The sequence below is a fragment of the Nocardia sp. NPDC058114 genome (genome assembly GCF_042884695.1).
Lineage (GTDB): Bacteria > Actinomycetota > Actinomycetes > Mycobacteriales > Mycobacteriaceae > Nocardia.
Genome location: NZ_JBHVTK010000005.1, coordinates 1 through 111,488, shown reverse-complemented (window position 1 = coordinate 111,488; position 111,488 = coordinate 1). Strand labels below are relative to the sequence as shown.

Here is a 111,488-nt window from a genome sequence, read left to right as displayed (position 1 = left end):
TGCTCGGCTCGGCCGCCGAGCAGCGCAGCACCTGGACCGACGGCTATCTGTTCTCGCTCTCGGGCCCGATCTACGCGGGCACCAACGAGATCCAGCGCAACATCATCGCCGAACGCATCCTCGGACTGCCCCGCGAGAGCAAGCGATGAACGTCAATTTCTCGGGCCGAATCGCCCTTGCGAACACAGGAGGTCTGCGATGAGATTCGCGCTCAGTACCGAACAGCTCGACTTCGCCGCCGAACTGCGCAAGATTCTCGATGCCGGACAGGTGCCCGCGGCGGTGCGTGCCTGGGCCGACGGTGACACCACCAAGGGGCGCGCCCTGCTGCGGCAGATCGCCGACATGGGCGTCTTCGGTCTGATCGTCGACGAGAAGTACGACGGGGCGGATGCCACCACCGTCGATCTCGTGGTCGCGCTGATCGAACTGGGCCGCGGCGCCGCGCCCGGGCCCGTGATCGAGTCCGCCGCCGTGATTCCCGCTCTGCTGCAACGTCTTCCGGACGACGCACCTGCCCAGCGATGGTTGCCCGCGCTCGCGAGCGGCGAGGCGCTCGGCACCATCACCTTCGAGGCGCAGCGCGGCATCGCCCTGGACGCCGACATCGCCGATCCGGTCCTCGTCGCCGCCGACGGCCGACTGACACTCGGCGTTGCGCCGACGGATTCGGTGACCTCGATCGACCCCGCCCGCAAGCTGTTTCGCGTGCGGGCCGAGGAAGTGATCGCCGAGGGCCCCGAGGCCGAAGCCGCCATCGACTACGCCTTCGACATCGGTGTTCTCGCCTGTGCCGCACAGCTCCTCGGTGCGGGCCGCTCGATTCTCGAGCAGACCACCTCTTACGCGAAGCAGCGCAAGCAGTTCGGTCGTGCGATCGGTGAATTCCAGGCGGTGAAACAGCAACTCGCCGACGTGCTGATCGCCTTGGATCTGGCCGAGCCGCTGGTGTACCGCGCGGCCCTCGCACTGGGTTCGGACGACCGCGCTCGCGATGTCTCGGCAGCCCTGGTGACCTGCGGCGACGCCGCCCATCGCGCCGCGCGTGCCGGGCTTCAGGTGCACGGGGCCATCGGCTACACGGCGGAATTCGACCTGTCGCTGTGGCTGACCAAGGTCGCGGCCCTTCGAACTGCGTGGGGCACCGCCGACTTCCATCGCGGCAGAATCGCCGACGCGCTACGCGCCGCCGAACCTGCGGCCGCAACGAACTGAGACCCGCGATGCCACCGACGACACCGGCCGAATGCCGCGCGGGTCTGTGTCGCGGTGGCAGCCGAGTCCCGCCGAACCGCAGCCGACGCTCTCCCACCGCCGCCGCCATCACCGAGCCTTACGAGGAACCCCATGTCATCGAATGAACTACTCGAATTCCGGACCTCCGTGCGGGCCCTGCTCGGCAAGCACGCCACGTCGGCCGCGCTGCGTACCGCGATGGACACCGACCTCGGATACGACCCGAAGTTGTGGCGGATGCTGTGCGAGCAGGTCGGGGTCGCCGCGCTCGCGGTGCCGGAGGAGTGGGGTGGCGCGGGCGCCGGGCTCGTCGAATCGCTCATGGTCGTCGGCGAATTGGGGCGGACGCTGAGCGGTGTGCCGATGCTCGGGTCGGCGGTGCTCGGGGTGCAGGCGATTCTGATGGCCGGTGACGAGCAGTCGTGCGCCCGGCTGTTGCCCGATCTGGCGGATGGGTCACGCACGGCGGCCCTGTGCTGGGCGGACGCCACCGGGTGGGATGCGGCCGGGGTCAGCGCGACCGGCGGAAAGCTCAGTGGCGCGGCCCATTACGTGCTGCACGGAGCTCAGGCCGACCTGCTGTTGGTGCTGACCGATGACGGACTGTTCGAGACGACAGCGGACGCCCCCGGCGTGGCTGTCACCGCGACCCCCGCGCTCGATCCCACGCGCAAGCTCGCCACCATCACCTTCACCGATGCCCCCGCCACCCGGATCGGCACCGGCGACCCCGCCGCGCTGCGCCGCCGGCTGCGCGAGATCGCCTGGGCGGCACTGGCCGCCGAGCAGGTCGACGCGGCCAGGCGCTGCCTCGAGATGACGGTGGAGTACACGGCCTCGCGCGTGCAGTTCGGTCGTCCGATCGGCAGCTTCCAGGCGCTCAAGCACCGGATGGCCGATATGTACGTGCTGGTCGAGTCGGCCGAATCGGCGGCGCTGGCCGCCGCACTCGCGGTGGCCGAGGACAGTCCGTCGGCCGCGGAGGACGTGTGGGTCGCGCGCAAGCACTGCACCGAGACCTTCTCCACGGTGGCGGCCGAGACCATCCAGTTGCACGGCGGCATCGCCATCACCTGGGAACACGACGCCCACCTCTTTTTCAAGCGAGCGCACGCCACCGCCGAGCTGTTCGGCACCGGGCGTCGTCCGGTCGCGGCCTAGCCGTATTCACCGAAAGCCCTGGTCGCAGCTCCGCGACCAGGGCTTTCGGCATGCTGTGCGCCATTTCACCGGGCTTGGGCGCGGACCGGTCTGGATTTAGATAATTAGCTTATGTAATATAATCTCCTGTGAAGCAGACAGCGCAGCCATCGGCAGACGACATCGTGGTCGACCTGTTGGTCACCGCTGGTCGGCTCACCCGACTGGCCGGGGCGATCAGCAACGACGACCTGCCCCGCGCGGTCCTGCGGGCCCTTTCCGTGCTCGACGAGCACGGCGGGCTGCGGGTCAGCGATTTCGCCCGGATCGACAGATGTTCCCAACCGGCGGCAACGGCGCTGATCGGTCGACTCGTCACCGACGGCTTCGCATCCCGCACCAAAGACCCGCACGACTCCCGGGCAGTGCTCATCGAGCTCACCCCGGCCGGCCGGTCCCGCCTCACCGAGGCCAGACGCGCGTTCGCCGCCGCCATGGCACCCGGACTGGCCGATTTCGATCTCGATCGGCTGATCCGCCTCGATACCGACATGAACGACCTGCTGACAGCCCTTCGCTCGGTTGCCCGCGGTCATCAGTGATGCAAACAGGAGCGCCAGTGAGCACCCCCCAGCTGACTCGCGACGACAACGCCGCAACCGCCAACTCCCAGCCCAAAGCCGTGTGGGCCGTCGCCTTCGCGAGCGTCATCGCGTTCATGGGCATCGGCCTGGTCGATCCCATTCTCAAGCCCATCGGCGAACAGCTGAACGCGACGCCGTCCCAGGTGTCGTTGCTGTTCACCAGCTACATGGCCGTCACCGGCGTCGCCATGCTGGTCACCGGCGTGATCTCGAGCCGCTTCGGCGCGAAGAAGACGCTGCTGTCCGGGCTGGCGATCATCATCGTGTTCGCCGCGCTGGCGGGCATGTCCGGCAGCATCGGCGAGATCATCGGCTTCCGCGCGGGCTGGGGTCTGGGCAACGCCCTGTTCATCGCGACGGCGCTGGCCACCATCGTCGGCGCGGCCACCGGCGGCGTCGCCAAGGCGATCATTCTCTACGAGGCCGCGCTCGGCATCGGCATCGCGACCGGCCCGCTGCTGGGTGGCGTGCTCGGTGGAATCAGCTGGCGCGGACCGTTCTTCGGAGTCTCGGTGCTGATGGCCGTCGCCTTCATCGCGATCGTCGTGCTGCTGCCCGAAACGCCGAAGGCCGCGCACCCCACCTCGATCACCGCGCCGTTCAAAGCCCTGCGGCACAGAGGATTGCTCACCGTGAGCATCACCGCGCTGCTCTACAACTTCGGCTTCTTCACCCTGCTCGCGTTCACCCCGTTCCCGCTGGACATGGGCACCTACGCGATCGGCTTCATCTTCTGCGGCTGGGGCATCCTGCTCGCCCTGTCCTCGGTGTTCCTCGCCCCGAAACTGCAGGCGCGCTTCGGTTCGCTGCCGATGATGGCCCTGTCGCTGGGCCTGTTCGCGATCGACCTGGCCGTGATGGGGATGTTCACCGAACACAAGGTCGTGCTGATCGTCGGTGTGGTGATCGCCGGTGCGTTCCTCGGCGTGAACAACACGCTGATCACCGAGGCCGTGATGATCTCGGCGCCGGTCGAGCGCTCGACCGCGTCGGCGGCGTACAGCTTCGTCCGATTCGGTGGCGGTGCGGCCGCCCCGTGGGTGGCGGGCAAGCTCGGCGAGCACAACATGTCGCTGCCGTTCTGGCTCGGCGCGGTCTGCACGGCCGCCGGGGTCGCGGTCCTCTACATCGGCCGCGGCGCCCTGGCCCACATCGACGACCACGACCCGACCCCGCACTCGATCGAGGAAGCACAGGCCATCACCGTCGGCGATTGACCCGTCCCCGTCGGTGTATCCGAATCGCCCCTGGTACCACGAGTGCCAGGGGCGATTCGCTGTCGCGGGCGTAGCGTCGAGGGCATGACCGAGGACCGACGCGGGCGCGTCAAGGTGGAAACGGGACAGAAGCGAGTACGGGCCTACTTGCGCGGGAAGCTGGTGGCCGACACGCTCCGGCCGTTGCTGGTCTGGGAGATCCCGTACTACCCGACCTACTACGTGCCGCTCACCGACGTGCGCGCCGACCTCGATCCGAACGGGGTCACCGAGCACTCCCCCAGCCGCGGCGACGCGACGGGTTACGACGTGACGGTCGAGGGTCTGCGCGCCGACGGTGCGGCGCTGCGCTATCTCGACTCACCGCTGTCGGAGCTGAAAGACGCTGTGCGGCTCGATATCGCCGCGTTCGACTGGTTCGAGGAAGACGAGCAGGTCTTCGTCCATCCGCGCGATCCGTATTCGCGCGTGGACATTCTCGGCAGTTCCCGGCACGTGCGGGTGGAGATCGACGGAGTGACCGTCGCGGACTCGCATTCGCCCCGAATCCTGTTCGAAACCGGTTTGCCCGCACGGTATTACCTGCCGCTGACCGATGTCCGGATGGATCTACTGACCGCGTCGGACACCCACACGAGCTGCCCGTACAAGGGCACCGCCGACTACTGGAACGTGCGCGTCGGCGACACCGAGCACGCCGACCTCGTCTGGATCTACCGCACGCCGCTGCCGGAGAGCCAGAAGGTGGCGGGGCTGGCGTGCTTCTACAACGAGAAGGTCGACATCTACCTCGACGGGGTGCGACAGGATCGCCCGCACACCCCGTTCGGCTGACTATTCGCCGACGTCGAGCACGCCTTCGTCGACCGCCCACTTGATCGACTTCTCCAGTGACGGACACGATTCCGGCCGACCCGGCCGCGCACCGTGCGCGGTCAGCTGCGCGAAGATCGGGCAGTGCGCGTCGGGTCGCTCGGTCCACTGCACCGAGGTCTGGTGCTGACTCGCCTTGCGCACCAGCACCTGTGCCGAGCACGCCTGGCACCGCAGTGGTGTGAGACCCGTGTCGAGGTAATGCTGTTTGTCGACCACAGTTTGCGCCCGCACCGCGGCTTGCCGCGCGGGTTGATCAGCGAAATCGGGCGCTTTGGCCCAGGTCGGGCGAGTCCCCGCACGCGGCGAGGATTCGCCCGACCCCGGCTCCGCCGAAGCGAGCTGCGACGGATCGCCGGACCTTTGCGGCTCGCTCTGGCTCATATCAGACGCCTGCTTCCTCGGATTCGGCCTTGCGGCGCAGGTTCTCCGCCACCTCGGCCTCCCACGCCTGATTCGCCTTGGTCGTATCGACCTCGAACTCGAAGCGCTGGGTCATCTTCTCGGTCACCTCGGCGACGTCGACGTAGAACTGCTCGTACCAGCGACGCAGCTGGTAGACCGGCCCGTCTTCCTCGCAGAGCAGCGGGTTCTCGACCTTGGACTTGTGCTTCCAGATCTCCACGTCCTGCAGGAAGCCGTCGCCGAAGAACTTGGCCATCGTGTCGGCCAGTTTCTTCGCGGCCTCGTCGGGCAGGCCCTTGGGCTTCTCGACCGACAGACCCCACTGCAGCACGAACGAATCCTGGTCGACCGGGTAGTGGCAGTTGATCAGCTGAACCTTGATCTCGTACCCGCTGTAGATGTTCACCAGCGGATTGATCATGTAGGACGGCCCGAAGTAGGACGCCTCCGACTTCAGCAGCGTGTCACCGCCGTGCTTGGCGGCCATACCGACGTCGGGGCGGCCCTTGGTCTCCAGGAACTGCGTCGCCACATGCCCTTCGAAGACGTTCTTGAAGAACGTCGGGAAGGCGTAGTGGATGTAGAAGAAGTGCGCCATGTCCACGACGTTGTCGATGATCTCGCGGCAGTTGGCGCCCTGGATCAGCAACGAGTCCCAGGTCCAGTCGGTCCAGCCGCTGTTGTGGGCCTCGGTCGGATTGCCCTGTTCGTCGGTGTAGGGACCCTCGATGTACGGGATCGTGACCTCGGCGGGCGGTTCGTTGCCCTCGTGATCGTGCCAGACGTACAGCTGACCGTTGCGCTCGAGCGTGGTCCACTTCCGGGTGCGGGCCAGCGGCGGAACGCGGCGCGCGTACGGAATCGCGGTGCACTTTCCGCTGGCACCCCAGCGCCAGTCGTGGAACGGGCAGGCGATGTCGTCGCCCTTCACCGTTCCCATGCTCAGGTCGCCGCCCATATGCCTGCAGTAGGCGTCGAGCACGCGGATCTGGTCGTCGGTATCGGTCCACACGACGAGCTTGGTACCGAAGACCTCGACCGCGTGCGGTTTACCGTCGCGGAACGTCGACGCGAGGCCGACACAGTGCCAGCCACGCGCGAACCTCGTCGGCGGTGCACCGACATCGAGTTCCCTCACCTTGGGGTTGATCGCCATCCCGAACCCTCCTCGTTCACTAGAACACGTTACAAAACTGAGCCACTTCACGCCAGTTGTCCAGCGAACTTCCTTGTTGACTCCTGTTATATCCGAGGTAAGGCGATCTTCTCGACAGAAACGAGAACCTGTTCTAATCTCAGAGACGAAAAGAACCGGTTGTCGATCCGACAAGGGCAGGAGCGGGCTCCGAAATGACGCAAGAAGTGACCGAACGGGTCGAGGCACTGCTGCCGACGCTGCGTGAGCGTGCGCAGGAGGCCGAAGACCTGCGCCGCATTCCCGAAGAATCCATGAAGGCGCTGCAGGAGACCGGTTTCTTCCGGCTGCTCCAGCCCAAGCAGTGGGGCGGCCACGCGGCCGACCCGGTGGTCTTCTACGACACCGTGCGCAAGATCGCCAGCGCGTGTGGTTCCACCGGCTGGGTGTCGGGCATCATCGGGGTGCACAACTGGCACCTCGCGCTGTTCGACCAGCAGGCCCAGCAGGACGTGTGGGGCGAGGACACCGATGTGCGCATCTCGTCCTCGTACGCGCCGATGGGAGCGGGACAGGCCGTCGACGGTGGTTACATCGTGCGCGGCTCGTGGGCTTGGTCCTCGGGTTCCGATCACGCCACCTGGGCGGTGCTGGGCGGTCCGGTGATCAAGAACGGCAAGCCGGTCGACTTCGGCAGCTTCCTGATCCCGCGCTCGGACTACCGCATCGATGACGTCTGGAACGTCGTCGGTCTGCGCGGCACCGGCTCCAACACCGTCGTCGTCGAGGACATCTTCGTCCCGTCGCACCGGTTCCTGAGCTTCCGCGCGATGAGCGAGGGCCGCGCGCCCGGCCTCGAGCAGAACACCGACCCCGTCTACAAGATGCCGTGGGGCACCATCCACCCCACCACCATCTCCGCGCCGATCGTCGGCATGGGCTACGGCGCCTACGAGGCGCACGTCGAGCACCAGGGCAAGCGCGTGCGCGCCGCCTACGCCGGCGAGAACGCCAAGGACGATCCGTTCGCCAAGGTGCGCGTGGCCGAGGCGGCCAGCGATATCGACGCCGCGTGGCGTCAGCTCTCGGGCAATGTCGCCGAGGAGTACGCACTGCTGCTGGCGGGCGAAGAGGTGCCGTTCGATCTGCGCGTGCGCGCCCGTCGCGACCAGGTGCGTTCGACCGGTCGCGTGATCGCCTCGATCGACAAGCTCTTCGAGTCCTCGGGCGCCACCGCCCTGGCCAACGGCACGCCACTGCAACGCTTCTGGCGTGACGCGCATGCCGGGCGGGTCCACGCGGCCAACGATCCCGAGCGCGCCTACGTGATGTACGGCACGCACGAGTTCGGCCTGCCCGTCACCGACGCCATGGTGTAGCCGATGACCCGAACCGCTGAACTGACCTACGCATCGACCTCACGCTTCGCGCAGGTCACCCCCGATCTGAAGCTGCACTACCACGAAGCCGGAGTGGGCAACGGGCCGACGATCGTGCTGCTGCACGGTGGTGGACCCGGTGCCTCGGCGTGGTCGAACTTCGCCCGCAACATCCCGGTGCTGGCCGAGCGCTATCACGTGATCGCGCCCGATCAGCCGGGTTACGGCAAGTCCGACAAGCCGATCGACCACCCGCAGTACTTCGTGCACAGCTCGAACGCACTGCTCGCGCTGCTCGATCACCTCGAGATCACCGACCGGGTGCACCTGCTCGGCAACTCTCTCGGCGGCGGCGCCTCGGTGCGGTTCGCACTCGACCACCCCACGCGCGCGGGCAAACTCGTGCTGATGGGTCCGGGCGGGCTGAGCACCAACCTGTTCGCGCCCGACCCCACCGAGGGCGTGAAGCTGCTCTCGAAGTTCACCTACGAACCGACCAGGGACAACCTGGAGAAGTTCCTGCGGATCATGGTCTTCGACCAGTCCCTGGTGACCGAGGAACTCATCGACGAACGGTTCGCCTTCGCGAGTACCCCCGAGTCGCTGGCCGCGATGAAGGCGATGGGCAAGTCGTTCGCCGGCGCCGACTTCGAGAAGGGCATGCTGTGGCGTGACGCGTACAAGCTGCGTCAGCCGGTGCTGTTGATCTGGGGTCGCGAAGATCGGGTGAACCCCCTCGACGGCGCGCTCGTGGCCACCAAGGTGATCCCACGAGTCCAGCTGCATGTGTTCGGTGGCTGCGGGCACTGGGCACAGCTGGAGAAGTTCGACGAGTTCAACCGGCTCACCGTCGATTTCCTCGGGGAGAAGTAATGAGCATTCGCGCCCTGGGCTACATGCGCATCGAGGCCACCGACATGGCGGCCTGGCGCGAGTACGGCCTCAAGGTTCTCGGCATGATGGAGGGCACCGGGTTGAACCCCGACGCGCTCTACCTGCGCATGGACGATTTCGCCGCCCGACTGGTGATCGTTCCCGGCGAGCAGGACCGGCTGCTGGTCTCGGGCTGGGAGGTCACCGACGGGCCCGGCCTGCAACAGCTGCGGGAAACCCTGAGCAAGGCCGGGGTCGCCTTCACCGAGGGCACCAAGGAAGAGCTGGGTGAGCGACGCGTCGAGGGCATGATCCGGTTCCAGGATCCGTCCGGGAACACCCTCGAGGCGTTCTACGGCGCGCAGTACCTGGGCCGCCGCTTCGTGAGCCCCTACGGCCACAAGTTCGTCACCGCCGAGCAGGGATTGGGCCACGTGGTTCTCACCTGCACCGACGATGCCGCGGCACAGGCGTTCTACCAGGACATCCTCGGCTTCCGGCTGCGCGACTCCATGCGGCTGCCGCCGCAGATGGTCGGCCGTCCCGCCGACGGCGACCCGGCCTGGCTGCGCTTCTACGGCTGCAACCCGCGCCACCACGCGCTGGCGTTCCTGCCGCTGCCGAACCCCACCGGCATCGTGCACCTGATGGTCGAGGTGGAGAACTCCGACGACGTCGGTCTCTGCCTGGACCGCGCCTATCGCAAGAAGGTGAAGATGTCGGCCACTCTCGGCCGCCACATCAACGACAAGATGCTGTCCTTCTACATGAAGACTCCCGGCGGATTCGACATCGAATTCGGCTGTGAAGGACTGGAAGTCGACGACCACGACTGGATCGCCCGCGAATCGACCGCGGTGAGCCTGTGGGGTCACGACTTCACTGTCGGATTCAAACAGCAATAGGAACGGGCGGCGAAGGACATGACTGAACAGATACCGGCGATCGACGGCCGGCAGTTCCGCACCGTGCTGGGGCAGTTCTGCACCGGCATCACCGTGATCACCGCGCTCGATCCGGACGGTGAGCCCATCGGGTTCGCCTGCCAGTCCTTCGCCGCGCTCTCCCTCGACCCGCCCCTCGTGCTGTTCTGCCCCACCAAGGGGTCGCGGTCGTGGGCAGCGATCGAGGCTGCGGGCAAGTTCTGCGTGAACGTGCTCTCCGAGGAACAGCAGCCGACGTGCGCGCGCTTCGGCTCACGCGAGACCGACAAGTTCGCCGGAGTCGGCTGGCGGACATCCGCATTGGGCGTCCCCGTGCTCGACGATTCCCTGGCCACCATCGAATGCACCGTCGACTCCGTCGTCGACGGCGGTGACCACTACATCGTCATCGGCCGGGTCCACGCGCTCGCGGAGTCGGCCACCACCGGTGGTCGTCCGCTGCTGTTCTACCGCGGCCAGTACACCGGCATCGAGCCGGACAAGACCACCCCCGCCCCCTGGCGCGCGGACCTGGACCACTTCCTCACCACCACCAGCCTCGACACCTGGCTGTGAATCGACCGGCCTGAGCAGGCGGTCACGGCCTCGGTCGGCAGCGTGGCGTGCACTGCTCATCTCGCGGTGAGCAGTGCGGTCAGGAGCGCGGACGACAGTGCCGCGGCGTTGTCCTCCTCGGTGTCCCAGCTGCGCGTGGTGACCGTCGTCGCGGCCGGGCGTGGTGCACCGAGACAGTGCGGGGCGAACGCGGTGAAGAATTCGTGCGGATCGAGCAGGGTCTCCGGCGTGTGGACGCCGGGGCTCTTCGCCCGCAGCAGTGCCGCGACCGCCAACGGCACGCCGGTGTTGTCGGCCATCGTGAGACCGGGGACCTGACACAGCGCCGTGGCGGCGGTCGCGGCGACTCCAGCCCGCAGGCCCGTCGCGACGGCGAACAGCGGTGGCAGGCCACCGGCGGTGATCAGTTTCGCCGGATCGGCGGGCAGGAGTCGTTCGACGCGGGCAGCCATCCCGGCCGCCTGATCCAGCGTCAACAGGCGAGCGCCCATTACCCAGCGCAGGGCCAGCAGCGCCGCCGAGGTCGAGCGGTCGCCGACGACCACGGTGGTCGCGTCGCGGAGTTCGGGGAAGGCTCGCGCCACGGTGATCGCCTCCGGGTGACCGAAGCTGCGGCCTTCTCCGGTGCGCAGGCCCGGGTAGTCGATGCGCATCCGTTCCAGGGCCGGGCGCTGGGCGCGCACGCCGTCGCGGATGACCGGAATGTCACCGGCGATCTGTCGCATGCCGTGCACCACGGCCGCGGTCGCCCCCGGACCGGCCGGTTCGGTGTGCGCGGAGTGAATGTTCCAGCCGGTGACCACGGAGTCGACGCGGTCGAGTTCCCGGCCCGCCAGCACGGCGAGCAGATTGGCGATACCGGGGCTGGCGCCCATGCCGACCAGCGCTGTCACCCCCGCCGCGCGCGCCGCCGCGTCCAGTTCCAGCATGTCGATGGTCGGCTGGGGATCGTCGCAGATGTCGATGTAGTCGCAGCGCGCGGCGATCGCCGCCGCCAGGATCGGTGGGCCGAAGCGGAAATATGGGCCGACCGTATTCACCACCAGGTCGAAATCCCGCATCGCCGAAGTCAGCGCCGGGCCGTCGGTGGCGTCCAGTCGACAAGCGGTGGCGCCGAGTTCGGTGGCGAGCGCGCGCGCCGCGGCCTCGTCCCGGTCGGCGATCGTCAGTGCTGTCACCCTGTCGTCGCCGTGCATGATGCGGGCGGCGACCCTGCCCATCTCCCCTGCCCCACCCAGTGCCAGAACTCGCATGACTGCCTCCCCGTCGAATATATTGACTAACATGACAGTAAATAAAGTCGGGCGGCCGAGCAAGGCCAAGGAGCGGATCGGTCAGATCCTGCGGGCCGCTCATTCCGTCGTGGCGAGCGACGGTTTCGCCGATACGACGCTGTCGCGAGTGGCCGCGGCGGCCGGGGTGCAGCGCACGCTGGTGCTGCACTATTTCGGCAGTAGAGACGGGCTGATGCGGGCCTTCGTCACCGAAGCCGTCGCCGCGTACGGTGACGCGCAACTGCGGCTGGGCGCCGAGGGGACGATCGAGGATCGAGTGGCACGGATGTTCGCACCGGGCGCTTACGGAAACCGCGACGACCTGGTGGTGTGGAGCGAACTGGTGAATCTCGCGGCGCGCGATGAGGTGGTCCGGCACAGCCTGCGGGAGTTGTGGACCGAGCGGTGGCTACCCGAACTGGAGCGACAGCTCGCCGCCGCGTACCCGGCCGCCCCGGCGGATCGCGTCGCGACCAGCGCCTACGGGCTCGCGTGCCTGTTCGAGGCGCACTGGGCATTTCACCTGCAAGGAGTCGTCGATTCCCGACGGACCGAACAGGCCACCCGAGCCGCCGGCGCCCTACTGGCGACACTCGAACCGGCGTGAATTCAAAGTGCTCATTCGGTGAGCACTTTGAGTCGGAGGATAGGTGGCATGGACATCGAATTCATCACCTGCCCCGACGCCGAAGCCTGGGACACGTGGCTGGCGGCGAACCACGCCGACGCCCGCGAGGTGTGGGTGCTGATCGCAAAGAAGAAGGCCCCCGAGAAATCGGTGACGATCAGCGAAACACTGGACGGCGCACTCTGCTACGGCTGGATAGACAGCCATCGCCGCGGCCTCGACACCCACCACTACCTGCAGCGATACTCGCCGCGTCGAGCACGGAGCCCCTGGTCGCAGGTCAACGTCGCCAAGGCCGAAGCCCTCATCGCCGCGGGGCGGATGCGCCCGGCCGGGTTCGCGGCCATCGAATCGGCGTGCGCCGACGGCCGCATCGCCCAAGCGATCACCGCGCTCGAAAAATGATCACCAGGCCACCGGCGTTCTCACGCTCTGGCGACCTGGTGATCAGTGGTTCGGATCAGGCGATACGCAGGGCGACATCGCTGAGGACGGGGGCATCGTCTCGTTCGACCACGGTGACGACCGCGATCAACTGGTCGCCCTCGCGCCACACCTTGGTGCGCAAGGTCTCGCCCGGGTAGAGCACGCCGGCGAACTTGGCCCGGAACCCGCCGACCCGGCCCGCGTCACTGTCGAGCAGAGCGTCGGTGATGGCCTTGCATACCGTGCCGTAGGTGCACAGCCCGTGCAGGATCGGGGCGGGAAAACCTGCGCCACGGGCGAATTCGGGGTCCGAGTGCAGCGGGTTGCGATCGCCGGAGAGGCGGTACAGCAGGGCCTGCTGCGGCAACGTGGGGGTGAGCAGCTCCGCGTCGGGGGCGCGCTCGGGCAGTTCGACGCGGGCACTCGGACCACGCTCGCCACCGAAGCCACCTTCACCCCTGGCGAAAATGGAGGACCGCGCGGTCCACAGCGGTTCACCGTCGGATCCGGTGATGGTGTGCTCCTGCACGATCACCGCGTTGGCGCCTTTGTCCCAGATCTCGACGATCCGACCTGCCCAGAGTGCTTTACCCACAGCCGGAATCGGCTTGTGCGCCACTACTTCCTGGTGCCCGTGCACGACCTTGGCCAGGTCGATCTCGATGCCGGGGAAGCTCACTCGCGGCGGCTCGGTTTCGCCGAGGGTCGGCGCCACCGTCGCGAACGTCGGCAGCACCTGGGGTGCGCGATCGTCGAGGTAGGCCAGCTCGGCCGGGTCGGTCGGGCGGGCGCCCGCGCCGAGGCCAAGGTGGTAGAGCTGCACGTCGGTGGGCGTCCAGCTGAACTCGCGCGAGGGCAGAGTCGCGCCGAGCGCGGTCGCCAGATCAATGGGCATGGGTTACTCCTGCATGTCTGCTGAACAGTACGAATGGCTCGTTCATCCGTCGACCTCGTCCGCCGACCCGGTCGTCGAGACGTCGATGACCGCCAGGTAGCCGATCGTGATCGTCGGACTGACCCTCATGCTGTCGCCTTCGTCGAGTCGGTCGACTTCTTGGCGACGATGTCGAGGACCGCCAGGTAGGCGAAGGTGATCGCGGGGCCGATGGTGGCGCCGGGGCCCGCGTAGGTGTGGCCCATCACCGGCGAGCTGGTGTTGCCCGCGGCGTAGAGGCCGTCGATGACGGAATCGTCCTCGCGCAGCACACGTGCGGCCGTATCGGTGACGAGGCCGCCCTTGGTGCCGAGGTCGCCGGGCACCATCTTCGCCGCGTAGAACGGGCCCTGCGACAGTTCGGCCAGGCACGGATTCGGCTTCACGGTCGGGTCGCCGTAGTAGCGGTCGTAGTGGCTGTTGCCGCGGCCGAAGTCCTCGTCCTCGCCCGCGGCGGCGAAGCCGTTGAAACGCTCGATCGTCGAGGTCAGGTTGTCGACGGGCACGCCGATGCGCTCGGCGAGCTCCCCGATCGTGTCGGCCTTGACGATGTAGTCGTTCTCCATCCAGCGCGACGGAAAGCGCTGTCCCGGTTGCAGGCCCGCGAAGATGTAGCGGTTGCGGTAGCGCTGGTCGAACACCAGCCAGGACGGCACGTTCTCGCCGGGGCCCGCACCCTGCCCGTACTCACCGCCGTACATGGTGTGCACCGCCTCGACGTAGGGGGCGGACTCGTTGCCGAACCGCTCGCCCCGGTCGTTGACCATGATGGTGCCGGGCAGGTTGCGCTCGGCCAGCGCGAACCAGGGTTTGCCGCCCTTGAAGATCGTCGGACCCCACCAGGCGTCCTCCATGAATCCGACCGTCGCACCCGCTGCCATACCCGCGACGATGCCATCGCCGGTGTTGGCCGCGGCACCGGTTGTCCACTCAGTGGTTATCGGCTGACGCTGGTACTTGGCCCGCATGTCGGCATTGTGCTCGAACCCGCCCGCGCCGAGGACCACGCCGTAGCGCGCGGTGAAGGTGACCGGTTCGCCATCGACGGTGGCCTTGACCCCGGTGACCTTGCCGTCGGTGACCACCAGGTCGGTGAGTGGGGTGTTGAGCAGCACCGGCACGCCCGCGTCGAGCAGGCCCTTGCGCATGGCGGCGATGATGGCCTGCCCCATGCCGAGCAGATGCTTGCCGGTCCACTTGGCCAGGTAGGTGCGCGCGCCGACGCGCAGCGCCCGCATCGCGCCCTTGGGATGACGGCGGATCAGGTTGAGCCGTACGAAGTCGGCCTGCATGACGACCACGTTCAGCGGCGCCTTGGCGTAGGGCGGTTCCAGATTGGCCAGTTCCGCGCCGAGCACCTTGCCGTTGAACGGCGTGGGCTCGCACGAACGTCCCTGGCCGAGCCCGCCCGGGGCCTCGGGGTAGTAGTCGGAGTAGCCGGGAACCCACTTCATCTTCAGCGGGGTGTGGTCGAGGACGAAGTCGAACGCCTCGGCGCCGCGATCGAGGTAGGTGTCGATCTTCTCGGCGGGCACCACGTCGCCGATGATGCTGTGCAGGTAGGTGCGCGCGTCCTCGCGGTCGTCGGGGCGGCCCGCGGCGAGCAACGCCTTGTTGCCCGGAATCCAGACGCCACCGCCGGATCGGGCCGTCGACCCACCGTAGTGCGCGGCCTTCTCCAGCAGCACAACGCTCAGTCCCTTGTGCGCCGCCGCGAGGGCGGCGGTCATCCCGGCGGCGCCGCTACCGACGACCACGACATCGTATTCCCGATCACTCATGTAGAACACGTTATAGAAGGGTCCGGTCGTTGGACAGATAAAAGTAGAACTCAGTAGAACATGTTGCAGAAATCACCAGATGTAGCGTTGTATTGTCAGGTGAACGGCTGATGCTGAACTGGAAAACCGGTTACAGTTTTGGCATCTAGATCCTTCCGACCGTGCTGCCAAGGAGGTCCGCGTGCTGCCTGACGCGGTACGAACTCAACTCGCCGACGAACTCGCCCGCGCCGAAGACGACCGGGTCGCCGTGTCGCCGCTCGTCGACCGGTTCCCCGATATCGATGTGGTCGACGCCTACGAGATCCAGCTGCTCAACATCCAGCGCAGGCTCCGGTCCGGCGCGAAGGTCGTCGGGCACAAGGTGGGGCTGTCGTCGAAGGCGATGCAGGAGATGATGGGCGTCGACGAGCCCGACTACGGTCACCTGCTCGCCGACATGGAGGTCTACGAAGACGTCCCCGTCGACACCGCGAAGTTCCTGCTGCCGCGCGTGGAGGTCGAGGTCGGATTCGTGCTCGGCGCCGATCTGCCCGGTGAGGACTGCACCGAGGCCGACGTGCTGGCCGCGACTGTCGCGTACGCGCCCTCGATCGAACTCATCGACTCGCGCATCAACGACTGGAAGATCGGCCTGACCGACACCATCGCCGACAACGCCTCCTCGGCCGGGTGGGTGCTCGGCAAAGAACGCGTCGCACCCGGCGACATCGACATCAAGGCCATCGACGCCGTACTCACCCGCAACGGCGAGGTCATCGCCGAGGGCCGCAGCGACGCGGTGCTGGGCGATCCGGTGATCGCCGTCGCGTGGCTGGCGCGCAAGGTCGCGACCTTCGGGGTGCGGTTGAAGAAGGGCGACATCGTGCTCCCCGGTTCCTGCACCCGCGCCATCGACGCCCGCCCCGGTGACGACTTCCTCGCCGAGTTCACCGGACTCGGTTCCGTCCGTTTGCGTTTCAGCTGAGACTTCCTAGGAGTACACCGTGACCAGCAAAGTCACCGCCGCGATCGTGGGGTCCGGCAACATCAGCACCGACCTGCTGTACAAGCTGCTGCGCTCGGACAAGATCGAGCCGCGCTGGATGATCGGCATCGACCCGGATTCGGAGGGGCTGAAGCGGGCACGCGGGCTGGGTCTGGAAACCTCCGCCGAGGGCGCGGACTGGCTGCTCGCCCTCGACGAGAAGCCCGATCTGCTGTTCGAGGCCACCTCCGCCTACGTACACCGTGCGTACGCGCCGAAATACGAGGCCGCGGGTATTCGTGCCGTCGACCTCACCCCGGCCGCCGTCGGCCCGGCCGTGATCCCCCCGGTGAACCTGGATTCGCTGCGGGACGCGGCGAACGTCAACATGATCACCTGCGGTGGCCAGGCCACGATTCCGATGGTCAACGCGGTCTCGCGGGTTGTCCCGGTGTCCTACGCCGAGATCGTGGCCTCGGTGTCCTCGGTGTCGGCCGGTCCGGGTACCCGCGCGAACATCGACGAGTTCACCAAGACCACCTCCAAGGGTGTGGAGACCATCGGTGGCGCCGAACGCGGTAAGGCCATCATCATCCTGAACCCGGCCGAGCCGCCGATGATCATGCGCGACACCATCTTCTGCGCCATCCCCGAGGATGCCGACCGCGACGCGATCTCCGAGTCGATCTTCCGGATGGAGAAGTCCATTCAGGAGTACGTGCCCGGCTACCGGCTGCTCAACGAACCCCAGTTCGACGACCCGTCGCTGGTATCCGGCGGCTTGGCGAAGGTGTCGATCTTCGTCGAGGTCGAGGGTGCGGGCGACTTCCTGCCGCCGTACGCGGGCAACCTCGACATCATGACGGCCGCGGCCACCAAGGTCGGCGATGTGCTGGCCGATCAAATCATCTCGGCTCGGGTGTAAGGGAGAACTCAATCATGAGCAATGTGCGCAAGCCCTACTCGGGCGAACTCGATGTGCGCGTTACCGATACCTCGCTGCGTGACGGCTCGCATCACAAGCGTCACCAGTTCACCGTGACCGAGGTTCGCGACATCGTCGGCGCGCTCGACGCGTCCGGTGTCCCGGTCATCGAGGTCACCCACGGTGACGGCCTGGCCGGGTCCTCGTTCAACTACGGGTTCTCCAAGACCCCGGAGCAGGAACTGATCAAGGCCGCCGCGGAGACCGCCAAGCAGGCCAAGATCGCCTTCCTGATGCTGCCCGGTGTGGGCATCAAGGAGGACATCAAGATCTCGCAGGACAACGGCGCGTCCATCTGCCGCATCGCCACCCACTGCACCGAAGCCGATGTGTCCATTCAGCACTTCGGCTACGCGCGGGATCTGGGCCTGGAGACCGTCGGCTTCCTGATGATGGCGCACAGCACTACCCCGGAACTGCTGGCCAAGCAGGCGCGCATCATGGCCGACGCGGGCTGCCAGTGCGTGTACGTCGTCGACTCGGCGGGCGCGCTTGTGCTGGAACAGGTTTCGGACCGCGTCTCGGCGCTGGTGGCCGAACTCGGCGACGACGCCCAGGTCGGCTTCCACGGCCACGAGAACCTCGGCCTCGCCGTGGCGAACTCGGTCTACGCCGTGCGCGCGGGCGCCACCCAGATCGACGGTTCGGCTCGCCGCTTCGGCGCGGGCGCGGGCAACCTGCCGGTCGAAGCCTTCATCGGCGTCTGCGACAAGCTCGGTGTCAAGACCGGCGTGGACTTCTTCGCCGTCACCGACGCCGCCGAGGACGTGGTCCGCCCGGCCATGCCGTCGGAATGCCTGCTCGACCGTCAGGCCCTGATGATGGGCTACGCGGGCGTCTACTCCAGCTTCCTGCGCCACGCCGAACGCCAGGCCGAACGCTACGGCGTCTCCGCCGCCGAAATGCTCGTCCGCGCCGGCAAGCGCAAGCTCGTCGGCGGCCAGGAAGACCAGCTCATCGACATCGCCCTGGAACTCCAGCGCGAAGCTTCGGTCACCGCCTGATAGTTCCTCACCCAGCACCGGGCCGCCAGATATCCTGCCGGCCCGGTGCTGTTTCTCTGCACACAGCTTCTTTGTGCACAGCGATCCCAAGGACTAACTGCTGCGGGTTCGACTCGATCCAATTGGATCGAGTCCGTCACCGCCGCGATGCGGCCTGGTAGTCGTGACCGCCGACGTAGAACGTGTGGCCGTCCGCGACCGCGTCGGTGCCGGCCTGAACGATCACACGCGCGAAGTCCTCGACCGTGGGCAACGGGCCTGCCGCGCGGCGGGATTCGACACTGCCCGGGTCGCGCCGTTCCAGCAGGCGGACGATGATCGTCCCGTCGATCATGTCGCCGGACACCACCGTGAAACCGACTCCGCGCTCACGGAATTCGGGGATCAGCGCTCGCAGCGCATCCTCGCCGGCCCGCTTGCTCCGTGCGATCGGCGTGTAACCCTGTGGCACGTTGTCGTTTTCGTGGATGAAGTGCGCCTGATGGCTGGTGACGAACACGATCCGGCCGCCCTCGGGCATCAGCGGCAGCATCGCCGTCGCCAGGTTCACCTGCGCATCCCGGTTGAGTCGGAGCGCGTACCCGGCATCGGCGTCCCGCTCGAGTCCGCCGGACGCGTTGAGCACCAAGGTATCCAGCCGGCCGAACGTCCGGCCGACCTCCTCGACCATCGCCTCGACAGCCGCCGGATCGGAGACATCGGCGCCGAGCACCGAGGCGCTGCCGCCCGCCGTCACGATCCCGTCCACGACATCCTGGGCCCGCTTGCGCTTCTCCCGGAAGTTCACGACGACATGCGCTCCCGCCGCCCCGAACTGCGCGGCCGCCTCCGCCCCGATGCCCCGCGAGGCCCCGGTCACCAGCACGATTCGCTGAATTGTCGAATCCATCGTCGATCTCCTCGCCACATCCCCGACCGGTCATAACGCTTCTGATTCAGAAGCAACTATCGTGCTTCTGAATGAGAAGCGCAACTGGCGACGAACCCTCGCAAGCGATCCTGGCCGCGATCGACCTACTCGGCCAGCGCTGGATGCTGCGCGTGATCTGGGAACTGGAGCCGGGCCCTCTCGGTTTCCTCGACCTCCGCCGTCGCATGGGCAACTGCTCGTCGAGCATGCTCTCGGACCGACTCCAGCAGCTCCAGTCCGCGGCGCTGATCCGCAAGAACGGCCAGCGCGGCGCCTACGAGCTCACCACCGAAGGCGCCCTCCTCGCCGAGTCTCTCCAGCCCCTGTGGGACTGGTCCGAGAACCGGACCCCCACCGGCGACGGCGACGGGCGGATCCCCTGGCGGCCCGACCGCTAGTCCGCCGACCCTCCGAAACTCGCTGGACAGGGGCGATATAACTGGCTGATGAGCGAGGATGCGGCGGCGTTGTTCTGCGATACCGGCATGGCCGGTCGAATCGAGCGGATGGAGACCGAGGCCATTGCCGGTGGGGTGAACGCGGGACTCCGCGGGACGACCACGACGACCGGCCGGTTCACACAGGAGATCGCCGGTGGCGCAGCGTGTTTCGCCGGCCCGAACTCGCCGTTGAACAAGGTGGTCGGCGTCGGCTTCGCCGGGGTGCCCTCGACGGCGCAGTGGGAGGCGGTCGAACAGGCTTATGCCGAGGTGGGGGCGCCGGTCCAGGTCGAGCTGGCCCATCTCGCCGACCCGCGGATCGGCGCCGAACTGACCGCGCGCGGGTATCGGCTGACATCGTTCGAGAACGTGCTCGGCCTGCGCCTGCGCGGCCGTGCGTGGCTGGTTCCGCAGTCGGTCGAGGTGCGCCGCGATGACGACGACATGGATTCCTGGCTCGATATCGTCGTCGACGGCTTCGCCCACCCCGACGACGACGGCCTACCCGCCACCGAGGACTTCCCCCGCGACATCCTCGCCTCCGCCGTCCGAGACCTGGCCGCCACCAACAACACCCATCGCTACCTGGCCTACCGCGCAGGCGAGCCCGCAGGCGGCGCGAGCCTTCGCCTGACCGGCGGCATCGCCGCTCTCGCCGGGGCGGCGACGCTCCCCGAGCATCGTCGACAAGGCGTCCAGACAGCGCTGCTCTCCACCCGGCTCAACGCGGCGGCCGCGGCCGACTGCGACCTCGCGGTCGTCACCACCCAGCCCGGATCGAAATCCCAGCAGAACTCCCAAGCCCAAGGCTTCGCCCTGCTCTACACCCGGGCGGTGCTGGTCAAAGATCCCGCCTGACCACGACCTACTCGGTGCGGATCTCTTCGACGGTGGGGCCCTTGGCCGAGAGGCCGCTCACCAGGAGCGCGTAGATCGCGACGATGAGGATGGGCGCGGCCAGAGGCGCCCAGATCAGCTGGACGGGGACCCAGGCCGCCGTGGCGGCGGCGATGGTGAACAGGACCGCGCCGCCCACCGAGGGGATGGTGGTGGGGACCACACCCTCGGGGGCGTGCAGGACGGCCGCGTTGAGCAGGTAGGTGGTGGCGACCAAACCTGTTGCCGCTGCGGCTATTACGCCGACGTCGGCGAAAGCAAGAGCGGCGACGGTGATCAGCACCGCGCCGACCGAGGCCGGGCGCCACCACCAGCTCGCGATCACCAGGGCCAGCGCGGGCACCCCGGCGAGGGGATTGATCAGCGCGACCGCGGCGACCAGGAGCAGACCGGCCAGCAGAGCAAGGAATCTCGTCATCGGCGTACCCGTACTGCTCGGCGGTGTTCGGGGAGCAGGCGCATGGCCTGGTCCAGGCGGGTGTCTTCGGGCCAGGCGATGATGTCGACGCCGACGGTGCCCATGTCCCGATACATCGAGGCCCGTTCGAGCTGCCACATCTTGGCCATGGTCGGGTCGAGGCCGTCCTCGAAGGGTGTGCCGCGCAGGACGTCGACCGCGACCACCACGTGGCCGCGTTTGCGCAGGTCGATCAGGGCCAGCGCGAACTGGGTGTCGAGCAGGGTGGAGAAGGCCACCACGATCGCGCCGATCGGCACGGCGGCGTGCGGCGCCAGGGTGCCGGTGGTCTCGACGTGTTCGTCGCCGACGCCCAGAACGGTGTCGACGATGCGGTAGAACTGTCTGCGGCCGATGTCGGGGCGCAGCCAGCGGGGCGATTCACCGAGGCAGACCACGGCGGTGCGGTCGCCGGATTGCAGGGTCGACTGCACCACCTGGGCGGCGCCGCGCACCGACAGTTCCAGCGAAGCGCTGGCGGGGCCGGGCGCCTGCAAAGATGTGTCGACCATGACGACCACGTCGGCGGAGCGGTTGGTGAACCGCTGGGTGACGTAGAGCCTGCCGCGCCGCGCGCTCACCGGCCAGTTGACGGCGCGCAATTGATCGCCCGGCGTGTAGGCGCGGATGTCGGCGTATTCGACACCGGGGCCGTGCCTGCGGGTCAGGTGGGTGCCGATGCGGTCGGGAAGTTCGGTGCGCGGCATGCGCATTCGCTGCGGATCGGCGATGGGATACACGTAGAGCTTGGCCGCGGGCAGCTCGGTCGTCGCGACCGCGAGACCGGCCGGGCTCAGCGCGGACACCTTCACCTGCACCGGATACCGGCCCCAGCGGGTGGCCGAGAGCCCGAGCCGCATGCCCGCGGGCGCACCACCGGAATCGTGGGCTTCCTCGACCTCGAGCTCCAGGCCGGGCATCGGCAGGGCGGTCATCCGCAGCAGCGCGTGCCCGCTCTCGACGAAAGCGACCGCGCTGCAACCGATCACCTCGTTCTCGAAACAGCGCACGGTGCCGCTGCCGTCGACCTGGACCCTGGTCGGCGCCTGCTGCCACGGCGAGGTGGCGAGCACACCGAGCATCGGCGCCGCGAAGACGACCAGCTGCCACTGCCCCAGCAGCACCGCGACGACCAGTGCCGCTGCCGCGCAACCGGCCAGGATGAACACCAGTGGCGCGGGCCGCCACCGGAGGTCGACCTCGACCGTTCTGGATTCGTCGCGATGCTTCATGTGCTCGTGGCGCGGGGCACCGGTAGCCGGCGGAGTAGTTCGGTGATGACGTCCTCGCCACGGATACGACGCACCCACATTTCGGGGCGCAACGTGATGCGATGCGACATCGCCGCCACCGCGAGGGCTTTCACGTCTTCGGGAATCACATAGTCGCGCCCGAGGAGCAGCGCCCTCGCCCGCGACATCTGCACCAGATCGAGTTCGGCACGTGGGCTGGCGCCGACTTCCACCTGCGGATGACTGCGGGTGGCCGAGGCCAGCGCGACGACGTAGCTCACCACGTCGGGGTGCACCGTGACGAACTCGACCGACTGACGCATCTCCATCAGCCCCTGCGCGTCGACCACCTGGCCCACTTGCGGTGCGGTGGAACCACGTTCGAGCCTGCGCCGGATCATCTGCGTCTCGTCGGCCTCGGAGAGGTATCCGAGACGCAGCTGGATGGCGAAGCGGTCGAGCTGGGCCTCGGGCAGCGGGTAGGTGCCCTCGTACTCGATCGGGTTGTCGGTGGCCAGCACCACGAAAGGCTGTGGGAGCAGGAAGGTTTCGCCGTCGATACTCACCTGACCCTCGGCCATCGCCTCCAGCAGCGCGGCCTGGGTCTTGGGCGGCGTGCGGTTGATCTCGTCGGCGAGCAGCACATTGGTGAACACCGGACCGCGACGGAAGTTGAACCGGCCCGACGCCATGTCATAGATCGTCGAACCCAGCAGGTCGGCGGGCAGTAGATCGGGCGTGAACTGCACGCGGGTGAAGTCCAGGCCGAGCGCGGCCGCGAAAGACCGCGCGATCAGGGTCTTTCCGAGGCCCGGCAGGTCCTCGATGAGTACGTGGCCTCCGGCCAGCACGGCAATCATGATGAGCTGCAACTCATCTCGCTTGCCGACCACGACACGGCCCAGCTCACGCAGTACGGCATCGGAGCGCTGGACGGTCACGTTCAACGGCATTGTCATCGGTGGCCTCTAACCCCTCACATCGTCTGCAAACGGCGCAGGATCTCATCCAGCGCCTCTCTACCCGGTGCGCGACCGGTGTGATCGCGCAACGCGGAGTTCGCCGGATCCACCCAGCGCCACAGTTCAGGTCCGAACTGCAGCTGACCGGCGGCCTCGGTGGCCCGGCGATTCTTGGAAACCCTCAGCCCGGTGGACAGCTCGAATTCCTTGGCGAGCAGCGGCCGCAGGTGGCGGTCCCAGTCGGCGCGGGTGCCGTCGGCGCGGGCGGTGAGCATCTCGGCGCGCGCGTGCCAGCGACCGAGCATCTCCGCCGGACCGTTGTCGATGTACTCGGTGAGCGGTTCCTCGCGGATCACGCGGTGCCGCAGCGACCAGACCAGCATCGCGAGCGCCGCGGCCACCGGCACGGCGACCGCGAGCAGCACCGAGTCACGATCAAGACGCACCAACGTCACTTCGATCACCGCGACCGCGAGCACGGCCGTCACAATCACCGAAGTCCGGTTCACGCTGAGCCCTCCTGGCATGCTCCGGCGACCTGCGTGGTGACGCGAGCTACCGCCTCCGGTCCGCTCATGCCGTCACCAGCCTGCGCTGCAGGTCCGTGAGGACGATGCGCAGCAGTTGTTCGGCGCGCATGCGCTGCCATTCGAGCATCGAGTGCGGGCTGAACCGCGCCTCCTCGAACAGCGCGACCAGCTCGCGGGCCGAAGCATCGTGCAGCACACCGCTTTCGAAGGCCCTGGCCAGCACCTCCATCGGGGTGTCCGAGGCCAGCGGGCGGGCGGCGCGGTCGCTGGACAGACCGCGCTCCATCGCCACATAGCAGGCGATGATGGCGGTGCGCGGGTCCTGACCCGGGGCGTTCATCGCCGCGAGGCCCATTTCGGCGGCGCGCGTGAGGGAGTCGACTTCACTCGAGGTCGGTTCGTCCTCGACGGGCGCGACGGGGGCCGGTTCACGACGCGCGGCGACAGCCACGACGACCAGGCCGACCAGCGCGACCACGATCAGCACGATGGCCAGGATCGCCGCGATCACCAGGGCGGTGCCGGTGAGTTCGGTGGGTCCGGTGGTGGGATCCGCGGCATGGGTGTCGGTCGTGGGGACGGGGCCGGAGCCCTCGGTCAGCGTCTCGGAGGCCGGGCGCATCGGGCGGGCGCCGGGCAGCAGGAACAGTGCGGTGACCCCGCCTGCGAAGATCAGCGCCACCGCGGCGACGGCGACCGGGACCAGCAGCGCCATCCTGCGCCACTGGATGCGCGGCATGGCGTCGCGTTCGGCTTCCGGCATCGCCAGCGGCAGGCGGTGCTGACTGGCGATCACGCCCGCGACCAGGATGACGATCGAGACCAGCAGCAGTACCGGCATCACGGCGACGAGCAGCGCGGAAGGGGCTCCGGTCGAGGTCGCGCCGGAGCCGGGCAGCGTGCCCTGCAACGCGATCGTCGAAGCGACGACCAGTGCGATCACGACGATCGCCCGCGTAATGGGCTGATTCACCCCGATCACAGCTGTACCACCAAACCCCAGAGACTGCACAAAACAGCCACATAGTTACATGCCGAGTGGTCCGCTCGAGAGGAAATCGATGCTTTTGGACCCCTCCCTTCTTATTGTCCCCCCGCGATCAAGGGCTTGCTAAGCAGTGCGAACGTCTGGCACGCCAGTTAATGGCAACTCACCGAGGCGGCTGGCGGTGCGAGCCAGATCGGGGATCGCCGGGACGCCCGCTGTCAGGTCGTGCGCGGGCTCCGGAGCGTGGATCGTGAACGGGAGATCGGCGTCGTAGAGGACATCGACGAGATTCACCAGGCGCATCGACCAGTCCGGCGGGACCTCGCGCAGCGGCGGGACCTCGCGCAGGGTCCAGTGGCGGTAGCGCTCGGTGAGGCGGAGGTAGTCGGCGGCACTGGTGGGGGCGGCGCAGATGTCGTGGAAATCGAGAGTGATGGCATCGGTGGCGGCGTGGGCGCGGATGCTCCGGCCGTTGCCGAGGGACACCTCGACGGGGCCGGCACCCGTCAGGGGTCCGGCACCCACTGTGAGCACGTAGCGACCCGCGAGGAAGCCGGTGTCGCGGTGTGACGTGCGGGTGCGGTAGTCGAGTGGTCCATCGACAGCGACCGGGCGGAGGTGGGCGAGGATCAACTCGATGGTGGGCAGGAACGCGTCGTGGAACAGCGGGTTGGGCAGGAGCTCCTGGGGCCGGTAGTTCGAGGTGACCACGAGGGTGCGGTGGTCGGCGAAGAGGGCTTCGAGCATGCGGGCGACGAGCATGGCATCGCCGATATCGGTGACGTGGAATTCGTCGAAGCAGACCAGGTCGGCGTCGCCGAGGAGTTCGTCGATGGCCCGTTCGATCGAACCCAGCGTGTGCGTGGCGGTATGGAGGGCGGCGAAGAAACTGTGGAAGTGGAAGCGGCGCTTGCACCGTGTCTCGACCGCGCCGAAGAACCGGTCCATCACCATGGTCTTGCCGCGGCCCGGTCGGCCGTGCAGGTAGATGCCGCCGCGATCAGCCCTCGGGTCGCCGGAGCCCCCGGGGCGACCTGCCTGCTGGTTGCCGAGTGCGGCCGGGCGCCCGCGCAGGGCGGCGATAGCGCCCGATCGCCGACCGCCGCTTTCAGCGAGGCGCGGGAGGCCGAACCGGCCAGTGCGTCGAGCAAGGGGCCCACCGTGTGTGAGGTGCCCGCCGACCGGATCGAGCAGTGATTCGAGCGCGTGTAGGGCCGCTTGCTGTGCGGGGTCGAGCACCACGGTGTCGGGTTTCATGCGAACCTCCTCGTTCCTCTACAGTTGTAGAGGACGGGCGTCGCCGACGGCCAGGAGAGGTGACGATGTCCACAGACCGGCGGGCACAGATCGTGACGGGCGCCATCGAACTCATCGCGACCCGGGGCATCCGCGCGCTCACCCACCGCGCGCTGGACACCCAGCTGGCCCTGCCCGCGGGTTCGACTTCGTACTACTTCCGCACGCGACGAGCCCTGATCGAGGCGGTGGCCGACGGGATCACCACCCGCTCACGCGCGGATTTCGTGGCCGCGCAGGACGAATCATCGGCCGACCCGGAAGACCTGACGCGGGTCGCGCGCGCGGAATCAGCAAGTCGGCCGATGGATCCCGTGCAGGTCGCGCACGACATCGCGACCTGGCTCGATCAGCTACTCGTCCATCGCCGTAACGAGCTGATCGCGCGGCACGCCCTGATCATCGAGGTCCTGTCCGACCCAGAACTGCACAGCCGACTGGCGGGCAGCCTGTTCTCCCTGGACCGCGCGACAGACCTGTTCAGCGCCCTCGGCGCCGCCGAACCACGCGAGTGGGCGCACGACTTCCTCGCACTGCTGGAAGGACTCGTCTTCGATCGGTTCGCGGGACTGCGCGCGGGAACAGCGGGCACCGTCGACCAACTCGCCCGACCGCTGACCGATTTCCTGACGAGCGGTCAGTCCCGCCAGCCGAATTCGGAATAGGTGGCGGTCGAATTCAGCGCGGCCAATCCGAGCGCGGAATACTCGATCAGGTCGGCGGGCAACTCGGTCAGCGGAAACCATTGCAATGCATAGCATTTATCGGGTTCCCGATTGAAAGGCTCACCGCGCCACGACTCGACGCGGAAGAACAGGCCGAGCCGGGCGTCGCGACCGAGGGCGGTGACGTGGGCGACGTGGAACAACCGCAGGGCGGTGGGATCGATGTCGACCCCGACCTCCTCCGCGGCCTCACGGACCGCGGCCGCCGCCGCCGACTCGCCGGCTTCGACCTTTCCCGACGGCAGGTGCCAGCGGTGATCGAACTCGTCGCCGCTGCGGCGCAGGCTCAGCAGCACCTCGTCACCGCGGATCAGCAGGACGTGCACGTCGACCAGGTGGCGGGGAGTCACCCGGTCGAGCGTACGAGAGCCGAGGCTACGACGTCAGGACAAGTCCGGAGGTGGGGACGCCGGTACCCGCGGTGACCAGGATGCGTTCCAGGGCGTCGACCTGGTTGACCGAGGTGCCGCGGATCTGGCGAACCGCTTCGGCGATGCCGTTCATGCCGTGGATATAGGCCTCACCGAGCTGGCCGCCGTGGGTGTTGAGCGGAAGGCGTCCGCCGAGCTCGATGGCGCCGTCGGCGATGAAGTTCTTGGCTTCGCCACGGGGGCAGAAGCCGAGCTCCTCGAGCTGCATGAGGACGAACGGGGTGAAGTGGTCGTAGAGGATCGCGGCCTGCATGTCGGCGGCGGTCAGGCCGCTCTGCGCCCACAGCTGGTCGCCGACGAGCCCCATTTCCGGCAGCCCGGTCATGGCGTCGCGGTAGTAGCTGGTCATCACGTACTGGTCCGCGCCGCTGCCCTGCGCGGCGGCCGCGATGATCGCCGGACGCTGCGGGAGGTCGCGGGCGCGTTCGGCGCTCGTGACCACGATGGCGACGCCACCGTCGGATTCCTGGCAGCAGTCGAGCAGGTGCAGCGGTTCGGCGATCCAGCGCGAATCCTGGTGCTGTTCCAAGGTGATCGGCTTGCCGTAGAAGAAAGCGTTGGGGTTCACCGCGGCGTGCTTGCGGTCGGCCACCGCCACCGCGCCGAAATCGGCACTGGTCGCGCCGGTGACATGCATGTACCGGCGGGCGACCATCGCGACCTGCGCGGCGGGCGTGCCGAGCCCCTGCGGGTAGGCCCAGCCCGCGTCGATCCCCGACGACGTGGGCGCGGCGGCCAGCGCGGGCGAGAACTGACCGAATCGGGCGCCGGATCGTTCATTGAACGCGCGATATGCCACCACGACATCGGCTACCCCGGTGGCCACGGCCATCGCGGCCTGCTGCACGGTCGCGCAGGCCGCGCCGCCGCCGTATCCGATGTGGCTGAAGAACTTCAGACTCGGAATGCCGACCGCCCTGGCCACCGCGGCCTGGGTGTTGGTGTCCATGGTGAAGGTGGTGAGGCCGTCGACGTCGGCGGGCGTGAGACCCGCGTCGGCCAGCGCCGCGCCGACCGCCTCCGCGGCCAACCGCAATTCGCTGCGTCCGGAGTCCTTGGAGAAGTCGGTGGCACCGATGCCGACGATGGCGGCGCGACCGGAAAGGCCGGCGGATTCGGCGGAGGTGGTGCTCATTTCGGCTCCAGATCGGGAAGGGCGATGACGGCCGTGGCGGTGATGTGCTCACCGAGGCTGTCTGTGCCGTGCACGTCGATGGTGACCTGGGTGCCGTCGATCTCGGTGACCGTGCCGGAAAGGGTCAGGGTGTCACCGGAGTACAGCGGCACGCCGAGACGAAGAGCGATGCGCTTGACCAGCGCACGCGGACCGGCCCAGTCGGTGACGAAGCGCTGCACCAGACCGGTGTCGGTGAGGATGTTGACGAAGATGTCGCTCGACCCGCGCTCGACCGCCTTGTCGCGGTCGTGGTGCACATCCTGGAAGTCCCTGGTGGCCAGGGCGGTGCTGATCACGAACGTGGGGTCGGCGTGGATCACCAACTGCGGCAGGGTGGTTCCCACCGCGAGGGTGGCGAGTTCGACGGTGGGAGTCATCGGGGCGTCCTTTGTGGTCATCACACGGCCTGCCAGTACGGCAGCACGGTGCCGTCGGGGAGCTTTTCGAACGCGACGCGGACAGGCTGGTCGATGGCGACCTCGGCGGGGTCGATGCCACGCAGTTCACCGAGCATGCGCACACCCTCGTCGAGTTCGACCAGGGCGACCACGAAGGGCAGATCGCGACCGGGCACCTTGGGCGCGTGGTGCACGACGAAGCTGAACACCGTGCCGGTGCCCGCGGCGACCACGTAGTCGGTGGTCTCCGCCTTGTCCTGCCACAGCGCGGGAACGGGTGGGTGGCGCAGCGTGCCGTCGGGCAGACGCTGAAGGCGCAGCTCACCGATTTCGGTTCCCGCCCAGAAGAACTCGGTATCGCGCGAGATGACCGGGCTGACGCGACCAGCGGGCGCGCTGCTGGGCGATGCCGACGTCTGCTCCGCTGCCGCAGCGGCGGTAGCCGGCGCGAATTTCAGGATGCGGAACAGCATTTCGGTGACGACCTCGTCGCCCACCGACCAGGTGGTGGTGAAGGTCAGGAACCAGCCGTCGCCGAGCCCGGTTCGCTTGGGGCCCTTGAACTCCGAAAGCCTGCTGCTGACCGTCACCTCCTCCCCCGGCGTCAGGTAGCGGTGGTAGGTCTGCTCGCAGTTGGTGCCGACAACGGAGGTGTAACCCGCGTCGTCGAGCAGCTGTGTCGCCAGGCCGAGTGGATCGTCGGCGGTGCGCACCCCGCGCAGGCCGTTCATCGTCCACACCTGCGCCATGGCGGGCGGGGCGACGATGCCGGGATGACCTGCCGCCCTCGCTGCCTCGGCGTCGACGTAGATCGGGTTGGTGTCACCCAGCGCCTCGACCCAGTTGTGGATCATCGGCTGGTTCACCGGGTCACGACCGGCACGCGGCGCGGAGTCACCCGCCGCCGACAATTTCGCCAGTGCTTCGGGAATGTCCTCGGGGGTGATGCTGTCCGGCACGCGCCGCTCCTTGTTCATCGGGGGACGCGCGGCAGATCGAGGCCCGCGGTGGCGACCAGTTCGCGCATGATCTCGTTGACGCCGCCACCGAAGGTGACGACGAGGTTCTGCTTGGTACGCCGGTCCAGCCAGCCGAGCAGTTCGGCGGTGCCGGGCTCGGCGGGGTCGCCGTAGCGGCCGATGATCTCCTCGACCACGCGACCCGCTTCCTGCAGCGATTCGGTGGAGAAGATCTTGGTCGCCGAGGCGTCGGCGATCACCGCGTTCTGTGCGGCGGAGGTGTCGGCGGCGGCGACCTGCCAGTTCAGCAACTCGTTGAGCCGCACCATGGTGCGCACCCGGCCGAGTGCGCGACGCACTTCGGGCTCGCCGAGCAGACCGTGCTCCGCCGACCAGTCGTGCAGGCGGTCGTAGAGCTGTTCGATCTTGCCGGACGGGCCGAGGCTGACGCGCTCGTGGTTGAGCTGGGTGGTGATCAGCCGCCAGCCGCGGTTCTCCTCGCCGACCAACATGTCTGCGGGCACCCGCACGTCGTCGAAGTACGTGGCGTTGGTGTGGTGGGCGCCGTCGCAGGTGATGATCGGAGTCCAGGAGTAGCCGGGGTCCTTGGTATCGACGATGAGGATCGTGATGCCGCGGTGGCGGGACTCGACCGTGCCGGTGCGGCACGCCGTCCAGACGTAGTCGGCCTCGTGGGCGCCGGTGGTGAAGATCTTCTGCCCGTTGACGATCCAGTCACCGTCGCTGTCGCGGACCGCGGTGGTGCGCAGCGCGGCGAGGTCGGTGCCCGCCGACGGCTCGGAGTAGCCGATGGCGAAATGTATGTCGCCGGACAGGATTCCGGGCAGGAACTTCTTCTTCTGCGCGTCGGTGCCGTACTTCTGCAAGGTCGGCCCCACGGTCAGCAGGGTGACCAGTGGCAGCGGGACATCCGCGCGGACAGCCTCGTTGAAGAAGATCTGCTGTTCCATCGGGCCGAAACCCTGGCCGCCGAACTCCTTGGGCCAGCCGACTCCGAGCCAGCCGTCGCGGCCCATCCGGCGCACCACCTCGCGGTAGGTGTCGCCGTGCCGGTCCACCGCCATCGCCGCGGCCTCGGCCGGGCTGATGAGATCGGCGAAATAGGAACGCAATTCTTCGCGCAACCGCCGCTGTTCGGCGGTCAGATCGATGAACATCTTGCTCCCAGAAGGTCGAGCCGCAGACCCGCACCGCCGAGGAGCCGGGCGAGGTCTTTGGCCTGCGAGTAGTAGCGGTGCATCGGGTGGGTGATATCCACACCCAGTCCACCGTGCAGGTGGTGACATTTCTGCATGGCGCGCGGAACTTCGGCCGCGGCCCAGTAGGCGAGCACGTCGAGGTCCTCGTCGATGCGGTACTGGTGCTGGGGCGAGAGGTCCGGCTGCGCCAGTGCCCAGCACGCCGACTCCGCGGCCACGTGCAGCGTGCGCGAGACCACGTACAGGTCCGCGATCTGCTGCGCCACGGCCTGGAACTCGGCCAGCGGCCTGCCGAACTGCTCCCTGGTGCGCACGTGCTCGGCGGTGAGCGTGATCGCGCCCTTCAGCAGGCCGTCGGCGACCGCGCCGATACAGGCCAGTGCGTGGCGGTGCAGGACGGGCAGCGCGTCATCGGCCAGCAGTTGGTCGGCCGGGATCTCGACGTCGTCGAGGACCAGCGTCGCCTCCGGGATACCCGCCGACCCCGCCACCGGGATGATCTCGAGCCCAGGCGCGACCGAATCGACCAGTGCCACCCCGGCATCGGTGGGCACCAGAATCCACCGTGCCTGCTCGGCGTAGATCACGCCGGACTTGCGCCCGGTGATCCGCACCGTGTCGCCCGCGCGCACGGCCTTGGTGGTGGGCGCGGTGGTGAACGGCGCGCCCGGTTCGTTGAGCGCGGCGGTGAGCACGGTGCCCTTGCCGACCTCGGCGAGCACCCGTTCGGCCAGTTCGTCCGACAGCACACCGAGCAGCGGCAGCACACCGAACCCGAAGGTCGGCAGCGCCGGGACCGCCGCGGCGTCGGTGGCCAGCTCCATGAGCAGGGCCGATACCTCGAGCAGTCCCATACCGTCGCCGCCGAACCGTTCCGGCACCGGCACGGCCAGCAGACCGGAGTCGACCAGGCTCGGCCACAGGGCCATATCCCTGGCCGGCTCACGTTCGAGCAGGCTTACCACTACCTCGGCTACGGCGTCGGCGCTTTCGTCGCGGGTGAAATCCACGGCGTCCTCCCTCATCGAGCTAACTGTCCGCATCGCGCGGCAGGCCGAGAATCCGTTCGGCGGCCACGGTCAACAGGATCTGCTCGGTACCGCCCGCAATCGAGAGACACCGCGTAAGCAGGAATTCTTTCAGAGCATCACTGTCCAGGGAACCTTCTTGGCCGACAAGTTCCAGCGCGTATTCCGCCAGCTCCTGCCGATGCCGGACACCGACCAGTTTGCGAACACCGGCCTGGGCGCCCGCGTCGACGCCCGCCATTGTCGCTACCGCGATCCGCTGTTCCAGCAATGATCCAGCAACCGAAGACGTGATCAACGCGCCGAAGCGGTCCTCACGCAGTTCCGTTCCCCATCCACCGACCGGGAAACGGTCGAGCAGGGCTTCGAGCGCGCCACCGATACCGCCGCCGCCCATGGCGACCCGTTCGGCCGACAGCGTGGTGCGCGCGATCTTCCAGCCGTTGTTCAGCGCGCCGACCAGGCAGTCGTCGGGCACGAACACGTCGTCGAGGAAGACCTCGCTGAACTTCTCCTCGCCGGTGATCTGCACCAGCGGCCGCACCTGCACGCCCGCGGCGCGCATATCGACGAGGAAGTAGCTGATGCCGCGATGCTTGGCCGCGGCCGGATCGGTGCGGGCCAGGCAGATGCCCCAGTTCGCGGTGGAGCCGAGCGAGGTCCACACCTTCTGGCCGCGCAGCACCCAGCCGCCGTCGACCTTCTCGGCGGTGGTGCGCAGGGCGGCCAGATCGGAACCCGCGCCCGGCTCGCTGAACAGCTGGCACCAGATGACCTCGCCGTGCAGGGTCGGCCAGACGTAGCGTTCGATCTGCTCCTCGGTGCCGAAGCGCAACAGCGTCGGCACGGCCCAACCCGCGACGGCGAGGTCGGGGGTCGTCAGCTCGGCGCGACGGAGCTGTTCGGCGATCTGCAGGCAGGTCATCGGGTCGGCGGCACGGCCGTAGGGCCGCGGCCAATGCGGCATCACCATGCCCGCTTCCACCAGCGCGCGCGTCTGGTCGGCGGGCTCGAGCGCGGCGATCGCGGCGACCTCGTCCGCCAGCGCGGTGTCGACGGCGGCGTCACCGAGCACCCGCTCGGCGCCGGTGGTGCGGCGCCGACCGGCCCTGGTGAGCTCGGCGACCCGGGCGCGCCAGCGCGCCGAACCACCGAGGAGCTGGCGCAGCGAGCTCGCCCGGCGCAGGTAGAAGTGCGCGTCGTGTTCCCAGGTGAAGCCGATACCGCCGAGCACCTGGATGGCGTCCTTGGCGTTGTCGACGGCGGCATCGAGAGCCACCGAGGCGGCCACGGCCGCGGCGATCGGAAGCTCGTCGCCGCCCTCGTCGATCGCGGCGGCGGCGTCGGCGGCGACCGCGCGGATCAGCTCGGTGCGGCACAGCATCCAGGCGCACAGGTGCTTGATCGCCTGGAAGCTGCCGATCGGCTTGCCGAATTGTTCACGCACACGGGCGTATTCGACCGCGGTACGCAGGGTCCAACCGGCGATGCCCGCCAGTTCCGCTACCGCGAGCGCTACGAAGAGATCGGTGACATCGGCCGTCGGCGCGAAGCCGTGATCGGCCGGTACGGCCACCTCGGCGGCGCTGACCCGCGCCAGCGGCACGGTGTGGTCGCCGTGTGCCAGCGACGTCACCGTCACCGCTTCAGCGGGCAACAGCAGCCAACGGGTGCCGTCGATGGTGTTGGCGGGCACGAGAACTCGGGTCAGCTCATCGGCGCCGTAGACGAAATCCCAAGTGCCGGAGACACTCCAGCCGGTATCGGTGGCGACCGCCTTCGCGGACTGCTCGTCGCCGGGCACCGCGACCGCGCACGGTGTGCCGTCGGCGAACGCTCCCTCGGTGATCAGCCCGGCCAGCGCGGTGGCCAGCACCGGACCGCCGACCAGGTCGTCGCCGGTCTGCTCGAGCATGACCGCCAGGTCGGCGACCGTGCCGCCGAGACCGCCATTGTCCTCGGGCAGCGCGACCTCGAACAGCCCGAACTCGCTCAGCCCGGTCCAGTACCCGCGCCAGGCGGCCGAGCCGCCGGTCCGCATTGTTTCAATCGGCGCGACCGTGCTCGCCCAGCCCCGCAGCGACGCCGCGACGGCTTTGTGCTCGTCAGTGGTGGCGATGGTCACAAGAAGATCCGCCCTTCCGGCGTGGTTCACACTTCTAGAACATGTTCTAATATCTAAGCCGGGTATAAGTCAAGAGACCTACACTCGCACTAAGCTCCGGGCACGGCTCGGCCGATGAATTGCCACTGAAGCGAAAGGGTTTCCACGATGGACAGTCCCGCACCAACGCCCACCGTGACGACGCTGTCCGAGGACGAGCTCAGCTCCAGCGCACAGCGCGACCGGCGCAAGCGCATCCTCGACGCGACCCTCGCGCTCGCCTCCAAGGGCGGCTACGACGCCGTGCAGATGCGCGCGGTCGCCGAGCGCGCCGACGTGGCCGTCGGCACGCTGTACCGCTACTTCCCGTCCAAGGTTCACCTGCTCGTTTCGGCGCTGGCCAGGGAATTCGAGATGTTCGAAGGCAAGCGCAAACCACTACCCGACGGCGACGGCCCGTCCGAGCGCATGCACACCCTGCTCACCCAGATCACCCGGATGATGCAGCGCGACCCGCTACTCACCGAGGCGATGACGCGCGCGTTCATGTTCGCCGACGCCTCGGCCGCCGCGGAAGTGGATCGGGTGGGCAAGGTGATGGACCGGGTCTTCGCCCGCGCGATGAGCGACGGCGAACCCGACGACCGTCAGCTCGCCATCGCCCGCGTCATCTCCGATGTGTGGCTGTCGAACCTGGTGGCCTGGCTCACCCGGCGCGCGTCCGCGACCGATGTCACGGAACGGCTCGAGCTCACGGTCGACCTGTTGCTGGGCGATCGCGGATAACCCAGCAACCCGGCAAAGCTCACTACCGCAACATCACAAATCGCCCATCGCTGTTGACACCCGTCGGCTGTGCGCCTTCCAGTAGGAAGATGCATAGCCGACGCCGCATATGCGAAACAGCGCATCTACCGGGAGCGCGTGCCTCGCCGCGCCCTCATGTGCCCGGTGAGCTCGACGAATCCGGCAGACGGTGGTGGGCCGCCGGTACGAAATTTGCCGTAAGGTCGCGAGCAAACGACCGGGGGTCGTGCGCACAACCCGCCGCGCCGCTCGCGCGGCAAAATTGACGCAGTATTGTTTTTCGCGCCCCCTGATCAACTCCTCCCATCACTAGGTTGGATGCGTGAGCGCACAGGAACTGCCCTTGGATGTCCGCCGTGCACTGGCGTCGGTTGCGCGCGTGCCACGGCTCTTGGTTGCCTCGGACTACGACGGGACCATCGCCCCGATCGTGTCCGACCCGTCGAAAGCGTTTCCCCAGCGGGAATCGGTGAGCGCGCTACGCGCGCTGGCGGGGTTGTCGAACACTACTGCGGCAGTGATTTCCGGTAGAGCGCTCCGAGACCTGGCGGCGCTGTCGCGCCTGCCGGTCGAGGTGCAGCTGATCGGTAGTCACGGCTCGGAGTTCGACGTCGGCTTCGTGCACGCGATCGACAACGACGCCAAACAGCTACTGACAGAGATCAATTCCGCGTTCTCGAAGATCTCCGCCGAGAACCCGGGTGTGACCGTCGAGATGAAGCCGGCCAGCGCCGCGCTGCACGTGCGCAACGCCAGCCCCGAAATCGGCAGGCGCGCACTGACTTCCGTTCGCCAAGGCCCGGCCTGCTGGGTGGGCGTGCAGGTGACCGAAGGCAAGGCGGTGATCGAGCTCGCGGTGATCCCCACCGACAAGGGCACCGCGCTCGACACCATCCGCCATCAGGAAAGCGCTTCCGCCGCAGTGTTCTTCGGCGACGACGTGACCGACGAGAAGGCGTTCCGGGTGCTCTCTGGACCGGATGTCGGCATCAAGGTCGGCGAGGGCGAGAGCATCGCCAAGCTGCATGTGAACTCCACCGAGGAGGTGGCGCGCGCGCTGGCGTTCCTCGTCGAGGAGCGGCGCACCTGGCTGGCCGGGGCGAGCGCCCCCCGGATCGAGCGGCTGAGCATGCTGGCCAGCCCGCGCTCGGTCGCGCTGCTCACCCCCGACGCGACGGTCACCTGGCTCTGTCACCCCGAACCGGATTCGGCGGCGGTGTTCGCGCATCTGCTCGGCGGCGCGGCGGCCGGACACTTCACGGTGGCGCCGGAGCGGCCGAGCCTGCCGCTGTCGCAGCGGTATGTGGACGGCACGATGACGGTCGAAACCCGGTGGGCCAGTTTGCAAGTGGCCGACTACCTGCCGCACGACGTGGCTCCCGATCGCACCGATCTGACCAGGGTGATCACCGGCGCCGCGAAGGCCGTGGTCACCTTCGCGCCGCAACCGGAGTTCGGCCAGGTGCCGGTGCGAATGCAGGTCGTACGCAGCGGAATCCAGGTCAGCGGCACCAATGATCCGATGGTGCTTCGCTCCCCCGGCGTGGAGTGGGAAATCCTGTCCGACGGCACCAACGAGCAGGCACGCGCGGTGGTCGACCCGTCGCTCGGGCCGGTCGTGCTCGAATTGCGGTGCGGAACCGCGGATCTCGCGCCCTCGATGACACCGGAGCCGCAGCGCCGCCAGCTCGCCGAGCAGTACTGGTCGCAGTGGGCCTCGGAATTGCTGCTGCCGCCGCTCAAGCCGGATCTGATGAAGCGTTCGGCGCTCACCCTGCGCGGGCTGGTCCATCGCCCGTCGGGCTCGATCCTGGCCGCGGCCACCACCTCGCTGCCCGAGGACATCGGCGGCGTACGCAACTGGGACTACCGCTACTGCTGGCTGCGTGACGCGTCGCTGACCGCGCAGGCACTGGTGACCCTGGGCTCGCTGACCGAGGCCGAGGAGTTCCTCGGCTGGGTACACAAGGTGCTCGACACCCTGCCGGGACCGGAGCGCCTGCACCCGCTGTACACGATCTACGGCGAGACCCTGCCGCCCGAGGCCGTGATCGACGCGCTGCCCGGTTATGCCGGATCGCGGCCGGTGCGGGTGGGCAACGCGGCCAATATGCAGGTGCAGCTCGACGTGTTCGGGCCGATCGTCGACCTGATCACCTCGATGTCACACGAACGCGAGCGCCAGGGCATCACCGCACCGGCCAAGGCCCTGCCGGATGCCGACTGGGAACTGGTGCACGCGATGGTGTCGGCGGTGCAGCGCCGCTGGACCGAACCCGACCACGGCATCTGGGAGATCCGCGGCAACCCCCGCCACCACGTGTACTCGAAGGTGATGGGCTGGCTCACCATCGACCGCGCCCTGACCCTGGCGGATCGCTTCGACCGCCCCGCCGATCCCGACTGGGTGAGCTTGCGCGACACGATCGCCGACGAGGTGAAGGCGAAGGGCTGGAACGACGAGGTCCAGTCCTACACCGCCGCCTACGACGGCACCGACCTGGACGCGGCCACCCTGCACATCGGCCTGAGCGGCCTGATCGATCCCGCCGACCCGCGCTTCGCCGCGACGGTGGTGGCTACCGAGGCCGAACTGCGCAGCGGCGCCACGGTGTACCGGTACCACCACGACGACGGGCTGCCCGGCGGCGAAGGTGGCTTCCACCTGTGTGCCGCCTGGCTGGTGGAGGCGTACCTGCTGATCGGCAGGCGCTCCGACGCCGAGGCACTGTTCGCCCAGCTGGTCGCCGCCGCGGGACCCACCGGCCTGCTCAGCGAGGAATACGACCCGGTCGCCGAGCGTTCCCTCGGTAACCACCCCCAGGCGTACAGCCACCTGGGCCTGCTCCGGTGCGCCCAGTTGCTCAGCCAGCCGGTCAACGCCCTGGTCTGACAACGCTCGACAAAGCCGGGTTCGAATTTCGAGCCCGGCTTTTCGATGCGGTTCGTACTGGGTATTCATAGCTGCTAATCTAAAACGGTAACGATTTCCATTACGATCTAGAGCTTGCTCGCCAGGAGTGCCGCGTGAACCCTCGATTCGCCCGCTTGTTCGCCGGTCTCACGGCGGGGGTGGCGGCCGTGGTCGTCCTCAGCGCCTGCGGTACCAGCTCCAGCGATTCCGATACCCCCCAGATCGTCGCCTCCACCAATGTGTGGGGTTCGGTGGCCTCTGCCGTTGCCGGGCCGGATGCCCAGGTGACCTCGATCATCAGCGACCCCGCCGCCGATCCGCATTCGTTCGAGACCTCGGCCACCGACACCGCCAAGATCAGTGACGCGGATCTCGTCGTGTTCAACGGTGGGCACTACGACGAGTTCATCGAGAAGGCCATCTCGGGCAAGGACAAGCGGACCGTCGAGGCGTTCGGGCAGCGCGCGGACAAGAACGACGACAACGAGCACGTCTGGTACGACGTGAGCACCGTCGCCGCCGTCGCCGATCGGATCGCGGCCGAGCTCGGCCAGGTCGACGCCGCGCACGCCGACGCCTACACCGAGCGCGCGGTCGCCTTCAAGAATCAGCTGATCGGCGTCAGCACCATCACCGGCACCATCGCCACCCAGACACCGAACGCGCCGGTCGCCCAGTCCGAGCCGCTCGCGCACTACCTGCTCACGGCCGCGACCGCGCAGGACAAGACCCCGCACGAGTTCCAGGAAGCGATCGAGCAGGAGACCGACCCGGCCCCGGCCGCCGTCGCCGCCACCCGCGACCTGATCACCGCCAAGCAGGTCAAGGCGCTGATCTACAACACCCAGACCGAGGACAAGATCACCCAGGACCTGCGGGCCACCGCGCAGTCCGCGGGCATCGTCGTGGTCGAGGTCACCGAAACCCTGCCTGCCGGAATGGATTACATCCAGTGGCAGACCGCCAACGCCAAGGCGCTCGCCGCGGCCCTGCGCTGAGGACCCCCATGACCGAGGCAACCGCACTGTCGGACACCACCGCCGCACCGGACATCGAGACCGCCGACGCGGCGATCCGGCTGCGCGGGGCCACCATGGCCTTCGGCGACCGCACCCTCTGGCGCGACCTCGACCTCGACGTGCGGCCGGGTGAGTTCATCGCCGTCCTCGGACCCAACGGCTCCGGCAAGACCTCGCTGCTGCGCGCCCTGCTCGGCACCCTCGACCTGAGCTCGGGCAGCGCGGAGATCGCAGGCAGGCGAGCCGGGGTGGGCAATCCGGGCATCGGCTACATCCCGCAGCAGAAGACCATCGACGCGGGCGTGCAACTGCGCGGCGTCGACCTGGTCGGCCTCGGCGTGGACGGGCATCGGTGGGGGCTCGGATGGCGCGGGCGTCGCAGCCGGGCAGCGAAGGTCGAGCGGGCCATCGCCGCGGTGGGCGCCGGGTCGTTCGCGCACGCGTCGCTGGAGACGATGTCCGGTGGGGAGCAGCAGCGGTTGCGGGTCGCGCAGGCCCTGGTCGGCGACCCGTCGGTACTGCTGTGCGACGAACCGCTGCTGAGCCTGGATATGGCGAACCAGCGCCTGGTCGCCGAGCTGGTCGACCGCCGCCGCCGCGAACACGACACCGCGGTGCTGTTCGTGACCCACGAGATCAACCCGATCCTGCCGCTGGTGGACCGGGTGCTGTACCTGGTGGACGGTGGCTTCCGGATCGGTACGCCCGATGAGGTGATGACCTCGCAGACGCTGTCGGAGCTCTACCGCACCGAGGTCGAGGTCCTGCGAGTACGCGGCCGCCTGGTGGTCGTCGGAACCGGCGACGATATGGACGCCCTCGGCGGTACCGCCTGATGGAAAAGCTCACCAAGGTGTTCCAGCAGATGTTCGACTTCACCACCACCGCGAACCTGCTGGGTTACGACTTCGTGCAGCAGGCGCTGTTGGCGAGTGCCCTGCTCGGGTTGCTGGCCGGCTTGATCGGACCGCTGATCGTCGCCCGGCAGATGTCGTTCGCCGTGCACGGCACCAGCGAGCTCTCGCTCACCGGCGCGTCGGCGGCGCTGCTCGTCGGGGTCGGGGTCGGATTCGGGGCGATCGCCGGTTCGGTGGTCGCGGCCGTGCTGTTCGGGTGGCTGGGTTCTCGTGCGCGCGAACGTGATTCGGTGATCGCGGTGGTGCTGTCGTTCGGGCTCGGGTTGTCGGTGCTGTTCCTGTGGCTCGCGCCGGAGCGGGCCGGGTCGAAGTTCTCCCTGCTCACCGGGCAGGTCGCCGGGGTCGGCTACGACGGGCTCGCACTGCTGGTCACCTGCACCGCGGGCGTGCTCGCCGTGCTGGCCGTGGTGTATCGGCCGCTGTTGTTCGCCAGCTCCGATCCCGAGGTCGCGATCGCGCGCGGGGTGCCGGTGCGGGCGCTGTCGGTGGTGTTCGCGGTACTGCTCGGCATCACCGCCGCGTTCGGCGTGCAGATCGTCGGCGCGCTGCTGGTGCTCGCCTTGCTGATCACCCCGGCCGCCGCGGCCGCGCAGGTGACCTCGAGCCCGATGCGGGCGACCGTGCTGTCGGTGATCTTCGCCGAGGTCGCCGCGGTCGGCGGGCTGCTGCTGTCGCTCGCCCCCGGTGTTCCGGTGTCGACCTTCGTCACCGCGATCTCGTTCGGCATCTACCTGGTGTGCCGGGTCGTCGGACATCGCAATCGGCAACTCGCGCACGCGCGCTGAACCCGCGCCGGATCCCGCTCCGATGCCCGAACGGCCGCGAACCACGGAGGTCGGCGCGCAGAATGGCCAGCATGATCGACTTCACCGTTCCGGATGATCTGGCCGCACTGCGAGATCGGGTTCGCGCCTTCGTCGTCGAGCAGATCGTGCCGTTCGAGCGCGATCCCCGGCTCACCGCGCACGGCCCCAACGACGACCTGCGGGCCGAACTCGTCGAACTCGCCCGCGCCGAGAAGCTGCTGACCGTGCAGGCGCCGGTGGAATACGGCGGGCTCGGACTCAGCCACGTCGAGCAGGCGCTGGTGTACGAGGCGGCGGGGTGGTCCACGCTCGGACCGGTCGCCATGAACTGCGCCGCGCCCGACGAGGGGAACATGTTCCTGCTCGGCAAGGTCGCCGACCCGGAGCAGGTCGACCAGTATCTGATGCCGGTGATTCGTGGTGAACAGCGCTCGGTGTTCGCGATGACCGAGCCCGGCGGGGCCGGGTCGGATCCCGGGCAGCTCAGCACGGAGGCGGTGTTCGACGGCGAGAATTTCGTGATCAACGGCCTCAAGTGGCTGATCACCGGCGCCGACGGCGCCAAGACCTGGATCATCATGGCCCTGCTCGCCGAGAACCCCCACCTGCCCGCCGGGCCGACCCTGTTCCTCGCCGACGGTGACGCGCCGGGCATCGTGATCGAGCGGATCATGAACACGATGGACCGCAACTACGTCGGCGGGCACGCGGTCGTCCGGTTCGACAATCTCACGCTGCCGCCGACGGCCGTGCTCGGTCGCACCGGACAAGCCCTGCGGTACGCGCAATTACGGCTCGCCCCCGCTCGGCTCACACACTGCATGCGCTGGCTCGGCGCGGCGGCCCGCGCCCAGTCCATCGCGCTGGACTACGCGCGTACGCGCACCGCGTTCGGCAAGCCGATCGGCGAACACGAGGGCGTGTCGTTCATGCTCGCCGACAACGAGGTGGCGCTGCACCAGTGCAGGCTGACGATTTGGCACGCCTGCTGGCTGATGGATCAGGGACAGCAGGCCAGACACGAATCGTCGATGGCCAAGTCGTATGTGTCCGAGGAACTGTTCAAGGTCACCGATCGCTGTGTGCAAGTGCTCGGCGGGATCGGGATCAGCGACGAGACGGTAGTGGAGATGTTGTTCCGGGACATGCGCGCGTTCCGTCTTTACGATGGGCCGACGGAAGTGCACAAGTACGCGATCGGCAGACACTTGCTGGCCGGTCGCTAGTACGATTCCATCCCATGAGTTCGGAATTGCTCGTCGATGTCGAAGGCGGCGTCGCGCTACTGACGCTCAACCGGCCAGCCAAGCAGAACGCCGTCACCCCGACGATGGCGGCCGAGCTGAGCGCTGCCCTTCGCCGGTGCGATACCGAGGACGCGATCCGCGCCGTCGTGATCACCGGCACCCCGCCGGCGTTCTGCGCCGGCGCCGACCTGGCCGCACGCGGAGGCGACGTGAGCGCCACGCTCGATCCGCCCCCCTGGCAGGTCCGTAAACCGGTGATCGCCGCGGTGAACGGGCATGCGGTCGGTATCGGGCTGGCGCTGGCGCTGCAGTGCGACCTGCGCTATTTCGCTCGCGACGCGGTGTACGGGCTGAACCAGGTGCGTCGCGGGGTGCTCGCCGACGGGTTCGCGCACTGGACGGTGCCGCGCCTGGCCGGCCTGGCCAACGCCGCCGACATCATGCTCACCGGGCGCACCTTCGACGGTGACGAAGCCAAGTCACTCGGACTGGCCAATGCCGCACTGCCCGCCGACGAGGTGCTGATGACCGCGATGGCGGTGGCCCACGACATCGCCACCGGGACCGCTCCCCTGCCGGTCGCGCTCACCAAGCGGCTCATCTGGGAAAGCCTCGGCATGACGCCCGCGGTGGTCGGGCAGCTCGAATCCGAGCTCAACGCGCAGGTTGCCAAGAGTGTCGACGGTGGCGAGGCGATGGTGGCGTTCAAGGAGCGCCGCCCGCCGAACTGGACCGGCAGCGTCAGCGGCGAATGGCCCGCCTGGGACGCGCCCGGCGTGCGCCCGAGCCTGGACTGAGCCTAGAAGTTCCCGTTGCAGGACCCGGCCAGGTACAGCATCGCGAACAGCAGCATGCAGATGGTGCCGAAGATGCCCGCGATATAGCCGATCAACACCTGAGACCGGCCGCTGAGCGCACCGTAGGACGCGTCGATGTCGTTGAGTGCCCGCTTGCCGAGCACCCACGCGATCGGCCCGAAGATCCCACAGCAGAACGGGCTGAGCAGCCCGAGCACAAGGATCAGGTTGGCCTGCGGGTGCTCGACCGTTTCGCCGATCGGCTGATTAGGGATCGCCACAGCACGAATTGTACGGTGACAGAGCAGTTTTGCCCGTCAACCGCGCGGACTCAGCCCAGACGGCGCTGCCTGGCGATGTCGGCGAGGACGACGCCCGCGGCAACCGAGGCGTTGAGCGACTCGACCGGGCCCGCCATCGGGATGCTCAGGATCGAGTCGCAGTTCTCGCGCACCAGACGCGACAGGCCCTTGCCCTCCGAACCCACGACCACGACCGTAGGGACACTGCCGTCGAAGTTGTCGAGGGTGGTGTCGCCGTCGGCGTCGAGGCCGATGACCTGGATGCCCTGCGAGGCCCAATCCTTCAGTGTGCGAGTCAGATTGGTGGCCCTGGCGACGGGAAGGCGGGCAGCCGCACCCGCACTGGTACGCCACGCCACGGCGGTGACGCTGGCACTGCGACGCTGCGGGATCACCACGCCCTGACCGCCGAACGCGGCCACCGAGCGAATGACGGCACCGAGGTTGCGCGGGTCGGTGATGTTGTCGAGCGCGACCAGCAGGGCGGGCTCGGCGGTGGACTTCACCCGGTCCATCAGATCGTCGGGATGGGCGTAGCGGTACGGCGGCACCTGCAGGGCCAGGCCCTGGTGCATTCCGTTGGCGCTCAGCCGGTCCAGATCGGTGCGGGGCACCTCGAGAATGGAGATGCCCATGTCGGCGGCGCGCTGCACGCTCTCCGAGAGCCGGTCGTCGTTCTCGGTGCCGACCGCCACGTACAGGGCGGTCGCCGGCACGTCGGCGCGCAGACACTCGAGCACGGGGTTGCGGCCGAGCACCAACTCGGGACCCTCGTCGGACTTGCGTCCCGCGCGCGGGACGCCGGACTTTCCGGTCGGCCGACCCTGTGCCGCATTGGCTTTGGCCGCCGCTCTGGCCCGCTTGGCGGCGGGGTGCTTGGTGCGCTCGGACGCGGGCGGGGTCGCGCCCCTCCCCTCGAGACCGCGGCGATGCTTCCCGCCGGAACCGGCGACGGCGCCCTTCTTGGTGCCGCTCTTCCTGACTGCTCCGCGTCGCTGTGAATTGCCTGCCATCAGTTCGCCTTTCCGCTCGATGCGCCCAGCGACCATTCCGGCCCCTGCGGGGTATCGGTTACCTCGATACCCGCGGCGATGAGCCGATCCCGTGCGGCATCGGCTTCTGCCCAGTTCTTGTCGGCCCGCGCGTTCGCGCGGCGATCCAGCTCCGTGCGGACGAGCACGTCGAGCGCGTCGATCGCCGCCGAATTGTCGGCGGGGGTGTACCACTGTTCGTCGAGCGGGTCGACGCCGAGAATTCCCAGCATCGCCCGCACCTGACCGGCCAGTTCGACCGCGGTCTCCACCGCACCCGCTTCCAGCGCGCGATTGCCTTCGTGCACCACGTGGTGAATTTCGGCCAGCGCCTTCGGGACTGCCAGATCGTCGTCGATCGCGGCGGCGAATCCGTCGGTCCATTTACCGACGGGCACTTCGCCCGCGCGGTCCAGCACCCGCTGCACGAAGGCTTCGATGCGCTGATAGGAGGCGACCGCGTCGTCGAGTGCCTTGTCGGAGTATTCGAGCATCGAGCGGTAATGCGCGCTGCCCAAGTAGAAACGCAATTCTACCGGGCGCACCCGGGTGAGGACATTCGGCACCGAGAGCACGTTGCCGAGTGACTTCGACATTTTCTCCCCGCCCATCGTCACCCAGCCGTTGTGCAGCCAGTAACGCGCGAAACCATCACCCGCGGCTTTGGACTGGGCGATCTCGTTCTCGTGGTGCGGGAAAATCAAATCCATTCCACCGCAGTGGATATCGAATTCCGCGCCGAGATAGAACTCGGCCATCGCGGAGCATTCCAGGTGCCAGCCGGGGCGACCGGGACCCCACGGCGACGGCCAGCTCGGCTCGCCGGGCTTGGCGGCCTTCCACAGCGTGAAGTCGCGGGGGTCGCGCTTGCCGCGGGTCGGGGTCTCGCCCTGGTGCACGTCGTCGAGTTTGTGGCCCGACAGCTCACCGTAATTCGGCCAACTCACCACATCGAAATAGACATCGCCGTCGGCGGCATAGGCGTGGCCGCGCTCGATCAGGCGCTGCATCAGATCGATCATCTGGGTGATGTGACCGGTGGCGCGCGGTTCGGCCGACGGCGGCAGCACGCCGAGGGTCTCGTAGGCCTTGTCGAACGCGCGCTCGTGGGTCGCGGCCCATTCCCACCACGGCCTGCCCGCTTCGGCGGCCTTGTTCAGGATCTTGTCGTCGATATCGGTGACATTGCGGATGAACTGCACGTCGTAGTCGTGCGCGAGCAACCAGCGGCGCAGCACGTCGAAGGCGACGCCACTGCGCACATGACCGATATGGGGTTGCCCCTGCACGGTGGCCCCACACAGATACACCGAGGCACGGCCGGGGACCAGCGGGGTGAATTCCCGCATGGTCCGCGTGTCGGTGTCAAAAAGGCGCAAGGTCACGGCATTCGATCCTAGTCGGTGGGATTGGGGTGGGGTTGACCGGCCGGTTCGTGGCGCCGTAGTGAACGGAACGGCTGATCGAATCGGCGAAAAGCAATGCGCGGAAAGAAAGGTTCAGTGGCCCGTAGGGGCTACGAACACGCCGCGATCAGACAGGTGGCGATGGCGGCGATACCCTCGCCGCGACCGGTCAGACCGAGACCGTCCGTCGTGGTGCCCGACACCGACACGGGGGCGTCGAGGAGTTCGCCGAGCACTTTTTGCGCTTCGGCGCGGCGGGGGCCGATCTTCGGGCGATTACCGATGACCTGCACCGCGGCGTTCACGATCTCGAAGCCTTCGTCGGCCAGCAGCCTGCGGACCTCGGTGAGCATGGCGGCCCCGGTGACACCGGCCCATTCGGGGCGGCCGACGCCGAAGACAGCGCCCACGTCGCCGAGGCCGGCGGCGGAGAGCAGGGCGTCGCAGAGCGCGTGGGCGGCGACGTCACCATCGGAGTGGCCCGCGCAGCCGTCGGCATCCGGGAACAGCAGACCGGCCATCCAGCAGGGCCGTCCCGGCTCGATGGGGTGCACGTCGCTGCCGATACCGACTCTCATCGGGCAACCGCCTGCTCGACGCCGGGACGCCCGACGGCAGGCGAACGACCGCCGTCAGCCAGCAGCGCCTCGGCCAGGCGTAGGTCGAGGGGGGTGGTGATCTTGAATGCCAGTGGGTCACCGGGGACCGTGTGCACGGCGACACCGAGGCGTTCGACCAGGCCGGCGTCGTCGGTGGCGCCATCGTCGGTGGCGTAGGCGCGGCGGAGCAGGTCGGCGGCGAAGCCCTGGGGGGTTTGGATGGCGCGCAGGTGGGCGCGATCGGGGGTCCCGGTGACAATGCCCGCGTCGTCGACCGACTTCACGGTGTCCACGACGGGCAACGCGGGTACCACGGCCTGACTGCCCGCCTGGAGCTCGGCGGCCACCCGTGCGATCAGTTCCGGTGGTGTGAGCGCTCGTGCGGCGTCGTGCACGAGATAGCACGCGGCGTCGGGCGCGGCGGCGATGCCCGCGCGCACCGAATCGGTGCGCTCGGCGCCGCCCACCACCACCTGCACCGGCACAGGGGGCATCGAACCGCCGGTCAGCGAGGTGGTGGTGGACAGCAGCGCGGATGCGGCCTCGACCAGCTCGGCGGGCACGACCACGACAACCCGGTGCACCGCACCGGACGCGATCAGACCGTCGACGGCCAACCGGACCATAGGTGTGCCGCCGACCGCGACGAACGCCTTCGGGGTGGGTTCACCCAGGCGCACGCCACGACCGGCGGCAGGGACCAGTGCTACGACAGGTCGCACTTGTTTGTTTGTTTCTAGGAAGCCGCGGCGAGAACCTCGTCGAGCAGCGATTCGGCCTTGCCGTCGTCGGTGCCCTCGGCGAGCGCGAGCTCACCGACGAGGATCTGACGGGCCTTGGCGAGCATCCGCTTCTCACCGGCGGACAGGCCGCGGTCCTGCTCACGACGCCACAGGTCACGCACCACTTCGGCCACCTTGTTCACATCGCCGGAGGCGAGTTTCTCGAGGTTGGCCTTGTAACGGCGGGACCAGTTGGTCGGCTCCTCCGTGTGTGGCGCGCGCAGCACCTGGAAGACGCGGTCGAGACCTTCTTGGCCGACGACGTCACGGACGCCGACGTATTCAGCGTTCTCTGCGGGAACCCGAACGGTCAGGTCGCCTTGCGCAACCTTCAGGACCAGATACTCTTTCTGCACACCCTTGATGGTGCGGGTCTCGATTGCTTCGATCAGCGCCGCTCCGTGGTGGGGGTAAACGACGGTGTCTCCGACCTTAAAAATCATGTGTCCCGTGCCCCTTTCGATGTTCACAGTTTAACATGCGACTCGATAACGGCGCGATCAACTGTGCAGGTCAGGGCCACAACGAGGCCATCGCAGGGGTTGACAATACAGAATTGTTGTGCATTGTGTTGTGGCAGAACGGGTTAACCACCAGCACAGCGACAGGTTATCGCACAGCGCGATCCCGGCATCGATCCGGCAAACCCCCTCGAGACACCGAACTGTTACTTCCGCACCCGCGCGTCGCGAGCCCGAACGTCACCCGCGCGAAGTGAACTACTACGCTGCCTAGTTACTACCCTCCGATCCCCGTGTGGACGGAGTGAGCCCGGTCGACATGGAGGACAAACCGTGACTGCCCTGAAAGCTGTGACCGCCCACTCGGCGCGACGTCGCATGGTGACGGTTGCCGCGCTCGCCGCTGCCGCGGGCATCGCCCTGACCGGCTGCAGTGCCGGCCAGCACACCCAGACCTCGACGCAGGCCGCCGCGATCAACGGCAACCACGCCAACGTCGGCGCCATCGCCCTGCGCAACGTGCACATCGTGTATCCGGAGGCCGCTGCCGAGCACGACAAGGGCGGCAAGGCGGTGATCGCGCTGTCGATCATCAACAACAGCGAGACCGTCACCGACGAGCTGACCAGCGTGAGCACCGACCTGGGCCAGGTCAAGATCACCGGAGCCGCGGGCGACCCCAAGTTCGTGCTGAAGCCGCAGCAGACCGTGGTCGTGGGACCGGGTGAGACCAAGCCCGCCGCGGCCGACGATCACCACGGCACCACCTCGGCGGCGCCGACCACCACCGGGGCCGCGCCGACCGGCGCCGCGGGTATCGACATCCCCTCGAACGACCCGGTGAAGACCCCGGCCACGATCGAGATCACGGGCCTGTCCAAGGACATCGTCCCCGGCCTGACCTACAACGTCACCTTCAACTTCAAGGACGCGGGCACCGTGCAGGTGTCGGTCCCGGTCGATGCCGCGGCCGTCCCGCGCATCGAGAACGAGAAGTCCGGCCCGGCGCCCGAGGGCGCGGGCGGTCACTGACACCAGCCGTGAGGAAGAGCCGTCGCGAACTTCGCGGCGGCTCTTCCTTTTTGTGTCGGTCGGGGTCCGTAGGGTGCGCGTGTGGCCAAGACCAAAGCAGTCTTCCGGTGCTCCGCGTGCACGCACGAGGTGTCCAAGTGGGTGGGTAAGTGCCCTGATTGCGGTGCCTGGGGAACGGTGAACGAGGTGGCCGTTTCGGCGTCCACCGCTGCTCCAGGGCGGCGAGCGATGCTGCCGAGTACCGCGGCGGCGCCGCTGTCGCAGATCGACGCCAAGGTCACGCAGGCGCGGTCGACGGGGGTGAGCGAGCTCGATCGGGTCCTCGGTGGCGGGGTGGTGCCGGGGTCGGTGGTGCTGCTGTCCGGCGAGCCGGGAGTCGGCAAGTCGACGCTGCTGCTCGAGGTCGCGTTCCGGTGGGCGGCGGCGCGCGAAGAGACCGCGCTGTACGTGACCGCCGAGGAGTCCGCCGGGCAGGTGCGGCTGCGGGCCGATCGCACGGGCGCGGTGCACGACCGGGTGTACCTGGCGGCCGAATCGGATCTGTCGATCGTGCTGGGGCATGTGGAGCAGGTACGGCCGTCGCTGCTGGTCGTCGACTCCGTGCAGACCATGCTGGCACCGGAGGTGGACGGGGTGATCGGCGGTGTCACCCAGGTGCGCGCGGTCACTGCGGCGCTGACCTCGCTGGCCAAGGCGACCGGGATCGCGGTGCTGCTGGTCGGACACGTCACCAAGGACGGCAACGTGGCCGGCCCGCGCACGCTCGAACACCTGGTGGACGTGGTGCTGCAGTTCGAGGGCGACAAGAATTCGTCGCTGCGCATGGTTCGCGGCATCAAGAACCGGTTCGGCAGCGCCGACGAGGTGGGCTGCTTCGAACTGCACGACGACGGCATCGCCTGCGTCGACGATCCGTCCGGTTTGTTCCTGCACCATCGCACCGACACCGTCCCCGGTACGGCGGTGACCGTCGCGATGGACGGCAAACGGCCGCTGGTGGCCGAGGTGCAGGGGCTGACCGTCAAGACCGAGATCCCGCAGCCACGCCGGGCGGTGAGCGGGCTGGACTACAACCGCGTCGCCATGGTGCTGGCGGTGTTGCAGAGCCGAGGCCGGGTATTTCTCGGCAAGCACGATGTGTACGCGGCGACCGTCGGCGGGATGCGCCTGCTCGAGCCGACCGCCGACCTGGCCATCGCCTTGGCCATCGCCTCCGCCGAGGCCGACATCGCCCTGCCCGCGGGGTGGGTGATCCTCGGCGAAGTCGGGCTGGCGGGTGAGGTTCGCAAGGTCACCGGGCTCGGCAGACGCCTGGCCGAAGCCGAACGGCTGGGGTTCACCACCGCGCTCGTTCCGCCCGGTTCGGAGAAAACCAAGACCGGCACGATGCGTATCCACGAGGTCGGGGATCTGCGATCGGCACTGCGATTGGCCGAACTCCGCAAATCCCGCGCACCCCGCGAAGTGGTGGCGGTGGAATAACTGCGGCAATCGCCTGATTCAGCGCCGGTTCGCCAATGCCGCGCCAATGTCCATTGACGGCACCGCCGATCTTGCGAACGCTGCAAATCAACCCATCTTGAACATGTGACCTATGGCGCACCCGCACAATGCCCCCGGCATGCGGGAGCGCGGCGTCAAGAGGCGAGGTTGAACGGCTCCGCGGCGCTGCGAACGGCACCGAGCTGGGCTACGACCATGTACGCACCCGCGGGCACCTGGAGGCGGTCACCCGCGCACTGCGGCTGCGAGGTGGTGCCGAACCAGGTGCCCTTGTACGAGAGTTGTTCACCGGCCTTGAGCGTCTTCATCTCCGCCGGATCGTCCTGGTTGCAGTCGTTGCTCGCCCAGAGCCTGCGCTGGCCGTCGAGGGTGTAGACGAGGAACTGTGGGCCCGCGCCGAGGTCACGCGAGCAGGCCGCGGACGAGATGTTGGTGATCACTGTGCCGAACGCGGGCTGGTCGCCGACCCGATAGGTCGGCTGGCCGACCGTCACCTTCAGCGCCAGCGACTGATCCGGGCACGGCTGTGCCGCGGGCTGATCGGCGGCTGTCGTCGTCGCGCTGGGCGTGACCGACCCACTGCTGGGCGTGGCCGACGCACTACTCGACGACGCACTACTCGACGCCGAGCTCGTCTCGGACGCGCTCGACTCCGCCGACGTGGTCGTGCTCGCGGCCGCGTTGTCGGCGCCGGACGAGTCCCCACCGCGCGCGACCATGGTGACGAGCCAGATCACGATCGCGAGCGCGACGACGATGACGCCGATCGCGAGTGCACGGCGGCGCCAGTAGATCTCCGGTGACAGCGGTCCATTCGGTTCCAGCACGCCTCAACGGTAAGCGCAGCGCGCAGGGGCGCGCTCGATGACCTCGGCGTGTCGGGGGCCGAACCGGGGAGAAGCCGGCGGTTCAGACCACCTCGCCGATATTGCCGACAGTGCGCCGCAGGTGCACGCGACCGTCTTCGAGCTTGTAGGTGACGCTCGCGATAGCGCACTGACCAGTGGCAACACGCTGGGAGATGATCATCGAGCGCTGCATGAGCAGCTTGCTGGTCTCCACCACGTGACGCGCTTCGAGATCGTCGAGCGAGGTGAGCCCTTCGCGTCGCCCGACCAGGATCGACGGGGTCACCCGCTCGACCACGCTGCGAATGAACCCACCGGGCACCTCGCCGCCGTCGAGCGCGTCGATGGTGGCCTTCACGGCGCCGCAGCTGTCGTGCCCGAGGACGACGATCAGTGGCACGTTGAGCACCTCGACGCCGTATTCGATCGAGCCGAGCACCGAACTGTCCACGACGTGGCCCGCTGTGCGCACCACGAACATGTCGCCGAGCCCCTGGTCGAAGATCAGCTCGGCGGCGACGCGGGAATCACCGCAGCCGAACAGGATCGCGTGGGGGTTTTGGCCCTTGACGAGTTTGGCTCGGTCCGCGGCACCCTGGCTAGGATGCTGCAGGGTGTCGTTGACGAAGCGCTCATTGCCTTCGCGCAACGACTTCCAGGCGCTTATCGGATTGGAACCAGGCATACCGACCATTGTGCACAGACCCTTGGTTACCAGCGAGTCCGCCACGTTACGCGTCGGCAAAGAGAGACTGGCTCAGAGGAAACGGGAACAGTGAGCATCGACGCGCAGGCCCTGCTCGACTGGTTCGACGACACGGCGCGCCCGCTGCCGTGGCGCGAACCGGACGCGACCGCATGGCACATCCTGATGAGCGAGATCATGCTCCAGCAGACGCCGGTGGTGCGGGTGGAGCCGATCTGGCGCGAATGGGTGGCACGCTGGCCGGTGCCGTCGGCGATGGCGGCGTCCTCGCAAGCGGAGGTGCTGCGGGCGTGGGGCAAGTTGGGATATCCGCGGCGGGCGTTGCGGCTGCACGAGTGCGCGCGGGTGCTGGCGACCGAACACGGTGACGTGGTCCCCACCGACGTCGACGTGCTGCTGAGCCTGCCCGGCATCGGCGCGTACACCGCTCGCGCGGTGGCCTGTTTCGCCTACGGGCAGCGAGTTCCCGTGGTGGACACGAACGTTCGACGCGTGGTGGCTCGGGCGGTCCACGGCAGGGAGCCCGGCAACCCGTCCTCGCGCGATCTCGCCGAAACCGAGGCACTGCTCCCTGTTCCGGTGCCGCGGGCCGCGAGGTTCTCGGCCGCCCTGATGGAACTGGGCGCGCTGGTGTGCACGGCCCGCAATCCGGACTGCGCCCGCTGCCCGCTGCCGAGCTGCGCCTGGGTCACGGCGGGCAAACCGGCCGCCGACGTGGTGCGGAAGGTGCAGAAGTACGAGGGCACCGACCGTCAGGCCCGTGGGCGGCTGCTCGACGTGCTGCGCGACGCGTCAGGTCCGGTCGAGCGGATTCGCCTCGACCTGGCATGGACCCGCGATCCGGGTCAGCGTGCGCGAGCGTTGGACTCGCTGCTGGTAGACGGGCTGATCGAGCAGACCGACGATGGGCTGTTCGCACTCGCGGGCGAAGGAAGCCCCACCGGGTGATGCCGGATCTCGGCATCTGCCGGCGGATCGGGACCACCACCTGCCGACTCACCTCGTGACGCGCTCCAGGAACCGGCCGACGTGTTCGCGGTATGCCTCGGGTTGTTCGTCGTGCACGAGGTGGCCCGCCTCGGCGATGCGCACATACTCCGCATCGGGATGCACCTGCGCCATCGTCCGCATCTGCCCCGGCGGGGTGATGGTGTGCTCACCTTCGATGAGCAGTGTGGGCACCCGCAGCGACTTCCATTCGGTCCAGAAGTCGCGCGTGCCCCACTCCTCGGAGATCGCGCGGAAGGTGTCCACCTCGCCGTGTAGCCGGTAGCCGTCGGACGCGGCGGTGAACGCGCGCAGGAAATACGTGCCCGCGACCGGACCGAAATAGTCGAGCACCGCCTGCTCGTCGGCGAACGGTTGCGGCCAGGAGTGGATCAGCTCGGCCCAGTGGGCGGCGGTGCGGCCGGTGAAATCGGGAGCGATGTCCTCGACGACGATCGCGCGCACCCGTTCGGGCCAGGTCGCCGCGAAGACCCACCCGTGGATCGCGCCCATCGAGTGCCCGACGATCACCATCGGCTCGGTGATCGCGGCGGTGCGCTCGGCCAGATCGGCCACGAACGCCTCCGTCGTGAGCTCGGCGGGCGTCGGCCGGCCGTGCCCGGCGGCGTCCACCGCGTAGACATGCCCGAACTCCCGCAACCACGGCACCTGATCGGCCCACGTCCGCGCGCTCCCCATCAACCCGTGCAACAGCAGAATCGGAACCCCGGACCCGCCTTCGTCGTACAACACACCGCCGATACTGCCCCAGCTCCGTCCCCGCGCCGAGGCGAGGCCCGCCAGGGCCGCGAACACCCGGCGCCGGTCGGCAGCGATACTGTCCGCATGGCTGTTGTGAAGATCAATGCGATCGAAGTTCCCGAGGGCGCGGGCCCCGAGCTGGAGAAGCGGTTCGCCGCGCGTGCGGGAGCGGTGGAGAACTCCCCCGGTTTCCTCGGGTTCCAGTTGCTGCGTCCCGTGGCCGGTGACAACCGGTATTTCGTAGTGACGCAATGGGATTCGGAGGATTCGTTCGCCGCGTGGCGTGACGGTCCGGCCCGTGCCGCGCACGCCGGGAACGGTGGCGACGGCGAGCGTCCCAAGCCGGTGTCGACGGGCGCCTCGCTGCTCGAGTTCGAGGTCGTCCTCGACGTGCCGGCGAAGGGCTGACAGCGGCGTTTCCGCTGGACATGCGGTTGCGTGTATTGACGTGGGTGGCTCGCGGCTGTCACAGTTCGAGGGAACATCCGCGAGGGTGCGCGGTAATTCCGGTGTGAGTCCGGAGCGGTCGCGCCACTGTATCCAAGTACCGGGTCCCCGGTGCCGGAGAGCCAGACACCGGCACCTTCGCACCACACTTCAACCGTGGGACGCGTATCCCTAGAGGAGGACCCGAATGGCTATCGCGCATTCACCCAGCCGGTCTACCGGTCTCGACACCCTCGCAACCGTGCTCGTCACGGTCGGTGTCGTCCTGCTAGCACTGCTCGCCCTGTACCTGGTCGGTTTCGACCAGGGGGCCGTCTCGCGTAGCGGGATGTTCCTGCACGAGCTGATGCACGACGGACGTCACCTGCTGGGTGTTCCGTGCCACTGATCGGATCACTCAAGACCCTGCTGTTGCGTGGCCTGCTGGCCGGCTTGATCGCCGGCCTGCTGGCCGCGACAGTGGGCTACTTCGTCGGCGAGCCCCAGGTGGACGCCGCGATCGCTATCGAAGAGGCCGCGGCCGCTCCGGCCGAGCACGGCCACGAAGCCGCGGAGCCGCAGGGCCACTCCCACGGCGACGAGGAAGAACCGCTGGTCAGCCGGCCGGGTCAGAAGGCGGGACAGTTCCTCGCGCTGGGCTTGGCCGGCATGGCGTTCGGCGCGTTGTTCGCGTCGGCGGTGAACGTGGCTCGCCGGTTCACGAACCTGTCGGGGCCCCAATTGTCGCTGACCTCGGCGGTTCTCGCGTGGGCGGCGATCGTCGCGGTGCCGTTCTTCAAGTATCCGGCCAACCCGCCCGCGGTGGGCGATCCGGACACCATCAACGAGCGCACCTGGCTGTGGGTCGCGGCCGTCGTGCTCGGCCTGCTGGCCGTCGCGGCCGCTGTCGCGGCCTACCGTGCGCTCGCCGCGTCGGACACGCTGCGACTCATCGCCGGGGTGGGCGCGTTCGTCGTGGTCACCACGGTCGGTTACGTGCTGCTGCCCGGCGTGAACGAGGTGGCCGACGACTTCCCCGCCACCCTCCTGTGGAACTTCCGGGTGGCTTCGCTGGCCGAAACCACCACGCTGTGGGTGAGTTTGGGGCTGGCGTTCGCCGCACTCACGGAATTCGCCTCGCGGCGTAGCACTCCGGTAGTGGACAAGGTTCCTACCGCAGGGTGATCCTCGCGAGCAGCTGAGAACGGCAGTGTCGGTGTCATGACCGGCACTGCCTTTCTTGTTTCCAGCACTCGCCCTCGCGCCGTGAATGTCGCCTTCGGCGGGCTCGTCACCGCGCTCGCCGCCGGGGCCGCCGAGGGCGTGTTGCGCGCCGTGCGTGGTGGCGATGAATTCGGCGCCACCGCAACGGGTCTGCTACCCCGGCTCGCCATCTACCTGGCCGTCGCCGGGGTGGCCCTGTACATGCTGAACGGCAGCCGGGTGGCCCGTGCGCTGCTGACCGTCGGCATCGGCGTAGTGGGCCTGGTCTCGCTGATCATCGAGCCGCTGGCCGTGGTGTTGTCGACCGACGACTACGCGACCCTGTTCGACGGCATGTCCCCCAGCTCGACCGTGCTGGCAGGTTGCCGGACCGTGCACATCCTGGCCGTCGTCATCGCGATCCCGGCCATGTACACCCCCGCCGCGCACCGCTGGTTCACCCAGCGGTGACGGCGAGCGCCGCTCAGGCCAGTGCCGCGTCCAGCTCGATCTCGGCCACCCCGGTGAGGGCCTTGCTGACCGGGCAACCGTTCTTGGCCGCGAGGGCAGCCGCGGCGAACCCGTCGGCATCCAGCCCCGAGGCACGACCGCGCACCGTGAGCTTGATCTTGCTGATCCGGAAGCCACCGGCCGGGTCGGGCGCGAGGGTGACATCGGCATCGACGTCGAGGCTTTCCGGCGTCCCACCGGCATTGGCGATCTCCGCCGAGAGCGCCATCGAATAGCACGACGAATGCGCCGCCGCGATCAGCTCCTCCGGGCTGGTGCCCTCGGCCGTGTCGGCCGCCCGGCGGGGAAAGCTCACATCGAACTTGCCCACACCCGAGCTGGCCAGTTCGACCTGCCCGGACCCGTCCTGCAGTCCGCCTGACCAGAGTGTGCGTGCGCTGCGAGTCGGCATCGCAATCCTTTCGGTTCGAGTTGTATTGCGTGGCGATGACGAACCTACTCGGGTACTCAGACGGTGGCGCTGGTGATTTCGTCGAGACGCTCGAGTTTGTCCGGCCAGACCTGCTGGTGTAGGTCCCGGATCGCCGCGGTGGGGAAACCGGAGTGGCGCAGACGCAGGCGGATACCGCGTGGTTGTTTGAGGAACTCGGCGGCGACCACTGTTTCCACGCCGTCGGTGGCGGCGGTGACCCAGGTGAATTCGATCCGCCGATTCGGCTCGAGCAGCAGAATGCGGCCGTAATGGGGGTTGCGCTTTTCGGGCGAGCCGGTGTCGAAGTAGAGGGGCTCGTTGACGGCGGGGCGCATCAGCACCGATCCGGGAACGGCCAGCCATAAATCCAAGCCTTGGGTCCAGGCCGCGTAGAGCAGGCTGGGCTGGGCTTTCATCACGCGCTCGACCGTGAGCTCATGTGGCCGCGTGGACAGGTCCGGGGGGCGAACTGGCTGGTCCATCAGCCGACCTTACCGGTCATGACCGGCCGATCCTCGCATCGGGTGTACGACAGAGTTACTCAGGATTCGTCACCCGCGCGAGCACGATGCCGCCGAGGATCAGCGACAGCGCCAGCGCGCGGCCCGCGCTCAGCGGATCCTTGTGCACGAGCACACCGAGACCGATCGCGCCGAGCGCGCCGATTCCGGTGAAAACCGCGTAGGCGGTGCCCACCGGAAGGGTCTGCATGGCGCGCGAGAGCAGATAGACGGCGAGCGAGCCGAGCGCGACGCAGAGCAGGGTCGGACCGAGTCTGGTGAAATTCTCGGTCGGTTTGATGGTCTGCGACCACACGATTTCGACGAGCCCGGCCAGGCCGAGCACTATCCAGCTCATCGCACGTAATCCTTTGCCAGCGAACGCACTTCGGCCCGCGCGGCGGCGAGCGAGGCTTCGTGCGCGGCGCGCAGATGGGCCAGGTTCGGATCCTGCACGGCATTGGCCAGTTCGGCGTTGACGAAAACCGTGTCGGTGACAGCGAAGTGGCCGGCGAAGAAGTCGCGCAGAAAGCGCTCCTGGTAGTCGAACGCCGCTTTGGGCGCACCGGGCGAGTACGCACCGCCACGGGCGGTCACCACGACGAACCTGCGTTCCCCCAGCGACATTCGGGGAAAGGTGACCTGGTCGAGCCATGCCTTGAGAGCGGCGGGGACGGAGTAGTTGTACATCGGTGTGCCGATCAGGATCACGTCGGCGGCCAGCACCTGCGCCAGCAGCGGTTCGGCCACCCGCCATGCGGCCTTCGCCGCGGGAGTGACGGCGAGTTCCGGGAGCCGGTCGAGGTCGGTGGCCCCGGCGGCGAGGACGGCGTCACACAGTTCGGTCCAGCCCTCGTCGATGAACGGCGTCGGCTCGGCGGCTAGGTCGCGGTAGGTGTAGGTGCCGCCGGGCTCGGCGTCGCGCCAGGCCCGGACGAATTCGGCGCCCAGCGTGCGGCTGAGGGAGTTCGTCCGGGCGCTGGCGTCGAGGTGCAGCAGGTGAGTCATGACATCTTCCTAACTGGACATGCTGTCCACTTGTCGATTTCTCGACGATAGAACACAAGTGGACATGTTGTCCAGATATTCGTTGCGGGGCTACAGTCGTACCCATGGAGCCACGATCCGACCTGATCACCGGCTTGGCGCTCGACGCGCAGCCACCCACCGAACGCACCGACGCGGCCCGCAATCGTGCGAAAGTCCTGGCGGCGGCGGCCGGCCTCTTCGCCACTCGCGACCCACGCACGATCACCATGGACGACATCGCCAAGGCCGCGGGCGTGGGCCGCGGCACCCTCTACCGCCGCTACCCCGACCGCAACGCGATCGCCGTCGCCCTCCTCGACGAGCACGAACGCGCCCTCCAGGAACAACTCCTGCGCGGCGCACCCCCGCTCGGCCCCGGCGCTCCCCCGGCCGATCGCCTGGCCGCCTTCTACGCGGCGATGGTCGAATTGCTCACCGCCCACGCCCATCTGGTGCTCGGCGCGGAGACCGGCGGCGCCCGCTTCGCCACCGGCGCCTACGGGTTCTGGTCGGTGCACGTACGGTCGCTGCTGGTCGAAGCCGCTGTGCCACAGCCGGATTCGCTGGTCGATACGGTCCTCGCGCCACTCGCCGCCGAGGTCTACCTCCAGCAACGCGAACGCGGCTTGTCGCCCGAGCAGATCACCGCGGGTCTGTCCGCCCTCGCCCAGCGTCTCCTGCGTGCCTGACCGATGACCTCGAACCCCGCTCCATGTCGGACCCGAGCAGTACCGTCCGGCAGGTGACGAGCACCCCCGAAGACATCTCCCGATTCTGGAATCTGATCGCGTCGGCCTGGACGGCCACCGGTACCGATCCGTCCACGGCCCTGCGGACGGCAGCAGGCGACCTCGACAGCCGACTCGATGCCTTCCTCGCCCAGTTGAACACCCTGTCAACAGATTTCAGCAGCGCGGAACTGACCGCGCTCGACCGCGTCGCCGAACGCGCGCTCTACGACATCGACCGCGCCGACCTCCAGGCGATCACCGACGGCTCCGACGACGGCTTCCTCTATGCCCGCGGATTCATCGTGGCCATGGGCCGCGACTACTACGACGCCGTCAGCTCCGACCCCGAGGCCGCGACCACCGACGCCGAATGCGAGCAGATGTGCTATTTCTTCGCCCACCTGCACAACGAGCGCTTCGGCGCCTTCCCCGACACGGGCTCGGGCATCTCCCGCGAAACGGCGTCCAACCCGGTCGGCTGGTCCTGACCTGACGCGCAGGTAGCGGCCGTCCGTGTCGGACTGCCGCTACCTGGTGCCGGGTTCGATGATCGCAGCGCGTCAGGTGAGATCGCGGCGGGTCATCAACCAGATGGTGCCACCGGCGAAGGCCATCACATACCCGGCCAGCAGAGCGAAAGATTCACCGCGGGTGAGGATGTCGAGAACTCCAGGGTTGGCCGGTCCCTCCACGGTGCGCATCGCCCCGGCCAGCGAGCCCGCGGCCGTACCGGGGAGCACGTTGGTGACAGCTTCGATCGGGCCGAAGATCCCCGCCACACCGCGAAGCAGGTTCTCCACCACCAGGACCCAGACCAGGCCGAGGCCGACTGCGAGGGCGGGACCACGAGCGATGGCGCCGATGAGCGCTCCCGCGAGCATCCACATACCGAGAATCGCGGTACCGGTGACGATTCCGATCAGTGAGTCGTCGAGCGACGGCATCGTCACCGGCTGGGATTCGCCGACTGCGATCACGGAGGCGATGCCGACATCGACGGCGAAGGCCACCAGGACAAGCGCGAGGACCACTACCAGCAGCGTCAACAGCAGTCCCCCCACGGCCGCGGCTCGGCTCGGGCCCTGGGTGAACACGGTTTTCCACGTGCCCCAGCCATATCCGCTGCCCACCGCGAGAGCGCCGAGGATCAGCACCAACGCGCCGCCGAACATCGACATGCCCTGCGTGAACACCTCGGGCACAGCGGCGGGCATGAGTTGGCCGAGCAGGACATCGCGAGGCAGGCCGTCCGACATCGCACCGCTCTCGCCCGAGGTGTAGGCGAGGTAGTTGAAGAGGTAGGCGAAGGTCAGGTTGAGCAGGATCCAGGTACCGAGGACGATCCAGAAGGCGGGCCAGCGGCTCAGCCGTAGCGCCTCCGCACGGATACTCGCGGTGAGATCCCTTGTCATGGCGTTCATTTCGCTACCTCCACAGCCGTCATCTCGAAGAACACTTCTTCCAGCGATTTCTCGTCCACCCGCAGTTCGAGCAGGTCCGCGCCTGCCGTCACGACGGCTCGCGCCACCTCAGGGGCCAGCGCGGCGCTCGTGTCGACCCTGATGCCGTCCGCGCCCGCTCGAGCGGGGGCATCGGTGACGGCGCGGACGGCGTCCAGAGCCACGTCCACGGGCTCGGCACGCACCAGCAGTGTCGCGGTGCCGCGCAATTCGGCCACCGTAGATTCCGCCAGCAGGCGACCACCGGAGATCACCCCGACGCGGTGGCAGATCTCCTGCACCTCGGCGAGCTGGTGGCTCGACAGCAGCACAGTGTGTCCGTCGGCCGCGAGATCGGTGATGAGCGTGCGCATTTCGGCCAGGCCCGCCGGGTCGAGGCCGTTGGTGGGTTCATCGAGGATGAGCAGGTCCGGGTCGCCGAGCATGGCCGCGCCGACACCGAGACGCTGTTTCATTCCGAGCGAATAGGTCCGGAAGCGGTCGCCTGCCCGGTCGGCCAGGCCGACGCGTTCCAATGCCTTCTCGACCTCGGCATTGCCGTGGCCGCGATAGCGGGCCGATACTCGCAGGTTGTCGCGGCCGGAGAGGTACGGGTAGAAGCCGGGGCCCTCGATGAGGACGCCGATTCGGCGCAGCACCGCCGGATCGCCCGGCGACAGGCCCCGCACGGTCGCGGTGCCCGCGCTGGGCCGGATGAGACCGGCCAGCATGCGCAACGTGGTGGTTTTGCCCGCGCCGTTGGGCCCCAGGAATCCGTAGATCTCCCCGGCCGCGACCCGCATGCTCACCGCGTCCACCGCGAGGTGCTCGCCATAGCGTTTGGTCAACTCGGTGGTGACCACGATCGATTCGTTCATGGGAATCAGAATCCGCGCTCGAGGGGTCCCGGGACATCCGTCGCGCGGCGTGCACGGCGCTACGCCGCGCGGCCTACGCGGCTTCCCGCGGGAAATACGTGCGCAGGCCGACGCGGTGGGTGGGCGCACACAATAGGGTTGGGCACGTGGGAGCGTCTGCGAAGTGGGAGCGTGGCTCAGTCGTTCAGGACTGGGGCCTGGCAGTGGTGGTCGCGGTGATCCAGCTGGCCGGTAGTTCCGGTGCGAATTCGCATCAAACCGGGGTGCGGTCGCTGGACGCGTTCGCGTATCTGCTGCTGCTCGCCGGGCCGGTGGCGCTCGGTTTCCGGCGGGCAGTGCCCGAAGCGGTGCTGGCGGTGTCGCTGATCGCCACGGTGACCTATGTCCTGCGCGACTACGGGTACGGGCCGATCTTCCTGTCGCTGGTGATCGCGTTCCTCTCGGCCGCCGTCACCGGATCGCGATGGCGCACCTACCCGGTGGTCGCGATCGGGTATCTGACGATGGTGTGGCCGCTACCCGCCCTGCTCGGGCGGCACTCCGACGCGTGGCAGATATTCGGCCTGCTGGCCTGGATGGGCGTGCTGGTCGCGATCGCGGAGGGCGTGCGGCAGCGGCGCGCGGTGGTGCTGGCGCGCGAGCAGCGGGCCGAGGCGGCACAACGCGACGAGCAAGCGCAGCAGGCCAGGGCGGCCTCCGAGGAGCGGTTGGCGATCGCGCGGGAACTGCACGATGTACTGGCACACAGTCTTTCGCTGATCAACGTGCAGTCGTCGGTGGCGCTGGAGTTGTTCGATCGCAAGCCGCAGCAGGCGGCCGCGGCGCTGGCGACCATCAAGACGACCTCGAAAGAGGCACTGACCGAGGTACACACGCTGCTGCACGCGATTCGCAGTGGCGCGGCGGTGGTGCCGGAGTACCCGGAACATGCTCCCGTCGTCGATGATTCACCCCCTCCGCCGCGTCCCGCGCCGCGTGCGCCTGCACCGACCCTCGACGACCTCGACACCCTGCTCGAGCGCACCCGCGCGACCGGGCTCGACGTCGATACCAAGATCATCGGTACGCCGAAGAAGCTGCCGAGCGTGATCGATGTGGCCGCGGCCAGAATCGTGCAGGAATCGCTGACCAACGTGGTGCGCCACGCGCCCGGCGCGACAGCTCTGATCACCCTGCGATACACCCCGGAATCGGTCGACATCACCGTCGACAACACCCGGCCGACCGGGACCGCTGTCCGAACCGGCATCGGCGGCAACGGGATCATCGGGATGCGCGAGCGCGCGCACGCGCTCGGCGGGGCGCTCACCGCGGGGCCGCGACCGTCCGGCGGGTTCCGGGTGGCGGCCCGATTGCCCGCTCGACCAGCGACTTCGACCGCATCCGCGCGATCGTCGGATTCACCGGGCAGGCAGGCGGGCGCATGACCGAACTGCCGCCGACCGGTGCGGGGCCCACCAAGATCCGGCTTCTCGTCGCCGACGATCAAGCGCTGGTGCGCGGCGGTTTCGTCGCGCTGCTGGACGCCCAGGACGACATCGAAGTCATCGGCGAGGCCGAAAACGGCGAGCAAGCCGTCCGGATGACCCGAGCCCTCGTCCCCGACGTGGTGCTGATGGACATCCGCATGCCGATCCTCGACGGCCTCGCCGCCACCCGCATGATCGCCGACGACCCCCAGCTCGCGGCGGTCCGCGTCGTCGTCCTCACTACCTTCGAACTCGACGAATACGTCTTCGAGGCGATCCGCGCGGGCGCCGCGGGCTTCCTGGTCAAACACACCGAGCCCGCCGACCTGCTCCGCGCTGTCCGCGTCGTCGCCGCGGGCGACGCGCTCCTGTCCCCCGGCGTCACCCGCCGCCTCCTCGCCGAATTCTCCACCCACGCCAAACAACCACCCCCCGCCGCCTTCGCCGAACTCACCGACCGCGAACGCGAGGTGATGACCCTGGTGGCCGAAGGCCTCACCAACGCCGAAATCGGCGCCCGCCTCTACATGTCCCCCGCCACCGCCCGCACCCACGTCAGCCGAATCCTCACCAAACTAGCCGCCCGAGACCGCACCCAACTCGTAGTCCTCGCCTACGAATCAGGCCTGGTCCGCCCAGGCTGGCAGTAGCGCCCGATGGCTGCGCTCACTGACTACACGCGAGTACGGCCAGGTAGACGTGTATGTGGGCATGCTTGCCGAGCGTGCGACCACCCTGACCGAACCGTGGTCGCGCAATCTTGGCGATGGGGTACGTGAACTCCGCTTTCACCTTCACCCGCGAGAAATGCGAATCACCTACTGGCTCGCTCCGGGTCGTCGCATCGTGCTGCTGACAGTTTTCCGCAAGACTCGCATGCGGGAGACCGACGAGGTGGCGCGAGCCAAGGCACTACGCAAGGTATGCGAATCGGAACATGGTTGTGCCCACACAGATTTCGACAGGAGGTAACCGATCATGAATGAGCACCCATCGATGGACGACCTGCGCCGTGAACGGATGAGCAGCCCTGGGTTCGACGCGGGCGAGTACGAGGCCGGGCGGGCCGAGGCGATTCTGGCGATCGAGCTGGCCGAAGCCATTCGCGAACGGCGGCTCGAACTCGGGCTGACACAGACACAGCTGGCCGAACGGGCCGGGCTGCGTCAGCCCGAGGTCTCACGGATCGAATCCGGGGGCGGGACACCGACAATCGGCATGCTCGAACGTTTGGCGTATGCGCTCGAGGTTCGGTTCGTCGCTCGGTTCGAGAAGGTCGACGCGGCGTAGGACTACTCGCCCTGGTCGGCTTGTCGGCGTTCGGAGTCGGAGAAGCGGGCGCGGCGGGCGGCGCCCGCGGGGGCGGCTTGGGCTCGGGCGGAGTAGGCGGAGAGGGCGTCGAAGGCGCCTCGGACGCCGCCGGCGACCGGGGCGTAGGTGATGGCCGAGCCGGGGTCGAATCCGAGGTTGGAGCCTACTTCGACGGCGTCCATGTTGGCGCCGAGGAAGACGAAGGTCCAGTTGTACACGTCTTGCTGCTGGGTGATGAGGGACTTCACGGCGGCGTGGGTCCATTCGCGGCTGGAATTCTCGTGGCCGTCGGTGAGAACGACGACGATCACGGTGCCGGGACGCTCGTGTTCGGGGCGCTCGGCCAGCTCGCTGCCCACGCTGGTGACGAGCTTGCCGAGCGCGTCGTAGAGCGCGGTCCCGCCACGCGGCTGCAAGCTCGGCGCAGGCACCTGAGCCAGCGGCACATTCGCGTAGACCACGTCATAGGTGGTGTCGAACTGCGCGAGCGTGACCTCGATCGTCTTCGGCACACTGCGCTGCTGTTCGAAATAGGCGGCCAACCCACCTTCGGTATCGGCCTTGATCGTCTGCATCGACCCCGAACGGTCGAGCAGAACGGCGATCAGCGTGCGGTCGGAATCAGTCATGTGTGCGAACACCCCCGTGTCGGTCGGATAAGCAATTCCCACCGTACGCCGCGAAACAGGACCGTCTGACCGGCGAAAAGAAGACCCCAAGGTATCGCCAAGGCACGATTCCTACCTTCACCACGGTCCGACTACTCCGCCTGAAAGGCGCCTCCTTTCCGTGAGCATCATTTTCGTCTTCACCCGTATCACTCCCTCCGATGCCATCCGGGTCACTGCCGAGCCGGACGCCGCGTGGGACCTCATCGAAACGCCTCGATCCGCGGGCGAACCATCCGGCGACCTCGACCAGGCCTGGGACGGCCTGCGCTGCCTGTTCTCCGCCGCAGCAGTCGATTTCGACCTACTCGGCGGCGATGAGCCGAGCACCCGCCAGGACTGCCTGCGTGTGTGGTCGGCAACCGAGGTGTCCGCGGCGGCACGGGTCCTCTCCGCCACTCCCTTCGACCGACTGGCCGAGCATTTCTCCCCGGAGTTGATGGACGAAGAGGGCGCGGGCCCGGACATCTGGGACGGCGACGAAGCACTCGACTACCTGCGCGAGGCCTACGAGGATCTCCAGGCGTTCTTCACGCACGCGGCCGCGACGAATTCCGCGGCGATGGGCCAATTCGCATAGCCTGCCCGAGCTCATTGCCCAGATCCGCCGATCACGCGGCCGATCCGGTGGCGCAGTAGCAGCGCAACGTTGGCGTTCAGGTCGATCGCCGTGGCGTTTGGGTCGCGTGACGGGGATATTCCGGCTGTTGCATCAGGCATGATCAAGACATTGACGACGAGCCCTGCGGCATCGGAAGTTTCGCGCCGCGCCACGTGGCCCGCCCTGCTCACCATGTTCCTCGGCAGCTTCACGCTGGTGACCGCGGAGTTCCTGCCGCCGGGCGTGCTCACCGCACTCGCGAATGATCTCGGAGTGCCCGAAGGGGTTGTCGGACTGTCGGTGAGCGCGACGGCGCTGACCGCGCTGGTGGCCGCGCTCGGATCGGGCGCGCTGTTCCCCCGCCTGGATCGGCGCACCCTGCTGATCTGGCTGACCGTCGGCGCGGCGGTGTCGAACGTGGTGGTCGCCCTCGCGCCGAACATCGTGTTGTTGCTGATCGCGCGCCTGCTGCTCGGCCTGGCTGTCGGCGGCTACTGGTCGATGGCGCTGGTGATCGCCGCGAAGCTCGTCCCGGCCGAACGGCTCGGCAAGGGGATGATGATCGTGAACGCGGGAACCACGGTCGCGACGGTGGCCGGAGTGCCGCTCGGCGTGCTGCTGAGCACCTACGCCGGGTGGCGGACGACCTTCCTGATCGTGGCCGCGCTGACCGCCGCCACCGCCGTCGCGGTGCGGCTGATGCTGCCGCCGATCGCGCCGAGCACGGGCATCGGGTTCGCCGCACTCGGCAACGCCCTACGGTCCCCGGGCGTGACGCTCGGGCTGGTCAGCATGGTCGCCGTCGTCGGCGGGCACTTCGCCGGATACACCTATATCCGCCCGGCCCTGGCCGAACTGCTCGGTGCGGGCCCGGCGGTGATCCCGGTGCTGCTCGCCCTGTTCGGCGTCGGTGGTCTGCTCGGCAACTTCGTCCTCGGCGCACTCGCCGACCGCCACCTCGGCGCCCTGCTGGTGGCGGTGCCGGCAGCCGTCGGCCTGTCACTGCTCGCGATCATCGCCTCCGCGGCGTTCGCCCCACTCGCCTACCTGGCCGTGGTGGTGTGGGGCGCCGCGTTCGGCGGCATTCTCAATCTCGTGCAGGTGTGGGTATCGCGGGTGCTGCCCGATCGCATGGAAGCGGGCAGCGGACTGATCGTCGCCGGTTTCCAGCTGGCGATCATCCTCGGCTCGGCGATCGGCGGCCGCGGCGTGGACAGCATCGGCCTGGCCCCGACCTACGCGCTCGGTGCCGTCGCCGCGGTCCTCGGCGGGGTCCTGATCCGGCACTCACTCACCCGAGCGGCGCACTGACCTCAGTCGATGCCCGGGCCGCCCGCCGCCACTGCGACGGCGTGCGGCCCGTCTGCCGCCGGAACGCCCGCCCGAACGCCGTCTCCGAGCGATAGCCGAGCCTGCGGGCCACCGTGCCGACCGGCACCGCGTGGTCGACCAACAGCAGTTGCGCCCGCTCGATCCGCAGTTTCGTCAGGTACCGGCCCGGCGTGAGGCCGGTCGCCGCCTGAAACCGGGCGGCGAACCCGGATCGCGAGGCCAGCGCGATCTTTGCCAGCCCTTCAACTGTCCACTCCTGCCCCGGGTCGGCATGCATCGCGGCCACGGCCTGCGCCACCCCGGGCTCGTTCACCTTCAGCAGCCACCGTGGTGGCGCGCAACCACGGGCATGCCAGGACTCGATCGCCATCGAAGTGAGCAAGGTGGCCACCCGGTCGCCCTGGACGCCGAACGGGTCAGGGCACTGTTGGACCAGGTGACGAAACATGGTCGCGGCCAAAGGCGTGTGGTCGACGAAACCGGTCAGCAGCAGCCGTTGTGGCAGCGCGGTCATGGCACTGCCGGTCCCGACGGGTTCCAGGCGCACCCGCAGCACCCGGCCCTCCGACAGCGCGTTGATCGCGAATCGTTCGGTGCCGGGCACGAACAGAAAATCCCCGCTCGCCAGGTCTTCTGCCGTGCTGAGCCCTTCGACCCGGACCAGCCCGTCCAGCACCACCAGCGCGCTCGGCTCGGTCATGAACTCCCACTGGCCCGCCGTCAGTGCGAACTCGTCGCGCCCAGCGAAGCGCCACTGCACACCGGCCAGCACATCGTCGAGGCTGTGCGCACCATCGGTCTGCGTCACGTGCACCCCTCCTGATGGAACTCCGATGCACTGCACGGTACCGGTCGACGGGTTGTACGCGCGGTGACGTACGCCGGATCGGGTCTCGCGGCCGATGTCGTCGGTCGTTCGGGCGAGCAGGGTTGAGACATGAACATTGTCGACAGCGCGACGACGCTGACCCTGCTGGCCGACCACTACGACGGAGGGTGGCATCCATGGCCGTTCTTCTGGATCTTCCCGGTGATCTTCTGGATCACCGTGATCGCACTGGTGTTCTTCGCCCGCCGCCGCTGCGCGGGACGCGGCGGCGCGGTGGGCGCGCTGCGCGAAGGTTTCGCTCGCGGCGAGATCACCGAGGCCGAATACCGCGGCAGGCTCGCGGTATTGAGCGAACCGCGCGGGAAGAAGTAGCGATGCGATTCGGAATCGTGCTCATGCCGCGGTCCGGGGCGGAGTGGACACAGGCGGTGACCGGGGCGCAGGCACAGGGGTACCGCACGCTGATGCTGCCGGACACGCTGTACACGCCGTCCCCGCTCATCGCCCTGGCAGCAGCCGCCGCCGTGACGGAGAACCTGCGATTGCGGCCCAATGTCCTGGCCGCGCCCTTCCGCTCCGCCGCTACGACTGTTCGGGAAACGGCGGCACTGCAACTGCTTTCGGACGGCCGATTCGAACTCGGGATCGGCACCGGCCGACCGGACGCGCGAACGGAGGCCGAAAGACTCGGCATGCCATGGGGTTCGGCGGGTGAACGACGAAACCAGCTGATCGACACCATCACCTCGGTGCGCGCCCAGGTGGACCCGTCACCACCGGTGGTCATCGCGGCGAGCGGGCCTCGAATGCTCACCACCGCGGCGCGATACGCCGACCGCATTCTGCTGGCGGCGGCACCGGACGCGACCGAAGACGACCTCGCCGAGATGGTCGGCATCGTCACCGCCCACACCGACCGCGAGATCCGATTCACCCTCCAACTGGTCGGCATCGGCGACCAGCTCCCCAACTGGCTGAGCACCCGCCTCGGCCACACCCCCGAAAAACTCCGCGCCGCGGGGGCCGCCGGACATCTCCCCAGCGATCCACAGGCTGCGGTGAAAATCCTCGAGTCCCGCAGCGAGCGTTACGGAATCGACGAGCTGATCGTCCCGGGCGAGCTGGCCACCGCCTTCGCCCCGGTTCTCGAACGCGCACGTCAGTAGACGATGCGCTGCTGATCCGCGACGCGAAAAGCCCGCCCTCTGATACAGAGGGCGGGCTTTCGGTTCAGCTGGTTACTACTCGCCGGAGGCGGCGGCCTCGGGCGCGGTGCCCTCGGCTGCGCCGGTGAGAACCACCTCGGGCTTGTCGTCGGTCGCGGAGCCCTTGGTCAGCTTCGTCTTACCTTCGAAGGTGAACTTAGCGTCCTCGCCGAGACCCTCGCCGTTCCAGCCTTCGACGTCGACCAGAATGGTCTGGCCCGCGCCGATCTCGCCGAAGAGGATCTTCTCCGAGAGCTGGTCCTCGATCTCGCGCTGGATCGTGCGACGCAGCGGACGAGCGCCGAGGACCGGATCGAAGCCGCGCTTGGCGAGCAGGCTCTTGGCCTGTTCGGTCAGCTCCATCGCCATGTCCTTGTTCTTCAGCTGCACCGAGACGCGGGCGATCATCAGGTCCACCATCTGCACGATCTGTTCGCTCGTGAGCTGGTGGAAGACGATCACGTCGTCGATGCGGTTGAGGAACTCGGGGCGGAAGTGCTTCTTCAGCTCGTCGTTGACCTTGAGCTTCATCCGCTCGTAGTTCGAGCCCTCGGCGTTGGACTGGGTGAAGCCGAGGCCGACAGCCTTGGAGATGTCGGAGGTGCCCAGGTTCGAGGTGAAGATCAGCACGGTGTTCTTGAAGTCGACCGTACGACCCTGACCGTCGGTGAGACGGCCGTCCTCGAGCACCTGCAGGAGCGTGTTGTAGATCTCCTGGTGCGCCTTCTCGATCTCGTCGAACAGCACCACCGAGAACGGCTTGCGACGCACCTTCTCGGTGAGCTGGCCGCCCTCCTCGTAGCCCACGTACCCGGGAGGGGCACCGAACAGACGAGAAGCGGTGAAGCGGTCGTGGAACTCGCCCATGTCGATCTGGATGAGCGCGTCGTCGTCGCCGAACAGGAAGTTCGCCAGCGACTTGGCGAGCTCGGTCTTACCGACACCAGAGGGGCCGGCGAAGATGAACGAGCCCGACGGACGCTTGGGGTCCTTCAGACCGGCGCGAGTGCGGCGGATCGCCTTGGAGACGGCCTTGACGGCATCCTCCTGGCCGATGATCCGCTTGTGCAGCTCGTCTTCCATCCGGAGCAGACGGGTGGTCTCCTCCTCGGTGAGCTTGAAGACGGGGATGCCGGTCCAGTTGGCCAGCACCTCCGCGATCTGCTCGTCGTCGACCTCGGCCACGACGTCCAGATCACCGGAACGCCACTGCTTCTCGCGCTCGGCACGCTTGGCGACGAGCTGCTTCTCCTTGTCGCGCAGACGCGCGGCCTTCTCGAAGTCCTGCGCGTCGATAGCGCTTTCCTTCTCCCGGCGCGCATCGGCGATCTTGTCGTCGAAGTCGCGCAGGTCCGGCGGAGCGGTCATCCGGCGGATGCGCATGCGCGCGCCCGCTTCGTCGATCAGGTCGATCGCCTTGTCCGGCAGGAACCGGTCGTTGATGTAGCGGTCGGCCAGGGTGGCGGCGGCGACGAGCGCGCTGTCGGTGATGGAGACCCGGTGGTGCGCCTCGTAGCGGTCGCGCAGACCCTTGAGGATGTTGATGGTGTGCTCGACGGTCGGCTCGCCCACCTGCACCGGCTGGAAACGGCGTTCCAGCGCGGCGTCCTTCTCGATGTACTTGCGGTACTCGTCGAGGGTGGTGGCACCGATGGTCTGCAGCTCGCCACGGGCCAGCTTCGGCTTCAGGATCGAGGCCGCGTCGATGGCGCCTTCGGCAGCACCCGCGCCGACGAGCGTGTGCAGCTCGTCGATGAACAGGATGATGTCGCCGCGGGTGTTGATCTCCTTGAGCACCTTCTTGAGGCGCTCTTCGAAGTCACCGCGGTAGCGGCTGCCCGCGACCAGGGAGCCCAGGTCGAGGGTGTAGAGCTGCTTGTCCTTGAGGGTCTCGGGGACCTCGCCGTTGACGATGGCCTGTGCCAGGCCCTCGACGACCGCGGTCTTACCGACACCGGGCTCGCCGATCAGCACCGGGTTGTTCTTGGTGCGGCGCGAGAGCACCTGCATCACGCGCTCGATTTCCTTCGAGCGCCCGATGACGGGATCGAGCTTGCCTTCCAGGGCCGCCTGAGTGAGGTTGCGACCGAACTGGTCGAGCACCAGCGACGTGGACGGGGTGCCCGCCTCGCCGCGCGGACCGGCGCCCTCGACGGGCTCCTTGCCCTGGTACCCGGACAGCAGCTGGATGACCTGCTGACGGACACGGTTGAGGTCGGCGCCGAGCTTGACCAGCACCTGGGCCGCGACGCCCTCGCCCTCGCGGATGAGGCCGAGCAGGATGTGCTCGGTACCGATGTAGTTGTGGCCGAGCTGCAGCGCTTCGCGCAGGCTCAGCTCCAGCACCTTCTTGGCACGCGGGGTGAAGGGGATGTGACCGGACGGCGCCTGCTGGCCCTGCCCGATGATCTCCTCGACCTGGCTGCGCACACCCTCCAGCGAGATGCCAAGGGACTCCAGCGACTTCGCCGCCACGCCCTCGCCCTCGTGGATCAACCCAAGCAGGATGTGCTCGGTGCCGATGTAGTTGTGGTTGAGCATCCGGGCCTCTTCTTGGGCCAGGACAACGACACGCCTCGCGCGGTCGGTGAACCTCTCGAACATCGCTCCCTCACTCTCCTGCTCCGACATTCTGGCAACAGACGCCGCAGTATGCTCGATACAACCTAGGGCGTCGGACCGACAACTTTCGCCGTCAGCCTGCCATGAAGCCCGGGGGTTGCGGCCCCCGCCATCCACTCTAGTTGGCAGGGGATTCCGCCGCCGCCGGTCCACCCTAATGGGGACCGGCGACAACATGGTCACTCACTGACAACGCGCACGTCGCAGCATTCGTTTCCACCTCAGTTTTGCCTACAGCGAAATCGCGCCGCGCGGCTCAACCGGTGAAGGGTGGGACGAATTCGCACGCGACCGCGGCCTGCCGGGCGGGATCGAGGGCGTTGAGGACATGACCTGCCGCGCGCGGGCTGCCCGCGATGGCCAGGTGTTCGGAGTAGTCCTGCGCGCACCCGTCCTGCACCACGATCGAGGTGGCGTTCGGGCCGGGGACCAGGCCCGATGTATGCGGAACGACCAGTTCGTCGAAGGCGGAGACGATATTGGTGTAGGTGACCCGTGCGTCGTACACACCGTCGGCGTTGAGCGCGGTCATGAAGGGCGAGCCGGTGAACATCTGCCCGCAGGCCTGGCACAGCGACGAGCTGACCGCGTCGAAGGCCGGACCAGCGCCGAGCGCCCGGCTGAAGCGGGCGATGTCGGCCGCGCCGAACGCATTGGTACCGAGCCACGGCGGCGCGATCCCGACCAGCTTGCCGACCTTGTCTGCGCCGCCCAACCGCTTGAGGTAGTAGTTGCCGACGATATTGCCCTGCGAATGGGCGATCAGGTCGACGCGCTCGGCGCCGGTGCGGGCCAGCACGCTGTCGACGAAGGCCGAGACCTCGGCGGCGCTCTGCTCGATCGGACGCATGCCGCCGATCGCCGAGACGGGCCAGGGAAGGGCGTAGGCGCCGTAGGTGAGGGAAAAGACGCAGTAGCCCTCGTTGGCCAGCACGGGGGCATATACACCCCAGTTCGTCTGCCCTCCGCCGCCGGTGCCGTGCAGCAGGACCACCGGGTCGGGATGCTCGGGCGAGGGGACGCAGCCCGGATCGTTCGCGCCGGGTAGCGAGCCGCCCGGGTTGGTGAGCTCCGGCGCAATGCCCGCGAAGAAGTTGTAGTCGACCGGAAGGGGCTGGGCCGACGCGGTGGCGGGCAGGCAGGCGAACAGGGCCGCGGCCAGCACCAGAAGCGAACAACGTCGCATGAACGACTCCTCACTAGAACGTGTTCCACTCATCATGGAACACGTTCTAGTGATCGCGTGGCACTACCGGCCGTAAACCATCGGCACCGGTGCCGCGGCCACGTCGGTGGCCGAACTGGACTTACCCTGCTGCACGCCCGCGGCGAACAGCGCGCCGCACAGCACCAGGAACGCGGCACTGTGCAGCACCGCGCGGACGATATTCCAGCGAACCCAGGTCGCCTCGAAATCCGCACGGACGGCGGCGGTGTCGGCGATCGACGCCGGATCACCCGCCGCGGCGAGCGCGTCGTTGAGCGGCACGTTCAAGCCGGCGGTGACCGCGAACGCGATCACGTTGAGCGCCAACGCGATTCCGATCCAGATCAGTGTCGAACGCTGTTCCCTACCGAGGTGCAGCGCGGCCGCCAGCGCCGTGAAACCGACCGTGCCCATGAAGCCGAACATGAACCAGGGGTTGATGATCACGACGTTGATCTTCTGCATCACGTCGATCAGCGTGCGGTCATCGGTGCGGGCCAGCGCCGGCATCACCGAGATCGCGTAGGCGTAGAACACGCCGGCGATGAGTCCGGTACTGAGCAGGGCCAGCACCATGGTGGCCATCCGAACTGCGAACATGTGATGTCTCCTGACTCGTGGTCCGGAGCTTCGATCTCGCGCTCCGGTGATACGAGTAAGTCAACCGCCCAGACCGGATCCGCGACATAGTTCAGACGCTCACCGACCTACGCGACCGTCGCACTCACAGATCGTGGTCGGAGATCAGGCCGCTCTGCATCGCCAGCGCGGCCAATCGGGTGCGCTTCTGGTTCTGCGGCAGATTTTCCACCCCGAACTTCGCGAACAAGGCGCGCAGGTGGGTTTTGATGGCATCGATCGAGAGGAACAATTCCTCGGCGATCTGCTGGTTCGAGGCAGGCGTCGCGAATCCGGTGCCGTGTTTGTACGGACGGCACAGCGCGACCAGCACCGCGCGCTGGGTCTCGGTCAGCGAGCGCATCGTGGGGATGGACCCGGACGCGGTATGCGTCGCGTCATCCACCACACCGCCGAAATCGAAGAAATGCACGAGCGTGGTCCCGACCCGAATCCGGTCGCCGGGACTCAGCCGGCGCCGCCCGACCAGCCGCTCGCCATTGACGAAGGTGCCGTTGCGCGACAGTCCGTCGTCGATGATGGTCCAGTGCGCACCGAGATGTTCGACCGCGGCGTGCAGCCGGGAAACCTCGGCGTCCCACGCGAGCACCAGGTCGGCCTGCACATTGCGCCCGATGGTGACACGCTGCTGCCCGGCCTCCAGGGCCAGTTCATGCTGCTTACCGGTGTCGTCGGTATACCGCAGGAAGGAACTCACTGCGCGACACCGCCGGATACTCGAAACACCTTGTGCACGGCCATCAGTCTACGTCCCGAGACCCCACACCCGGGACAACCCGGGCCCCTTGTTCCCCGCACCCGGCACAACCCGGGCCCTTCGTTCCCTCGTTTTCCCCGCCAACGCAATCCCGTACGCCCCGACCTCGAGGAGGGGCAGGCAGGCGCAGCCTGCCGTTCGCGGCCGTCCCGCTGTTGAGGTGCCGTTGCGTACGCGACGAAGGAGCAAGCAACGGTGCCTCAACAGCGGGACCGGCGGGGCCGCGAACCACGCGGCGCCCGCGCCGCCGATATCTCAGCTCTTGCCGACCTCTTTGTTGTATGCCTCGGTGATTTCCGCCGAGATACGACCGCGGGCGGAGACCTTGTGACCCTTACGGCGTGCCCATTCGCGAATTGCGGCGCTCTGTTCGCGGTCCATGGAAACACGGCTCTTGCCCTGCGGCGCGGGTGCACCGGCAGCCTTCACCCGACGACGGCCACTCACACGGCGGGCGTTGGCGACCCACTCGTCCAGGCCTTCGCGCAGGCGCGCCGCATTTGCGTCCGACAGATCGATCTCGTACGACACCCCATCGATAGCGAACTCGATGGTCTCGTCCGCGATGGACTCACCGTCGACATCGTCGATCAGGCTAACGGTGACCTTCTTTGCCATGAGATGAACGTCCTCTCGAAATCGTCAAGCCTGCCTCCAGGCCGAATACCCGAGGCAAGAATACCCCGAAATGCGAAATTTCCAACACGGGGTCTTCACCCCGTGAATTCACTGGTCAGCGACTAGTGGGTCGCACAATCGGGAACAGGATCGTTTCCCGGATTCCCGAACCCGTGAGTGCCATCAACAACCGGTCGATTCCCATACCGGTTCCGGTGGTCGGCGGCATACCGTGTTCCATCGCGGCGAGGAAGTCTTCATCGAGCACCATGGCCTCGTCATCGCCCGCCGCGGCCAACCTGGCCTGGTCGACGAAGCGTTCCCGCTGGATCACCGGGTCTACCAGTTCCGAATAGCCCGTTGCCAACTCGAAGCCGCGAACATAGAGGTCCCACTTCTCGGTGACGCCGGGCTTGCTGCGATGCTGACGGGTCAGCGGTGAAGTCTCGACCGGGAAGTCGCGAACGAAAGTCGGCGCGTAGAGCTTGTCGCCATACGCGTGTTCCCATAGTTCTTCGACCAGTTTCCCGTGACCGTAGCCCTTGTCCGAAGGAATTTCCAGACCTACCCGATCGGCGAGCGCGAGCAATTCCTCGACAGTGGTTTCCGGAGTGACCTCGACACCGATCGACTCAGACAGCGAGGGATACATCTCGACGGTGGTCCACTCGCCTCCGAGATCATATTCAGTGCCGTCGGCAAGCGTCACCAGAAGGGTGCCGAATGCCTCGCGCGCGACTTCCTGGATCAATTCCCGGGTCATCGTCGCCGAGTCGTCATAGGTGCCGTAGGCCTCGTAGGTTTCGAGCATCGCGAACTCGGGCGAATGGGTGGAGTCGGCGCCTTCGTTGCGGAAGTTCCGGTTGATCTCGAAGACCTTCTCCAGCCCGCCGACCACGCACCGCTTGAGGAACAGCTCCGGCGCGATGCGCAGGAAAAGGTCCATGTCCAGCGCATTGGAATGGGTGACGAAGGGGCGCGCGGCGGCGCCACCGTGGATGGTCTGCAGCATCGGGGTCTCGACCTCGAGGAAGCCGCGGCGCTCGAGCGCGTTGCGCAGCGCACGGACCACGTTCACGCGGGTACGGGCCATTTCCCTGGCCTCCGGGCGCACGATCAGGTCGACATAGCGCTGACGGACGCGCGACTCCTCGTTCATCTCCTTGTGCGCCACCGGCAGCGGGCGCAGCGACTTGGCCGCCATCGACCAGGAATCGGCCATCACGCTCAATTCGCCGGTACGCGAGGAGATGACCTCGCCGTGCACGAACACGAAGTCACCGAGGTCGACATCGGCCTTCCACGCCGCCAGCGCGTCGGCGCCGACACCGTTGAGGCTGATCATCGCCTGCAGCTTGGTGCCGTCGCCTTCCTGCAGCGTGGCGAAGCACAGCTTGCCGGTATTACGGACGAAAATGACGCGCCCCGCGATACCGGCCTGCAGGCCGGTCTGAGTGTCGGCTTCCAGATCCGGGTAGGCGGCACGGATTTCGGCCAGGGTGTGGGTGCGTGGCACCACCACCGGATAGGCCTCACCACCCTCGGTGAGCAGCCGTTCGCGCTTGTCCCGGCGAATCCGCATCTGCTCGGGAACATCGATGTCCACAGCGGAAGTGGCGGCGCGGCCGGGTGCGGCGGGGTTAGGAGTGCTCACGTTCGACAACATTAGCGGCACCCCGAAATGGATTTACTCCCGCCCACAAAGAACGAGAGGCAAACCCCGGACCACACCGACCATTCCCCCGCGAGATGCAATCAACGTCACATAACTGAAACACACACAGCCCGTGACGACCTCTGATTCGCCTCGTGGACAACCGAACTCGCGGACGTCGACCCCCTACAGCGAAGCCAGCGCGTCGACCTCACGGGCGAAATGCGGGACGCCGACGCCCACGGTCAACAACCCCGCCGACTTCAACGCCTGGTATCCACCGATCACATCGGTGGCCCGGTGCAACCCCAGCTCCTGCAACGCGGCCGCCGCCAAACTCGACGTGTACCCCTCCGAGCAGAAGACGACCCATTCCACGTCGTGATCAACGGCGAGGGACAACCGAGCCGACGAGGTCGGATCCAACCGCCATTCCAGGACATTTCGCTCGATCACCAGCGCGCCGGGCAGCGAACCTTCGCGCACCCGCTGGGCGGCCGGCCGGATGTCGACCAGAATCGCGCCACGCTCGAGCGCGGCGGCCACGTCGTACACATACACCCGGTGCAATCGCGCGCGAGCGTTCTCGAGCATCTGATCAATCGTCAAACGGCTCATCACAGATCACCTTCGGGCTGGTCGGTGAGGACGGTTTTGGTTCGGCGCAACGTTCCGTGGCCGGTCACTTCGTAATACGACATCGCCGACAGCGGCGGGGAATAGGCATGCACGCTCAAGGTGGGATCGAGCGGACCGACGGATTCGGCGGCGGCGGGCGCGCGCACCACGTCGTGCACCCAGCCGATCGGGAACGACGCCTGATCACCCGCGGCGAGCGTGCGCCTGCGTAACTCCGTGCCATTCCAGCGGTATTCCGAAAGGGCGCCACTCAGCACGGTCAGGGCGCCGAGCGAACCGGCGTGATCGTGCAAATCGGTGAATTTGCCCGGCGTCCAGCTGATCAGCCAGACATCGACCTCGTCGTCGTGCGAGAGGCGGGTCGCCCAGCGCTCGTCGGCCGGCCAGATACCGTCGGCGGGCAGGAGGTGGTCGTAGCGACCGGAGAGGACGTCTTCGGCGCCTTCGTCGGTGAGTCGCAGCAGGTCAGCGGGCCGCAACCGGGTCGGCAACGCCGAGGCGATCGCCCGGTCGAGCGGGGGCGTCGCGGAGTACTCGTCGCGCGCGGACGGAAGGGAAAGGACAGAAGAACGCATGAGCGCATCTCCAGGAGGTGAGAAAACGGTCGAGGGAAAACGTCAGCCTCGAACGGTCGAGGCAGATTAGCCTCGACAACACTCCTGGGTGCTCACACGGAAGATCACGAGCGCTAGTTTAGCAGACACTACTTTTTGTTGCGCTCGTAGACATGGCGCAGGCCGGTGAGCGTGAGATGCGGGACGTGCTGGTCGATGGTTTCCGACTCCGGCACGATCAGCGGTGCGCCCGCCCCCGTCGCGACGACGGTGACATCGGTGCCCGCGAACGCGTCGAATTCGTCGCGGATGCGGTCGACCAGCCCGTCGACCAGCCCGGCGAACCCGAAGATCGCGCCGGACTGAATGCATTCCATGCTGTTCTTGCCCACCACCGAACGCGGCCGTGCCAGCTCGACGCGACGCATCGCACTGCGTTCCACCAGCGCCTCGGCCGAGATCTCCACCCCGGGCGCGATCACGCCGCCGAGGAATTCCCCCTTGGCCGAGACCAGGTCGACGCAGATCGCAGTGCCGAAATCGACGACGATCGCGGGCCCGCCGAAACTACGGAACGCGGCAAGGCAGTTGACGATGCGGTCGGCGCCGACTTCCTTCGGGTTGTCGACCAGTAACGGAATGCCTGTTCGCACACCGGGTTCCACCAGCACATGCGGCACATGGGACCAATAGCGCGCCAGCATGGCGCGCAGTTCGCGCAGCACCGGCGGCACGGTCGACAACGCCGAGACACCGGCAATCTGATCGAGATCGTCGCCGACCAGACCGCGCACCTGCATGGCGAACTCGTCCGCGGTGATCAGCGGATTGGTGTGAATCCGCCAGTGCCGCACCAGTGTCGCGTGGTCGCCACTACCGGAGAACAGGCCGAGCTCGATTCCGGTGTTGCGGACGTCGATCGTCAGCAGCATGGTCCTGGGTCCCCCGCCCGGCTCAGACGAACGACAGCGAGCGCGGCGAGGTGAGGCCGGAGCCCTCCGGTGCGTGCGCGGGGTCGCTGCCCAGCTCCACCGGACGGTTGTGGTCGTCGACGAAGACCACCTTCGGGTCGTACTCGCGAACCTCGGCCTCGTCCATCTGACCGTAGGCGATGAGGATGACCAGGTCACCGGGGTGCACGAGGTGGGCGGCGGCACCGTTGATGCCGATCACGCCCGAACCGCGCTCACCGGCGATCACATAGGTCTCGAGGCGGGCGCCGTTGTCGATGTCGACGATGCAGACCTGCTCACCCTCGAGCAGATCGGCGGCGTCGAGCAGATCCTGGTCGACGGTCACCGACCCGACATAGTGCAGGTCGGCATGGGTCACGGTGGCACGGTGGATCTTCGACTTCATCATGGTGCGCAACATCGTCGTCGCCTTTCAGTGCGCCTGCGAGGCAGGGAGGGAGTTCGCGTCGGGATGCCCGTCGATCTGGGCGCCGAGTACTACGGGAGCGTTGTCGATCAGGCGGGTGTCGCCGACTCTGGCGGCGACCAGCAGGCGGGCGTTGCCCGCGGTGGGGGCCGGACCCAGGTTGGCATCGCGCAGTTCGAGATAGTCGACATCGAGGCCGTCCACCGCGTCGAGAACCGAGCGAGCGGTCTGGACAACCGCCTCCGCGCCGAGGCCGGCGGCGTGACGGCCCGCGGCGAGCGCGGCCGACAGCGCCAGCGCCGACTCGCGCTGGGTTGCGTCGAGGAAGCGGTTGCGCGAGGACAGGGCGAGGCCGTCGGGCTCGCGAACCGTCGGATAGGCCACGATCTTCGCGTCCATGTTCAGGTCGCGCACCATCTGCCGGATCAGCGTGAGCTGCTGGTAGTCCTTCTCACCGAAATACGCCTCGGAGGCGTGGGTGATGTTGAGCAGCTTCGCGACGACGGTGAGCATGCCCGCGAAATGCGTCGGCCTGCTGCCGCCTTCGAGCTCGGCGCCGAGTGGACCCGGCTGGACCGTGGTACGCATGCCGTCCGGGTACATATCGGAAACCGTCGGCGCGAAAACCAGATCGACGCCCTCGGTGCGGAGCAGTTCGAGGTCGGCGTCGAGAGTGCGCGGGTAGGCGTCGAGGTCTTCGTTCGCGCCGAACTGCAGCGGGTTGACGAAGATCGAGACGATCACGACCTGGTTGTTGAGCTTGGCCTGACGGATCAACGCGAGGTGCCCCTCGTGCAACGCGCCCATCGTCGGCACGAAACCGACCGTGCGACCGGCGCCGCGCAGGGCCTTGGCGACCGTGTCGAGCACCTCGGGGTTGTGGTGCACGGTGAGCACGCCCGCCTTGAAAGCGCCGGTCGCGCGAGCGCCACCCTGGTGGTGATGCACTTCTCGGGGTTCCATCAGTGGCCTTCCTTGGCGAGGAGCTCCAGCAGTGCCGGATCGGTGTGGGCGAGTTGGGCCGTGCGCAACGAATTGGCTCGGTAGGCCTCGGCCAAGCGGCCGTCGACCTGCTCGAGCGCGGCGAGATGGGCGGCGACGGCGTCGACATCACCGCGGGCGACCGGACCGGTGAGTGCGGCCTGGCCGCGACGCAAGGCGTTGTCGAGTGCGGCCGAGGCGAGCGGGGCGAGCAGCCGTTCGGGAAGGCCGCCGGGCTGATCGTCGACCAGCGGCTGGCCGAGCAGACCGGGGCCGGAGAGGGATTCACGCAGGGCCGCGACGGCGTCGACGATCACCGTGACCAGGTGATTGCTGCCGTGGGCGAGGGCCGCGTGATAGAGCGAACGCTGATCTTCCTCGACGCGAACCGGTTCGCCACCCATCTCGATCACCAGCGCCTGTGCGATGGCGTACCCGACCTCGTCGGCGGCGGTGACGCCGAAACAGGCATTGGCGAGCCGGGCGATGTCCTCGTCGTGGCCGGTGAAGGTCATGGCGGGGTGGATCGCGAGGCCGAGCGCACCCTGCTTCGTCAGCGGTTCGAGAATCGCGACTCCGTTCGCGCCGGAGGTGTGCACGACGATGGTGCCGGGGCGGACCACGTTCGCACCGGCGAGGCCGCGGACCAGCCCGGCCAGTTCGGCGTCGGGCACGGCGAGCAGGAGCAGTTCACTGCGCTGGGCGATCTGTTCGATCGGCAGCACATGGGCTTCGGGCAGCCGGGTACGGGCGCGGTGCACCGAGGCGTCGGAGATCGCGGCGACACCGAAGACCACGTGGCCGGCTCGCTCGAGCGCTACGCCGAGTGCGGAACCCACTCGTCCCGCCGAGACGATTCCCACCGTCAGTCGTGCGGGCGCTGGATCCATTCGTGCGGGCACGGAGTCGCCACTCGTGTTTGCGCCATCAGGGTTGACACTTCTCGAGGTCAACGTTGTCCTCTCGATTTGCGTTCCAGTCCCGCGGTGCGGGTACCAGACGTTCGCTTCGAGAATAGAGGGAGTTACTCGAGGACCGCCACACGCCCCCACCGTGATCTAGCGCTCACCTGGTCCGCCACTCCGCGTATTCAGGCCGGACCCAGGTGCGTGGTGACAGGTGGACGCGGCCGAGGGTTGCCGGTGGGCGAGCCGGCTGTTGTCGGTGTTGCGACCAGCTAGGTACGCGGAGAGGCGGAGCCGGTGGACTCCGATTCGAGGTTGGCCATGATGTCTGCCACCGACAGCCGGGCGGTGCCCTCGGTTTCGGCGCGGCGGCGCCGACGAGAGCTGGTGCCCACCGAGGGGGCCTTCTCGGGGCGGGTGGCCGGGGGCTGGGCGGGCTCCGGGGTGGGCTCGGCCGTCGCTACAGGTGCCGGGACAGGTTCGGCCGCGGCAACCGGTGCCGGAGTCGGTTCGGCCGCCGCCGGGGTGGGCTCGGGGGCAGCGGCCGAGTTGCCGTTGGTGGTGGGCTCGGCCGGCAGGACCGTCTCCGTCACCTGGCGGGTGTTCGGCGAGGACAGGCGCGGCGGCGGCGTCTTTCCCGATGACGTGGTCGGTGCGGCGGGCTGCGCGGGGGCGGTCGACTGCTGGGTTTCGGCGTACTCGTCGAGCTGCACCGCCGAGGTCTCGGCGGTGACCGGATCGTCGTACGGGTCGGCGAAATTGGCCGAAACCGGTTGCATGAAGACAGGTTTCAGTGCGCTGGGCGGTTGCTGCCACGGGCCGAACCAGGCGGCGGTGGCATCCTCGGGGCTAACGTCGAAATCGTGGTCGGGCTCGTCGAAGGCATTGAAGCCACCGGCGGGCAACGCGTCGATCCGCACGGCATCGGCCTGCAGCGCAGGTTGCTCGTCGAGCAGGGCGCCGTCGAAGAGAACCTGCAGATTCTGGCGCAGCAGGGTCAGCTCGGCGCGCAGCGCGGCGATTTCGGAGGAGTCGGCGCCGACTTCGGCGCGCACCCGCGCCTCGACACCCATCTCGTACTCACGGCGCGCGTTGATCTCACGCTCGAGCTGCAACTCGTACACCGTCTGCAGATCGCGCACCTTCGCCTTGTCGACGGCCGCGTCCTTGCGGTAGCGGGTAGCCGCGAGCGCGCCGATCACCGCGGCCCACAGGGCCGCTACCAGGCCGATCCGCACGTATTGGACGTTTTCGCTGAAGATCAGGAAAACACTGGCGGTCAGACCGAGCAGGATGAGGAAACCGACGAAGAATTTTCCCGCGTCGTCCCGCCGTCGTCGGGGCGCCGTGCTGCGGGAGGGTGAAACCATGAGGGCCAGGGTAGCCGGAATCGGCTGGTCGGCCCACCAAAGGCTACGGAGATTCCATTCGCAAGTTGCTATGTAGTAGCGGGGTCGTCGGTCGGGTCCTCGGGTGCCCGGCAGCAATACTCCAGCCACAAAGCCGCAGCAACCAGGGCCGAACCGGCCAGCAGGCCGACCACCGCACCCGGCGAATCCGTAGCGGCGGCGGTGACGGTCCCGCGCTGTGGGAAAACCCACAGCAGGAAACCCAGCCACACACCCGCGGCCAGCGAACCCACCTGCAACGACGCCTTCGCCAGCGCCACACCCCTGGCCACGTTGATCGGATGCATCTGGCCCGATCCGTCGCCGATCTGCTCATCGGCGATCTTGGCCTTGATCGCGAAGCCGAGCGCCGCCTCGATCGCGGCGACCGGCAGCAGCGAGGCGCCCGCGGCCACCGAGATCGACGGGAAGCTGGAATAGGCGAACCGGGTGGCGACCCAGGCGACCGCGGCGGCCACCACCACATTCAGCGCGAGGTCGAGTACCCGGGTGGGTTTCAGCACGAGCCGGCGCTTTCCTCGCATAGCACCAGGTCGGTACGGACCACGCCGTCCCTCTCTGACTGGTCGAGTCCGGCGAGCAGCTCGGCGATCGGGCGCGCGGCCCCGTCGACGACAAGGTGCGCGGACGGTTCGACAGCCAGCCACGGGATGAGGACGAAGGCCCGGTTGTGTGCCTGCGGGTGCGGCAGGATCAGCGTCGGATCGGTGTCGCGGGCGATCGCCGTGCCGGTGCTGTCGGCGCACTGGACCACGTCGACATCGAGGGTGCGCGCACCCCAGCGAACCTCGCGCACGCGGCCCGCTGCCTGCTCGAGCTCCTGACCGAAACGCAGCCAGGCGTAATCGTCGAAGGCCGGATCTTCGGCTGTGACAACAGCATTGAGGTAATCGTCTTGGTCGACGCCACCCCACGGCGCGGTCGTGTAGACCGGCGACACCGCCACGACTCGCTCCCCCAGCGCGTCGAGCACGCTGCGCAGATGCGCGAGCCGATCGCCCAGATTCGAGCCGATCGAGAGCACCGCGCGAGTCATCGGCGCGGCTCCGGGGCCTGCGTGCGATACCGGGTGGCCACCACGCGCACGTCTTCGAAGGTGTGCGGGATCGGCGCCGACGGCTTGTGCACGACCACCTCCACCGCCTCGATCCGCGGGTCGGCCATCACGTCGTCGGCGATCTCGGAGACCACTGTTTCGATCAGATCGCGCGGCGGACCGGTCACGATGCGCACCGCACGCTCGGCGAGCGCGCCGTAGTCGACGGTGTCGGCGAGGTCGTCGGACGCGGCGGCCGCGGCGAAATCGACCCATACCGTCAGATCGACGACGAATTCCTGGCCGTCACGACGCTCGAAATCGAACACTCCGTGCCTGCCGAAAGCACGCAGGCCGCGCAGCTCGATCCGCGACGAGGCGGGCCTGCCCGCGGGCGGCGGCAGCAAGGGCAAGTTCATCGGACAGCTCCTCGGAGGGTGACTCGGACGCCTGCGGCAGTTCGGGTAGCGAGGACGTTCACGGCGTGCGCCCAGCGGCCGATCGAGCGTCGGCTGCTCGACGCCAGGCATCGACGACGGCGATGGCGTCCAGGGAAGCCCGGACATCGTGCACGCGCACGCCCCAGGCGCCATGGGTGGCCGCGAGGGCCGACAGGGTGGCGGTGGCGGTTTCGCGGCCGTCGGGCGGGCGTGGGCCGGCTTCGTCGGCCAGGAGGGCGCCGAGGAAACGCTTGCGTGAGGCGCCGATCAAGATCGGGAAACCGCCTGCCACCAGCTCCGGGAGAGCGGCGAGGAGTTCCCAGTTGTGCTCGGCGTTCTTGGCGAAACCGAGGCCGGGGTCGAGGATCAGCCGGTCCGGGGTGACCCCCGCGGCGACAGCCAGGTCGACCTGGGCGCAGAGTTCGGCGTTCACCTCGGCGACCACGTCGTCGTAGTGATCGGCGGGGCCGGTATGGCGGTAGTCGGCGCCCGCCCGCCAGTGCATGAGGATCCACGGCACGCCCGCTTCGGCGACGACTTTCACCATGTTCGGGTCGGCACGGCCGCCGGAGACGTCGTTCACCACCGAGACGCCCGCCTCCAGCGCGGCCTCGGCGACCTCGGCGCGCATGGTGTCGACACTGGTCGGCACCCCGGCGGCGACCAGTCCGCGGATCACCGGAGCGACCCTGGCGGCCTCGGCGGCCGGGTCGACCCGGTCGGCGCCCGGCCTGGTGGATTCACCACCCACGTCGACGATGTCGGCACCCGCTTCGTACAGCTCCACACCGTGCGCGATCGCGAGTTCGGGATCGAGGTAGCGACCACCGTCGGAGAAAGAATCAGCGGTCACGTTGACCACACCCATGACCACGCAGGAGCGGTGGTCACGGGCGGTCACCAGTGGCTGGCTCATTTGCGCAGGATCAGGTCCAGCGCCTCGGCTCGCGAGGCGGAGTCGGTTTGCAGCTGGCCGCGCACCGCCGAGGTGGTGGTGCTGGCGCCGGGCTTACGGATTCCCCTCATGGCCATGCACAGGTGCTCGGCCTCGACCACCACGATCGCGCCGCGCGGATCCAGTCGGCGCATCACCGCGTCGGCGATCTGGCTGGTCAGCCGCTCCTGCACCTGGGGGCGCTTGGCGTAGAGATCGACCACGCGCGCCAGCTTCGACAGCCCCGTCACCCGGCCGTGCGAGCCGGGGATGTAGCCGACGTGCGCGACGCCGTGGAACGAGACCAGGTGATGCTCACAGGTGGAGAACATCGGGATGTCACGAACCAGCACGAGTTCCTGGTGACCCTCGTCGAAGGTGGTCGCGAGCACCGCGTCGGGCTCGGTGTAGAGCCCGGCGAACATCTCCCGGTAAGCACGCGCCACCCGCGCGGGCGTGTCGAGCAGGCCGGGACGGTCGGGATCCTCACCGACCGCGAGCAGCAGCTCGCGCACCGCGTTCTCGGCGCGCTCCTGATCGAACGGCAAACCGGTCGCCAGCGCCGTCAGCACCGACGGACTGGTCGCACCCAGCTCACCTGCCGGATCGAGTTCCTGCTTGTTGGCCGACAACTTCTCCGCACCTCCGTGATATTTGCGGCTGGCGCCGCGGGTTCTCGGCCCTGTTCTCCGCTCAGTCCAGAGGCGGGCGGGCCGAGAACGAGAGCCGAAAGCCGGCGACCACCCGACATTCGACGGCCGAGCGTGATCCGAGAACCAGTGCCGAATGCCGGTACTTGTTCGGCATTCGACCTCCGAGCGTAGTTGGCCCCCGGTCAGTGGCGGCCGTTCGGCCCTTCCCACTCCTTGTTCTCCGGATCGGCGTCACGCACCGGCGGCTGCGGCTGAGCACCCCACGGCTGGAAACCATCGCTGGCGTGCCGCGGCTGCTGCTGCTCGGGCCTGCCCCAGGCACTGCCCTGGTCCTGCGGCGGTTGGGGCTGCTGCTGCGGCTGTTGCTGCTGCGGCTGCTGCTGCTCCTCGCGCGGCGGCCAACCCGGAGCCGACCAGCCGGCCGGTGCGCCGTAATCGGGCCGCGAACCGTGCGTGCCCGACTGCCGGGGGAACGCCTGGGTCGGCGCGGCGGGCAACGGGTAACCGGCGGCGGGTGGTGCGGGCTGGCCGTAGGGCTGACCCGGGTAGCCGTTGGGCTCCACCGGCGGTGCACCGTTGGGCACCGGCACCGGCGCGGGCTGCACCGGCGGCCACGGCTCGCCGCGCTCGACGGCCAGCTCGCCCGGCGTCTTCACCGGCGGCTTGTCCGACGGGTGCCGGTCACCGAAATCGTTGAACGCGGTGATCCGCGGACGCTTCTCCACACCGGCCAGGATCGTCTCGAGATCCTTGCGGTGCAGCGTCTCGCGCTCGAGCAGCGCGGTGGCCAACGCGTCGAGCTGCTCGCGGTATTCGCTGAGGATCGACCATGCCTCGGTGTGTGCTGCCTCGATGAGGTTGCGCACCTCCTCGTCGATCTCGCGGGCGACCTCGTGCGAGTAGTCGGCCTGCACGCCCATCGAGCGGCCGAGGAACGGGTCGCCCTGCTCCTGGCCGTAGCGCACGGCGCCGAGGCGGGCACTCATGCCGTATTCGGTGACCATCCCGCGGGCGATCTTGGTGGCCTGGTCGATATCGGAGGACGCGCCGGTGGTGGGCTCGTGGAACACCAGTTCCTCGGCGGCGCGGCCACCCATCGCGAAGACCAGCCGGGAGATCATCTCCGAGCGGGTCATCAGGCCCTTGTCGTCCTCGGGCACCGTCATGGCGTGCCCGCCGGTGCGGCCGCGGGCCAGGATGGTGACCTTGTAGACGGGCTCGATATCGGGCATCGCCCACGCCGCCAGGGTGTGGCCGCCCTCGTGGTAGGCGGTGATCTTCTTCTCGTGCTCGCTGATGATGCGGCTCTTGCGGCGCGGTCCACCGATCACGCGGTCGACCGATTCCTCGAGCGATTCGCCGGTGATGACCGAACCGTTCTCGCGGGCGGTGAGCAGCGCGGCCTCGTTGATCACGTTGGCCAGATCGGCGCCGGACATGCCGACGGTGCGCTTGGCCAGACCCTCGAGGTCGGCTTCCTGCGAGATCGGCTTGCCCGCCGAGTGCACCCGCAGGATCGCGCGGCGACCGGCCAGGTCGGGGTTGCCGACCGGGATCTGCCGGTCGAACCGGCCGGGGCGCAGCAGCGCGGGGTCGAGGATGTCGGGCCGGTTGGTGGCCGCGATCAGGATGATGTTGGAGCGATCACCGAAGCCGTCCATCTCGACCAGCAGCTGGTTGAGGGTCTGCTCGCGCTCGTCGTGACCGCCGCCGAGGCCCGCACCGCGCTGGCGGCCGACCGCGTCGATCTCGTCGACGAAGATGATGCACGGGCTGTTCTGCTTGGCCTGCTCGAACAGGTCACGCACGCGGGAGGCGCCGACACCGACGAACATCTCGACGAAGTCCGAACCGGAGATGGTGAAGAACGGCACCCCGGCCTCGCCCGCGACCGCGCGGGCCAGCAGCGTCTTACCGGTTCCCGGCGGCCCGTAGAGCAGCACGCCCTTGGGGATCTTCGCGCCGAGCGCCTGGTAGCGGGCCGGATTCTGGAGGAAGTCCTTGATCTCGTAGAGCTCTTCGACGGCCTCGTCGGCACCGGCCACGTCCTGGAACGTGGTCTTGGGCATGTCCTTGGTCAGCAGTTTGGCCTTGGACTTACCGAAGCCCATCATTCCGCCACGGCCACCGCCCTGCATGCGCGACATCACGAAGATGAACAGGCCGACCAGCAGCACCATCGGCACGATGAACAGCAGCAGCTGCGACAGCCAGCTCTCCTGCTTGACCACGGTGTCGTACGGGGCGCCGGACTTCTGCACGGCGTCGAGGACCTGCGCGGAGTTCTCCCCACCACTGGGGTACTTGGCGACGATCTTGGCGTTGTTGCTCGTGGCTTCGTTGCCGTTGTTCAGTTCGATGCGGAGCTGCTGCTCCTTGTCATCGATCTGCACGTTCTTGACGTTCGCTTTGTCCTCGAGCTGGGCCAGCGCAACGGAAGTGTCGACACTCTCCCAACCGCGCGTGTCATCGCTGAGAAAGCTGAACAGCCAGATCATGAGCATGATGCCCGAGATGATCGCCAAGGTGCGAAACACTGTCTTGCGGTTCATAGAGCGTCGGCCGGACGGCCCAGTCCTTTCCGGTTATTACTCCGGGTGTGCTTGCGAAGCGTCGAGATCGGCGGGTTTCGGATGCGGACATGCCACGTTACCGCGTACGGTCTAGTTCGATACATCGCGCAGTTCGGCTGCTGGTGCAGTTGCACTGGTAAACGGCCGGAGAACGCAAGAGGTTCCCGAACGCTCCGACCGGGTTGTGGCAAGTGGCCACAATCATGTCATGCCCGCCTTATCGTGGGCGACGACACAACTACAGCGCAGGGGGTATAGACATCGTCGAGCTACGAACACCCACAGCGATTCTGCGCCACGGCGGTGGACGGCTCGTCGTCCTCCGGCCGGGTACCGACGGCGAACGTGTTCTCGACGTTCCCATTGCCGACCTGCTCAAGGTGCGCCTCAATCGGCGCGCCGACGAAGCGGTGGTGATCGAGATCTATCTGCGCTATCCCACGGCGGTCCTCACCGGCGTTCCCGCCGACCGCACTCCCCTTCCGGTGCTCATCGCCGAGCACGACGTGCCTGCCGCCCTCGGCATCGTCGACCGGATCAACGACCAGATCATGGTGACCCAGCGCATCGACGTGGCCGCGCCGGATCTCACCCCGCCCGCTCCCGAGTGGGGCAAGTCGGGTCCCACCCGCGCCGATGTCGAGCGCGCCGTGCGCCGGATGGCGCCGCGCAAGGACGCGCGTTCGGCCGTCACCGCGCTGAACCGGTATGTCACGCCTGACGAATACGTCTTGGAAACGGCCATCGCCGTTGCCGCCCCGCCTGCGGGATCGGGCATCGGCCTGCTCGCCGCGACCACTTCCCGCGTGCTGTTCATCTCCATCGGCAGCGGCGAGCGCTATGCCTTCGAATTGGCGGTGGCCGCGATTCTCGGCGCCCGCACCGTCGAAGGCGCGCGCTCGGCGCCCGGCGAGGTGGATACGCGCCACGGCGGATCGGGCATCGATATCAATGACGGCAATCGCACGCTGCATTTCGCGGGCGTGGATCGCGCCGACACCGAACGGGTCACCTGCGCGGTGAATTTCGCCATCCGCAGGCAGGCTGCCGACGGCGCCGCCGGTCCCGCCGACCCCGGTGTCAACCAGCTCTACGCGGAATGGGAATTACTGGTCGAGCGGCATTCGCTCGGCATGGTCGACGACACGCAATTCCAGCGCTACGGCCGCGGTATCCTGCGCAGCCTGTAGTGCCGGTGGCCGGACCGAATGCTCAATTCGGTTCGGCCGCTTCGGTTTCCGCCTTCTGCTCCGGTTCGTTGAGTTCGATCCGCCGCCACGGGCTGGTGGGCCGGGTCCATAGTCGCACCAGTTCCATCCGGCGGTCGACGCCGCCGTTCTTCAGTTCGGCGAGGTCCTCGGTGGCCTGCCAGTAGGTCCAGCCGGTGAGGTAGGCGTCGCCGAACTGGCGCCAGTTGCGGTAGCGGCGCTGCGCGGGCACCAGCGCGCGCATGCAGTATTCCCATGCCACGTCGGCGTCGATGTAGCCCGCGGTGAACGCCATGCGGGCCACCGCGACGACGCGGGCCAGATCCCAGGCGTGGATGTCGTTGGGTAACGGGCGCGAGAGATGATCGGTGAAGCCGATCTTTATGGCCTGGGCCCAGATGTCGTAATCGCGCACCAGCGCCTCGGGATTGTCCATCCCCCGAAACGAACCGACCTGCCGCAGGAACGCGCGCTGCTTGTCGGCCCGCTCACCGAAACGGTCGCGCTCGCTGGCGTTGACCGAGGCCATCACCAGCGGATGCACCAGCGAATACAACGGCGCGTGCATGCCTTCGAGCAACTGTTCCATCGAGGCGCGGGCTTCGGTGCCGTCGGTGATGCCCCAGGCGCCGGTGAGCGTGTCGATGGCGAGTTCGCGGCGGTCGCCGAGCGGGTGTTCACGCTCGGGGCCGAGCAACATCGCGTCGTGGAAGGCGTCCCAGCGGGTGGAGTAGAAGGCGCCGAGGGCGAGCGCGCGCAGTTCGTCGTCGCTCACCCCCGCACCCGACCAGTGATCTTCTTCGCGCTCGTCCAGTTCCGGGTAGGGAAATGTGGTCAGCGCTGGTACTCCCCTGGCAGGCATGCGGCCGAGTCTAGTGCCGTGACCGCGATCACGGGTGGCGTGCGAATCTCACGTGCATCACGAGATTTTCAGATCCCCCTATTCTTCGCCTGTCGTGTCATGCCTCACAGGTCTATGGTTCTGACATGTGTAGAAATATCACCGTCTTGCGTGGTCTGGAGCCTGCCGCCACCGAGCAGGAGATCTACGCTGCCGCCTTGCAATATGTGCGCAAAGTCGGCGGCATCTCCGGCCTGAGTAGCGCCACGAAACCCGCGGTCGACAAGGCTGTCGCGGCCATCGCCGCGGCTACCACGGCACTGCTGGCCGAACTCCCCGATCGCCGGGTCCCGCCGCCCACCGAGCCACCGCTGCGCCGGATCGCGGCGCGCGAGAACGAGGCCAGCGAAGCACCGTAGGAATCAGCTCGATCCAGAACTGCAACGTGTTCTAATTGTCTGAGCAGGCACGCCACTTCCTCTTGGCCGCGCCGCGATAGTCGGTGAACCGAATTCAGCAGACGCACGAGGAGAACGACCGATGAGCGAACTCGACAAAGACGTCGCGGTGATCGAAGTACACAATCCGGCCACGGGCAAACTCGTCGGCACCGTACCGGTCACCACACCGGACGACGTGGCGGCCGCGGTCCGCGAACTGCGCCTCTACCAGCCAGAATGGGAAGCGATCGGGCCGTCCGGGCGCAAGCAGTGGCTGCTGAAGATGCAGGACTGGCTGATCGACAACACCGAGCACCTGGCCGCGGTGCTGCAATCCGAGACCGCCAAGCCGCGCGTCGACGCGATCATCGATCCGGCGTTCGCGGTCGACATTCTCGGCTACTACGCGCGCCGGGCGGGCAAGTTCCTCGCCGACGAGCACCCGTCGCCGCACAGCCCGCTCGCGCGGGTGAAGTCGCTGACTGTGGCCTACCGCCCCTATCCCGTGGTCGGAGTGATCACGCCGTGGAACTTCCCGCTCGCGATGCCCGCGATCGACGTGTTCCCCGCGCTGGCGGCCGGCGCCGCGGTGATCCTCAAGCCGTCGGAGGTGACGCCCCTGTCCGCGGTGGAGCTGGCCCGCGGCTGGGCCGAGATCGGTGCGCCGCCGGTGTTCAAGGTGGTCACCGGCGCGGGCGCGACCGGCGCGGCGGTGGTCGAGAACGCCGATTACATCCAGTTCACCGGTTCCACCGCGACCGGTCGCAAGATCGCGGCCACCTGCGCGGAGCGGATGGTGCCCTACAGCCTCGAGCTCGGCGGCAAGGACCCGGCGATCGTGCTCGCCGACGCGGACCTGGACCGCGCCGCGCACGGCATCGCCTTCGGCGGCATGTTCAACGCCGGGCAGGTGTGCATCTCGGTCGAGCGGGTCTACGTGGAAGCGCCTGCCTACGACGAGTTCGTCACCAAGCTCACCGCCGCGGTCGCCGCCTTGCGTCAGGGCGCCGACGATCGCGAGTCGAAGAACGACGTCGGCGCGCTCGCCAACGAGAATCAGGTGCTGATCGTGCAGCGCCACGTCGACGAGGCGGTGGCGGCGGGCGCCCGGGTGACCACCGGCGGCAAACGCACCGGCGTCGGCACCTTCTTCGAGCCGACTGTGCTCGTGGATGTGGACCATTCGATGTCGTGCGTCGCCGAGGAGACCTTCGGCCCGACGCTGCCGGTGATGAAGGTGGCCGACGAGGCCGAGGCCATCCGGATGGCCAACGACTCGATCTACGGGCTTTCGGCGTCGGTGTGGACCGGCGACAAGGCGCGCGGCGAACGCGTGGCCAGGCAGCTGAACACAGGCGCGGTGAACATCAACGACGTGTTCTCGAACCTGTTCAATCCCGCGATGCCGATGGGCGGCTGGGGCCTGTCCGGCGTCGGCGCACGCTGGGGCGGCGCGTCGGGGCTGCGGAAATACTGTCGCGCGCAGGCGATGACGAAGCCGAAGCTGCCGACCATGGGCAAGGAATTGTTCTGGTACCCCTACGACATGAACAAGCTGGTCGTCGCGGTCGCGGCGATGCGGGCGGCCGGTGCGCGCGGGATGCGCCGAATCGACCTGCCCGCGGTGCTGCGTCTCAAGAAGAGCAAGTAGTCGATTCCGGCTGCGACACCTGTTGGTGCGCAGCCGGATTCACCGCTTCGAAACTTGTTTGTGACTAACATCACTTCGACGAAGTTGCTGGTCACGGTCGCCGTGGTCAGCGGCACCTTTCGGCGCGCACGACAGCGGCGCGGTGCGGCCCACATCGGAGCAGGTGATGTGAACAGCGACGCATTTTCGCTGGTCAGCCGCCCAGATATGACGTCGATCCACTCGGTGGCAGATCGCCACGAACAATAGACAATCCGATGGTGCAGCTCACCATGTCAGGCCATATGCTGTGCGATACCAACCTGGTGACTGTTTTGATCCACTTCCGCGAACTTCCTTGCCCGTTTTGGCTGGATTTTCCCGACCGATTCTGATAGCAAGGTGCTATGGACCCGCATTTGCGCGATCTGCGGTATTTCGTCGCCGTCGCTGAGGAACTGCATTTCACGAACGCCGCCCAGCGGCTGCATATCGCTCAGCCGACGTTGTCACGCCAGATCCGCCAGCTCGAACGCCAGCTCGACGTGGTCCTGTTCGACCGCAACCAGCGCAGTGTCGCCCTCACCGTCGCCGGTAAGGAACTGCTCGAAGGCGCACGCAAGATCCTCGAGCTGTGGGAGGTGACCAACGTGTCCCTCCAGGAAGCAGGCGAGGTGCTGCGCGTCGGAATCCAGTCCGCGCTCGGCCGGGGTCTGCTCAACGACCTCGAGAGCGCGAGCGGTCACCGCCTCGCCCTGCACGCCGCGTCGTGGAACGACCCCTCCAGTGGCCTGGCCGGTCGACAGGCCGACCTGTCGCTGGTCTGGCTGCCGCTGCCCGACCCCAACCGTTATCGCTGGCAGGTGCTGCGCACCGAGCCGCGCTGGGTGCTGCTGCCGGAGTCGCATCCGCTGGCCGAGCAGGACAGCATCGAATTCGCCGATCTGCTCGACGAGCCCTTCGTCGCCCTGCCCACCGAGGCGGGCGCGGTCCGCGACTTCTGGCTCGGCAACGATGCCCGTGGCGGCAAGGCGGCCAAGATCGGCGCCGAGGCGGCCACCCCCGAGGACAAGCTCGAGGCCGTGAGCCTCGGCCTCGGCGTGTGCCTGCTGGCCGAGAACAACGTGCCGATGTACCGCTGGCCCGGGCTCACCGCGCGTCCGGTCGCCGGGCTCACCCCGTGTGAGCTGGCGGTGGCATGGCGGGCCGACGACACGCGCCCGACCATTCTGGAATTCGCCGGTCGCGCCGTCGACGGTGGTTTCTCCGAGCCGACACCGCAGCCGCAGCCGATCGCGGTCTAGTTCGACAGTTCCAGTTGGGCGGCGAGACCGAGCAAGGTGGACTCGCTGCCCGGCGGACCGACCAGCTGCGCGGCCAACGGGGTGTGCGCTTCGGGATGGGTGCCCATCGGTAGTGACGCCGCGGGCCAGCCGAGCAGATTCCACAGTCCGGTGAACGGCGCGTAGCGCGCCGAGGACACGACATTCGCGGCCCACCCGCGCCCGCTCCACTGCCTGGCCTTGGGCGGTGGCGCGGCGAGCGTCGGGGTGATCACCACGTCGAAGTCCTCGAAGAATTCGAGCAGCCTGGCTTCGGTCCGGTCGATCTGGCTGGGGCGGACCAGGCCGAGTCGCCGGATCACCCGGCCGATCGCCAGGTGACGTTTGGTGCGTTGCTGGAGCAGTTCGGGGTTCTCGAGTGTGTCGGCGTCGGCCAGGCCCGCGCTCGGCCAGCGCAGCAGCATCAACAGCGCCGTGTCGCCGTAGGGCAGTTCCACCGGTTGCACCTCGTGCCCGGCCACTGCCGCGCGCGCACCCGCGGTGCGCGCCGCCGCCGTCCAATGCCGATCCATCCGGACCAGACGCGACGGCGGAGCCACGGCCAGTCCGATGCGTAGTCGCTGTGGCTTGCGTAGTTCGGCCAGGTCGGAACGGCCTGCCAGCACCGACAGCGCCAGCGCCGCGTCCGACACCGTGGTCGCGAGGACGCCGTTCTCGGCCAGTCCCGCCCATGAATCGGCGCCGATCTGCGCGGGCACCACGTGTCTACCCGGCTTGATCCCGAAGACCCCGCATGCCGCGGCCGGCACCCGGATCGAGCCGAGACCGTCGTTGCCGTGCGCGATCGGCACGAGTCCGGCGGCCACCGCCGCGGCAGCACCACCCGAGGATCCACCCGTCGACCGGCCGACATCACGCGGATTGCGGGTGACGCACCCCGCGGAGTCGGTACTGGCCCACAAACCGAGCTCGGGCATCGCCGTCAACCCCACAACGATCGCGCCTGCGGCGCGCAGCCTGGCCACGACCGGGTGATCGACGCTCGCCGGTTCGGCGGAGGTGGCCGCCGAACCGGCCCGGGTCGGTTCGCCCGCCACCGCGATGTTCTGTTTCACCGCCACCGGCACACCGGCCAGCGGCAGCTCGTCGAGGTCTTGCCGGGCGGCCAGTTCCCGCGCTTCGGCCCTGGCCCGCTCGGCTCGCACCACCGTGAAGGCGTTGATCTTGCGATTCTCCGAACCGATTCGGGCGAGCGCGTCGGCGGTGACGTCGGCGGGCGTGATGGTGCCCGCACGGACCCGGGCGGCCAGCGCCGCGGCGGGGCCGCCGATGGGGTATTCGTCGGCAGGAGGGCGAGACGAGTCCATCGTCACCTCAGCGTCCGTTACGCCGTCGTCGTCGACGGACTCCCATGCTACCGCTGTGAGGTCTTCGTTCATCTGCGGATTCGCCCCCGTCGCATGGTCGTCGAAATTCGGGTGATCAGCTCTAGAGGCGCAAGTTATCATTTCAAGTACAGCTCTCCGGCGATGGCGGTGGGTGTGGCGGAATGAATTTCGCACCGATCCGCGCGAACTCTTTAGGTCGGTTGATGAGCGATAACACCGGAAGCGGGGAACAACCCGACGCAACGGCCGGTCGGGCCACGAATGTGCGCGTCGACATGGTCGAGGCGTTCGCCGCCGCGTGGGGCGCGGTCGACGAACGCCCGCCCGACATCGCCGAGTTCCTCCCCGACGCGGCCACCCTGCGCGCGCAGGCGCTGCACGAGCTGATCCGGGTCGACCTGCGCCATCGCTGGCTGCACCACGCAGGCACCGGCATCGACCGCAAGCGGCTGGTCAACTACTGCGCCGAGTTCCCCGAACTCGACGTTGCCACGCTGCCCGCCGGGCTGGTGTTCGAGGAATTCGTCATCCGCAGGCACAGCGGCGAACGTGTCGACCCGCGCGAGTGCCTGCGCGAGTACCCGGAGCAGGCGGCCAGTCTGCGCGGCCTGCTCAACACCGAGGAACTCGACCAGAGCACCCACCGGACCGACGATCCCGACGCGACGATGAACCAAACGGCGGACTCGACTCGTAGTACCCAGATGACCCGCCCGCAGCTCGACCTCACCGCGACCGCCACCTCGGCCGCGACGTCGTCGACGGACGCACTCTCGAATCCCGGCGCGTTCGAGCCGCTCGACCGCATCGAGATCGGCCAGCGCATCGGCGATTTCGAGCTGCTCACCGGGCTCGGTTCCGGTGCTTTCGCGCGTGTCTTCCTGGCCAGGCAGACGTCGATGCAGCGTCTGGTCGCGGTGAAGATCTCCGCCGACCGCGGTACCGAGCCGCAGACGCTGGCCCAGCTCGACCACGACTACATCGTGCGCGTGTTCGACCAGCAACTGATGGACACCGACTCGGCGCCCTCGGGGTCGCGGCGCTTGCGCCTGCTCTACATGCAGTTCCTGCCCGGCGGGACCCTGCTCGGTCTGCTGCGCTGGGTCCGCGCGACCCCACCCGCCGAACGCAGCGGCAAACTGCTGCTCGACGCCGTGGACGCCGCCATGGAGGAGAAGGGCGAGATCCGCCCGACCGATTCGAGCGTGCGCGCCGAGATCGCCGCCCTGAGCTGGCCGGAAACGGTGGCCTGGCTGGGCAGGCGGCTGGCCGAGGCGCTCGACTACGCGTCCTCGCACGGTGTGCTGCACCGTGATGTGAAACCGGCGAATGTGCTGCTCACCGCCGAGGGCGTCCCGAAGCTCGCCGACTTCAACATCAGCTTCAGCCGCACCGTCGAGGGCACCAGCCCGGTGGCCTACTTCGGCGGTTCGCTGGCCTACATGTCGCCCGAACAGCTGGAGGCCTGTCACCCCGGCCTCAGCCGCACCGCCGCCGACCTCGACACCCGCAGCGATATCTACTCCCTCGGCGTGGTCCTGTGGGAACTGCTCACCGGTGCGAAGCCGTTCGACGACGACACCGCCGCGGCCGAGGGCCGGGGCGACGAAACCACCCTCGAGGCCATGCTCGAGCGACGGACCGGCGGCGTCGATCCCGCCGCGCTCGACCGGGTTCCGGCGAACTGCCCCGCTGCCCTGCGCCGGGTGCTGCTGACCTGCCTCGACCCGGACAGGTCGGGTCGCTGGGCCGAAGGCGCGGTGCTCGCCAAGCAGTTCGATCTGTGTCTGGACGCCCGGGCCCGCGACCTCGTCGACCCGCCGCCGAACAGCTGGCGGATGGTGTGGCGCAAGTGGCCGCTGCTGGTGATGATCTTGGCGATCGGCATCCCCAACGCCCTCGCCTCCTGGTACAACATCCAGCACAACCAGAATCTGGTGGTGAGTCGGCTCAGCGAGTCGGCCCAGCAATCGTTCGTCGTGATCACGGCGGGCGTGAACGTGGTCTTCTTCCCGCTGGGGGCCGCGGTGCTCATCTACCTCGCCCGTTTCGTGCTCTCCGTGCCGCGCGGCCTTCGCCATGGCCGCCGTTACGACCCACAGATTCTGCGCCGCACCAGACACGACACCTTGCGCATCGGCGACCGGGTGGTGATCGTGGTGTTCTCGCTGTGGGCGATCTCCGGACTCACCTTCCCGATCGCACTGCAATTGGCCGCCGGCGATGTCCCCGGCCACGCCGTGGTCCATTTCCTCGCATCCCTGCTGGTCTGCGGGGCGATCGCCGTCGCCTACCCGTTCTTCCTCGTGACGTTCTACCTGGTCCGCTGCATCTACCCGATCTTCCTTCGCCACGGCGAGATCAGCACCGACGACAGCACCTGGCTGCGCGAGCTGAGCCGCCGCTGCACCTGGTACCTCGCGGTGGCCGCCTCGGTCCCCCTCCTCGCCGTCGCGGGCGTCACCTTCCTCCCGCCCGGTGATATCCCGGCCGTGATCGTCGCCGTCCGGGTGCTCTGCGTCGGCGGCATCGTCGCCTTCATCGGCTCCTACCTGCTCTTCCGCGCGCTCGAAGCCGATCTGAAAGCCCTGGAACGCGTCGTCAGCTGACGATCTGCGGCGCGGATGAACTTCCGTGCGGGTCCGCGCGTATGACCCGTCGTGAGCTCGACTGTCATCACCGAGGCGACCCGCCCCTCGCTCGACCGCACCGCCACCATGCACTCCACCGATCGCCGCGGGCTCGACCGGTTCGAGGTGGGCGACCGCGTCGGCGACTTCGAGCTGCTGACCGAGCTCGGCGTTGGCGCGTTCGCCCGGGTCTTCCTCGCCAGGCAACGGTCGATGCAACGTCTGGTCGCGGTGAAGATCTCCGCCGACAGCGGTACCGAGCCGCAAACCCTGGCCCAGCTCGACCACGACTACATCGTGCGCGTGTTCGATCAGCTCGTCCTCGATCCACCCGGCGACGGGTCGCCTCGGCTGCGCCTGCTGTACATGCAGTTCCTGCCCGGCGGCACCCTGCTCGGCCTGCTGCGCTGGGTCCGCGCGACCCCGCCCGCCGAACGCGACGGTCGGCTCCTGCTCGACGCGATCGACGCGGCGATGACGGAGAAGGGCGAGATCCGGCCGGCGGATTCGAGCGTGCGGCGCGAGATCGCCCACCTCAGCTGGCCCGACACCGTGGCCTGGCTGGGTCGGCGCCTGGCCGCGGCACTGGATCACGCGGCCGATCGGGGTGTGCTGCACCGTGACGTGAAACCGGCGAATGTCCTGCTCACGGCCGAGGGCGTGCCGAAGCTCGCCGATTTCAACATCAGCTTCAGCGAGACCGCCGGGACCAGCCCGCTCTCGTATTTCGGCGGGTCGCTGGCGTACATGTCACCCGAGCAGCTCGAGGCCAGCCATCCCGGCTACGACCGCAGCGCCGCCGACCTCGAAGCACGCTCCGATCTCTTCTCACTGGGTGTGCTGCTGTGGGAACTGCTCACCGGCACCAAGCCGTTCGACGACACCGGCGCCGACGACCCCGACTGCGGCGATCGAACCAGACTCGAAGCGATGCTCTCCGCACGCAGCACGGGCGTCGGTAATTCCGCGCTGCAGCAACTCCCGCCGGACTGTCCGCCCGCACTTCGCCGGGTGCTGCTGCGCTGCCTCGAGCCGGACCGAAACGACCGCTGGCCCGACGGCACCGTCCTCGCCGAACAGTTCGACCTCTGCCTGGACCCGCGCGGCAGAGACCTGGTCGACCCGCCTGCCGGTTCCTACCGAATTCGCTTGCGGCCCTTCATGGTTGCGCTGATGACGCTGGCGATCGCGGTACCCAACGCGCTCGCCGTGAAATACAAGACCTGGCAGAACTCCGGCCTGCTGGTGCAGCGGCTCGAGCCCGCCGCTCGCGAAGCGCTGCACATAGTCTCGGTGGTGACCAACGTGATGGCTTTCGCGCTCGGCGCGGTGATCCTGGTCTATTTGTCCCGCCACGCGATCCTGGTACCACGCGCGTTACGGGCCGGGCGGCGCGTGGGTACCGCGACGTTGGGCCTGGCAAGCAGGCAATCGCTGTACCTGGGTGACCGGGCGGTTGTCGTCGCCGTGTTGTTCTGGGTCACCGCGGCCGCGATCCTGCCCGCCACGGTGAAGGTGAGCACCGGTGAGCTGGAGACGCGCACCACGGTGCAATTTCTGACGTCGAACGCCATCGGTTGCGCCGTGGCGGCGACCTACGCGTTCTTCCTCATCACCTTCTACATGGTCCGCTGCGCCTACCCGGCCTTCCTGCAGCAAGGCCACCGGTTCCACACCGATGCCGCGGCGCTGCGCGGACTCCTGCGGCGCTGCGGCTGGTATCTGGCGGTCGCCGCGTCCATCCCGCTGATCGCGATGGTCGCCATTACCTTGCTGCCCACCGAGGACCTGCTGCCGACCATGGTCTCGCTGCGTGTGGTCTACCTCGGCAGCGTCGTGGCCTTCCTCGGCTCGTACGCGCTGTTCCGCGCGATCGACGCCGATATCCGGGCCTTGATCAGAGTCGTCGATCCCCAACCCCGACCGCCCCGACCTCGAGGAGGGGCCGCCGACGCAGTCGGCGGTTCGCGCCCGTCCCGCCGATCAGGTGCCGTTGCGTAGGCGACGAAGGAGCAAGCAGCGGTACCTGATCGGCGGGACCGCCGGGGGCGCGAACTCGAGCGCGCCAGCGCTCCAAGATTACGAGTACACCGCCGGGTTGAGGGTGCCGATGTAGGGGAGGTCGCGGTAGCGCTCGGCGTAGTCGAGGCCGTAGCCGACGACGAATTCGTTGGGGATGTCGAAGCCCACGTGCGCGACGTCGACGGGGGTGCGCAGCGCGTCGGGCTTGCGGAGCAGGGTGACTACTTCCAGCGAGGCCGGGTTGCGGGTGGACAGGTTGCGCTTGAGCCAGGACAGGGTCAGGCCCGAGTCGATGATGTCCTCGACGATCAGGACGTTACGGCCCGCGATGTCCTTGTCCAGGTCCTTCATGATCCGCACCACGCCCGAGGACGAGGTGGACGAACCGTAGGACGACACGGCCATGAATTCGAGCTGAGTGGGGATCGACAGCGCCCTGGCGAAGTCGGTCATGAAGAAGATCGCGCCCTTGAGGACGCAGATCAGCAGGAGGTCACCTTCGGGGGAATCGGGCGGGTATCGCTTGGCGACGAGCTCGGCCAGTTCCTCGATCTTGGCTTTGATCTCGTCTTCGGTGATCAGCACCGATGCGATGTCGTCTCCGTACACGGAAGTGGGTGTCCCTTCGTGGCATCAAATGCGCGGCTGTGCTCGCACCGCCAGCGTGCCATGTTCGCGCGTCACGACCAACCTGTGGTCCCTCGAGCCGCCCGCCACCGCCACCCCGCCCTGTCCGTGCCAATTACTCACCAGCTCGTCGATCGCCTGTAAATGGGCGTTCATGAGCCCGCTCACGCCCTCGTCCGCAAGCCAGGCGCGCACCGCCCTGCGACGCAACGCGGGCGGGGCAGTGGCCAGGATCTCGATCGACAGCGTGGGTCGATCAGTGTCGTCGCAGCCACCGGAGCCGGATCGATCATCGAGATCGGGACGGCGCGCCATGGCGCCATCGGGACGTGCGCTCGCGCGGTGCGAACGCGCATTCCGCAGCAACTCGGCCGCGTAGACATCGAGCACCGCGCCGTCCGCACGCAACTGCTCGGCCGTACGGACGAGTGCCTGCGCGACCCCACCGCCGAGGACGTCCTCGAGCAGTGGCAGTACTTCGTTGCGCACCCGCACGCGGGTGTACCTGAGGTCGACGTTGTGCGGATCGTCCCACGGTTCGATCCCCAGATCGGTGCACATCCCCACCGTCTGAGCCCGCCGCACACCCAGCAACGGCCGCCCCCACGGCGCATTCCACGCCACCATCCCCTGAATGGACCGCCCGCCCGAGCCGCGCGCCAACCCGAGCAGCACCGTTTCGGCCTGATCATCGAGCGTGTGTCCGAGCAACACCGGCCGCCCGTCCCGTACCGACTCCAACGCCGCGTACCGAGCCGCCCGAGCCGCCGCCTCCACACCCCCCGCACGCCCGACCTCGACGGGCACGACCATCGCCCCCACACACCCGAGCCCCATCGCCTGCTCGACCGCCCGCTCGGCCACCGCCCCTGACCCCTCCTGCAACCGATGGTCGACGACCACCGCGGTCACCGCACCCGCCTCGACAACGGCGGCGGCCACCAAGGCCAGCGAATCCGCCCCGCCGGACAACCCCACAACCACCGGCCCCCGCCCACCGTGCGCGGCCACCCACTCGCGCACACCCCGCCGCACCGCGAGCACCGCCGCTGTCTCCGGCAGGCGCATCGGACGAGGCGATGTCATCGGCCACACCGAACAATCGCCTCGCGATCATCGGACGGCAGCCGCGATTCACGAGCAGGCTGCGCGGCCCTGCTCGGCGGTCGACCGTCCGCGTAAGTCACGTGTGCAGGTTACCGAGACCTATCCCAGCACCCGGCGAATCCACCGTTCCGGATCGTCGACCTCGTCCAGCAACGGCAGCGTGTCGGCGTTCGTCCACACCGTGTTGAATTCCGCGACCCCCACCCGCTCGACCACCGCGTCCACGAACTTCTTGCCCCGTACGTATTGCGCGACCTTCGCGTCCACGCCGAGCAGGGCCCGCAGCAGCCGCTGGATCGGATTGGACGGCTTCTGTCGACGTCGATCGAACGCGGCCCTGATATCGGCGACGGTCGGCACCACAGCGGGCCCGGCGGCGTCCATCACATGATCGGCATGCCCTTCGAGCAGCGTGCCGAGCATCAACAGTCGATCCAGTGCCTCGCGCTGCGGCGGCGCCTGGGCCGCACGCAACAGTCCGACCACCCCTCGACTGTTCGGATCGTCGGTGTTGTCGCCGTTGCGCCGCGACCGCACCTCGCTCAGTAATCGGGTGAGCATCTCGCTCATCGGTTCCTCGCCGACCTCGCTCAAGATGTCCACGTTGGTGCGCATGTACCCGGCCAGCCAGGGCGCCGACGAGAACTGCACCCGGTGTGTCACCTCGTGCAGGCACACCCAGAGCCGGAAGTCGCTCGGATCGACGCCGAGCGCACGCTCGACGCCGAGGATATTGGGCGCGACCAGCAGCAAGGTGCCGTCCTCGCCGGTGAACGGGTCGTACTGCCCGAGAATCGCGGTCGACAGGAACGCCAGCATGGTCCCCGCCTGGACACCCGCGGGTTTCCCGACGAACTTGCCCCCGTCGGCGGATTCGATGCCGGTGAGCACAGCCATCGAATCGGCGGCCGCGGAGATCCACCCCGGCCGGTCGACGATCCGCGCCTCGGGAACCGGCCGGTCGTCGAGCAGCCCACTGACCTCACGCACCGGCAGTTCGGCCAGTATCGAGGCAGACGCCAGCTCGGCGACGACCTGTTCGGCCGTCTGCCGGGACACGCGCGGCCCGGAGGGAGCGAGCACCGCCCCGGTTCGCGCGGCCAGCCGCCAGTCCACAGCTCCGCTGAACCCGGAACTCTTGCGCTCGGTCTTGTCGGTCATAGTCACCCGTTCTCTACGAGCATCCACAGTTGCGCAGGGCACCCGCCACCGCGTCGAGCGCCGGCCTGCTCTGCTCCGGCAATCGGTCGTTCGACATGAGTGCGAAAGTGAGTACCCGCCCGTCGCGGTCGAGTACATATCCGACCAACGCGCTGGCCACGCTCAGAGTTCCGGTCTTGGCGCGCACCCACCCCGCACCCTGCCGGTTCTGTGTGACGAAGCGCGGCGCGAGTGTGCCGGTGCCGCCCGCGACGGGCAGGTAGTCCAGCATCGGCGCGAGAGCCGCTGCGCGCGGGTCGTTTTCGGGCCTGGCCTGTGTTCCGGCCGGTACCAATGCGGCGTTGCCGGTCGGTTCCGCCGCGGTCGCGATGATCGAATCGAGCAGCTTCGGGGTCACCCGGTCGTCGACGGAGAGCCCACTGTTGTCGGCCAGATGCAGTCCGGCGATATCGAATCCGGCCGTCGACAGGGCGGCCGTGGTGGCGGCGACCGCACCGGCGAAGGAGGCGGGCTGGCCCGACGCCACCGCCAGCTCACGTCCGATGGTCTCGGCCAGCACATTGTCGGAGTGAATCATCATGTCGTGCAAGCGAACCCGCAGCGGGGCCGATTCGACCTTCGCGATCTGAGCGCCGGTCTGCGCGGCCGGTCCCACTCGCACCGCGGCGGGATCGATACCCAGCTCGGCGGCGAGCGCTCGCCCGGCGTCCAGCGCGGGATTCGCGGTGCGCGGGGAATAGTCGGCCGAGGGGTCGAACCGGCCACCGTCGAGCATGATCGGCTCGATCGGGGCGATCGACCCTTCCGGGATGTCGATCGGGTCCCAGCCCGAGGCCATGGTCGGCCCCGAGTAGGCGGACGTGTCGACCACGATCGCGTTCGCCTGGCGGCCCGCGGCCCGCACCTGCGCGGCCAGATCCGCGATCCGGGCACCGTCGGTGTAGTAGCCGCCCGCTGCCCGTGTGGTGAGCGTGGGGTCCCCGCCCGCCACCAGCACCAGCTCGCCGGGCGCACCGGCGAGCACCTTGGTGGTCACCCGCTGATCATCGGGCAAGGTCAGCAATGCGGCCGCGACCAGCATGATCTTGGCCGTCGACGACGGGATCATCGCCTTGGCCGGCTCCTGACTCCACAGCACCGTCCCGCTGCCCGGATCGGTCACCTGACCCGCGAACGCACCGAGATCAGGGTTGCCGACCACCGCGGCGAGCGCCGCGGCGATGCCCGCCACCGTGGGCGCGGGCGCGTCCGATCGGGCCGGAGCCACCTCGGGAAACACCTGACCCGTGTCCGGCGGCGGCGCCACGGTGAGTCCGCCGTGGCGGAATTCCGGCGTCCACGGCTGCGCGATCGCCGCGAAACCGCCCGCGATCACCAGTAGCGCGACGACCACTGCCGACAACCAGATCCAGCGGGACCTCCGGCGCCCCTGCACCGGTGATCCCGGATTGCCGCCTGCATCGACCACGACAGTGTCTCCCTCAACGCCGACCGACACGCCTCGACTGCGCGACTACAGCCGCCTGCCGCACCGGTGTACCAGCACACCACACTATCCTCGTTGCGCAACGGTTCCCCAGAACGATCTGGCGATTCGGCACAGACCAGCACTCGAACGAGCAAGGAGATGGCGTGGAGTTCGACGTCACCATCGAGATTCCCAAGGGTTCTCGGAACAAGTACGAGGTCGATCACGAGAGCGGTCGGGTCAAGCTCGACCGGTACCTGTACACCTCCATGGGCTACCCGGCCGACTACGGCTTCATCGAGAACACCCTCGGCGAGGACGGCGACCCGCTCGACGCGCTGGTGCTGCTGCCCGAGTCGGTGTTCCCCGGCGTGATCGTCGAGGCCCGCCCGGTGGGCGTGTACCGCATGACCGACGAGGCCGGTGGCGACGACAAGGTGCTGTGTGTCCCCGCGGGCGACCCGCGCTGGGATCACATCCAGGACCTGGGCGACGTCTCGGAGTTCGAACTGTCGGCGATCAAGCACTTCTTCGAGCGCTACAAGGATCTCGAGCCGGGCAAGTACGTCGAGGGTTCGGAGTGGCTCGGCCGCGCCGAGGCCGAGAAGATCATCGACGAGTCCTTCACTCGGCTGAAGGAATCCGGCCACTGAGCCGATAGACCTACGAAAAACGGGAAGTCCGAAGAGTTTTCGGACTTCCCGTTTCGGTGTCAGTACCAGATGTAGAGATCCCAGCCGTCCCAGCTCTCCGTGCACTCCCAGTAGTACCCGCCGGTGTACGGATCTTCCCCGGCCGCGCGGCACTGATAGAGCTCGTAGTAGGTGCCGTAATACGTTCCGTACGGCGCCGCGGCGGCACTGCCCGCACCGACCGCCGACACCCCGGCGACGGTCGCGACGGCCAGCAGGGCGGCGGCGACGGTGGATTTGATGCGCATATTGATTCTCCTGACGCGGACAACTTCGACTTCTCGAAGTTATTGCGGCGCAGAGGTTTGAACAGCCAACCCTAGGGGTAGGTTCGCTCTCCCCTTGGTCGATTCACCTACCCCACCCCAAGGTTGGTAGCGCAGGCACCACCTTCGATTCGGGTGTGCGCGGCATGGGCACGGCGCCCGCTCGTTCCTAGGCTCGAATCATGCAGCTCAACACCACTTTTTCGAGCAAGTCACTGCGTGCCTTCGCGGCCGGAACCGGCCTGCTCGCACTACTCACCGTCACCGCGTGCGGCCCCGAGAACAGCGCCACGGCGGCGCAACCGGGTCGGCCGGAGATCCGGCAGGCGCTCGAATCGGTGGTGCAGGCCGGATTCCCCGGCGCCCAGGCTGTGATCACCACCGCGGCCGGCGAACAGACCGTCACCGCGGGGGTCGGTGATATCGAGACGGGCGCACCGATTCCCGACGGGGCGTATGTCCGAATCGGCAGCAACACCAAGAGTTTCGTCGCGACCGTGGTCATGCAGTTGGTCGCCGAGGGCAAGGTCGAACTCGATGGTCCCGTCGAGCGGTACCTACCGGGCGTCGTGCAGGGCAGTGGCAACGATGGCAACCGCATCACCGTGCGCCAACTGCTCCAGCACACCAGCGGGCTACCGGACTATCTGGCCGGCGGCGATCCCAGCCTGCGTGCCGACCCCGGCACGCAGCAGATCGAGCCAGACCCGGAAGTCATCCGCCTGCGCCACTTTTCGCCCAGCGAGCTGGTCCGCATCGCGATGACGATGCCGCCGCGGCACGAACCCGGCGCCCGCTCGGTCTACACCAACACCAACTACATCCTGCTCGGCATGCTGATCGAGCAGGTCACCGGCCGTCCCGCCGCCACGGAGATCACCACCAGGATCATCGAGCCACTCGGCTTGCGCGACACCTACTTTCCCGCATCCGGCGACATCGGCCTGCGCACACCACACCCGCGCGGCTATCAGGCAATCGACGGCGCCCGTGTCGATTTCACCGACTTCGATCCCTCATGGGGCGATACCGCGGGTGCGATGATCGCCACCGGCTCGGATCTGAACCGCTTCTTCCTCGCACTGCTGGACGGTAAGTTGCTGCCCGCCGCACAGCTGGAACAGATGCGGCAGACGGTGCAGTTCGACCGAATGCCTTCGGCCGGTTACGGATTAGGCCTGGTCGTGCAGACCACCTCGTGTGGCAAGACGACCGTCGCCCACGGTGGCAGCATCCCCGGTTTCGATACCCGCACCGGTGTCACAGCCGACGGCGTCGCGGTGACCATCACCGTGAACGAGCTGCCGAACAGCAAAGACCAGGCAGAGGTTGTCGAGCGGGCCTTCGACGCCGTGGTCTGCGCCTCATGAAACGCGCGATCCTGGCCGTCGCGGTCGCCGCGACGGCCGCCGGATTGCTCACCGCCACAACGGCATCAGCCGATGTCGACCCGCTCGATCGTTTTCGCCATCAGTCGCTGACCTGGCAGTCCTGCGATGATCAGCGTCTCGATCCGGCGGGCGCCCAGTGCGCGCAGGTGAGGGTACCGGTGGATTACTCGGCGCCACAGGCGGAAACGATGACCGTGGCCATCTCGCGGCTGCCCGCTACGGACCCGGCGAAACGTCGCGGCGTGCTGCTGTCCAATCCGGGAGGCCCCGGCGCTCCCGGTCTCGACTTCATGATCGACGTGCGCGAGGCGATGAGCTCCGACGTCCGTGACCGCTACGACCTGATCGGCATGGATCCGCGCGGCATCGGCCGCTCCACCCCGGTGAACTGCCGCTGGCAGCACGGATTCGGGCTGGAATCCGCCGGTCTCGATGGCGTCGGTTTCGCCGAAAGCGTGGCCCAGCATGCCGAACTCGCCGCGCTGTGCGCGACGAACGAGGGACCTCGGCTGCACCACATCACCACACGCAACACCGCCCGCGATATGGACGTCATCCGTGCCGCCCTCGGCGAGGAACGAATCAGCTACTTCGGCACCTCCTACGGCACCTACCTCGGCGCGGTCTTCGCCCAGCTGTTCCCCGAGCGCAGCGACCGGTTCGTCCTCGACAGTGCCGTCGACCCCGAGCACTACGGATCGGTCGGGATGATCCGTGCCATGGGCCCGGTCAACGAGGCGGCATTCGACCGATGGGCCGATTGGGTGGCCGCCCACGACGGCGAGTTCCGTTTCGGCGCGGACCGTTCCGCGGTCAGGTCGACCGTGCAGACCATGGTCCGCCGCGCGAACGACCGGCCGATCCGGATCGGCGAGTTCACCGTCGACGAACACAGCCTGCCGATGGTGCTCTACCGCGGGCTCGACGACCCACGCAACTATCCGCTGCTGGCACGCCAGATCCGGCAACTCGCCGATGCCGCCGACGGCATCGAGGTGCGGCCCGAACCCGAGCTTGCCGCCTCGCTCGCCTTCATGCTCACCGCGCGGCCACGCGACTACTCACCGGCGTTGGCCGTCCTGTGCGGCGATGTGGAAGTACCGCGCGATCCAGCCTGGTACTGGCGCAATATCGAGGCGAGTCGACCCGATCAACCGCTGTTCGGCGCGTTCGCGAACAACATCCCGCCGTGCGCGTTCTGGGCGCCCCCGGTCGAGCAGCCGACCGTGATCGGCAACGCGGTGCCGAGCCTGATCGTCCAGTCCACCGACGACACCCGCACCCCCCACGCGGGCGCGCGGGTCATGCACCGGGCAATGACGGGGTCACGCCTGGTGACCTTGGAAGATGTCGCGGTGCACTGGATCTACGGCAACTACCCGAACACCTGCGTCGACACGACCGTCAACGCCTATCTCCGCGACGGCACGCTGCCCGACACCGACCCGGTCTGTCAGGACGATCCGGGGCGCGCGTTCAGGTAGGCCAGTACGGCGAGGACCCGGCGGTGGCCCGATTCGTCGGCGGCGAGGCCGAGCTTGGCGAAGATGCTGCGAATGTGTTTGAGCACAGCGCCTTCGGTGACGACCAGGCGTGCCGCGATGGCGGAGTTGTCCTGTCCTTCGGCCATCAGCGCGAGCACTTCGCGTTCGCGGGCGGTCAGCGTGGACAGCGGATCGTCGACCTTGCGGCGCACCAGCAGCTGCGCGATCACTTCCGGGTCCATCGCGGTGCCACCGGCGGCGACGCGGTGCAGGGATTCGAGGAACCGGTCGACCTTGCCGACCCGTTCCTTGAGCAGGTACCCGACGCCACCACCACCGTCACCGAGCAGTTCGGAGGCGTAACTGTCCTCCACATAGGACGACAGCACGAGCACCGGCAGCCCGGGGTGGACGGTCCTGGCACGCACCGCGGCGCGCAGGCCGTCGTCGGTGAAGGTCGGCGGGAGCCGCACATCCACCACCACGGCGTCCGGCCGGTCGGCGGTGACGACGGCGAGGAAATCGTCGGCATTGTCGACGGCGGCCACCACGTCGATCCCGGCCGTCTTCAACAGCAGCACGAGGCCTTCCCGCAGGAGGGCGTCGTCCTCGGCGATCACGACCCGCACGGCAACTCCACCCGCACCACAGTAGGCCCACCGGCGGGGCTGCTCAGCGTCATCTGCCCGTCGAGCGCCTCGGCCCTGCGCCGGATGCCGGCCAGACCTCCCCCGTCGGTCGCGCTCGCTCCACCCACACCGTCGTCGCGGATCTCGACGGTGAGCAGATCGGGCGGCCCACCCAGTTCTATCGACAGTGTGTCGGCACCGGAGTGTTTGGTCGCGTTGGTGATGGCCTCGGCGATCACGAAATAGGCGGCGGCTTCCACCGCCATCGGCCGCCGGGTGATGCCGTTGGATTCGAGCACGCACGGGATCGGACTGCGCGCGGCCAGCGCGGAGACGGCGCTGTTCAGGCCCCGATCCGAGAGCACCGGCGGGTAGACGCTGCGCACCACATCGCGGAGTTCGGACAAGGCCGCCGAAGCCGTGTCCTGCGCGGTCCGCACCATCCGATCGGCGGCCGCGGAATCACGGTCGCGCAATTGCTCGGCCAGTCCGAGTTGCATGATCACCGCCGCGATTCTGGCTTGGGCGCCGTCGTGCAGATCGCGTTCGATGCGGCGCAGTTCGGCACCGTGCGCGTCCAACGCGGCGGCCCTGGTCACGGTCAGCTCGGCGACCCGATCGGCCAGCACGGCGTTCTCGTCCGGCGCGAGCAACTCCCCTGCCACTCGGGCCTGCGCGTTCGCCGCCTCGGGCGCGCGCAGTGCGAGGGCACCGTAGACGATGCCGACCGCCACGCTCACCACGGCGGCGGTCCAAGAATCGATGACGATGCCGCCGCTGGACACCGTGCCGTCGGCCCGCGCACTCCAATAACTCGCGATGGCGAGATGCTGTACCGCGCTCAGCGGCAGTGCCACCGCCAGCGCGGCCAGTGGCAATCCGATGATCGCGTGCAGCACCAGCCAGGCCAGATCACGCCGATTCGCCGGATCGGCGGCCAGCGTCGCGAGCTGATGACGCAGGTCGCCGGTCAACGGCCGGTAGGCGGACACGATCGGCGTGCCGAGCAACCTGCCCGCCCTGCGCCGTTCGAGCCCCAGCAGCGGCCGGATCAACTTGACCGCCTCCGGCAGCGCGGGAATCCCGATCCCGATCAGGCTCGCGGCCGCCACGATCGCCAGCGCGACCACCGCGAACAGCGACGCCACCCCGGTCAGCCCGCCCACCAGCAGATAGCCGACAGCGGCGGGCAGACGACGTAACCGCCGCACTACACCACCGCTGCCGAATCGACTCACCCGATGATCATGCCGGGGGCGCACCCGCTCGGACTCGACCACCCTCGTCCCCGTCGCGCGGGTCCCCGGCTGACGCGGCGGACTGCGCGGCGGTGTCGACCAGCGCACCCACCCCTTCGGCGGCCTTGGCATCGCCGTCGGCTTGGATTCCCCCCGACATCCGCAGCGGAACTTCCTTCCAGAACAGCACCAGCAGCAGGGCGATCAACGCCACCGCGGAGGCGACGAGGAACACCGTCGACATCGAGTCGGCGAAGCCCACCTGGAAGGGCTTGGCGAGTTCGGGGTCGAGCTGCTGGATGATCGAGCTGTCCTGGAGGACCTTGCCCGCGGCCGACGTGTCGTGCGCCAGCAGGCCCTTGGCCAGCGCGGCATCCGCCGGGTTGGTGCTCTGCGCGCCCTCGATCACGGCCTGCTGGTAGGCGGGGTCCGCCGCCGACTGCTGCAATTCGGTGGTGATGTTCGGGGTGAGCAGCGAGAACAGGATCGACAGGAACACCGCGGCGCCGAGGGTGCCGCCGATCTGACGGAAGAACGTCGCCGACGCGGTCGAGACGCCCATGTCCTTGGGCGGCAGCGCGTTCTGCAAGGCCAAGGTCAGCGGCTGCATGAGATTGCCGAGGCCGAAGCCGGTGGCCGCCATGAACAGCATCGCCAGCCACAGCGGGCTGTCGGCGTCGAGCAGGTGCAGCAGGAACAACCCGAGCGTCAGCATGATCGCGCCGATTATCGGGAATGCCCGGTAGCGGCCGGTCTTCGAGATCAGCCGACCCGAGACGATCGAACCGGTCATCAGCCCGAGCACCATCGGCAGCATCTGCAGACCTGCCTCGGTCGGCCCGGCGCCGCGCACCACCTGCAGGTACTGCGGCAGCAGCAGCATGCCGCCGAACATCGCCGCACCGACGACGAAGGAGATCACCACGCCGAGCGCGAACGTCACATTGTCGAAGATCCGCAGCGGGATCAACGCCGCGTCCCCCATGAACTTCTCGACCACGACGAAGCCGGCCAGCCCGATCGCGCCGATCGCGTAACAGATCACCGAAGAGTTACTGCTCCAGCCCCATTCGCGACCCTGTTCGGCCACGATCAGCAGCGGAACCAATCCGACCGCGAGCACGATCGCACCCGCGAAGTCGATGCGGTGGGTGGCGTGCGGCTTGCGCGGCAGGTGCAGCACCCGGGTCACCACCACCAGGGCGAGCAGCCCCAGCGGCACGTTCACCAGGAACACCCAGCGCCAGCCGGTGATGCCGAGAATGGTGTCCTGCCCGGCCAGCAGCCCGCCGAGGACGGGCCCGAGCACACTCGAAATGCCGAACACCGCAAGGAAATAGCCCTGGTAGCGGGCGCGTTCACGGGGTCCGATGATGTCGCCCATGATGGCCAGCGCCAGCGACATGAGTCCGCCCGCGCCCAGACCCTGGAACGCGCGGAACGCGGCCAGCTGATACATCGACGTGGCCAGCGTGCACAGCAGCGAACCGACGATGAACAGACCGATCGCGGCCAGGAAGAACGGCTTGCGGCCGAACATGTCCGAGAGCTTGCCGTAGAGCGGGGTGCTGATCGTCGCGGTGATCAGGTAGGCGGTGGTGGCCCAGGCCTGCAGCGAGTAGCCGTCGAGATCGTCGGCGATGGTGCGGATGGACGTCGACACGATCGTCTGATCGAGCGAGGCCAGCAGCATGCCGAGCATCAGCCCGGACAGGATGGTCAGGATTTGGCGATGGGTGAAGCCTGCCGGTGATTCCACCGGGGCCGCGGTTGTCGTCACGAAACGTTCTCCGTAGTGCTCAGTGCGGGCGGCTGGGCCAGCAGGACCGGGCGGGCCGCGTCGTAGTCCTCGACGAACCGCGTCAGCAGCCCGGCGAAGAGCGCGCGATCGTCGGTGGACCAGTTCTCGGTGACGATGGCGATGGAATTCCGGCGCCGCGCCCGGATCCGGTCGGCGGTCTCGCGCCCGTAGTCGGTGGCCTCCAGCACGGTGGCTCGCCCGTCGTCGGGGTCGGCGGCGCGCACCACCAGGCCACGCTCCACCAGCTGCGCGACCTGCCTGCTCACCGTCGACGCGTCCGAATGCACCGCGTCGGCGAGGGCGCCCGAGCGCATCGGCCCGTCACACACCAACCGGAACAGCACCATGAACCCCGCCGGGTCGATCCCCGAGTGGTCCTTGATCTGGGCCATCGCCCGATCGCGCAGCCGGTGCAGCCGCACGAGCTGGATCGCGATCGCGTCGATCGCGGGCTCACTCTCACTCACACGTTTACCTTTACTTGCATCAATCAATTAGTTGTGTGATGCAAGTATGTAGGCAGAACGGTCGCCGTGGCAACCGTTTGAACTGCCTTTACTCACCCTTGAACTCCGGCGCGCGCTTCTCGAAGACCGCCGCGATCGCCTCGGGCAGGTCCTTCGACGGCAGGAACGCCGCGTTCCACGTCGACACGTAACGCAGGCCGTCGGCGATCGCCGGGCTGGTCCGCTGCTCGAGCACGTCCTTGATGCCCTGCACCACCAGCGGCGGGTTGCCCGCGATCTCGCGCGCCATCGCGTGCGCGGCGGCCAGCACGGCCTCCTGATCGGCGAACACCTCGTTCACCAGGCCCATCCGCTCGGCACGGGCCGCGTCGATGTCCTTGGCGGTGAAGGCCAGCTCCCGCAGATTGCCCTCGCCGATGATGCCGGGCAGGCGCTGCAGCGACCCGATGTCGGCGACGATCGCCACCTTCGCCTCACGCAGGCTGAACTTGGCATCCGCGCTGGCCAGACGAATATCGGCAGCAGCGATCAGGTCGAGACCACCGCCGATGCACCACCCGGACACCGCCGCGATCACCGGCTTGGTGCACTCGGCCAGCGCCGTCACCGAGGCCTGCATCCGGCGGACCTCCTTGAGGAACTCCGTGCGCGGCCCCGCCTTCGCGTCGTCGGCCAGCACCGGAGCCAGCGTGCCCGCAGTCGCGGCCAGGTCGAGACCGAACGAGAAGTGCTTGCCCGCCCCGGTCACCACCACCGCCCGTACCTGCGGATCCGCGTCGAGCTCGGCGAAGACCTCGGGCAGCTCGCGCCAGAAGTCGGGTCCCATCGCATTGCCCTTGCCCGGTCCGATCAACGTGACCTGGGCAACGTTGTCGGCGATCTCGACGGTAAAGGCCTTCCATTCACTCATGCCTTGATTATTGCCACCGCGCCAACATGCCGCCCACCCAGCCCCGCCCCCGCCCCCGACCCTTAGGGAGGGGCCGGACGCGCAGCGGCCGGGTTCGCGGCCGTCCCGTCGATCAGGTGCCGTTGCGTACGCGACGAAGGAGCAAGCAACGGCACCTGAT

Annotated in this window: 118 protein-coding genes (1 of these 118 running past the window's edge); 51 read left to right on the top strand and 67 right to left on the bottom strand. The window is 68.1% G+C overall.

Features of this window, described 5'->3' with window-relative positions; all coding sequences use genetic code 11:
• The 6 genes from ACFVVI_RS20020 to ACFVVI_RS19995 all read left to right on the top strand — a co-directional run.
• Positions 1–149 carry the 3' end of an acyl-CoA dehydrogenase family protein gene (locus ACFVVI_RS20020; protein ID WP_387446255.1) on the top strand. Its footprint begins 994 nt before the window's first position, so only the last 149 of its 1,143 coding nucleotides appear in the window; its start codon lies off the left edge, out of view; its stop codon occupies positions 147–149.
• 49 nt (positions 150–198) lie between these two features.
• Positions 199–1,215, top strand: a complete 1,017-nt coding sequence (locus tag ACFVVI_RS20015) for an acyl-CoA dehydrogenase family protein (RefSeq protein WP_387446254.1) — start codon at positions 199–201, stop codon at positions 1,213–1,215.
• A gap of 132 nt (positions 1,216–1,347) precedes the next feature.
• Positions 1,348–2,397 (top strand): acyl-CoA dehydrogenase family protein, encoded by a 1,050-nt coding sequence (locus tag ACFVVI_RS20010; protein WP_387446253.1) that lies wholly within the window; start codon positions 1,348–1,350, stop codon positions 2,395–2,397.
• A 128-nt stretch (positions 2,398–2,525) separates the two neighbouring features.
• Entirely contained in the window at positions 2,526–2,978 is a 453-nt protein-coding gene (locus ACFVVI_RS20005; RefSeq protein WP_378990677.1) for a MarR family winged helix-turn-helix transcriptional regulator, read from the top strand.
• A 17-nt stretch (positions 2,979–2,995) separates the two neighbouring features.
• Positions 2,996–4,237, top strand: coding sequence for an MFS transporter (locus ACFVVI_RS20000; RefSeq protein ID WP_387446252.1), 1,242 nt, complete (start codon positions 2,996–2,998; stop codon positions 4,235–4,237).
• Between the two features lie 84 nt (positions 4,238–4,321).
• Positions 4,322–5,071, top strand: a complete 750-nt coding sequence (locus ACFVVI_RS19995) for a DUF427 domain-containing protein (RefSeq protein ID WP_378990679.1) — start codon at positions 4,322–4,324, stop codon at positions 5,069–5,071.
• Here ACFVVI_RS19995 and ACFVVI_RS19990 read toward each other — a convergent pair whose 3' ends face one another.
• Complete coding sequence (locus tag ACFVVI_RS19990) at positions 5,072–5,494, bottom strand: hypothetical protein (protein WP_387446251.1); 423 nt, start codon at positions 5,492–5,494, stop codon at positions 5,072–5,074.
• A gap of 1 nt (position 5,495) precedes the next feature.
• Positions 5,496–6,671, bottom strand: a complete 1,176-nt coding sequence (locus ACFVVI_RS19985) for a Rieske 2Fe-2S domain-containing protein (protein WP_378990681.1) — start codon at positions 6,669–6,671, stop codon at positions 5,496–5,498.
• A gap of 194 nt (positions 6,672–6,865) precedes the next feature.
• On the opposite strand from ACFVVI_RS19985, the gene hsaA reads away from it, so the two are divergent.
• Genes hsaA through hsaB form a run of 4 tightly spaced genes read left to right on the top strand, consistent with a single transcriptional unit; the run spans position 6,866 to position 10,401 of the window.
• On the top strand, positions 6,866–8,029 hold the full coding sequence (gene hsaA, locus ACFVVI_RS19980; protein ID WP_378990683.1) for a 3-hydroxy-9,10-secoandrosta-1,3,5(10)-triene-9,17-dione monooxygenase oxygenase subunit: 1,164 nt from the start codon (positions 6,866–6,868) through the stop codon (positions 8,027–8,029).
• 3 nt (positions 8,030–8,032) lie between these two features.
• Positions 8,033–8,902, top strand: coding sequence for a 4,5:9,10-diseco-3-hydroxy-5,9,17-trioxoandrosta-1(10),2-diene-4-oate hydrolase (hsaD, locus tag ACFVVI_RS19975; RefSeq protein WP_378990684.1), 870 nt, complete (start codon positions 8,033–8,035; stop codon positions 8,900–8,902).
• On the top strand, positions 8,902–9,807 hold the full coding sequence (hsaC, locus tag ACFVVI_RS19970; RefSeq protein WP_378990685.1) for an iron-dependent extradiol dioxygenase HsaC: 906 nt from the start codon (positions 8,902–8,904) through the stop codon (positions 9,805–9,807). Before hsaD ends, hsaC begins: the two co-directional genes overlap by 1 nt.
• Before the next feature lie 18 nt (positions 9,808–9,825).
• On the top strand, positions 9,826–10,401 hold the full coding sequence (gene hsaB / locus ACFVVI_RS19965) for a 3-hydroxy-9,10-secoandrosta-1,3,5(10)-triene-9,17-dione monooxygenase reductase subunit (RefSeq protein WP_378990686.1): 576 nt from the start codon (positions 9,826–9,828) through the stop codon (positions 10,399–10,401).
• Positions 10,402–10,457: 56 nt separating this feature from the next.
• On the opposite strand, the gene ACFVVI_RS19960 is transcribed toward hsaB, so the two are convergent.
• Entirely contained in the window at positions 10,458–11,654 is a 1,197-nt protein-coding gene (locus ACFVVI_RS19960; RefSeq protein ID WP_387446249.1) for a saccharopine dehydrogenase family protein, read from the bottom strand.
• A 31-nt stretch (positions 11,655–11,685) separates the two neighbouring features.
• Here ACFVVI_RS19960 and ACFVVI_RS19955 point away from each other — a divergent pair, with 31 nt between their 5' ends.
• Positions 11,686–12,282: a TetR/AcrR family transcriptional regulator gene (locus tag ACFVVI_RS19955; RefSeq protein ID WP_387446247.1), complete on the top strand. Its 597-nt coding sequence runs from the start codon at positions 11,686–11,688 to the stop codon at positions 12,280–12,282.
• A 48-nt stretch (positions 12,283–12,330) separates the two neighbouring features.
• Entirely contained in the window at positions 12,331–12,708 is a 378-nt protein-coding gene (locus tag ACFVVI_RS19950; protein ID WP_387446245.1) for a YdeI family protein, read from the top strand.
• A 55-nt stretch (positions 12,709–12,763) separates the two neighbouring features.
• Here the strand turns inward: ACFVVI_RS19950 and ACFVVI_RS19945 are convergent, their stop codons facing one another.
• Both ACFVVI_RS19945 and kstD read right to left on the bottom strand, forming a co-directional pair.
• The gene (locus ACFVVI_RS19945; protein WP_387446244.1) at positions 12,764–13,624 is read right to left on the bottom strand and encodes a MaoC/PaaZ C-terminal domain-containing protein; all 861 of its coding nucleotides are present in this window, start codon (positions 13,622–13,624) and stop codon (positions 12,764–12,766) included.
• A gap of 125 nt (positions 13,625–13,749) precedes the next feature.
• Positions 13,750–15,453 carry a 3-oxosteroid 1-dehydrogenase gene (gene kstD, locus ACFVVI_RS19940; RefSeq protein ID WP_387446243.1) on the bottom strand — a complete coding sequence of 568 codons (1,704 nt, stop codon included), beginning with the start codon at positions 15,451–15,453 and terminating at the stop codon, positions 13,750–13,752.
• Between the two features lie 172 nt (positions 15,454–15,625).
• On the opposite strand from kstD, the gene ACFVVI_RS19935 reads away from it, so the two are divergent.
• From ACFVVI_RS19935 to dmpG, 3 genes are read left to right on the top strand one after another with little or no spacing between them, the layout of a single operon-like run.
• Positions 15,626–16,411, top strand: coding sequence for a 2-keto-4-pentenoate hydratase (locus ACFVVI_RS19935; protein ID WP_387446241.1), 786 nt, complete (start codon positions 15,626–15,628; stop codon positions 16,409–16,411).
• Positions 16,412–16,430: 19 nt separating this feature from the next.
• The gene (locus ACFVVI_RS19930; protein ID WP_378990693.1) at positions 16,431–17,336 is read left to right on the top strand and encodes an acetaldehyde dehydrogenase (acetylating); all 906 of its coding nucleotides are present in this window, start codon (positions 16,431–16,433) and stop codon (positions 17,334–17,336) included.
• 14 nt (positions 17,337–17,350) lie between these two features.
• The gene (dmpG, locus tag ACFVVI_RS19925) at positions 17,351–18,400 is read left to right on the top strand and encodes a 4-hydroxy-2-oxovalerate aldolase (protein ID WP_387446239.1); all 1,050 of its coding nucleotides are present in this window, start codon (positions 17,351–17,353) and stop codon (positions 18,398–18,400) included.
• A gap of 136 nt (positions 18,401–18,536) precedes the next feature.
• On the opposite strand, the gene ACFVVI_RS19920 is transcribed toward dmpG, so the two are convergent.
• Complete coding sequence (locus tag ACFVVI_RS19920; protein ID WP_387446237.1) at positions 18,537–19,289, bottom strand: SDR family oxidoreductase; 753 nt, start codon at positions 19,287–19,289, stop codon at positions 18,537–18,539.
• A 71-nt stretch (positions 19,290–19,360) separates the two neighbouring features.
• On the opposite strand from ACFVVI_RS19920, the gene ACFVVI_RS19915 reads away from it, so the two are divergent.
• Both ACFVVI_RS19915 and ACFVVI_RS19910 read left to right on the top strand, forming a co-directional pair.
• Positions 19,361–19,708 carry a winged helix-turn-helix transcriptional regulator gene (locus ACFVVI_RS19915; RefSeq protein WP_379312357.1) on the top strand — a complete coding sequence of 116 codons (348 nt, stop codon included), beginning with the start codon at positions 19,361–19,363 and terminating at the stop codon, positions 19,706–19,708.
• A gap of 69 nt (positions 19,709–19,777) precedes the next feature.
• Positions 19,778–20,608, top strand: a complete 831-nt coding sequence (locus ACFVVI_RS19910; protein WP_387446536.1) for a GNAT family N-acetyltransferase — start codon at positions 19,778–19,780, stop codon at positions 20,606–20,608.
• A gap of 7 nt (positions 20,609–20,615) precedes the next feature.
• Here ACFVVI_RS19910 and ACFVVI_RS19905 read toward each other — a convergent pair whose 3' ends face one another.
• From ACFVVI_RS19905 to zapE, 6 genes are all read right to left on the bottom strand, one after another.
• Positions 20,616–21,065 (bottom strand): hypothetical protein, encoded by a 450-nt coding sequence (locus ACFVVI_RS19905; protein ID WP_387446236.1) that lies wholly within the window; start codon positions 21,063–21,065, stop codon positions 20,616–20,618.
• Complete coding sequence (locus ACFVVI_RS19900; protein ID WP_387446234.1) at positions 21,062–22,336, bottom strand: DUF58 domain-containing protein; 1,275 nt, start codon at positions 22,334–22,336, stop codon at positions 21,062–21,064. Before ACFVVI_RS19900 ends, ACFVVI_RS19905 begins: the two co-directional genes overlap by 4 nt.
• Entirely contained in the window at positions 22,333–23,295 is a 963-nt protein-coding gene (locus ACFVVI_RS19895; protein WP_378970823.1) for an AAA family ATPase, read from the bottom strand. Before ACFVVI_RS19895 ends, ACFVVI_RS19900 begins: the two co-directional genes overlap by 4 nt.
• 17 nt (positions 23,296–23,312) lie before the next feature.
• A complete protein-coding gene (locus tag ACFVVI_RS19890; protein ID WP_101464691.1) occupies positions 23,313–23,807 on the bottom strand; it encodes a hypothetical protein in 495 nt (164 codons plus the stop codon).
• Between the two features lie 64 nt (positions 23,808–23,871).
• Positions 23,872–24,801 carry a DUF4129 domain-containing protein gene (locus ACFVVI_RS19885; RefSeq protein ID WP_378990699.1) on the bottom strand — a complete coding sequence of 310 codons (930 nt, stop codon included), beginning with the start codon at positions 24,799–24,801 and terminating at the stop codon, positions 23,872–23,874.
• A gap of 138 nt (positions 24,802–24,939) precedes the next feature.
• Entirely contained in the window at positions 24,940–26,073 is a 1,134-nt protein-coding gene (gene zapE, locus ACFVVI_RS19880; protein ID WP_387446232.1) for a cell division protein ZapE, read from the bottom strand.
• A 65-nt stretch (positions 26,074–26,138) separates the two neighbouring features.
• Here zapE and ACFVVI_RS19875 point away from each other — a divergent pair, with 65 nt between their 5' ends.
• The gene (locus ACFVVI_RS19875) at positions 26,139–26,777 is read left to right on the top strand and encodes a TetR/AcrR family transcriptional regulator (RefSeq protein ID WP_387446231.1); all 639 of its coding nucleotides are present in this window, start codon (positions 26,139–26,141) and stop codon (positions 26,775–26,777) included.
• On the opposite strand, the gene ACFVVI_RS19870 is transcribed toward ACFVVI_RS19875, so the two are convergent.
• Genes ACFVVI_RS19870 through ACFVVI_RS19840 form a run of 7 tightly spaced genes read right to left on the bottom strand, consistent with a single transcriptional unit; the run spans position 26,750 to position 34,175 of the window.
• Positions 26,750–27,187 (bottom strand): NUDIX domain-containing protein, encoded by a 438-nt coding sequence (locus ACFVVI_RS19870; RefSeq protein ID WP_387446229.1) that lies wholly within the window; start codon positions 27,185–27,187, stop codon positions 26,750–26,752. The two genes, ACFVVI_RS19875 and ACFVVI_RS19870, sit on opposite strands and share 28 nt — an antisense overlap.
• A 25-nt stretch (positions 27,188–27,212) precedes the next feature.
• Positions 27,213–28,403 carry a lipid-transfer protein gene (locus tag ACFVVI_RS19865; RefSeq protein WP_378990703.1) on the bottom strand — a complete coding sequence of 397 codons (1,191 nt, stop codon included), beginning with the start codon at positions 28,401–28,403 and terminating at the stop codon, positions 27,213–27,215.
• Positions 28,400–28,822, bottom strand: coding sequence for a MaoC family dehydratase (locus ACFVVI_RS19860; RefSeq protein ID WP_378990704.1), 423 nt, complete (start codon positions 28,820–28,822; stop codon positions 28,400–28,402). Before ACFVVI_RS19860 ends, ACFVVI_RS19865 begins: the two co-directional genes overlap by 4 nt.
• Positions 28,823–28,842: 20 nt before the next feature.
• Positions 28,843–29,802, bottom strand: a complete 960-nt coding sequence (locus ACFVVI_RS19855; protein ID WP_387446227.1) for a bifunctional MaoC family dehydratase N-terminal/OB-fold nucleic acid binding domain-containing protein — start codon at positions 29,800–29,802, stop codon at positions 28,843–28,845.
• 14 nt (positions 29,803–29,816) lie between these two features.
• Positions 29,817–30,980: an acyl-CoA dehydrogenase family protein gene (locus tag ACFVVI_RS19850; protein ID WP_387446226.1), complete on the bottom strand. Its 1,164-nt coding sequence runs from the start codon at positions 30,978–30,980 to the stop codon at positions 29,817–29,819.
• Positions 30,965–32,047 (bottom strand): acyl-CoA dehydrogenase family protein, encoded by a 1,083-nt coding sequence (locus ACFVVI_RS19845; RefSeq protein ID WP_379312350.1) that lies wholly within the window; start codon positions 32,045–32,047, stop codon positions 30,965–30,967. Before ACFVVI_RS19845 ends, ACFVVI_RS19850 begins: the two co-directional genes overlap by 16 nt.
• 4 nt (positions 32,048–32,051) lie before the next feature.
• Positions 32,052–34,175 (bottom strand): acyl-CoA dehydrogenase family protein, encoded by a 2,124-nt coding sequence (locus tag ACFVVI_RS19840; RefSeq protein ID WP_387446224.1) that lies wholly within the window; start codon positions 34,173–34,175, stop codon positions 32,052–32,054.
• A 147-nt stretch (positions 34,176–34,322) separates the two neighbouring features.
• Between ACFVVI_RS19840 and kstR the strand changes: the two genes are divergently transcribed.
• The 7 genes from kstR to ACFVVI_RS19805 all read left to right on the top strand — a co-directional run bounded on the left by kstR (position 34,323) and on the right by ACFVVI_RS19805 (position 42,661).
• Entirely contained in the window at positions 34,323–34,940 is a 618-nt protein-coding gene (gene kstR / locus ACFVVI_RS19835) for a cholesterol catabolism transcriptional regulator KstR (protein WP_378631587.1), read from the top strand.
• A 343-nt stretch (positions 34,941–35,283) separates the two neighbouring features.
• The gene (otsB, locus tag ACFVVI_RS19830; RefSeq protein ID WP_378990709.1) at positions 35,284–37,854 is read left to right on the top strand and encodes a trehalose-phosphatase; all 2,571 of its coding nucleotides are present in this window, start codon (positions 35,284–35,286) and stop codon (positions 37,852–37,854) included.
• 134 nt (positions 37,855–37,988) lie between these two features.
• Complete coding sequence (locus tag ACFVVI_RS19825; protein ID WP_387446222.1) at positions 37,989–38,873, top strand: metal ABC transporter solute-binding protein, Zn/Mn family; 885 nt, start codon at positions 37,989–37,991, stop codon at positions 38,871–38,873.
• A gap of 95 nt (positions 38,874–38,968) precedes the next feature.
• Positions 38,969–39,730 carry a metal ABC transporter ATP-binding protein gene (locus ACFVVI_RS19820; RefSeq protein WP_378990808.1) on the top strand — a complete coding sequence of 254 codons (762 nt, stop codon included), beginning with the start codon at positions 38,969–38,971 and terminating at the stop codon, positions 39,728–39,730.
• Positions 39,730–40,596 (top strand): metal ABC transporter permease, encoded by an 867-nt coding sequence (locus tag ACFVVI_RS19815; protein ID WP_378990712.1) that lies wholly within the window; start codon positions 39,730–39,732, stop codon positions 40,594–40,596. Before ACFVVI_RS19820 ends, ACFVVI_RS19815 begins: the two co-directional genes overlap by 1 nt.
• A gap of 71 nt (positions 40,597–40,667) precedes the next feature.
• The gene (locus tag ACFVVI_RS19810; RefSeq protein ID WP_378631579.1) at positions 40,668–41,843 is read left to right on the top strand and encodes an acyl-CoA dehydrogenase family protein; all 1,176 of its coding nucleotides are present in this window, start codon (positions 40,668–40,670) and stop codon (positions 41,841–41,843) included.
• A gap of 14 nt (positions 41,844–41,857) precedes the next feature.
• Positions 41,858–42,661 carry an enoyl-CoA hydratase/isomerase family protein gene (locus ACFVVI_RS19805; protein WP_378631577.1) on the top strand — a complete coding sequence of 268 codons (804 nt, stop codon included), beginning with the start codon at positions 41,858–41,860 and terminating at the stop codon, positions 42,659–42,661.
• Between the two features lie 2 nt (positions 42,662–42,663).
• Here the strand turns inward: ACFVVI_RS19805 and ACFVVI_RS19800 are convergent, their stop codons facing one another.
• From ACFVVI_RS19800 to carD, 6 genes are all read right to left on the bottom strand, one after another.
• On the bottom strand, positions 42,664–42,942 hold the full coding sequence (locus ACFVVI_RS19800; RefSeq protein WP_378990714.1) for a DUF4190 domain-containing protein: 279 nt from the start codon (positions 42,940–42,942) through the stop codon (positions 42,664–42,666).
• A gap of 50 nt (positions 42,943–42,992) precedes the next feature.
• Positions 42,993–43,976, bottom strand: a complete 984-nt coding sequence (gene rlmB / locus ACFVVI_RS19795; protein ID WP_387446218.1) for a 23S rRNA (guanosine(2251)-2'-O)-methyltransferase RlmB — start codon at positions 43,974–43,976, stop codon at positions 42,993–42,995.
• Positions 43,976–45,379, bottom strand: coding sequence for a cysteine--tRNA ligase (gene cysS / locus ACFVVI_RS19790; RefSeq protein WP_378990716.1), 1,404 nt, complete (start codon positions 45,377–45,379; stop codon positions 43,976–43,978). Before cysS ends, rlmB begins: the two co-directional genes overlap by 1 nt.
• Positions 45,380–45,510: 131 nt before the next feature.
• The gene (gene ispF, locus ACFVVI_RS19785) at positions 45,511–45,978 is read right to left on the bottom strand and encodes a 2-C-methyl-D-erythritol 2,4-cyclodiphosphate synthase (protein ID WP_378990717.1); all 468 of its coding nucleotides are present in this window, start codon (positions 45,976–45,978) and stop codon (positions 45,511–45,513) included.
• On the bottom strand, positions 45,975–46,721 hold the full coding sequence (ispD, locus tag ACFVVI_RS19780) for a 2-C-methyl-D-erythritol 4-phosphate cytidylyltransferase (RefSeq protein ID WP_387446216.1): 747 nt from the start codon (positions 46,719–46,721) through the stop codon (positions 45,975–45,977). The genes ispF and ispD overlap by 4 nt, the downstream gene beginning before the upstream one ends.
• A 14-nt stretch (positions 46,722–46,735) precedes the next feature.
• Complete coding sequence (gene carD, locus ACFVVI_RS19775; RefSeq protein WP_019044685.1) at positions 46,736–47,224, bottom strand: RNA polymerase-binding transcription factor CarD; 489 nt, start codon at positions 47,222–47,224, stop codon at positions 46,736–46,738.
• Positions 47,225–47,575: 351 nt separating this feature from the next.
• On the opposite strand from carD, the gene ACFVVI_RS19770 reads away from it, so the two are divergent.
• Positions 47,576–48,274 carry a hypothetical protein gene (locus ACFVVI_RS19770; protein ID WP_378990719.1) on the top strand — a complete coding sequence of 233 codons (699 nt, stop codon included), beginning with the start codon at positions 47,576–47,578 and terminating at the stop codon, positions 48,272–48,274.
• An 81-nt stretch (positions 48,275–48,355) separates the two neighbouring features.
• The gene (gene radA / locus ACFVVI_RS19765; protein WP_378962695.1) at positions 48,356–49,756 is read left to right on the top strand and encodes a DNA repair protein RadA; all 1,401 of its coding nucleotides are present in this window, start codon (positions 48,356–48,358) and stop codon (positions 49,754–49,756) included.
• 155 nt (positions 49,757–49,911) lie between these two features.
• Here radA and ACFVVI_RS19760 read toward each other — a convergent pair whose 3' ends face one another.
• Positions 49,912–50,604: a hypothetical protein gene (locus ACFVVI_RS19760; protein WP_387446214.1), complete on the bottom strand. Its 693-nt coding sequence runs from the start codon at positions 50,602–50,604 to the stop codon at positions 49,912–49,914.
• An 82-nt stretch (positions 50,605–50,686) separates the two neighbouring features.
• On the bottom strand, positions 50,687–51,310 hold the full coding sequence (locus ACFVVI_RS19755) for a carbonic anhydrase (RefSeq protein WP_056819369.1): 624 nt from the start codon (positions 51,308–51,310) through the stop codon (positions 50,687–50,689).
• A 90-nt stretch (positions 51,311–51,400) separates the two neighbouring features.
• On the opposite strand from ACFVVI_RS19755, the gene ACFVVI_RS19750 reads away from it, so the two are divergent.
• Entirely contained in the window at positions 51,401–52,279 is an 879-nt protein-coding gene (locus tag ACFVVI_RS19750; RefSeq protein WP_378990723.1) for an A/G-specific adenine glycosylase, read from the top strand.
• Between the two features lie 48 nt (positions 52,280–52,327).
• On the opposite strand, the gene ACFVVI_RS19745 is transcribed toward ACFVVI_RS19750, so the two are convergent.
• Complete coding sequence (locus tag ACFVVI_RS19745; protein WP_379312583.1) at positions 52,328–53,071, bottom strand: alpha/beta fold hydrolase; 744 nt, start codon at positions 53,069–53,071, stop codon at positions 52,328–52,330.
• A gap of 93 nt (positions 53,072–53,164) precedes the next feature.
• On the opposite strand from ACFVVI_RS19745, the gene ACFVVI_RS19740 reads away from it, so the two are divergent.
• The 4 genes from ACFVVI_RS19740 to ACFVVI_RS19725 all read left to right on the top strand — a co-directional run bounded on the left by ACFVVI_RS19740 (position 53,165) and on the right by ACFVVI_RS19725 (position 55,180).
• The gene (locus tag ACFVVI_RS19740; protein WP_378990727.1) at positions 53,165–53,488 is read left to right on the top strand and encodes an antibiotic biosynthesis monooxygenase family protein; all 324 of its coding nucleotides are present in this window, start codon (positions 53,165–53,167) and stop codon (positions 53,486–53,488) included.
• A 226-nt stretch (positions 53,489–53,714) separates the two neighbouring features.
• Entirely contained in the window at positions 53,715–53,915 is a 201-nt protein-coding gene (locus ACFVVI_RS19735) for a CbtB-domain containing protein (protein WP_019044677.1), read from the top strand.
• Positions 53,906–54,691: a CbtA family protein gene (locus tag ACFVVI_RS19730; RefSeq protein WP_378990728.1), complete on the top strand. Its 786-nt coding sequence runs from the start codon at positions 53,906–53,908 to the stop codon at positions 54,689–54,691. The genes ACFVVI_RS19735 and ACFVVI_RS19730 overlap by 10 nt, the downstream gene beginning before the upstream one ends.
• Before the next feature lie 36 nt (positions 54,692–54,727).
• Entirely contained in the window at positions 54,728–55,180 is a 453-nt protein-coding gene (locus tag ACFVVI_RS19725) for a hypothetical protein (protein ID WP_387446210.1), read from the top strand.
• Positions 55,181–55,193: 13 nt separating this feature from the next.
• Here ACFVVI_RS19725 and ACFVVI_RS19720 read toward each other — a convergent pair whose 3' ends face one another.
• Genes ACFVVI_RS19720 through ACFVVI_RS19705 form a run of 4 tightly spaced genes read right to left on the bottom strand, consistent with a single transcriptional unit; the run spans position 55,194 to position 57,160 of the window.
• Positions 55,194–55,631, bottom strand: a complete 438-nt coding sequence (locus ACFVVI_RS19720; RefSeq protein WP_378990730.1) for an OsmC family peroxiredoxin — start codon at positions 55,629–55,631, stop codon at positions 55,194–55,196.
• A 56-nt stretch (positions 55,632–55,687) separates the two neighbouring features.
• Positions 55,688–56,134 carry an SRPBCC domain-containing protein gene (locus ACFVVI_RS19715; protein WP_378990732.1) on the bottom strand — a complete coding sequence of 149 codons (447 nt, stop codon included), beginning with the start codon at positions 56,132–56,134 and terminating at the stop codon, positions 55,688–55,690.
• A gap of 55 nt (positions 56,135–56,189) precedes the next feature.
• Positions 56,190–56,510 (bottom strand): DMT family transporter, encoded by a 321-nt coding sequence (locus ACFVVI_RS19710; RefSeq protein ID WP_378631554.1) that lies wholly within the window; start codon positions 56,508–56,510, stop codon positions 56,190–56,192.
• The gene (locus tag ACFVVI_RS19705; protein ID WP_387446209.1) at positions 56,507–57,160 is read right to left on the bottom strand and encodes an FMN-dependent NADH-azoreductase; all 654 of its coding nucleotides are present in this window, start codon (positions 57,158–57,160) and stop codon (positions 56,507–56,509) included. Before ACFVVI_RS19705 ends, ACFVVI_RS19710 begins: the two co-directional genes overlap by 4 nt.
• 104 nt (positions 57,161–57,264) lie before the next feature.
• Here ACFVVI_RS19705 and ACFVVI_RS19700 point away from each other — a divergent pair, with 104 nt between their 5' ends.
• Both ACFVVI_RS19700 and ACFVVI_RS19695 read left to right on the top strand, forming a co-directional pair.
• Positions 57,265–57,870, top strand: coding sequence for a TetR/AcrR family transcriptional regulator (locus tag ACFVVI_RS19700; protein WP_379312587.1), 606 nt, complete (start codon positions 57,265–57,267; stop codon positions 57,868–57,870).
• Between the two features lie 53 nt (positions 57,871–57,923).
• Positions 57,924–58,400, top strand: coding sequence for a DUF4240 domain-containing protein (locus ACFVVI_RS19695; RefSeq protein ID WP_387446208.1), 477 nt, complete (start codon positions 57,924–57,926; stop codon positions 58,398–58,400).
• Between the two features lie 72 nt (positions 58,401–58,472).
• Here the strand turns inward: ACFVVI_RS19695 and ACFVVI_RS19690 are convergent, their stop codons facing one another.
• Positions 58,473–59,333, bottom strand: coding sequence for an ABC transporter permease (locus tag ACFVVI_RS19690; RefSeq protein WP_387446207.1), 861 nt, complete (start codon positions 59,331–59,333; stop codon positions 58,473–58,475).
• Positions 59,330–60,229: an ABC transporter ATP-binding protein gene (locus tag ACFVVI_RS19685; protein ID WP_387446205.1), complete on the bottom strand. Its 900-nt coding sequence runs from the start codon at positions 60,227–60,229 to the stop codon at positions 59,330–59,332. Before ACFVVI_RS19685 ends, ACFVVI_RS19690 begins: the two co-directional genes overlap by 4 nt.
• 146 nt (positions 60,230–60,375) lie before the next feature.
• Between ACFVVI_RS19685 and ACFVVI_RS19680 the strand changes: the two genes are divergently transcribed.
• Genes ACFVVI_RS19680 through ACFVVI_RS19665 form a run of 4 tightly spaced genes read left to right on the top strand, consistent with a single transcriptional unit; the run spans position 60,376 to position 62,988 of the window.
• A complete protein-coding gene (locus tag ACFVVI_RS19680) occupies positions 60,376–61,656 on the top strand; it encodes a sensor histidine kinase (RefSeq protein WP_387446204.1) in 1,281 nt (426 codons plus the stop codon).
• Positions 61,653–62,348, top strand: coding sequence for a response regulator (locus ACFVVI_RS19675; RefSeq protein ID WP_378990742.1), 696 nt, complete (start codon positions 61,653–61,655; stop codon positions 62,346–62,348). The genes ACFVVI_RS19680 and ACFVVI_RS19675 overlap by 4 nt, the downstream gene beginning before the upstream one ends.
• A 10-nt stretch (positions 62,349–62,358) precedes the next feature.
• Positions 62,359–62,670 (top strand): type II toxin-antitoxin system RelE/ParE family toxin, encoded by a 312-nt coding sequence (locus tag ACFVVI_RS19670; protein WP_378990809.1) that lies wholly within the window; start codon positions 62,359–62,361, stop codon positions 62,668–62,670.
• Positions 62,671–62,676: 6 nt separating this feature from the next.
• A complete protein-coding gene (locus tag ACFVVI_RS19665; RefSeq protein WP_387446203.1) occupies positions 62,677–62,988 on the top strand; it encodes a helix-turn-helix domain-containing protein in 312 nt (103 codons plus the stop codon).
• 2 nt (positions 62,989–62,990) lie between these two features.
• Here the strand turns inward: ACFVVI_RS19665 and ACFVVI_RS19660 are convergent, their stop codons facing one another.
• On the bottom strand, positions 62,991–63,638 hold the full coding sequence (locus tag ACFVVI_RS19660; protein WP_378990743.1) for a VWA domain-containing protein: 648 nt from the start codon (positions 63,636–63,638) through the stop codon (positions 62,991–62,993).
• Positions 63,639–63,798: 160 nt separating this feature from the next.
• Here ACFVVI_RS19660 and ACFVVI_RS19655 point away from each other — a divergent pair, with 160 nt between their 5' ends.
• Positions 63,799–64,257, top strand: coding sequence for a YfbM family protein (locus ACFVVI_RS19655; RefSeq protein WP_387446202.1), 459 nt, complete (start codon positions 63,799–63,801; stop codon positions 64,255–64,257).
• A 150-nt stretch (positions 64,258–64,407) separates the two neighbouring features.
• Positions 64,408–65,589 carry an MFS transporter gene (locus ACFVVI_RS19650; RefSeq protein ID WP_387446201.1) on the top strand — a complete coding sequence of 394 codons (1,182 nt, stop codon included), beginning with the start codon at positions 64,408–64,410 and terminating at the stop codon, positions 65,587–65,589.
• Here the strand turns inward: ACFVVI_RS19650 and ACFVVI_RS19645 are convergent.
• Complete coding sequence (locus tag ACFVVI_RS19645; RefSeq protein ID WP_378990747.1) at positions 65,570–66,418, bottom strand: helix-turn-helix domain-containing protein; 849 nt, start codon at positions 66,416–66,418, stop codon at positions 65,570–65,572. The two genes, ACFVVI_RS19650 and ACFVVI_RS19645, sit on opposite strands and share 20 nt — an antisense overlap.
• 129 nt (positions 66,419–66,547) lie before the next feature.
• On the opposite strand from ACFVVI_RS19645, the gene ACFVVI_RS19640 reads away from it, so the two are divergent.
• Both ACFVVI_RS19640 and ACFVVI_RS19635 read left to right on the top strand, forming a co-directional pair.
• The gene (locus ACFVVI_RS19640; protein ID WP_378990748.1) at positions 66,548–66,811 is read left to right on the top strand and encodes an SHOCT domain-containing protein; all 264 of its coding nucleotides are present in this window, start codon (positions 66,548–66,550) and stop codon (positions 66,809–66,811) included.
• A gap of 2 nt (positions 66,812–66,813) precedes the next feature.
• Positions 66,814–67,605, top strand: coding sequence for an LLM class flavin-dependent oxidoreductase (locus tag ACFVVI_RS19635; protein WP_387446200.1), 792 nt, complete (start codon positions 66,814–66,816; stop codon positions 67,603–67,605).
• A gap of 75 nt (positions 67,606–67,680) precedes the next feature.
• On the opposite strand, the gene ACFVVI_RS19630 is transcribed toward ACFVVI_RS19635, so the two are convergent.
• From ACFVVI_RS19630 to ftsH, 19 genes are all read right to left on the bottom strand, one after another.
• Complete coding sequence (locus ACFVVI_RS19630; protein WP_378990750.1) at positions 67,681–70,248, bottom strand: ATP-dependent Clp protease ATP-binding subunit; 2,568 nt, start codon at positions 70,246–70,248, stop codon at positions 67,681–67,683.
• 274 nt (positions 70,249–70,522) lie between these two features.
• On the bottom strand, positions 70,523–71,452 hold the full coding sequence (locus ACFVVI_RS19625) for a lipase family alpha/beta hydrolase (protein WP_387446199.1): 930 nt from the start codon (positions 71,450–71,452) through the stop codon (positions 70,523–70,525).
• A gap of 63 nt (positions 71,453–71,515) precedes the next feature.
• Positions 71,516–72,073, bottom strand: coding sequence for a DUF1772 domain-containing protein (locus ACFVVI_RS19620; protein ID WP_378990752.1), 558 nt, complete (start codon positions 72,071–72,073; stop codon positions 71,516–71,518).
• A 124-nt stretch (positions 72,074–72,197) separates the two neighbouring features.
• On the bottom strand, positions 72,198–72,809 hold the full coding sequence (locus tag ACFVVI_RS19615; RefSeq protein WP_101464728.1) for an FHA domain-containing protein: 612 nt from the start codon (positions 72,807–72,809) through the stop codon (positions 72,198–72,200).
• A gap of 315 nt (positions 72,810–73,124) precedes the next feature.
• A complete protein-coding gene (locus ACFVVI_RS19610) occupies positions 73,125–73,487 on the bottom strand; it encodes an Lsr2 family protein (protein ID WP_067454241.1) in 363 nt (120 codons plus the stop codon).
• Between the two features lie 115 nt (positions 73,488–73,602).
• On the bottom strand, positions 73,603–75,069 hold the full coding sequence (gene lysS, locus ACFVVI_RS19605; protein ID WP_378990810.1) for a lysine--tRNA ligase: 1,467 nt from the start codon (positions 75,067–75,069) through the stop codon (positions 73,603–73,605).
• Between the two features lie 258 nt (positions 75,070–75,327).
• The gene (locus ACFVVI_RS19600; RefSeq protein WP_378990753.1) at positions 75,328–75,759 is read right to left on the bottom strand and encodes a rhodanese-like domain-containing protein; all 432 of its coding nucleotides are present in this window, start codon (positions 75,757–75,759) and stop codon (positions 75,328–75,330) included.
• On the bottom strand, positions 75,759–76,355 hold the full coding sequence (locus ACFVVI_RS19595) for a cysteine dioxygenase family protein (RefSeq protein ID WP_364584063.1): 597 nt from the start codon (positions 76,353–76,355) through the stop codon (positions 75,759–75,761). The genes ACFVVI_RS19600 and ACFVVI_RS19595 overlap by 1 nt, the downstream gene beginning before the upstream one ends.
• A gap of 128 nt (positions 76,356–76,483) precedes the next feature.
• Entirely contained in the window at positions 76,484–77,266 is a 783-nt protein-coding gene (locus tag ACFVVI_RS19590; protein ID WP_378990754.1) for a type III pantothenate kinase, read from the bottom strand.
• Positions 77,267–77,288: 22 nt separating this feature from the next.
• Positions 77,289–77,708 carry an aspartate 1-decarboxylase gene (gene panD, locus ACFVVI_RS19585; RefSeq protein WP_357370408.1) on the bottom strand — a complete coding sequence of 140 codons (420 nt, stop codon included), beginning with the start codon at positions 77,706–77,708 and terminating at the stop codon, positions 77,289–77,291.
• A 12-nt stretch (positions 77,709–77,720) separates the two neighbouring features.
• Positions 77,721–78,677: a pantoate--beta-alanine ligase gene (panC, locus tag ACFVVI_RS19580; RefSeq protein ID WP_378990755.1), complete on the bottom strand. Its 957-nt coding sequence runs from the start codon at positions 78,675–78,677 to the stop codon at positions 77,721–77,723.
• Positions 78,677–79,585: a Rossmann-like and DUF2520 domain-containing protein gene (locus ACFVVI_RS19575; protein WP_387446533.1), complete on the bottom strand. Its 909-nt coding sequence runs from the start codon at positions 79,583–79,585 to the stop codon at positions 78,677–78,679. Before ACFVVI_RS19575 ends, panC begins: the two co-directional genes overlap by 1 nt.
• A 287-nt stretch (positions 79,586–79,872) precedes the next feature.
• On the bottom strand, positions 79,873–80,970 hold the full coding sequence (locus ACFVVI_RS19570; protein WP_378990756.1) for a DUF6779 domain-containing protein: 1,098 nt from the start codon (positions 80,968–80,970) through the stop codon (positions 79,873–79,875).
• A gap of 68 nt (positions 80,971–81,038) precedes the next feature.
• A complete protein-coding gene (locus ACFVVI_RS19565) occupies positions 81,039–81,512 on the bottom strand; it encodes a DUF3180 domain-containing protein (RefSeq protein ID WP_378990757.1) in 474 nt (157 codons plus the stop codon).
• Positions 81,506–82,045, bottom strand: coding sequence for a 2-amino-4-hydroxy-6-hydroxymethyldihydropteridine diphosphokinase (gene folK, locus ACFVVI_RS19560; protein WP_387446196.1), 540 nt, complete (start codon positions 82,043–82,045; stop codon positions 81,506–81,508). Before folK ends, ACFVVI_RS19565 begins: the two co-directional genes overlap by 7 nt.
• Positions 82,042–82,464 carry a dihydroneopterin aldolase gene (gene folB / locus ACFVVI_RS19555; protein WP_387446195.1) on the bottom strand — a complete coding sequence of 141 codons (423 nt, stop codon included), beginning with the start codon at positions 82,462–82,464 and terminating at the stop codon, positions 82,042–82,044. The genes folK and folB overlap by 4 nt, the downstream gene beginning before the upstream one ends.
• Positions 82,465–82,522: 58 nt before the next feature.
• The gene (folP, locus tag ACFVVI_RS19550; protein ID WP_378990760.1) at positions 82,523–83,401 is read right to left on the bottom strand and encodes a dihydropteroate synthase; all 879 of its coding nucleotides are present in this window, start codon (positions 83,399–83,401) and stop codon (positions 82,523–82,525) included.
• On the bottom strand, positions 83,398–84,012 hold the full coding sequence (gene folE, locus ACFVVI_RS19545; RefSeq protein WP_378990814.1) for a GTP cyclohydrolase I FolE: 615 nt from the start codon (positions 84,010–84,012) through the stop codon (positions 83,398–83,400). The genes folP and folE overlap by 4 nt, the downstream gene beginning before the upstream one ends.
• A 242-nt stretch (positions 84,013–84,254) precedes the next feature.
• Positions 84,255–86,624, bottom strand: a complete 2,370-nt coding sequence (ftsH, locus tag ACFVVI_RS19540) for an ATP-dependent zinc metalloprotease FtsH (protein WP_378990761.1) — start codon at positions 86,622–86,624, stop codon at positions 84,255–84,257.
• A gap of 224 nt (positions 86,625–86,848) precedes the next feature.
• On the opposite strand from ftsH, the gene ACFVVI_RS19535 reads away from it, so the two are divergent.
• The gene (locus ACFVVI_RS19535) at positions 86,849–87,835 is read left to right on the top strand and encodes a hypothetical protein (RefSeq protein ID WP_378990762.1); all 987 of its coding nucleotides are present in this window, start codon (positions 86,849–86,851) and stop codon (positions 87,833–87,835) included.
• Between the two features lie 22 nt (positions 87,836–87,857).
• On the opposite strand, the gene ACFVVI_RS19530 is transcribed toward ACFVVI_RS19535, so the two are convergent.
• Positions 87,858–88,715 carry a DUF1266 domain-containing protein gene (locus ACFVVI_RS19530; RefSeq protein ID WP_062991379.1) on the bottom strand — a complete coding sequence of 286 codons (858 nt, stop codon included), beginning with the start codon at positions 88,713–88,715 and terminating at the stop codon, positions 87,858–87,860.
• Between the two features lie 125 nt (positions 88,716–88,840).
• On the opposite strand from ACFVVI_RS19530, the gene ACFVVI_RS19525 reads away from it, so the two are divergent.
• The 3 genes from ACFVVI_RS19525 to ACFVVI_RS19515 all read left to right on the top strand — a co-directional run bounded on the left by ACFVVI_RS19525 (position 88,841) and on the right by ACFVVI_RS19515 (position 92,068).
• On the top strand, positions 88,841–89,113 hold the full coding sequence (locus ACFVVI_RS19525) for a DUF2277 domain-containing protein (RefSeq protein ID WP_378990763.1): 273 nt from the start codon (positions 88,841–88,843) through the stop codon (positions 89,111–89,113).
• A gap of 121 nt (positions 89,114–89,234) precedes the next feature.
• A complete protein-coding gene (locus tag ACFVVI_RS19520; RefSeq protein ID WP_387446193.1) occupies positions 89,235–90,785 on the top strand; it encodes an aldehyde dehydrogenase family protein in 1,551 nt (516 codons plus the stop codon).
• 386 nt (positions 90,786–91,171) lie between these two features.
• Positions 91,172–92,068, top strand: coding sequence for a LysR family transcriptional regulator (locus ACFVVI_RS19515; RefSeq protein ID WP_378631508.1), 897 nt, complete (start codon positions 91,172–91,174; stop codon positions 92,066–92,068).
• Here ACFVVI_RS19515 and ACFVVI_RS19510 read toward each other — a convergent pair.
• Positions 92,065–93,414: an amidase gene (locus ACFVVI_RS19510; protein ID WP_378990765.1), complete on the bottom strand. Its 1,350-nt coding sequence runs from the start codon at positions 93,412–93,414 to the stop codon at positions 92,065–92,067. The two genes, ACFVVI_RS19515 and ACFVVI_RS19510, sit on opposite strands and share 4 nt — an antisense overlap.
• Positions 93,415–93,638: 224 nt before the next feature.
• On the opposite strand from ACFVVI_RS19510, the gene ACFVVI_RS19505 reads away from it, so the two are divergent.
• Together ACFVVI_RS19505 and ACFVVI_RS19500 are read left to right on the top strand one after the other, a co-directional pair.
• Positions 93,639–96,044, top strand: a complete 2,406-nt coding sequence (locus ACFVVI_RS19505; RefSeq protein ID WP_378990766.1) for a protein kinase — start codon at positions 93,639–93,641, stop codon at positions 96,042–96,044.
• Positions 96,045–96,095: 51 nt separating this feature from the next.
• The gene (locus tag ACFVVI_RS19500) at positions 96,096–98,066 is read left to right on the top strand and encodes a protein kinase (RefSeq protein ID WP_387446191.1); all 1,971 of its coding nucleotides are present in this window, start codon (positions 96,096–96,098) and stop codon (positions 98,064–98,066) included.
• A gap of 78 nt (positions 98,067–98,144) precedes the next feature.
• On the opposite strand, the gene hpt is transcribed toward ACFVVI_RS19500, so the two are convergent.
• The 4 genes from hpt to dacB form a co-directional block, all read right to left on the bottom strand.
• Complete coding sequence (gene hpt, locus ACFVVI_RS19495; protein ID WP_056819061.1) at positions 98,145–98,696, bottom strand: hypoxanthine phosphoribosyltransferase; 552 nt, start codon at positions 98,694–98,696, stop codon at positions 98,145–98,147.
• A 24-nt stretch (positions 98,697–98,720) separates the two neighbouring features.
• Positions 98,721–99,782, bottom strand: coding sequence for a tRNA lysidine(34) synthetase TilS (gene tilS / locus ACFVVI_RS19490; protein ID WP_387446531.1), 1,062 nt, complete (start codon positions 99,780–99,782; stop codon positions 98,721–98,723).
• 138 nt (positions 99,783–99,920) lie between these two features.
• Positions 99,921–100,982, bottom strand: a complete 1,062-nt coding sequence (locus ACFVVI_RS19485; protein WP_378990770.1) for a zinc-dependent metalloprotease — start codon at positions 100,980–100,982, stop codon at positions 99,921–99,923.
• A 13-nt stretch (positions 100,983–100,995) separates the two neighbouring features.
• Positions 100,996–102,450 (bottom strand): D-alanyl-D-alanine carboxypeptidase/D-alanyl-D-alanine-endopeptidase, encoded by a 1,455-nt coding sequence (gene dacB, locus ACFVVI_RS19480; protein ID WP_387446190.1) that lies wholly within the window; start codon positions 102,448–102,450, stop codon positions 100,996–100,998.
• Positions 102,451–102,614: 164 nt separating this feature from the next.
• On the opposite strand from dacB, the gene ACFVVI_RS19475 reads away from it, so the two are divergent.
• On the top strand, positions 102,615–103,103 hold the full coding sequence (locus ACFVVI_RS19475; RefSeq protein ID WP_062991391.1) for an inorganic diphosphatase: 489 nt from the start codon (positions 102,615–102,617) through the stop codon (positions 103,101–103,103).
• A gap of 59 nt (positions 103,104–103,162) precedes the next feature.
• Here the strand turns inward: ACFVVI_RS19475 and ACFVVI_RS19470 are convergent, their stop codons facing one another.
• Positions 103,163–103,390 (bottom strand): hypothetical protein, encoded by a 228-nt coding sequence (locus ACFVVI_RS19470; RefSeq protein ID WP_378990774.1) that lies wholly within the window; start codon positions 103,388–103,390, stop codon positions 103,163–103,165.
• A gap of 200 nt (positions 103,391–103,590) precedes the next feature.
• Between ACFVVI_RS19470 and ACFVVI_RS19465 the strand changes: the two genes are divergently transcribed.
• Together ACFVVI_RS19465 and ACFVVI_RS19460 are read left to right on the top strand one after the other, a co-directional pair.
• Complete coding sequence (locus tag ACFVVI_RS19465) at positions 103,591–104,778, top strand: serine hydrolase domain-containing protein (RefSeq protein ID WP_387446188.1); 1,188 nt, start codon at positions 103,591–103,593, stop codon at positions 104,776–104,778.
• Positions 104,775–106,283, top strand: coding sequence for an alpha/beta hydrolase (locus tag ACFVVI_RS19460; RefSeq protein ID WP_387446186.1), 1,509 nt, complete (start codon positions 104,775–104,777; stop codon positions 106,281–106,283). Before ACFVVI_RS19465 ends, ACFVVI_RS19460 begins: the two co-directional genes overlap by 4 nt.
• Here the strand turns inward: ACFVVI_RS19460 and ACFVVI_RS19455 are convergent.
• From ACFVVI_RS19455 to ACFVVI_RS19435, 5 genes are all read right to left on the bottom strand, one after another.
• Positions 106,253–106,912: a response regulator transcription factor gene (locus ACFVVI_RS19455; RefSeq protein WP_378990780.1), complete on the bottom strand. Its 660-nt coding sequence runs from the start codon at positions 106,910–106,912 to the stop codon at positions 106,253–106,255. The genes ACFVVI_RS19460 and ACFVVI_RS19455 overlap by 31 nt on opposite strands.
• On the bottom strand, positions 106,900–108,150 hold the full coding sequence (locus ACFVVI_RS19450) for a sensor histidine kinase (protein ID WP_387446185.1): 1,251 nt from the start codon (positions 108,148–108,150) through the stop codon (positions 106,900–106,902). Before ACFVVI_RS19450 ends, ACFVVI_RS19455 begins: the two co-directional genes overlap by 13 nt.
• Before the next feature lie 7 nt (positions 108,151–108,157).
• Entirely contained in the window at positions 108,158–109,930 is a 1,773-nt protein-coding gene (locus ACFVVI_RS19445; protein ID WP_378990783.1) for an MDR family MFS transporter, read from the bottom strand.
• Positions 109,927–110,418: a MarR family winged helix-turn-helix transcriptional regulator gene (locus ACFVVI_RS19440; RefSeq protein WP_378990785.1), complete on the bottom strand. Its 492-nt coding sequence runs from the start codon at positions 110,416–110,418 to the stop codon at positions 109,927–109,929. The genes ACFVVI_RS19445 and ACFVVI_RS19440 overlap by 4 nt, the downstream gene beginning before the upstream one ends.
• Before the next feature lie 88 nt (positions 110,419–110,506).
• A complete protein-coding gene (locus tag ACFVVI_RS19435) occupies positions 110,507–111,328 on the bottom strand; it encodes a crotonase/enoyl-CoA hydratase family protein (RefSeq protein ID WP_379295914.1) in 822 nt (273 codons plus the stop codon).
• Between the last annotated feature and the right edge of the window lie 160 nt (positions 111,329–111,488).

Bases quoted from the DNA above. Each gene is read 5' to 3' on its own strand.
- ACFVVI_RS20015 (WP_387446254.1), top strand. From the start codon at position 199: ATGAGATTCGCGCTCAGTACCGAACAGCTCGACTTCGCCGCCGAACTG.
- ACFVVI_RS20010 (WP_387446253.1), top strand. From the start codon at position 1,348: ATGTCATCGAATGAACTACTCGAATTCCGGACCTCCGTGCGGGCCCTG.
- ACFVVI_RS19995 (WP_378990679.1), top strand. From the start codon at position 4,322: ATGACCGAGGACCGACGCGGGCGCGTCAAGGTGGAAACGGGACAGAAG.
- ACFVVI_RS19990 (WP_387446251.1), bottom strand. From the start codon at position 5,494: ATGAGCCAGAGCGAGCCGCAAAGGTCCGGCGATCCGTCGCAGCTCGCT.
- ACFVVI_RS19985 (WP_378990681.1), bottom strand. From the start codon at position 6,671: ATGGCGATCAACCCCAAGGTGAGGGAACTCGATGTCGGTGCACCGCCG.
- hsaA (WP_378990683.1), top strand. From the start codon at position 6,866: ATGACGCAAGAAGTGACCGAACGGGTCGAGGCACTGCTGCCGACGCTG.
- hsaD (WP_378990684.1), top strand. From the start codon at position 8,033: ATGACCCGAACCGCTGAACTGACCTACGCATCGACCTCACGCTTCGCG.
- hsaC (WP_378990685.1), top strand. From the start codon at position 8,902: ATGAGCATTCGCGCCCTGGGCTACATGCGCATCGAGGCCACCGACATG.
- hsaB (WP_378990686.1), top strand. From the start codon at position 9,826: ATGACTGAACAGATACCGGCGATCGACGGCCGGCAGTTCCGCACCGTG.
- ACFVVI_RS19960 (WP_387446249.1), bottom strand. From the start codon at position 11,654: ATGCGAGTTCTGGCACTGGGTGGGGCAGGGGAGATGGGCAGGGTCGCC.
- ACFVVI_RS19955 (WP_387446247.1), top strand. From the start codon at position 11,686: ATGACAGTAAATAAAGTCGGGCGGCCGAGCAAGGCCAAGGAGCGGATC.
- ACFVVI_RS19950 (WP_387446245.1), top strand. From the start codon at position 12,331: ATGGACATCGAATTCATCACCTGCCCCGACGCCGAAGCCTGGGACACG.
- ACFVVI_RS19945 (WP_387446244.1), bottom strand. From the start codon at position 13,624: ATGCCCATTGATCTGGCGACCGCGCTCGGCGCGACTCTGCCCTCGCGC.
- dmpG (WP_387446239.1), top strand. From the start codon at position 17,351: ATGAGCAATGTGCGCAAGCCCTACTCGGGCGAACTCGATGTGCGCGTT.
- ACFVVI_RS19920 (WP_387446237.1), bottom strand. From the start codon at position 19,289: ATGGATTCGACAATTCAGCGAATCGTGCTGGTGACCGGGGCCTCGCGG.
- ACFVVI_RS19915 (WP_379312357.1), top strand. From the start codon at position 19,361: ATGAGAAGCGCAACTGGCGACGAACCCTCGCAAGCGATCCTGGCCGCG.
- ACFVVI_RS19905 (WP_387446236.1), bottom strand. From the start codon at position 21,065: ATGACGAGATTCCTTGCTCTGCTGGCCGGTCTGCTCCTGGTCGCCGCG.
- ACFVVI_RS19900 (WP_387446234.1), bottom strand. From the start codon at position 22,336: ATGAAGCATCGCGACGAATCCAGAACGGTCGAGGTCGACCTCCGGTGG.
- ACFVVI_RS19895 (WP_378970823.1), bottom strand. From the start codon at position 23,295: ATGACAATGCCGTTGAACGTGACCGTCCAGCGCTCCGATGCCGTACTG.
- zapE (WP_387446232.1), bottom strand. From the start codon at position 26,073: ATGAAACCCGACACCGTGGTGCTCGACCCCGCACAGCAAGCGGCCCTA.
- ACFVVI_RS19875 (WP_387446231.1), top strand. From the start codon at position 26,139: ATGTCCACAGACCGGCGGGCACAGATCGTGACGGGCGCCATCGAACTC.
- ACFVVI_RS19865 (WP_378990703.1), bottom strand. From the start codon at position 28,403: ATGAGCACCACCTCCGCCGAATCCGCCGGCCTTTCCGGTCGCGCCGCC.
- ACFVVI_RS19860 (WP_378990704.1), bottom strand. From the start codon at position 28,822: ATGACTCCCACCGTCGAACTCGCCACCCTCGCGGTGGGAACCACCCTG.
- ACFVVI_RS19850 (WP_387446226.1), bottom strand. From the start codon at position 30,980: ATGTTCATCGATCTGACCGCCGAACAGCGGCGGTTGCGCGAAGAATTG.
- ACFVVI_RS19845 (WP_379312350.1), bottom strand. From the start codon at position 32,047: ATGAGGGAGGACGCCGTGGATTTCACCCGCGACGAAAGCGCCGACGCC.
- kstR (WP_378631587.1), top strand. From the start codon at position 34,323: ATGGACAGTCCCGCACCAACGCCCACCGTGACGACGCTGTCCGAGGAC.
- ACFVVI_RS19820 (WP_378990808.1), top strand. From the start codon at position 38,969: ATGGCCTTCGGCGACCGCACCCTCTGGCGCGACCTCGACCTCGACGTG.
- ACFVVI_RS19815 (WP_378990712.1), top strand. From the start codon at position 39,730: ATGGAAAAGCTCACCAAGGTGTTCCAGCAGATGTTCGACTTCACCACC.
- ACFVVI_RS19810 (WP_378631579.1), top strand. From the start codon at position 40,668: ATGATCGACTTCACCGTTCCGGATGATCTGGCCGCACTGCGAGATCGG.
- ACFVVI_RS19805 (WP_378631577.1), top strand. From the start codon at position 41,858: ATGAGTTCGGAATTGCTCGTCGATGTCGAAGGCGGCGTCGCGCTACTG.
- rlmB (WP_387446218.1), bottom strand. From the start codon at position 43,976: ATGGCAGGCAATTCACAGCGACGCGGAGCAGTCAGGAAGAGCGGCACC.
- ispF (WP_378990717.1), bottom strand. From the start codon at position 45,978: ATGAGAGTCGGTATCGGCAGCGACGTGCACCCCATCGAGCCGGGACGG.
- carD (WP_019044685.1), bottom strand. From the start codon at position 47,224: ATGATTTTTAAGGTCGGAGACACCGTCGTTTACCCCCACCACGGAGCG.
- ACFVVI_RS19755 (WP_056819369.1), bottom strand. From the start codon at position 51,310: ATGCCTGGTTCCAATCCGATAAGCGCCTGGAAGTCGTTGCGCGAAGGC.
- ACFVVI_RS19740 (WP_378990727.1), top strand. From the start codon at position 53,165: ATGGCTGTTGTGAAGATCAATGCGATCGAAGTTCCCGAGGGCGCGGGC.
- ACFVVI_RS19735 (WP_019044677.1), top strand. From the start codon at position 53,715: ATGGCTATCGCGCATTCACCCAGCCGGTCTACCGGTCTCGACACCCTC.
- ACFVVI_RS19725 (WP_387446210.1), top strand. From the start codon at position 54,728: ATGACCGGCACTGCCTTTCTTGTTTCCAGCACTCGCCCTCGCGCCGTG.
- ACFVVI_RS19720 (WP_378990730.1), bottom strand. From the start codon at position 55,631: ATGCCGACTCGCAGCGCACGCACACTCTGGTCAGGCGGACTGCAGGAC.
- ACFVVI_RS19715 (WP_378990732.1), bottom strand. From the start codon at position 56,134: ATGGACCAGCCAGTTCGCCCCCCGGACCTGTCCACGCGGCCACATGAG.
- ACFVVI_RS19710 (WP_378631554.1), bottom strand. From the start codon at position 56,510: ATGAGCTGGATAGTGCTCGGCCTGGCCGGGCTCGTCGAAATCGTGTGG.
- ACFVVI_RS19705 (WP_387446209.1), bottom strand. From the start codon at position 57,160: ATGACTCACCTGCTGCACCTCGACGCCAGCGCCCGGACGAACTCCCTC.
- ACFVVI_RS19700 (WP_379312587.1), top strand. From the start codon at position 57,265: ATGGAGCCACGATCCGACCTGATCACCGGCTTGGCGCTCGACGCGCAG.
- ACFVVI_RS19690 (WP_387446207.1), bottom strand. From the start codon at position 59,333: ATGAACGCCATGACAAGGGATCTCACCGCGAGTATCCGTGCGGAGGCG.
- ACFVVI_RS19685 (WP_387446205.1), bottom strand. From the start codon at position 60,229: ATGAACGAATCGATCGTGGTCACCACCGAGTTGACCAAACGCTATGGC.
- ACFVVI_RS19675 (WP_378990742.1), top strand. From the start codon at position 61,653: ATGACCGAACTGCCGCCGACCGGTGCGGGGCCCACCAAGATCCGGCTT.
- ACFVVI_RS19665 (WP_387446203.1), top strand. From the start codon at position 62,677: ATGAATGAGCACCCATCGATGGACGACCTGCGCCGTGAACGGATGAGC.
- ACFVVI_RS19660 (WP_378990743.1), bottom strand. From the start codon at position 63,638: ATGACTGATTCCGACCGCACGCTGATCGCCGTTCTGCTCGACCGTTCG.
- ACFVVI_RS19640 (WP_378990748.1), top strand. From the start codon at position 66,548: ATGAACATTGTCGACAGCGCGACGACGCTGACCCTGCTGGCCGACCAC.
- ACFVVI_RS19635 (WP_387446200.1), top strand. From the start codon at position 66,814: ATGCGATTCGGAATCGTGCTCATGCCGCGGTCCGGGGCGGAGTGGACA.
- ACFVVI_RS19630 (WP_378990750.1), bottom strand. From the start codon at position 70,248: ATGTTCGAGAGGTTCACCGACCGCGCGAGGCGTGTCGTTGTCCTGGCC.
- ACFVVI_RS19625 (WP_387446199.1), bottom strand. From the start codon at position 71,452: ATGCGACGTTGTTCGCTTCTGGTGCTGGCCGCGGCCCTGTTCGCCTGC.
- ACFVVI_RS19620 (WP_378990752.1), bottom strand. From the start codon at position 72,073: ATGTTCGCAGTTCGGATGGCCACCATGGTGCTGGCCCTGCTCAGTACC.
- ACFVVI_RS19610 (WP_067454241.1), bottom strand. From the start codon at position 73,487: ATGGCAAAGAAGGTCACCGTTAGCCTGATCGACGATGTCGACGGTGAG.
- lysS (WP_378990810.1), bottom strand. From the start codon at position 75,069: ATGCGGATTCGCCGGGACAAGCGCGAACGGCTGCTCACCGAGGGTGGT.
- ACFVVI_RS19600 (WP_378990753.1), bottom strand. From the start codon at position 75,759: ATGAGCCGTTTGACGATTGATCAGATGCTCGAGAACGCTCGCGCGCGA.
- ACFVVI_RS19595 (WP_364584063.1), bottom strand. From the start codon at position 76,355: ATGCGTTCTTCTGTCCTTTCCCTTCCGTCCGCGCGCGACGAGTACTCC.
- ACFVVI_RS19590 (WP_378990754.1), bottom strand. From the start codon at position 77,266: ATGCTGCTGACGATCGACGTCCGCAACACCGGAATCGAGCTCGGCCTG.
- panD (WP_357370408.1), bottom strand. From the start codon at position 77,708: ATGTTGCGCACCATGATGAAGTCGAAGATCCACCGTGCCACCGTGACC.
- panC (WP_378990755.1), bottom strand. From the start codon at position 78,677: ATGGAACCCCGAGAAGTGCATCACCACCAGGGTGGCGCTCGCGCGACC.
- ACFVVI_RS19575 (WP_387446533.1), bottom strand. From the start codon at position 79,585: ATGGATCCAGCGCCCGCACGACTGACGGTGGGAATCGTCTCGGCGGGA.
- ACFVVI_RS19570 (WP_378990756.1), bottom strand. From the start codon at position 80,970: ATGGTTTCACCCTCCCGCAGCACGGCGCCCCGACGACGGCGGGACGAC.
- folK (WP_387446196.1), bottom strand. From the start codon at position 82,045: ATGACTCGCGCGGTGCTCTCGATCGGCTCGAATCTGGGCGATCGGCTC.
- folB (WP_387446195.1), bottom strand. From the start codon at position 82,464: ATGAACTTGCCCTTGCTGCCGCCGCCCGCGGGCAGGCCCGCCTCGTCG.
- folP (WP_378990760.1), bottom strand. From the start codon at position 83,401: ATGAGCCAGCCACTGGTGACCGCCCGTGACCACCGCTCCTGCGTGGTC.
- ftsH (WP_378990761.1), bottom strand. From the start codon at position 86,624: ATGAACCGCAAGACAGTGTTTCGCACCTTGGCGATCATCTCGGGCATC.
- ACFVVI_RS19535 (WP_378990762.1), top strand. From the start codon at position 86,849: ATGTCATGCCCGCCTTATCGTGGGCGACGACACAACTACAGCGCAGGG.
- ACFVVI_RS19530 (WP_062991379.1), bottom strand. From the start codon at position 88,715: ATGCCTGCCAGGGGAGTACCAGCGCTGACCACATTTCCCTACCCGGAA.
- ACFVVI_RS19525 (WP_378990763.1), top strand. From the start codon at position 88,841: ATGTGTAGAAATATCACCGTCTTGCGTGGTCTGGAGCCTGCCGCCACC.
- ACFVVI_RS19520 (WP_387446193.1), top strand. From the start codon at position 89,235: ATGAGCGAACTCGACAAAGACGTCGCGGTGATCGAAGTACACAATCCG.
- ACFVVI_RS19515 (WP_378631508.1), top strand. From the start codon at position 91,172: ATGGACCCGCATTTGCGCGATCTGCGGTATTTCGTCGCCGTCGCTGAG.
- ACFVVI_RS19510 (WP_378990765.1), bottom strand. From the start codon at position 93,414: ATGGACTCGTCTCGCCCTCCTGCCGACGAATACCCCATCGGCGGCCCC.
- ACFVVI_RS19505 (WP_378990766.1), top strand. From the start codon at position 93,639: ATGAGCGATAACACCGGAAGCGGGGAACAACCCGACGCAACGGCCGGT.
- tilS (WP_387446531.1), bottom strand. From the start codon at position 99,782: ATGCGCCTGCCGGAGACAGCGGCGGTGCTCGCGGTGCGGCGGGGTGTG.
- ACFVVI_RS19485 (WP_378990770.1), bottom strand. From the start codon at position 100,982: ATGACCGACAAGACCGAGCGCAAGAGTTCCGGGTTCAGCGGAGCTGTG.
- ACFVVI_RS19470 (WP_378990774.1), bottom strand. From the start codon at position 103,390: ATGCGCATCAAATCCACCGTCGCCGCCGCCCTGCTGGCCGTCGCGACC.
- ACFVVI_RS19465 (WP_387446188.1), top strand. From the start codon at position 103,591: ATGCAGCTCAACACCACTTTTTCGAGCAAGTCACTGCGTGCCTTCGCG.
- ACFVVI_RS19460 (WP_387446186.1), top strand. From the start codon at position 104,775: ATGAAACGCGCGATCCTGGCCGTCGCGGTCGCCGCGACGGCCGCCGGA.
- ACFVVI_RS19435 (WP_379295914.1), bottom strand. From the start codon at position 111,328: ATGAGTGAATGGAAGGCCTTTACCGTCGAGATCGCCGACAACGTTGCC.